This window comes from Sphingomonas degradans (assembly GCF_053502645.1).
In genome coordinates this window covers 2,372,248-2,483,975 of record NZ_CP177172.1, presented here as the reverse complement: position 1 = coordinate 2,483,975, position 111,728 = coordinate 2,372,248, and the positions used below count along the sequence as shown (strand labels likewise).

At 67.4% G+C, this 111,728-nt stretch carries 110 protein-coding genes, 1 tRNA gene and 1 pseudogene (2 of these 112 only partly in view); 75 read left to right on the top strand and 37 right to left on the bottom strand.

What is annotated here, in order from left to right:
- The 5 genes from ACG3SL_RS11275 to ACG3SL_RS11255 form a co-directional block, all read right to left on the bottom strand.
- On the bottom strand, window positions 1-2,213 hold the 5' portion of the coding sequence (locus ACG3SL_RS11275) for a TonB-dependent receptor (RefSeq protein WP_448661208.1). 835 nt of this gene lie to the left of the window's left edge; 2,213 of the gene's 3,048 nt are visible here — the first part of the coding sequence; its start codon is at window positions 2,211-2,213; its stop codon lies beyond the left edge, outside the window.
- Window positions 2,214-2,384: 171 nt separating this feature from the next.
- On the bottom strand, window positions 2,385-3,386 hold the full coding sequence (locus ACG3SL_RS11270) for a FecR family protein (RefSeq protein WP_448661207.1): 1,002 nt from the start codon (window positions 3,384-3,386) through the stop codon (window positions 2,385-2,387).
- A 90-nt stretch (window positions 3,387-3,476) separates the two neighbouring features.
- Complete coding sequence (locus tag ACG3SL_RS11265; protein ID WP_448661206.1) at window positions 3,477-3,989, bottom strand: sigma-70 family RNA polymerase sigma factor; 513 nt, start codon at window positions 3,987-3,989, stop codon at window positions 3,477-3,479.
- 152 nt (window positions 3,990-4,141) lie between these two features.
- The gene (locus tag ACG3SL_RS11260; RefSeq protein WP_448661205.1) at window positions 4,142-4,888 is read right to left on the bottom strand and encodes a siderophore-interacting protein; all 747 of its coding nucleotides are present in this window, start codon (window positions 4,886-4,888) and stop codon (window positions 4,142-4,144) included.
- Entirely contained in the window at window positions 4,888-5,583 is a 696-nt protein-coding gene (locus ACG3SL_RS11255) for an O-methyltransferase (protein ID WP_448661204.1), read from the bottom strand. Before ACG3SL_RS11255 ends, ACG3SL_RS11260 begins: the two co-directional genes overlap by 1 nt.
- A gap of 122 nt (window positions 5,584-5,705) precedes the next feature.
- Here ACG3SL_RS11255 and ACG3SL_RS11250 point away from each other — a divergent pair, with 122 nt between their 5' ends.
- Together ACG3SL_RS11250 and ACG3SL_RS11245 are read left to right on the top strand one after the other, a co-directional pair.
- The gene (locus ACG3SL_RS11250) at window positions 5,706-6,536 is read left to right on the top strand and encodes an AraC family transcriptional regulator (protein WP_448661203.1); all 831 of its coding nucleotides are present in this window, start codon (window positions 5,706-5,708) and stop codon (window positions 6,534-6,536) included.
- Between the two features lie 310 nt (window positions 6,537-6,846).
- Window positions 6,847-7,638, top strand: a complete 792-nt coding sequence (locus tag ACG3SL_RS11245) for a ThuA domain-containing protein (protein ID WP_448661202.1) — start codon at window positions 6,847-6,849, stop codon at window positions 7,636-7,638.
- A 159-nt stretch (window positions 7,639-7,797) separates the two neighbouring features.
- Here the strand turns inward: ACG3SL_RS11245 and ACG3SL_RS11240 are convergent, their stop codons facing one another.
- Window positions 7,798-8,097 (bottom strand): ArsR/SmtB family transcription factor, encoded by a 300-nt coding sequence (locus ACG3SL_RS11240; RefSeq protein ID WP_448661201.1) that lies wholly within the window; start codon window positions 8,095-8,097, stop codon window positions 7,798-7,800.
- Between the two features lie 66 nt (window positions 8,098-8,163).
- Here ACG3SL_RS11240 and ACG3SL_RS11235 point away from each other — a divergent pair, with 66 nt between their 5' ends.
- The gene (locus tag ACG3SL_RS11235; RefSeq protein WP_448661200.1) at window positions 8,164-9,051 is read left to right on the top strand and encodes a PhzF family phenazine biosynthesis protein; all 888 of its coding nucleotides are present in this window, start codon (window positions 8,164-8,166) and stop codon (window positions 9,049-9,051) included.
- A gap of 183 nt (window positions 9,052-9,234) precedes the next feature.
- Here the strand turns inward: ACG3SL_RS11235 and ACG3SL_RS11230 are convergent, their stop codons facing one another.
- Window positions 9,235-10,140, bottom strand: a complete 906-nt coding sequence (locus ACG3SL_RS11230; RefSeq protein WP_448661199.1) for a LysR family transcriptional regulator — start codon at window positions 10,138-10,140, stop codon at window positions 9,235-9,237.
- Between the two features lie 218 nt (window positions 10,141-10,358).
- Here ACG3SL_RS11230 and ACG3SL_RS11225 point away from each other — a divergent pair, with 218 nt between their 5' ends.
- A complete protein-coding gene (locus ACG3SL_RS11225; RefSeq protein WP_448661198.1) occupies window positions 10,359-11,516 on the top strand; it encodes an MFS transporter in 1,158 nt (385 codons plus the stop codon).
- Here the strand turns inward: ACG3SL_RS11225 and ACG3SL_RS11220 are convergent.
- Entirely contained in the window at window positions 11,498-12,508 is a 1,011-nt protein-coding gene (locus ACG3SL_RS11220; RefSeq protein WP_448661196.1) for a hypothetical protein, read from the bottom strand. The two genes, ACG3SL_RS11225 and ACG3SL_RS11220, sit on opposite strands and share 19 nt — an antisense overlap.
- A gap of 303 nt (window positions 12,509-12,811) precedes the next feature.
- On the opposite strand from ACG3SL_RS11220, the gene ACG3SL_RS11215 reads away from it, so the two are divergent.
- From ACG3SL_RS11215 to ACG3SL_RS11155, 13 genes are all read left to right on the top strand, one after another.
- Window positions 12,812-13,333: an RNA polymerase sigma factor gene (locus ACG3SL_RS11215; RefSeq protein ID WP_448661195.1), complete on the top strand. Its 522-nt coding sequence runs from the start codon at window positions 12,812-12,814 to the stop codon at window positions 13,331-13,333.
- A 74-nt stretch (window positions 13,334-13,407) separates the two neighbouring features.
- Window positions 13,408-14,346, top strand: a complete 939-nt coding sequence (locus ACG3SL_RS11210; protein WP_448661194.1) for a FecR family protein — start codon at window positions 13,408-13,410, stop codon at window positions 14,344-14,346.
- Entirely contained in the window at window positions 14,312-16,624 is a 2,313-nt protein-coding gene (locus tag ACG3SL_RS11205; RefSeq protein WP_448661193.1) for a TonB-dependent receptor, read from the top strand. Before ACG3SL_RS11210 ends, ACG3SL_RS11205 begins: the two co-directional genes overlap by 35 nt.
- Window positions 16,625-16,708: 84 nt before the next feature.
- Window positions 16,709-17,299 (top strand): outer membrane protein, encoded by a 591-nt coding sequence (locus ACG3SL_RS11200; protein WP_448661192.1) that lies wholly within the window; start codon window positions 16,709-16,711, stop codon window positions 17,297-17,299.
- 69 nt (window positions 17,300-17,368) lie between these two features.
- Window positions 17,369-17,899, top strand: coding sequence for an RNA polymerase sigma factor (locus ACG3SL_RS11195; protein WP_448661191.1), 531 nt, complete (start codon window positions 17,369-17,371; stop codon window positions 17,897-17,899).
- A 70-nt stretch (window positions 17,900-17,969) separates the two neighbouring features.
- Window positions 17,970-18,902 carry a FecR family protein gene (locus tag ACG3SL_RS11190; protein ID WP_448661190.1) on the top strand — a complete coding sequence of 311 codons (933 nt, stop codon included), beginning with the start codon at window positions 17,970-17,972 and terminating at the stop codon, window positions 18,900-18,902.
- Window positions 18,811-21,198: a TonB-dependent receptor domain-containing protein gene (locus tag ACG3SL_RS11185; protein ID WP_448661189.1), complete on the top strand. Its 2,388-nt coding sequence runs from the start codon at window positions 18,811-18,813 to the stop codon at window positions 21,196-21,198. Before ACG3SL_RS11190 ends, ACG3SL_RS11185 begins: the two co-directional genes overlap by 92 nt.
- 97 nt (window positions 21,199-21,295) lie before the next feature.
- Window positions 21,296-21,832: a thermostable hemolysin gene (locus tag ACG3SL_RS11180; protein WP_448661188.1), complete on the top strand. Its 537-nt coding sequence runs from the start codon at window positions 21,296-21,298 to the stop codon at window positions 21,830-21,832.
- Entirely contained in the window at window positions 21,829-23,928 is a 2,100-nt protein-coding gene (locus tag ACG3SL_RS11175; RefSeq protein WP_448661187.1) for an AMP-binding protein, read from the top strand. Before ACG3SL_RS11180 ends, ACG3SL_RS11175 begins: the two co-directional genes overlap by 4 nt.
- The gene (locus tag ACG3SL_RS11170) at window positions 23,915-24,676 is read left to right on the top strand and encodes an SDR family NAD(P)-dependent oxidoreductase (RefSeq protein WP_448661186.1); all 762 of its coding nucleotides are present in this window, start codon (window positions 23,915-23,917) and stop codon (window positions 24,674-24,676) included. Before ACG3SL_RS11175 ends, ACG3SL_RS11170 begins: the two co-directional genes overlap by 14 nt.
- A 19-nt stretch (window positions 24,677-24,695) precedes the next feature.
- Window positions 24,696-25,349, top strand: coding sequence for a tetratricopeptide repeat protein (locus ACG3SL_RS11165; RefSeq protein WP_448661185.1), 654 nt, complete (start codon window positions 24,696-24,698; stop codon window positions 25,347-25,349).
- A 7-nt stretch (window positions 25,350-25,356) separates the two neighbouring features.
- On the top strand, window positions 25,357-25,986 hold the full coding sequence (locus ACG3SL_RS11160) for a class I SAM-dependent methyltransferase (protein ID WP_448661184.1): 630 nt from the start codon (window positions 25,357-25,359) through the stop codon (window positions 25,984-25,986).
- 247 nt (window positions 25,987-26,233) lie between these two features.
- Entirely contained in the window at window positions 26,234-26,782 is a 549-nt protein-coding gene (locus ACG3SL_RS11155) for a GNAT family N-acetyltransferase (RefSeq protein WP_448661183.1), read from the top strand.
- Window positions 26,783-26,970: 188 nt separating this feature from the next.
- On the opposite strand, the gene ACG3SL_RS11150 is transcribed toward ACG3SL_RS11155, so the two are convergent.
- A tRNA-Trp gene (locus tag ACG3SL_RS11150) sits at window positions 26,971-27,047 on the bottom strand.
- A 226-nt stretch (window positions 27,048-27,273) separates the two neighbouring features.
- On the opposite strand from ACG3SL_RS11150, the gene ACG3SL_RS11145 reads away from it, so the two are divergent.
- A complete protein-coding gene (locus ACG3SL_RS11145) occupies window positions 27,274-28,191 on the top strand; it encodes a hypothetical protein (protein WP_448661182.1) in 918 nt (305 codons plus the stop codon).
- A gap of 17 nt (window positions 28,192-28,208) precedes the next feature.
- On the opposite strand, the gene ACG3SL_RS11140 is transcribed toward ACG3SL_RS11145, so the two are convergent.
- Both ACG3SL_RS11140 and ACG3SL_RS11135 read right to left on the bottom strand, forming a co-directional pair.
- A complete protein-coding gene (locus ACG3SL_RS11140) occupies window positions 28,209-30,578 on the bottom strand; it encodes a putative bifunctional diguanylate cyclase/phosphodiesterase (RefSeq protein ID WP_448661181.1) in 2,370 nt (789 codons plus the stop codon).
- Between the two features lie 299 nt (window positions 30,579-30,877).
- Complete coding sequence (locus ACG3SL_RS11135; RefSeq protein WP_448661180.1) at window positions 30,878-32,653, bottom strand: fatty acyl-AMP ligase; 1,776 nt, start codon at window positions 32,651-32,653, stop codon at window positions 30,878-30,880.
- Window positions 32,654-32,685: 32 nt separating this feature from the next.
- Here ACG3SL_RS11135 and ACG3SL_RS11130 point away from each other — a divergent pair, with 32 nt between their 5' ends.
- From ACG3SL_RS11130 to ACG3SL_RS11110, 5 genes and pseudogenes are all read left to right on the top strand, one after another.
- Window positions 32,686-33,300, top strand: a complete 615-nt coding sequence (locus tag ACG3SL_RS11130) for a regulatory protein RecX (RefSeq protein WP_448661179.1) — start codon at window positions 32,686-32,688, stop codon at window positions 33,298-33,300.
- A gap of 85 nt (window positions 33,301-33,385) precedes the next feature.
- Entirely contained in the window at window positions 33,386-33,970 is a 585-nt protein-coding gene (locus ACG3SL_RS11125) for a cold-shock protein (protein ID WP_448661178.1), read from the top strand.
- Between the two features lie 4 nt (window positions 33,971-33,974).
- Window positions 33,975-34,478, top strand: a complete 504-nt coding sequence (locus ACG3SL_RS11120; protein ID WP_448661177.1) for a DUF192 domain-containing protein — start codon at window positions 33,975-33,977, stop codon at window positions 34,476-34,478.
- 50 nt (window positions 34,479-34,528) lie between these two features.
- Window positions 34,529-34,921: an NADH:ubiquinone oxidoreductase subunit NDUFA12 gene (locus tag ACG3SL_RS11115; RefSeq protein WP_448661176.1), complete on the top strand. Its 393-nt coding sequence runs from the start codon at window positions 34,529-34,531 to the stop codon at window positions 34,919-34,921.
- A pseudogene (locus ACG3SL_RS11110) lies at window positions 34,918-35,340 on the top strand (DUF2155 domain-containing protein); the annotation flags it as partial. The gene ACG3SL_RS11115 and the pseudogene ACG3SL_RS11110, both read left to right, overlap by 4 nt.
- 35 nt (window positions 35,341-35,375) lie before the next feature.
- Here the strand turns inward: ACG3SL_RS11110 and aat are convergent.
- From aat to ACG3SL_RS11095, 3 genes are all read right to left on the bottom strand, one after another.
- Window positions 35,376-36,116, bottom strand: coding sequence for a leucyl/phenylalanyl-tRNA--protein transferase (aat, locus tag ACG3SL_RS11105; RefSeq protein ID WP_448661175.1), 741 nt, complete (start codon window positions 36,114-36,116; stop codon window positions 35,376-35,378).
- 7 nt (window positions 36,117-36,123) lie between these two features.
- A complete protein-coding gene (locus tag ACG3SL_RS11100; RefSeq protein WP_448661174.1) occupies window positions 36,124-36,855 on the bottom strand; it encodes a ParA family protein in 732 nt (243 codons plus the stop codon).
- 96 nt (window positions 36,856-36,951) lie between these two features.
- The gene (locus ACG3SL_RS11095; protein ID WP_448661173.1) at window positions 36,952-37,335 is read right to left on the bottom strand and encodes a hypothetical protein; all 384 of its coding nucleotides are present in this window, start codon (window positions 37,333-37,335) and stop codon (window positions 36,952-36,954) included.
- A 208-nt stretch (window positions 37,336-37,543) separates the two neighbouring features.
- Between ACG3SL_RS11095 and ACG3SL_RS11090 the strand changes: the two genes are divergently transcribed.
- Entirely contained in the window at window positions 37,544-38,005 is a 462-nt protein-coding gene (locus ACG3SL_RS11090) for a hypothetical protein (RefSeq protein ID WP_448661172.1), read from the top strand.
- Between the two features lie 12 nt (window positions 38,006-38,017).
- Here ACG3SL_RS11090 and ACG3SL_RS11085 read toward each other — a convergent pair whose 3' ends face one another.
- The gene (locus tag ACG3SL_RS11085) at window positions 38,018-39,289 is read right to left on the bottom strand and encodes an ATP-binding protein (protein ID WP_448661171.1); all 1,272 of its coding nucleotides are present in this window, start codon (window positions 39,287-39,289) and stop codon (window positions 38,018-38,020) included.
- A gap of 147 nt (window positions 39,290-39,436) precedes the next feature.
- Complete coding sequence (locus tag ACG3SL_RS11080) at window positions 39,437-39,943, bottom strand: DNA-deoxyinosine glycosylase (RefSeq protein WP_448661169.1); 507 nt, start codon at window positions 39,941-39,943, stop codon at window positions 39,437-39,439.
- Between the two features lie 22 nt (window positions 39,944-39,965).
- On the opposite strand from ACG3SL_RS11080, the gene ACG3SL_RS11075 reads away from it, so the two are divergent.
- A complete protein-coding gene (locus ACG3SL_RS11075) occupies window positions 39,966-40,295 on the top strand; it encodes an Mpo1-like protein (protein WP_448661168.1) in 330 nt (109 codons plus the stop codon).
- Here ACG3SL_RS11075 and ACG3SL_RS11070 read toward each other — a convergent pair.
- Both ACG3SL_RS11070 and ACG3SL_RS11065 read right to left on the bottom strand, forming a co-directional pair.
- A complete protein-coding gene (locus ACG3SL_RS11070; protein WP_448661166.1) occupies window positions 40,285-40,755 on the bottom strand; it encodes an SAM-dependent methyltransferase in 471 nt (156 codons plus the stop codon). The genes ACG3SL_RS11075 and ACG3SL_RS11070 overlap by 11 nt on opposite strands.
- Window positions 40,752-41,000: a hypothetical protein gene (locus tag ACG3SL_RS11065; RefSeq protein ID WP_448661165.1), complete on the bottom strand. Its 249-nt coding sequence runs from the start codon at window positions 40,998-41,000 to the stop codon at window positions 40,752-40,754. The genes ACG3SL_RS11070 and ACG3SL_RS11065 overlap by 4 nt, the downstream gene beginning before the upstream one ends.
- Window positions 41,001-41,186: 186 nt before the next feature.
- Here ACG3SL_RS11065 and ACG3SL_RS11060 point away from each other — a divergent pair, with 186 nt between their 5' ends.
- The 20 genes from ACG3SL_RS11060 to ACG3SL_RS10965 all read left to right on the top strand — a co-directional run bounded on the left by ACG3SL_RS11060 (window position 41,187) and on the right by ACG3SL_RS10965 (window position 64,805).
- The gene (locus tag ACG3SL_RS11060) at window positions 41,187-42,179 is read left to right on the top strand and encodes a cysteine synthase A (protein ID WP_448665116.1); all 993 of its coding nucleotides are present in this window, start codon (window positions 41,187-41,189) and stop codon (window positions 42,177-42,179) included.
- An 85-nt stretch (window positions 42,180-42,264) separates the two neighbouring features.
- The gene (locus ACG3SL_RS11055; protein WP_448661164.1) at window positions 42,265-42,546 is read left to right on the top strand and encodes a hypothetical protein; all 282 of its coding nucleotides are present in this window, start codon (window positions 42,265-42,267) and stop codon (window positions 42,544-42,546) included.
- A 363-nt stretch (window positions 42,547-42,909) separates the two neighbouring features.
- The gene (locus tag ACG3SL_RS11050; RefSeq protein WP_448661163.1) at window positions 42,910-43,395 is read left to right on the top strand and encodes a division/cell wall cluster transcriptional repressor MraZ; all 486 of its coding nucleotides are present in this window, start codon (window positions 42,910-42,912) and stop codon (window positions 43,393-43,395) included.
- On the top strand, window positions 43,392-44,342 hold the full coding sequence (gene rsmH / locus ACG3SL_RS11045; RefSeq protein WP_448661162.1) for a 16S rRNA (cytosine(1402)-N(4))-methyltransferase RsmH: 951 nt from the start codon (window positions 43,392-43,394) through the stop codon (window positions 44,340-44,342). The genes ACG3SL_RS11050 and rsmH overlap by 4 nt, the downstream gene beginning before the upstream one ends.
- Window positions 44,342-44,914, top strand: a complete 573-nt coding sequence (locus ACG3SL_RS11040; RefSeq protein WP_448661161.1) for a hypothetical protein — start codon at window positions 44,342-44,344, stop codon at window positions 44,912-44,914. The genes rsmH and ACG3SL_RS11040 overlap by 1 nt, the downstream gene beginning before the upstream one ends.
- Window positions 44,911-46,620 (top strand): peptidoglycan D,D-transpeptidase FtsI family protein, encoded by a 1,710-nt coding sequence (locus ACG3SL_RS11035; RefSeq protein ID WP_448661160.1) that lies wholly within the window; start codon window positions 44,911-44,913, stop codon window positions 46,618-46,620. The genes ACG3SL_RS11040 and ACG3SL_RS11035 overlap by 4 nt, the downstream gene beginning before the upstream one ends.
- Window positions 46,617-48,032 (top strand): UDP-N-acetylmuramoyl-L-alanyl-D-glutamate--2,6-diaminopimelate ligase, encoded by a 1,416-nt coding sequence (locus ACG3SL_RS11030; RefSeq protein ID WP_448661159.1) that lies wholly within the window; start codon window positions 46,617-46,619, stop codon window positions 48,030-48,032. The genes ACG3SL_RS11035 and ACG3SL_RS11030 overlap by 4 nt, the downstream gene beginning before the upstream one ends.
- Window positions 48,033-48,204: 172 nt before the next feature.
- A complete protein-coding gene (locus tag ACG3SL_RS11025) occupies window positions 48,205-49,590 on the top strand; it encodes a UDP-N-acetylmuramoyl-tripeptide--D-alanyl-D-alanine ligase (RefSeq protein WP_448661158.1) in 1,386 nt (461 codons plus the stop codon).
- Window positions 49,578-50,648 (top strand): phospho-N-acetylmuramoyl-pentapeptide-transferase, encoded by a 1,071-nt coding sequence (mraY, locus tag ACG3SL_RS11020; protein WP_448661157.1) that lies wholly within the window; start codon window positions 49,578-49,580, stop codon window positions 50,646-50,648. Before ACG3SL_RS11025 ends, mraY begins: the two co-directional genes overlap by 13 nt.
- Window positions 50,645-52,057, top strand: a complete 1,413-nt coding sequence (gene murD, locus ACG3SL_RS11015; RefSeq protein ID WP_448661156.1) for a UDP-N-acetylmuramoyl-L-alanine--D-glutamate ligase — start codon at window positions 50,645-50,647, stop codon at window positions 52,055-52,057. Before mraY ends, murD begins: the two co-directional genes overlap by 4 nt.
- The gene (locus tag ACG3SL_RS11010) at window positions 52,054-53,283 is read left to right on the top strand and encodes an FtsW/RodA/SpoVE family cell cycle protein (RefSeq protein WP_448661155.1); all 1,230 of its coding nucleotides are present in this window, start codon (window positions 52,054-52,056) and stop codon (window positions 53,281-53,283) included. The genes murD and ACG3SL_RS11010 overlap by 4 nt, the downstream gene beginning before the upstream one ends.
- Entirely contained in the window at window positions 53,280-54,434 is a 1,155-nt protein-coding gene (gene murG, locus ACG3SL_RS11005) for an undecaprenyldiphospho-muramoylpentapeptide beta-N-acetylglucosaminyltransferase (protein ID WP_448661154.1), read from the top strand. The genes ACG3SL_RS11010 and murG overlap by 4 nt, the downstream gene beginning before the upstream one ends.
- Before the next feature lie 13 nt (window positions 54,435-54,447).
- Window positions 54,448-55,854, top strand: a complete 1,407-nt coding sequence (gene murC / locus ACG3SL_RS11000; protein WP_448661153.1) for a UDP-N-acetylmuramate--L-alanine ligase — start codon at window positions 54,448-54,450, stop codon at window positions 55,852-55,854.
- Entirely contained in the window at window positions 55,809-56,750 is a 942-nt protein-coding gene (murB, locus tag ACG3SL_RS10995; protein WP_448661152.1) for a UDP-N-acetylmuramate dehydrogenase, read from the top strand. Before murC ends, murB begins: the two co-directional genes overlap by 46 nt.
- 157 nt (window positions 56,751-56,907) lie before the next feature.
- Entirely contained in the window at window positions 56,908-57,828 is a 921-nt protein-coding gene (locus ACG3SL_RS10990; RefSeq protein ID WP_448661151.1) for a D-alanine--D-alanine ligase, read from the top strand.
- Window positions 57,825-58,718, top strand: a complete 894-nt coding sequence (locus ACG3SL_RS10985; RefSeq protein WP_448661150.1) for a cell division protein FtsQ/DivIB — start codon at window positions 57,825-57,827, stop codon at window positions 58,716-58,718. Before ACG3SL_RS10990 ends, ACG3SL_RS10985 begins: the two co-directional genes overlap by 4 nt.
- 4 nt (window positions 58,719-58,722) lie before the next feature.
- The gene (ftsA, locus tag ACG3SL_RS10980; RefSeq protein WP_448661149.1) at window positions 58,723-59,982 is read left to right on the top strand and encodes a cell division protein FtsA; all 1,260 of its coding nucleotides are present in this window, start codon (window positions 58,723-58,725) and stop codon (window positions 59,980-59,982) included.
- Window positions 59,983-60,092: 110 nt separating this feature from the next.
- Window positions 60,093-61,559: a cell division protein FtsZ gene (ftsZ, locus tag ACG3SL_RS10975; protein ID WP_448661148.1), complete on the top strand. Its 1,467-nt coding sequence runs from the start codon at window positions 60,093-60,095 to the stop codon at window positions 61,557-61,559.
- A gap of 104 nt (window positions 61,560-61,663) precedes the next feature.
- On the top strand, window positions 61,664-63,610 hold the full coding sequence (locus ACG3SL_RS10970; protein ID WP_448661147.1) for an SPOR domain-containing protein: 1,947 nt from the start codon (window positions 61,664-61,666) through the stop codon (window positions 63,608-63,610).
- Window positions 63,611-63,638: 28 nt separating this feature from the next.
- Window positions 63,639-64,805, top strand: a complete 1,167-nt coding sequence (locus tag ACG3SL_RS10965; RefSeq protein WP_448661146.1) for a deoxyguanosinetriphosphate triphosphohydrolase — start codon at window positions 63,639-63,641, stop codon at window positions 64,803-64,805.
- A gap of 66 nt (window positions 64,806-64,871) precedes the next feature.
- On the opposite strand, the gene ACG3SL_RS10960 is transcribed toward ACG3SL_RS10965, so the two are convergent.
- The gene (locus tag ACG3SL_RS10960) at window positions 64,872-65,144 is read right to left on the bottom strand and encodes a hypothetical protein (protein ID WP_448661145.1); all 273 of its coding nucleotides are present in this window, start codon (window positions 65,142-65,144) and stop codon (window positions 64,872-64,874) included.
- Window positions 65,145-65,352: 208 nt separating this feature from the next.
- On the opposite strand from ACG3SL_RS10960, the gene ACG3SL_RS10955 reads away from it, so the two are divergent.
- The 4 genes from ACG3SL_RS10955 to ACG3SL_RS10940 all read left to right on the top strand — a co-directional run bounded on the left by ACG3SL_RS10955 (window position 65,353) and on the right by ACG3SL_RS10940 (window position 70,522).
- Window positions 65,353-66,840: a DUF1800 domain-containing protein gene (locus ACG3SL_RS10955; RefSeq protein WP_448661144.1), complete on the top strand. Its 1,488-nt coding sequence runs from the start codon at window positions 65,353-65,355 to the stop codon at window positions 66,838-66,840.
- A gap of 4 nt (window positions 66,841-66,844) precedes the next feature.
- Entirely contained in the window at window positions 66,845-67,999 is a 1,155-nt protein-coding gene (locus ACG3SL_RS10950) for a DUF1501 domain-containing protein (protein WP_448661143.1), read from the top strand.
- A gap of 74 nt (window positions 68,000-68,073) precedes the next feature.
- Window positions 68,074-69,798: an arginine--tRNA ligase gene (argS, locus tag ACG3SL_RS10945; RefSeq protein WP_448661142.1), complete on the top strand. Its 1,725-nt coding sequence runs from the start codon at window positions 68,074-68,076 to the stop codon at window positions 69,796-69,798.
- 1 nt (window position 69,799) lies between these two features.
- Window positions 69,800-70,522 carry an SPOR domain-containing protein gene (locus ACG3SL_RS10940; protein WP_448661141.1) on the top strand — a complete coding sequence of 241 codons (723 nt, stop codon included), beginning with the start codon at window positions 69,800-69,802 and terminating at the stop codon, window positions 70,520-70,522.
- Window positions 70,523-70,660: 138 nt separating this feature from the next.
- On the opposite strand, the gene ACG3SL_RS10935 is transcribed toward ACG3SL_RS10940, so the two are convergent.
- Window positions 70,661-71,647 (bottom strand): hypothetical protein, encoded by a 987-nt coding sequence (locus ACG3SL_RS10935; protein WP_448661140.1) that lies wholly within the window; start codon window positions 71,645-71,647, stop codon window positions 70,661-70,663.
- Between the two features lie 44 nt (window positions 71,648-71,691).
- Here ACG3SL_RS10935 and nagZ point away from each other — a divergent pair, with 44 nt between their 5' ends.
- The 6 genes from nagZ (at window position 71,692) to tatC (ending at window position 75,675) form a co-directional block, all read left to right on the top strand.
- Window positions 71,692-72,699: a beta-N-acetylhexosaminidase gene (gene nagZ / locus ACG3SL_RS10930; protein WP_448661139.1), complete on the top strand. Its 1,008-nt coding sequence runs from the start codon at window positions 71,692-71,694 to the stop codon at window positions 72,697-72,699.
- Window positions 72,700-72,721: 22 nt separating this feature from the next.
- A complete protein-coding gene (locus tag ACG3SL_RS10925; RefSeq protein WP_448661138.1) occupies window positions 72,722-73,459 on the top strand; it encodes a segregation and condensation protein A in 738 nt (245 codons plus the stop codon).
- Window positions 73,456-74,034, top strand: a complete 579-nt coding sequence (scpB, locus tag ACG3SL_RS10920; RefSeq protein ID WP_448661137.1) for an SMC-Scp complex subunit ScpB — start codon at window positions 73,456-73,458, stop codon at window positions 74,032-74,034. Before ACG3SL_RS10925 ends, scpB begins: the two co-directional genes overlap by 4 nt.
- A 109-nt stretch (window positions 74,035-74,143) precedes the next feature.
- Entirely contained in the window at window positions 74,144-74,377 is a 234-nt protein-coding gene (locus ACG3SL_RS10915) for a twin-arginine translocase TatA/TatE family subunit (protein WP_448661136.1), read from the top strand.
- Window positions 74,378-74,443: 66 nt separating this feature from the next.
- Complete coding sequence (tatB, locus tag ACG3SL_RS10910; protein WP_448661135.1) at window positions 74,444-74,905, top strand: Sec-independent protein translocase protein TatB; 462 nt, start codon at window positions 74,444-74,446, stop codon at window positions 74,903-74,905.
- On the top strand, window positions 74,902-75,675 hold the full coding sequence (gene tatC, locus ACG3SL_RS10905; RefSeq protein ID WP_448661134.1) for a twin-arginine translocase subunit TatC: 774 nt from the start codon (window positions 74,902-74,904) through the stop codon (window positions 75,673-75,675). The genes tatB and tatC overlap by 4 nt, the downstream gene beginning before the upstream one ends.
- 44 nt (window positions 75,676-75,719) lie before the next feature.
- Here tatC and ACG3SL_RS10900 read toward each other — a convergent pair whose 3' ends face one another.
- From ACG3SL_RS10900 to ACG3SL_RS10890, 3 genes are all read right to left on the bottom strand, one after another.
- The gene (locus ACG3SL_RS10900) at window positions 75,720-75,854 is read right to left on the bottom strand and encodes an entericidin A/B family lipoprotein (protein ID WP_448661133.1); all 135 of its coding nucleotides are present in this window, start codon (window positions 75,852-75,854) and stop codon (window positions 75,720-75,722) included.
- 307 nt (window positions 75,855-76,161) lie between these two features.
- Window positions 76,162-77,736 carry a sensor histidine kinase gene (locus tag ACG3SL_RS10895; RefSeq protein WP_448661132.1) on the bottom strand — a complete coding sequence of 525 codons (1,575 nt, stop codon included), beginning with the start codon at window positions 77,734-77,736 and terminating at the stop codon, window positions 76,162-76,164.
- 9 nt (window positions 77,737-77,745) lie between these two features.
- On the bottom strand, window positions 77,746-77,913 hold the full coding sequence (locus ACG3SL_RS10890; RefSeq protein WP_448661131.1) for a NepR family anti-sigma factor: 168 nt from the start codon (window positions 77,911-77,913) through the stop codon (window positions 77,746-77,748).
- A gap of 275 nt (window positions 77,914-78,188) precedes the next feature.
- Here ACG3SL_RS10890 and ACG3SL_RS10885 point away from each other — a divergent pair, with 275 nt between their 5' ends.
- The 10 genes from ACG3SL_RS10885 to ACG3SL_RS10840 all read left to right on the top strand — a co-directional run bounded on the left by ACG3SL_RS10885 (window position 78,189) and on the right by ACG3SL_RS10840 (window position 87,317).
- Window positions 78,189-78,986, top strand: coding sequence for a response regulator (locus ACG3SL_RS10885; protein ID WP_448661130.1), 798 nt, complete (start codon window positions 78,189-78,191; stop codon window positions 78,984-78,986).
- A gap of 69 nt (window positions 78,987-79,055) precedes the next feature.
- The gene (locus ACG3SL_RS10880; RefSeq protein WP_448661129.1) at window positions 79,056-79,193 is read left to right on the top strand and encodes a hypothetical protein; all 138 of its coding nucleotides are present in this window, start codon (window positions 79,056-79,058) and stop codon (window positions 79,191-79,193) included.
- A gap of 94 nt (window positions 79,194-79,287) precedes the next feature.
- Complete coding sequence (locus ACG3SL_RS10875; RefSeq protein ID WP_448661128.1) at window positions 79,288-79,938, top strand: sigma-70 family RNA polymerase sigma factor; 651 nt, start codon at window positions 79,288-79,290, stop codon at window positions 79,936-79,938.
- Window positions 79,939-80,296: 358 nt separating this feature from the next.
- The gene (locus ACG3SL_RS10870; protein WP_448661127.1) at window positions 80,297-82,990 is read left to right on the top strand and encodes a bifunctional [glutamine synthetase] adenylyltransferase/[glutamine synthetase]-adenylyl-L-tyrosine phosphorylase; all 2,694 of its coding nucleotides are present in this window, start codon (window positions 80,297-80,299) and stop codon (window positions 82,988-82,990) included.
- Window position 82,991: 1 nt separating this feature from the next.
- On the top strand, window positions 82,992-83,465 hold the full coding sequence (locus tag ACG3SL_RS10865; RefSeq protein ID WP_448661126.1) for a peroxiredoxin: 474 nt from the start codon (window positions 82,992-82,994) through the stop codon (window positions 83,463-83,465).
- Complete coding sequence (locus ACG3SL_RS10860) at window positions 83,462-84,265, top strand: ferritin-like domain-containing protein (RefSeq protein WP_448661125.1); 804 nt, start codon at window positions 83,462-83,464, stop codon at window positions 84,263-84,265. The genes ACG3SL_RS10865 and ACG3SL_RS10860 overlap by 4 nt, the downstream gene beginning before the upstream one ends.
- Before the next feature lie 112 nt (window positions 84,266-84,377).
- On the top strand, window positions 84,378-85,559 hold the full coding sequence (locus ACG3SL_RS10855; RefSeq protein ID WP_448661124.1) for a M23 family metallopeptidase: 1,182 nt from the start codon (window positions 84,378-84,380) through the stop codon (window positions 85,557-85,559).
- A gap of 115 nt (window positions 85,560-85,674) precedes the next feature.
- Complete coding sequence (gene erpA / locus ACG3SL_RS10850) at window positions 85,675-86,016, top strand: iron-sulfur cluster insertion protein ErpA (RefSeq protein WP_448661123.1); 342 nt, start codon at window positions 85,675-85,677, stop codon at window positions 86,014-86,016.
- Window positions 86,017-86,022: 6 nt separating this feature from the next.
- Window positions 86,023-86,793: an exodeoxyribonuclease III gene (gene xth, locus ACG3SL_RS10845; protein ID WP_448661122.1), complete on the top strand. Its 771-nt coding sequence runs from the start codon at window positions 86,023-86,025 to the stop codon at window positions 86,791-86,793.
- 275 nt (window positions 86,794-87,068) lie between these two features.
- On the top strand, window positions 87,069-87,317 hold the full coding sequence (locus ACG3SL_RS10840) for a hypothetical protein (RefSeq protein ID WP_448661121.1): 249 nt from the start codon (window positions 87,069-87,071) through the stop codon (window positions 87,315-87,317).
- A gap of 72 nt (window positions 87,318-87,389) precedes the next feature.
- Here the strand turns inward: ACG3SL_RS10840 and ACG3SL_RS10835 are convergent, their stop codons facing one another.
- The gene (locus ACG3SL_RS10835; RefSeq protein ID WP_448661120.1) at window positions 87,390-88,553 is read right to left on the bottom strand and encodes an N-acetyltransferase; all 1,164 of its coding nucleotides are present in this window, start codon (window positions 88,551-88,553) and stop codon (window positions 87,390-87,392) included.
- A gap of 153 nt (window positions 88,554-88,706) precedes the next feature.
- Between ACG3SL_RS10835 and ACG3SL_RS10830 the strand changes: the two genes are divergently transcribed.
- Both ACG3SL_RS10830 and ACG3SL_RS10825 read left to right on the top strand, forming a co-directional pair.
- The gene (locus ACG3SL_RS10830) at window positions 88,707-89,813 is read left to right on the top strand and encodes a fatty acid desaturase family protein (RefSeq protein ID WP_448661119.1); all 1,107 of its coding nucleotides are present in this window, start codon (window positions 88,707-88,709) and stop codon (window positions 89,811-89,813) included.
- An 11-nt stretch (window positions 89,814-89,824) separates the two neighbouring features.
- The gene (locus ACG3SL_RS10825) at window positions 89,825-90,307 is read left to right on the top strand and encodes a GNAT family N-acetyltransferase (RefSeq protein WP_448661118.1); all 483 of its coding nucleotides are present in this window, start codon (window positions 89,825-89,827) and stop codon (window positions 90,305-90,307) included.
- A 7-nt stretch (window positions 90,308-90,314) separates the two neighbouring features.
- On the opposite strand, the gene lptG is transcribed toward ACG3SL_RS10825, so the two are convergent.
- Both lptG and lptF read right to left on the bottom strand, forming a co-directional pair.
- On the bottom strand, window positions 90,315-91,412 hold the full coding sequence (gene lptG / locus ACG3SL_RS10820) for an LPS export ABC transporter permease LptG (RefSeq protein ID WP_448661117.1): 1,098 nt from the start codon (window positions 91,410-91,412) through the stop codon (window positions 90,315-90,317).
- Window positions 91,409-92,620: an LPS export ABC transporter permease LptF gene (gene lptF / locus ACG3SL_RS10815; protein WP_448661116.1), complete on the bottom strand. Its 1,212-nt coding sequence runs from the start codon at window positions 92,618-92,620 to the stop codon at window positions 91,409-91,411. Before lptF ends, lptG begins: the two co-directional genes overlap by 4 nt.
- 163 nt (window positions 92,621-92,783) lie before the next feature.
- On the opposite strand from lptF, the gene obgE reads away from it, so the two are divergent.
- The 3 genes from obgE (at window position 92,784) to ACG3SL_RS10800 (ending at window position 95,979) form a co-directional block, all read left to right on the top strand.
- Window positions 92,784-93,833, top strand: coding sequence for a GTPase ObgE (gene obgE, locus ACG3SL_RS10810; protein ID WP_448661115.1), 1,050 nt, complete (start codon window positions 92,784-92,786; stop codon window positions 93,831-93,833).
- A 101-nt stretch (window positions 93,834-93,934) separates the two neighbouring features.
- Window positions 93,935-95,041: a glutamate 5-kinase gene (gene proB, locus ACG3SL_RS10805; protein WP_448661113.1), complete on the top strand. Its 1,107-nt coding sequence runs from the start codon at window positions 93,935-93,937 to the stop codon at window positions 95,039-95,041.
- 32 nt (window positions 95,042-95,073) lie between these two features.
- Window positions 95,074-95,979, top strand: a complete 906-nt coding sequence (locus tag ACG3SL_RS10800; RefSeq protein WP_448661112.1) for an NAD-dependent epimerase/dehydratase family protein — start codon at window positions 95,074-95,076, stop codon at window positions 95,977-95,979.
- Between the two features lie 22 nt (window positions 95,980-96,001).
- On the opposite strand, the gene ACG3SL_RS10795 is transcribed toward ACG3SL_RS10800, so the two are convergent.
- From ACG3SL_RS10795 to folE, 3 genes are read right to left on the bottom strand one after another with little or no spacing between them, the layout of a single operon-like run.
- Window positions 96,002-96,364 (bottom strand): dihydroneopterin aldolase, encoded by a 363-nt coding sequence (locus ACG3SL_RS10795; protein ID WP_448661111.1) that lies wholly within the window; start codon window positions 96,362-96,364, stop codon window positions 96,002-96,004.
- A complete protein-coding gene (locus tag ACG3SL_RS10790) occupies window positions 96,357-97,136 on the bottom strand; it encodes an SDR family oxidoreductase (RefSeq protein ID WP_448661110.1) in 780 nt (259 codons plus the stop codon). The genes ACG3SL_RS10795 and ACG3SL_RS10790 overlap by 8 nt, the downstream gene beginning before the upstream one ends.
- Window positions 97,136-97,756, bottom strand: a complete 621-nt coding sequence (gene folE, locus ACG3SL_RS10785; RefSeq protein ID WP_448661109.1) for a GTP cyclohydrolase I FolE — start codon at window positions 97,754-97,756, stop codon at window positions 97,136-97,138. Before folE ends, ACG3SL_RS10790 begins: the two co-directional genes overlap by 1 nt.
- Before the next feature lie 219 nt (window positions 97,757-97,975).
- Between folE and ACG3SL_RS10780 the strand changes: the two genes are divergently transcribed.
- Window positions 97,976-100,606 carry a TonB-dependent receptor gene (locus ACG3SL_RS10780; protein WP_448661108.1) on the top strand — a complete coding sequence of 877 codons (2,631 nt, stop codon included), beginning with the start codon at window positions 97,976-97,978 and terminating at the stop codon, window positions 100,604-100,606.
- 42 nt (window positions 100,607-100,648) lie between these two features.
- On the opposite strand, the gene ACG3SL_RS10775 is transcribed toward ACG3SL_RS10780, so the two are convergent.
- From ACG3SL_RS10775 to miaA, 6 genes are all read right to left on the bottom strand, one after another.
- Window positions 100,649-101,257: a TMEM175 family protein gene (locus ACG3SL_RS10775; RefSeq protein ID WP_448661107.1), complete on the bottom strand. Its 609-nt coding sequence runs from the start codon at window positions 101,255-101,257 to the stop codon at window positions 100,649-100,651.
- Window positions 101,258-101,325: 68 nt separating this feature from the next.
- Window positions 101,326-101,931: a YceI family protein gene (locus tag ACG3SL_RS10770; RefSeq protein WP_448661106.1), complete on the bottom strand. Its 606-nt coding sequence runs from the start codon at window positions 101,929-101,931 to the stop codon at window positions 101,326-101,328.
- Window positions 101,932-102,024: 93 nt separating this feature from the next.
- Complete coding sequence (ilvC, locus tag ACG3SL_RS10765) at window positions 102,025-103,044, bottom strand: ketol-acid reductoisomerase (protein ID WP_448661105.1); 1,020 nt, start codon at window positions 103,042-103,044, stop codon at window positions 102,025-102,027.
- 144 nt (window positions 103,045-103,188) lie between these two features.
- The gene (ilvN, locus tag ACG3SL_RS10760) at window positions 103,189-103,704 is read right to left on the bottom strand and encodes an acetolactate synthase small subunit (RefSeq protein ID WP_448661103.1); all 516 of its coding nucleotides are present in this window, start codon (window positions 103,702-103,704) and stop codon (window positions 103,189-103,191) included.
- A 160-nt stretch (window positions 103,705-103,864) separates the two neighbouring features.
- A complete protein-coding gene (locus tag ACG3SL_RS10755; RefSeq protein ID WP_448661102.1) occupies window positions 103,865-105,640 on the bottom strand; it encodes an acetolactate synthase 3 large subunit in 1,776 nt (591 codons plus the stop codon).
- A 50-nt stretch (window positions 105,641-105,690) separates the two neighbouring features.
- Window positions 105,691-106,617, bottom strand: a complete 927-nt coding sequence (gene miaA / locus ACG3SL_RS10750; RefSeq protein ID WP_448665115.1) for a tRNA (adenosine(37)-N6)-dimethylallyltransferase MiaA — start codon at window positions 106,615-106,617, stop codon at window positions 105,691-105,693.
- Here miaA and serB point away from each other — a divergent pair.
- Window positions 106,616-107,491, top strand: a complete 876-nt coding sequence (gene serB, locus ACG3SL_RS10745; RefSeq protein ID WP_448661100.1) for a phosphoserine phosphatase SerB — start codon at window positions 106,616-106,618, stop codon at window positions 107,489-107,491. The two genes, miaA and serB, sit on opposite strands and share 2 nt — an antisense overlap.
- A gap of 121 nt (window positions 107,492-107,612) precedes the next feature.
- On the opposite strand, the gene ACG3SL_RS10740 is transcribed toward serB, so the two are convergent.
- A complete protein-coding gene (locus tag ACG3SL_RS10740) occupies window positions 107,613-108,407 on the bottom strand; it encodes a MipA/OmpV family protein (RefSeq protein ID WP_448661099.1) in 795 nt (264 codons plus the stop codon).
- Entirely contained in the window at window positions 108,404-109,348 is a 945-nt protein-coding gene (locus ACG3SL_RS10735) for an SPOR domain-containing protein (RefSeq protein ID WP_448661098.1), read from the bottom strand. Before ACG3SL_RS10735 ends, ACG3SL_RS10740 begins: the two co-directional genes overlap by 4 nt.
- 185 nt (window positions 109,349-109,533) lie before the next feature.
- On the opposite strand from ACG3SL_RS10735, the gene ACG3SL_RS10730 reads away from it, so the two are divergent.
- The 3 genes in view from ACG3SL_RS10730 to ACG3SL_RS10720 are tightly spaced (at most 10 nt apart) and all read left to right on the top strand, a layout consistent with a single transcriptional unit that may run on beyond the window.
- Window positions 109,534-110,247, top strand: a complete 714-nt coding sequence (locus tag ACG3SL_RS10730) for an AAA family ATPase (protein WP_448661097.1) — start codon at window positions 109,534-109,536, stop codon at window positions 110,245-110,247.
- A 10-nt stretch (window positions 110,248-110,257) separates the two neighbouring features.
- Window positions 110,258-110,788, top strand: coding sequence for a hypothetical protein (locus ACG3SL_RS10725; RefSeq protein ID WP_448661096.1), 531 nt, complete (start codon window positions 110,258-110,260; stop codon window positions 110,786-110,788).
- Between the two features lie 10 nt (window positions 110,789-110,798).
- Window positions 110,799-111,728 carry the 5' portion of an SPOR domain-containing protein gene (locus ACG3SL_RS10720; protein ID WP_448661095.1) on the top strand. Its footprint extends 438 nt past the window's final position, so the window shows 930 of its 1,368 coding nt (coding positions 1-930); the start codon lies at window positions 110,799-110,801; its stop codon lies beyond the right edge, outside the window.

Genomic DNA, 111,728 nt, shown 5'->3' with positions numbered 1-111,728 from the left:
GAGGCGTTCGGCGCCCAGCCGTGCGCGCGCTTGTCGGCGGACTGCGTCACGGCGACGTTCGTCGTGACGGCCGTCATCCCGCACGAGCCCGCAACATAATTGGGCATCGCGGTCAGCGAGCCGTTGACGCAGGGATTGTCGGCGCGCCGGAAGCTGCCCTGCGCGTCGGGCGACCAGACGGTGTTGTGGCTGACCGTGAACGGCACCGGATTGGCGATATAGGCCGCCAGGCGCCGCTGGATGATGTTCTGGTTGGTGAACTGGGTCCGCAGCCAGGCCTCGTACGCCGCCGCACCCGTCTCGGTCGTCTGATAGCTCGCATTGTAGCCCGAGACGACCGACTGCCCGATGGACCCGCCGCGGATCTGCAGCAGGTCGTCGAGGAAATCGTCATGCGCCCAATAGCCTGAATAGGTAACGCCGGCATTGAGTTTCAGGAAGCTGGTCGGGCGCCACTCGCCGCGCAGGTTGATGCGATATTCCTCGCGCCGCCCGGCACGCGGATATTGGCGCCAGCCATTGGCGATCGCGTCGCTATACTGATCCTCTGAACTGAGCTTCTCGTGCTGCCACGTCCCCTCGATCATCAGGTCAAGGCGGCGGGTAAGCTTCACCTGATTGCTGGCGGTAAAGCCGATGCGGTCGTTATGGCTGTTGCCGAGCGCCGTGTTGATGAGGATGGGATCGGCCGCGGAAGCCGCGTTGGGGAAGCCGCCGGCGCTATAGGTGTCGCTGACGGTGTGTGTGCCCCACAGGCTCGCCTTCAGGTCGATCCATTTGCTGTCCGGCTGCCACTTGTATTCGGCGTTATAGGCCTGGGCATGGACCTTGCTCAGCGGCCATTGGATGTTGCCGAAGGTGCCCGTAGAGGTGGACATGATCCGCGAGGGAATGATCTCGCCATAGGTCGACTTGCTGTCGCGGAAGCCGAGCTGGAGATACTGGTCGGCGGCGATGTGCCACGTGCCCTTGGCCAGCCAGGATTCCATCTCGCTGGAGGTGTTGGGCACCTCTTCGCCGGGCTTGTAGTTCAGCCCCAGCAACCGGACATAGGTGTCCGGGGCGAGCGTGAGCCCGGATTGCTGATAATAGTCGGCGCCGTTTTCGCCCGAATAATAATTGCCGCGCTGGCGATAGGCATAGGCGGCGATCAGGTCGACGTCGCCGGCGCGCCCGGCCGCCGCGACCCGCACCGCCTTGTCCCCCATCGAGAAGACGTCGTTGTCGCCCGCCTTGTGGATGGGCACGCGAACGGTGGGATCGTCATAGGGATAGTTCGGCAGGCCCGGCGTGCCCGCGCTGCCGGGGAAGCCCGGAATGGTCCGATAGTCCTGTCCGGTAAGCACGGTCGGCAACTGCGGCGACACGGAATTATTGCCGCCTTCTAGATGCAGCTCGATGCCGAATTTCTGCGCCGGCTTGAGGATGTCGGCCACGTCGAGCGTGTTGATCACCACCGCGCCGCCCGTCGAGGCGTTCACCCCGCGCGCCGAGACCGGGCCCTTCAGCACCTCGACACCGGCGATCAGGCTGGGGTCGATATAGTTGCGGTTGCTGGCGCCGTTATAGCCGCGCCACACCGTCAGCGCCTGCTCGGTGCCGTCGATGATGACCGGCACCCGGCCGGGGCCCTGAATGCCGCGGATGCTAGGGTCGAGCGCGCCGCTGTTGCGGGAATCGCCGCTGAACACATTGACCATGCCCTTGAGCACGTCGGCCGGATTGACGCCCTTGTAGCGCTCGACCTCGTCCTTGCCGGCGAACGTCGAAGAGAGGTCGCGGTCGAAAACCGCGTCGTGCCGGCGGGCATCGCGCTCGGCGCCCGTCTCCTGCGTGCCTGCGGCGCCTTCGATCTTGAGCGCTTCGGTGACGATCGTGCCCTGCTGTCCGTCGCTGCCGTCCGCGGCCTGAACGCGCGCGAGCGTGACGAGATTGCCCGACAGATGCCAGGTGACCCCGGTGCCCGCGAGCAGCCGTTGCAGCGCATCGGCGATCGAAAGCTGGCCGTTTACCCCGGGCGAACTGAGGTCGCGCACCATGGCGGCGTCGACACTGACCTGGAGGCCCGACTGCCGCCCGAAATCGGCGAGCGCTTCGGGCAGCGACTTCGCCGGAATGTCGAAGCTGTGCGACTGGGCCGCGACCTGCGTCTGGCCGATGGCCGCAGCCGGCGATAGGATCGTCGCCGCGCCAGCCAGAAGAACGCTCCCCATAATCGACCGACGCCTAGACCGCGCCCGCGAAACCCCCGAAACCACCAAGCTGACCCCTTTTTCTACTTGTCCGTAGCGATGCAATTGCGAGGCATTCGCATCATCCGTACTGACTCAACGGATCGGCTTCGGGTTTTTTCGGAGATTTTTTCCGAGAAGGGGGCAGGGGGCTCAGTCGGCGGTGACGATGGTCATCCAGGGTGTGACCCGCGTCACCCGCGCGTCATGGGCGGCAGCAAGCGCGGAAAGCGCGTCCTGGGGGTGGCGAAGATCATAGACGCCGGTCACGCGCCGCGTCTCCATGCCTTCTCCCCGCGCGATGATGATCCCACGGTACCAGGGCCGCAGCGCATCGACGACGTCGCGGATCGGACGGTCGGTCGCCACATACTGGCCATCGACCCAGCTTGCGATCCGTTCGGGCGGCGTGTCGGTGCGCAATGCCTTGCCCGCGCCGCACGCCATGTCGACCGTCTGGCCGACCGACAGGATCGCGACCGGTGCCGCAGTATCGCACGCCACACGCACCCGTCCTCGCCGCACCGCCACGCCCACGCCATCGCTTCGCGCCTGCACCTCGAAGGCCGTGCCGAGGACCGTGGTGGTGGTTCCCGATGCGCCGATCTGGAACGGCCGCGACGGATCATGCACGACGTCGAAGTATCCATTGCCCTGCAGCAGCCGCACATGGCGCCGCCCGCCCGCATAATCGACGGCCAGCGCGGCACCCGGCGCCAGCTTGACCAGCGTCCCGTCGGCGAGGTGGAATGTCCGGACTTCGCCGGTCGGCGCGACATGGTCGGCCCGCAAATGGGTGAGAAGGCTAGGTCCGGCCCAGAGCGCAACGCACGCGGCCGCGGCAGCCGCGCTGCCCGCGAACAGGCGTCGGGCGAGACTGTGCCGCTCGCGTCGCCGGGCGAGCGGCTGCTCGAATGATACGACCGTGGGAGGTGGCGCGAAGGCGAGCGCGATGGCATCCGACGCGCGCGCGGTGTCGCTCCAGGCACGCACGTTGGCGGGACTGGCTGCGAGCCAGGCCGCAAAGGCGATCCGCAACGTCGGCGCGTCCGGTTCTTCGTCGAGGCGGATCAGCCAATCCGTCGCCTCGCGGTCAGCGCGTGCCTGTTCGATGGCGTCGACCTCTCCTGGTTCGCCCTCCTCGCGGCTGCTCATGCATGCGTCCTTATTGCCCGCGGCCGATCGTCCCGTCGCACGTTCGAAGGGTCCTTAGCTGCTAGACGAACCGGGTGTGGATTTTTTCGCCTATAGCGAGTTGCGGAGCGCTGCGCGGCAGCGCGCGACCCCATCGGCGACCAGGCCATGGGCGCTGGTCACGGATATCCCGAGCTGCTCCGCGATGGCCTTGAGCTTGATGCCCTCGACCCGGTGCATCCGGACCGCGACCCGCATGCGTTCGGGCATCAGCGCCAGCGCTTGCTCCACGACGCGCAACTCGGATTCCGAGATGACGGCTGCCTCCTGCGAGGGCGCTTCGCTCGGCACCTGCAGCAATTCAGCGTTGCCGTCATTATGGAACAGCCGATCCTCCAGACCGCTGCGGCGTGCGCCGTCGAGCGCGAGGTTGCGCACGATCCGGGAAAGATAGCCGAGCGGTTCGTCCATCGGGCGCTCGGCGAGCACTGCGCGAAAACGCAGCCATGCTTCCTGAAGCACATCCTCGGCCTGCGCGCGATCGCGCGTGATACGATTCGCCTGCCGCAGAAGGGCGGCGTGGTGTGACAGGAAGAGTTGAAGAGCCTCGGACTGCTGGGACACGCCTTACCGCCATGTGTTGCCCCCGCTCGCCTGCATGGGAGGGTACGTGCCCGCGCTTTCTGCGAGCGACTCGCAAATACCGCCGAGCCTTTGCCGAGGCAAGCCATTGTGCACATGTTGAGATCCCCGGGGCCGCGTTCGGACACGAAGCCTTAGTCGAGACCGGTCTTCCCCGGTGTCCAATGCGCTTTGGTGCGGATCCGACGTGACGGCACCTGGAGCGCCTTCAGGGTTCGGCGTACGCGCTGAATGGTTCCGGCTTTGCCGGTCAACACGAATGTCGCTCCGGCGTCGGCAAGTCCCGGCAGTTTGGATTCGAACTCGGACAGGTGCGCATCGTTCGCCTCCCGGCCGACAAGCGTGCAACTTTGGAGGTCGAGTTTCGCCGCGACCGACCGGCTGGTCTCGACATCTCCCACCTCGAAAAAGCCCGCCACCGCTTCCGTATCGGCGCTTTGCTCGATCGCATGGGCGAGCCCGAGCGATGTTTCGTCCCCGAATATCGCCAGCGGGCCGCCGGGCCGGCCAATGTCGAGCGACGCGCGCGGACCGAAGATATCGCAATGGGAACCCGGAACGGCGGCGCGCAGCCAGTCGCTGCCCGGACCCGTGCCGTGCGCGTAGCCAAGGATGCAGGTGCGCCCGGTATCGGCATTCCACGCGATCGGCGTATAGGTACGCGCCACGAATGCCGAGCCCATCGCGATCTGGATTTTTTGCCCCGGCGTCCATGCCACGTCCACGAGGCCCGGCCCCTCAAGGGTTATGAGATGGAAACGGTCGGCCAGTGTCTCGTTGGCGGTCACTGTGGCGCGCTTCATGATCAGGCGGATCAAGGCCTCACCGAGCCTGCCCGAAACCCGCGATGCGCGGGGCGCCGGCGCTTCCATGGTCGCCATCAGCCGATCCGTACGGTGAAATCGTTGCCGCGCTCCGCGTCCATTGCGAGCGTCTGGGAGAGATAACCGTTGCCGGGATCGCGGACATAGGCCCGATATTCCGGATCGAAGGCATTCTCCCCCAGCACGATCGCGCCGGGGCGAAGATGCGGTTCGACCAGCTTCAGTACCGGCAAATAGAGGGAGAAGGCGCCGTCGAGAAGCAACAGGTCGACCTCGCCCGCGATGTCCGCGAGCGTCTCGCGCGCATCGCCCTCCCGGATATCGACGAGGTCCGCCAGCCCTGCGGCCTCGAGATGTTCGCGCGCCCGCGTGACCTTGCCGGCCTCGAACTCGCTGCCGATCAGCGTGCCGCCGCCATTGTCGCGCAATGCCGCGGCAAGATAGATCGTCGAAATTCCCATGGACGTACCGAATTCGACGATCCGCGAAGCCTTTGTGGCGCGCGCCATCGCGTAGAGGAACCGCCCATATCCCGGTGAGACCGACAGGAAATGCTCGGCATAACCATCATACACTGAACGGAGGCCCGCTTTCTCGTCGTCCAGCAGTTTTGCCGCCCACTGCTCGACGCCTGCGCCGGAAGCCTCGACCTCCGCCATCACCTGCTCGAAATGGCCGTGGTCGGCATCGTGCGCGGCCTGATGCAAATGGCCGAGCAGGTCCGCGACGATATCCGTATCCAACGTATTCACTGGTTTTGCCCTTCCGGCTCGACTGGTCTGTTAGCGATCAATAGGACGCGTCGCGCATGGCGTCATTGCGAACCTCGGCCATGTTGTTATTCATTTGCGCCAATCAAAGCGGAGAGCACGAGATGCCGATCCTCACCGAACTGAGCGGCGAAGCGGATTGGGTCGAGCCCGACGATGTCCCCCGGCCAGTGGTCACTTACGGGTTCATCGCGAAGGATTTCGGCGGGTTCGAACTCGACCTGCATCGGCATCGCAAGGGGCAGGTCGTGCTCGTACAAAGCGGGGCGCTGAGCTGTGAGGTCGAAGGTGGCCTCTGGATCGTCCCGCCGCGCAGTGCGGTGTGGATACCGGGCGACGCGCTGCATTCGATGAAAGTGAGCGGCACGTTGGAGGGGTATGGCGCCTTCATCGATCCGGAATTCAGCGCCAGCCTTCCGACACGCTGCTGCGCCGTATCGGTGACGCCACTGCTCCGCGAACTGCTGACCCGCGCCGCGCATTTGCCGATACTCTACGAAGAAACCGGTGCGAACGCCCGCCTGCTCGCGGTGCTGCTCGACGAGCTGGCCGCAGCCGAGATCGAGCACCTGCACCTCCCGATGCCCAGCGACCCCCGGCTCCGCCGGACCGTCGAAGACATGATCGCTGCGCCTGCCGATCGTGGAACGGTCGATCTCTGGGCGAAGCGCGCTGGTCTCAGCGAGCGTACCTTGGCCCGAGTCATCCGTCGCGAGACCGGGATGAGCTTCGGCCGCTGGCGACAACAGCTCAGCATCCTCTTTGCAGTCAAATGGCTTGCGGGCGGTGCCTCGATCCAGCAGGTCGCGGATGATCTGGGATATGAAAGCGTGCCGAGCTTCGTGACGATGTTCCGCAAGGCGCTGGGGACTTCGCCCGGCCGGTACATGGCCGAACGCCACGCCGGCGCAAATCCCAACCGGCACAACGACTGACTGCGGTTGCTGCTCGATATATGGCCGATTTCGAGAGCCCTTGCTGCGCGATTGAACGGCAACGGCTGGTGAGACGGAGAGGGCGTTCTTGGAATCGAAGGTTCGGCGGAATGGCTAACGCGGGGACTGTGACGGGCATAGGGCGCGCTGCGGATCGTCGGCGGCATCACGCTTGCCTCCGCATTGAAGCGTTGTAATCTGCCCCTGATCCATCCTCCAACGCCGCACGAACCGCCTTTGGACTTGAACGAAGCGGCTCTCATCCCGCAGGGTGTGCCCTCCGGCGATGACCGAGACGGGAGAGAACGGGATGCGTATGATATTGGCGGTACTGGCGCTGTTCACCATGGCGCAAACCGTGCCGGACCCGCATCTGCCCAAGCCGACCCAGGATTCCGTCGCACCCACCTTGCCCCAGGGATTGCAGCACGCGGTCCTGATCGTGTCGAAGACCAATGGCTGGCGGCACATCGAGCATATCCCGCACTCGAACACCGTGCTTGCGGACATCGCCAAGGGGCTCGGCCGCGCGAGCTTCGTCACCGAGAATGCGGCGGTCTTCAACGACGAGCAACTGCGGCACTTCTCCGTCGTCGTGCTCAACAGCGCGAGCGGCGACTTCCTCACGCCCGAGCAGCGTGCGGCCTTTGCCCGGTTCGTGGCGCGCGGCGGCGGTGTCGTGGCGCTGCACGCGGCGGGCGACAACAGCCATACCGACCCCTGGTACGTCCAGACCGTGATCGGCACCAAATTCATCGGACATCCGGGCGGCGCCGATCATCTCCAGTCGGCGCAGGTGCTGGTCGACAAGCCGGATCATCCCGCCATGGCTGGCGTGACGCTGCCCTGGTCACTGGTCGACGAATGGTATTCCTTCGATTCGAACCCGGCCGCGAAGGGCATGACCGTGCTCGCGCGGATCGACGAGGGGAGCTATCGGCCGGGTGCCAGGCTGGCGATGGGCGTGCATCCCGTGATCTGGGTCAATCCCTCGACAAAGGGGCGGGTCTTCTATTCGGCGCTCGGACATTCGCCGGAAGTCTATGACGATCCCACGTATCGGCGCATCCTCACCAACGCCATCCGCTGGGCCGCACGCTAGGCGGCAACATAGCGGCGCCCTGTGCCTCAAGCCAGCTTTTGGGAAAGCTACTGCCCGGTGACCTCCTCGCCGCGATGCGCGACGTGTATCTTGTTGCCATCGGGATCGTGCAGGTAGGTGCCGTAATAATCCGGGCCGTGGCTGAACATGGCCGTCCCGTCAGATCTCACTTGCGATCGACGCTATCTCGCCCAGCCGTTCGTCATTACGACGATAGAACGTCCATTGTCGGATGCGCTTGGCCGTCACCAGCCCGCTGGCTTGAAGCACGCGCATATGCTCGCTGAGTGTGGAGGCGTTCACGCCGAGCTTGTCGGCAATGAACAGGCCGCACACGCCGTCCTCGATCAGGTCGCCGTCGCGTTGCGGAGGAAAGTGCGCGGTCGGATCGCGAAGCCAGCCCAGGATTTGCAGGCGACGCTCGTTGCCCAGCGCGCGAAACAGGTCTGCGGTTTCCATGTTCGAGAGTTTGCCAATTAACGAAATGAGTGTCAACTATGCGCCGACTCGCAGCAGGATCGCGCAATGCCTACACTCCCGTTCTTTACCGTCGATGTGTTCACCACCGCGCGCTTTGGCGGTAATCCGCTCGCAGTGGTGATCGGTGGCGAAACCCTCGACGCGGCCACGATGCAGGCCGTGGCTGCCGAGTTCAATCTTAGCGAGACCACCTTCGTCCTGCCGCCCGCCGATCCCGCCCATACGGCGCGGGTCCGCATCTTCAACCGGACCGCCGAGATGGCCTTTGCCGGGCATCCGATGGTCGGAACTGCCTTCGTCCTGGCGGGGCGCCATCCCGATCTTGTTGAGGCGGCGTTCGAAATACCGGCCGGCCTGGTCCGTGTCCGGATCGAACGAAATGCCACGGGCGACCCGGTCGGTGCCGCGATCACTACGCCGCAACCCCTGACGGTGGGAGAGGCGCTGGAACGCGAGGTGATCGCCAGCGTCCTGAGGCTGCGTGCCGACGATGTGGTGACGACGACGCATCCGCCAATCGTGGCGTCGAACGGCAACCCTTACGTGATCGCCGAGGTGACCGATGACGCGCTGGCGCGTTGCTCACCCGATCTGGATGCTTTCCGGGCGGCGCTTGCGGCGCATCCGCAGGACGGCAACCGCTTCTCGGTCCATGTCTACTGCCGACAGGAACGCACGTTGCGCGCGCGCATGTTCGCGCCGCTGGCAGGAACCTGGGAGGACCCGGCGACCGGCAGCGCGAACGCTCCGCTCGCCTGCCTCCTGCTGTCGCTGGAGCCGGGAAGCGAGGCGGCGATGTTCACCATCCACCAAGGGGTGGAGATGGGTCGGCCGAGCCTGCTGCGTGTCGAGGCCCGCCGTGGTGCGGAGGGCATTGTCGCCACGCTCGACGGAGCGTGCGTACCGGTCATGCAAGGGGAGATCACGCTATGACGGATCTTGCTTCCACCATCGGCTTCCCGGCGCTCGTACGAGCGGCCTCGATTGCGACCGCAGCGCCACCTCAGCCGGTCCACAGGCGGCCCTGACGCAGAAGTCGTGACATGAAATTGGAGAGGCGATGCCGAGCGTCCCTTTGACGATAGCGGCCGCAGGAGCGGTCGGCGCGGCGCTTGCCTATCGAAGGTTGGATGCCAGGAAATCGACGAAGAGACGGACCCGTGCAGGAACGTTCTGGCCGCCGACAAAGACCGCGTGGATTTGTTCGATATCGCCGGGATTGAACGCCTCCAGCAGCGGCACAAGCGTCCCGGCCGCGATTTCCTCGGCCACGCTGAAGGCGCCGACGCGCGCGATGCCCACGCCGATCGCGGCGAGTTGTCCCAGCGTCTCGCCATTATTGGCCTCGAATCCGCCCCGCACCGACAGGGCGAAATCCTGACCTTCGCGCCGGAACGGCCACACCGGTTCGGATCGGCGGAAGCTGAAATTCAGACAGTTGTGCGCGAACAGATCCTCAGGCACCTGCGGCGTGCCGCGGCGCGCCAGATAGTCGGGGGACGCAACGATTACCCGCCGGCTCTCGCCCAGCTTTCGAGCGGTGAGGCTGCTGTCCGGCAGGGGGCCGAACCGCACCGCTACGTCCGCCTGGCCCGCTGCGATATCGACAAGGGTGTCGGTCAGCGCGATGTCGATCAGGATGTCGGGATAGAGCGTTGCAAACGCGCCCAGCAGGGGCACGACACAGAGCCGTCCATGCGAGAGTGCTGCCGTGACGCGCAACCGACCGCGCGGACTGCCTTGATCGGCGAGTTGCTGCTCCGCGTCGTCGAGATCGGCCAGTATGCGCCGCGCCGCCTGCAGATATGCGTGCCCCTCGACAGTGAGAGTGAGCGCGCGCGTAGAGCGCAGCAGCAGCCGAACGCCCAGCCGCGTCTCGATACGATCGACCGCACGCGCCACCGCCGACGGACTCAGGCCCAGTTGCCGGCCTGCACCGGAAAAGCTTCCCCGCTCGATCACCGCTGCAAACAGCGACAGGCTATGTGCCCGGTCGCTGGCACCGGTCAGTTTTGCGTCCATCGCATAAATCCTTCGCGTTCCCGCGTGCTACCCCAACCTTGTCGTGCCGTCCATCTGGGCCGCGAACAAGCAATGGAACGATGCACCATGGATTATTGGCAATTGCGACGGTCGGGGTTGCGCGGGACCGTCCCCAGCTTTGGCGCGCGCAATCGGGCGAGCGCCCCCAAGACGAATCCGCAGCAGCCGGGTGTTGCCCGCCGCGCTTGGAGGCACGCATGAGCGAGACCGAATTGAAGAACCGGCTAGGCCTTCTCGCGCTCGCGGTCGGCGCGTTCGGGATCGGTGTCACCGAATTCGCACCGATGGGCCTGTTGCCGGTGATCGCGCGCGACCTGCAAGTGTCGATCCCCGCCGCCGGGCTTTTGATCAGCGCCTATGCGTTGGGGGTCATGATCGGTGCGCCGCTAATGACGCTGACCACCGGGCGCATGCCGCGCCGGATGCTGCTGATCGGGCTTGCCGGGATATTTACTGCGGGCAACCTGCTGGCTGCGGTATCGGACAGCTATGCCATGCTGCTGGCGGCACGCGTGCTCACTTCGTTCAACCACGGCGCCTTCTTTGGCGTCGGGTCGGTGGTAGCGGCGGGACTGGTTGCGCCCGAGCGCAGGGCGAGCGCGGTCGCGTCGATGTTCATGGGGCTCACCATCGCCAATGTGGTGGGCGTGCCGCTTGCGACATGGGCGGGCGAGCATCTGGGGTGGCGCGCGTCTTTCTGGGGCATCGCCGGATTGGGCGTGCTTACGATGGCCGCCCTTCGCGTGACTTTGCCGAACCTGCCCGCGCCCTCGGGCGGAAACGTCGTCGCCGAGCTGCGCGTGCTGACGCGGCGGCAGGTGCTGGGCGCGCTGGCGCTGACGGTGATCGGGTCCAGCGCGATGTTCACCGTCTTCACCTACATCACGCCGATCCTGCGCGAAGCGACCCATGCGTCGCTGGGCTTCGTGACAGCGATGCTGATGACCTATGGCCTGGGACTGACAGCGGGCAATTGGCTTGGCGGGCGCTTTGCCGATCGGTCGGTCGATCGCACCTTGATGATCACGCTGGCTGCGCTGTCGGCGATCCTGGTCGCCTTCGCCATGTCGATGGGCCATGCCGGCGTGAGCGCTGTCCTTATCTTCCTGTGGGGGGTGGCGAGCTTTGCCCTGGTCCCGCCGCTGCAGATACGGGTGATGACGGCGGCGGCGGAAGCGCCGAACCTGGCCTCCGCAGTCAATATCGGCGCCTTCAACCTCGGCAACGCATTCGGCGCCGCGCTCGGCGGGGGCGTGATCGCCGCCGGGCTTGGCTACCCGGCCGTGGCGATGGCGGGCGCCGCAACGTCGCTTCTGGGACTGGGCGCCCTTTGGGCTCAGTCGGTCCGACGATAGCGGATCAGCGTCATGATACCCTCGGGACTGACTTCAAGATCCGCGACGTCCGATTGTGCATCAACCCGACAGAACACAGTCATTCCGTCCTGGGCAAGGTGGCTGAAGCTCAGCTCCGTCTCTGCGAGTAGCGCCTGTGCGCGTCCAAGATACTGGTTCATCCGGGCTGCCGCCTGCTGCCCGGTGTCGCCTGAATAATGGCCACTGCCGACGAGTTGCTGGATCGCCAGCGATGCGCGAGCAAAACCGACGGGACGACCGCTCATCAGCCATGTGGCGATCGCGGCCTTGGCTTGCCCAGGTCCCGCCAACCCTTCGACGCGTGGCCCTCCAAGCGCTGCAAAGCTCGGTTGCAGCAGCGATTCGATGGCCGCGTCTGCCGTCTCTGCGCGTCGCTCGCCTGGAACGGTCAGGGCGAGGTCCAGATAGATACGAAAATGGTCCAGGAACGTCCGTACCGTGCGGGCCCGCGCAACCGCGAAGGCGGCAGCCTCGCCTGCAAGGGGCGAAGCCGAAACGGGATCGAGCCGTAATTGCGCCAGCGCGACCTGGTCCATCAGGCTGCGGGTTCGGAACAGGGGAGCGGACGCGACCTGCATCGCGTCGAGCATCGCGTCTGCTGCGTCGAAATCGCTGGCGAAGAAGAGATGCTCCGCAGTCGCTATTCGCCTGATCCCGCCCATGTGCGCGCCCGGTTCGTCGCTTGCCTCCGCGATGGCCAGCAGCCGCAGGTCGGCAAGGCTCAGGGACATCAGCTTGGCCGGGCCGACCAACAGCCCGATACGTGGCAAAAAGAGGAAACGGCTGTCGTGGAGGGCGGACAGGACGGCACCCACCATCGCGCGCTCGTCTTCGAAATGATGACGCGACCCCGCGTTTTGCGCAGCCCACTCGAACCACCGAAAGCCACCGTCTATCCAGGAAAGCACCAGACGCGCATGCTCCGATAGATCGGGCACGCGATACTGCCTGTTGCCAATCACGATCGACATTCGATGTCCTCCTGCCAGGTATCGGGCCCGGTGATCGTAACCCGTGTTGCGGCGACTGCAACTGCCTGTCCGAGGGCCGCTCCAGTGCATGTCGATCGTCGCCACGCTCGAGTTCGGCGGGGACCGTTCGCCGTTGGCTTCATAGTCCAGCGCGCGCGCACGCAGCGCGACTTCGGGGTTGTTGGGCCGGGCCTTGGGCCAGCCGGACTATAGCAGCGTAGCATCGCTTGTAGTGCCGGGCGGTCGACCCTATCACCGGCGATACCGCGCTCGGCTCCCTTGGCATCGGCGCAAGAGAAACCTGTGTCTGCTTCGTCCGAACCCTCCGGTATCCTGCACGTTTACACGACGATCCGCGCAGAGCTGTTGCGCTTTCTGACCGCGCATCTGGGCGATCCGGCGGCGGCGGAGGATGCGTTGCAGGAGCTGTGGCTGCGCTTGCAGGCGATCGACACGGGGCCGATATCCAGCGCGCGCGCCTATATCTACCGCGCTGCGCAGAACGTCGCGCTCGACATGATGCGGACCAGACGATCCGTCGCCGCGCGGGACGGGCAATGGGCAGCGACGCATAGCGGGCCGGGTGTCGAACCGGTGGATCTGTCTCCCGGCGCGGAGGATGCGATGATCGCGCGCGAAGAGGCGGAGAAGCTGGCCGCCGCAATTGCCGCGTTGCCCCCTGCGGCGGGTCGGGCTTTCCGGATGCACAAGTTCGGAGGGGCAAGCCACGCTGAGATTGCCGCGCAACTGGGGATCAGCCGCAGTGGCGTCGAAAAGCACATCGCCGTGGCGATGGCGCATCTCCGCCGTGCGATGAAGGACTGAGGAATGGCGGATCGGCTGCGTCTGAACATGAGCAGGAAAAGGCGCGATTGCAGGATCGCGCCGATGGAGTCGGCATGAGCGCGGAAATCGACGAAGCGGCGGCGCGCTGGCGCCTGGCCCAGGCGCATGACGATATGGATTGGATCGCCTTCACCGAATGGCTGGAGGCCGATCCGCGCCACCGCGATGCCTTTTATGAGATCGCGCGGCTCGACCAGCGGATCGATGCTGCCGGGCCGATCCTGTCGCAGCTGCTGGCCGAGCCGCCGCCGCCGCGCAGATCCTGGCCCCGCATCGCCCGCTGGGGCGCAGTGGCGGCGGTGCTGGTCGCGGCGATACTCCTTACGGTTCCGTACGCCGTGCGCGCACCCGCGCCAGTCGAAGTGGCGATCCGCACCGCGCCGGGGCAGGTGCGTGCCGTGCGTTTGCCCGACGGGTCCACCGCGACGCTGGCGCCGGGCAGCGTGCTGCACGTCCCGTCTTCGCGCGCCGAGGCGATCCGGTTGGAAGGCGCCGCGTTCTTCGACGTGCGCCACGATGCCGCGCATCCGATGACGGTGCGCGCGGGCGACTATGCGATCCGCGACGTCGGCACGCGCTTCGAGGTGTCTACCGGAGGCGGCATGATACGGGTGGCGGTGGCCGAGGGATCGGTTGCGGTGCGCGCGCCCGACATACGCGACGCGGTTTCGGTGGGCGCCGGCCAGGCGCTTACGCTGACCGAGGGGAGCACACGGGCCGAGCGCCATCAGATCGACACCCGCGCGGTCGGGCGCTGGCGCGCGGGAACGCTGGTCTATGACAGTGTGCCGCTGGGCCTGGTCGTCGCGGACATCGCCCGGACGAGCGGACAGCCAGTGACGATCGCGCCGCAGCTTGCTGGTCGCCGCTTCTCGGGCATGATCGCGACCGGCGATCGGACCGCGATGGTGGGCGCGCTGAGCGCACTGACAGGATTGGAACCCCGAAAGGATGGCGATGCGATACGGCTTGGCGACGGCGCTGCTCGCTAGCGGCGTCGTCGCCGCCATGCCGGCGGCGGCACAGGACCTGCGCCAGCACATCGACATCGACGCGCGCGACCTGGGAGGGGCGCTTGCCCAGCTTTCCGCGCAGACGGGTATCTCGATCGCGACCGACGGTGGCTTGCCGCGCGGCGGCGTGCCACGGCTGCGCGGCCGGATGACGGCGGACGCGGCGCTGGCGCGCCTGCTGGCCCCGATGGGGCTGGAGGCCCGGCGCGTGGGGCCGCGCGCGTATCGGATCGGTCGCCGGGCGACGCAAACGCTGCCGGTCGCTACCCCCGAGCCGCCCGATCCGGTGATTGTCGTGACCGGGCGCAAGCGGGCGGAGACGGCGTCGGACATTCCCGGCCCGGTGGCGGTGTATCGCCCGGACGCGGACGGCAGCCGGATGGGGGCCGCCCGGACCACGGGCGACGTGGCGCGCGCGATCGGCGGCATGACGCTGACCAATGCCGGTCCGGGAGGCGATCGCCTGTTCCTGCGCGGCGTCGCCGACAGCCCGCTCAACGGGTTCAGCCAGTCCACCGTCAGCGTCCAGCTCGACGACGCGCGGCTGACCTTCGATGGCCCGGAACCGGGGCTGCGGCTGGTCGATGTCGCGCGCGTGGAAGTGCTGAAAGGGCCGCAGGGGCCGCTCTACGGCACCGGGGCGCTGGGCGGTGTCTATCGCATCGTCACCAACCGACCGTCGCTGGACGCGACCGAAGCACAGGCGGGCGGCGGGCTGGCGAGCGTGTCGCACGGTGGTATCGGGCCGCAGGCGGAGGGGGTGGTCAACCTGCCGCTCGTCGCTGGCCGGCTGGCGGTGCGCATCGTGGGCTATGCGGCGGTCGATCCGGGCTGGATCGACGATGTGGACGGACGCCGCGACCGCAACCGGACCTGGACGCGCGGTGGGCGGATCGCAGTGCGCGCGGCGCTGTTCGGCGACTGGATGGCCGATCTCAGCGCGGTGCAGCAGAGCGTCGATGCGCGCGATACCCGCTATGTCGATCGCCCCGACGCCTATGTGCGCGATGTGCCGACGCCCGAGCCCTATGCCGGGCGTACCCGCATCTATCAGGGATCGGTCAGCGGGCCGGTGGGAGCGCTGCGCCTGACGATTGCGACGGGATTGACGGAGCAGGGACAGAGCCAGCGCTATCACGACCCCCGGACCGATGCGGTGCCGTCCGATGCGGCCCCGGCAGTCCCGTCCGCGATCCTGAACACGCGGGGATACCGGGTGTTCGACCAGGAAATCCGGCTGGCGTCGGCGCCGGGGGGCGCCGTCACCTGGGTGGCGGGCGCCGCCTTCCTGTTGGCGCGCAGCGACGGCATTCTGGTCGGGCTGGCAGAGGATGGGGACGTAACCCGCTATCTGGCCGCCAATCGCCGGGTGACCGAAACGGCGCTCTACGCCGATGGGTCGGTCGCGCTGACGAACCGGTGGCGGTTCGGGCTGGGGCTGCGAGTCTTTCGCGCGAGCACGCGGGACGACCGGTTCAGCTTCCAGACGCTGACCGCGCGCGCGGAGACGCTGTTCGGGGTGACGCCGAACCTGTCACTGTCCTATGCGGCAGCGCCGGACAGTCTCGTCTATGCACGGTTCGCGACGGCGTTTCGCCCCGGCGGGCTGGACCCCGGCAACGCTGCCTCGCGCCGCTATGGCGCGGACGAAGTGCGGACGTTCGATCTGGGCGGACGAACGCGGTTGCTCGACGGGCGCCTCGGGCTCGACGCCAACCTGTTCTTCACGCGCTGGCGCAATATCCAGGCCGACTGTCTCGAAAGCGACGGGTCGATCTCGACGCACAATGCCGGGCGGGCGACGATCCCTGGAGTCGAGGGCGTCGCCGATTGGCGCGCGGGCGGGGGATGGCATGTCGAGGCAGGCGCGACCTGGCAGCGCCCGCGCCGCAGCGCCGCGGCGGGCAATTCCGCCTATCTGCCGCTTGTGCCCGATTTGTCCGCGCGCGTGTCGCTGGCGCGCGAAATGGCACTGGGGGACTGGCGGCTGATGCCGAGGCTGGCGGTCGACATCGCCGGGCCGACGCGGCTGGGCGTCGACACTTTGCCCGATCGCCGGATGCCGGGCCGGTTACTCGGGCGGTTCGGGCTGGTCGCGGAAGCGGGCCGCACGACACTGCGTCTCGATGTCGATAATCTGCTGGACGTGCGCGGGGACGCCTTCGCCTTCGGCAATCCGTTCGTCGCGCGCACGGTGCGCCACTACACGCCCTATCGCCCGCGCGGCGTTTCACTCTCGGCGACGCGGCGCTTCTAGAATTTTTTTTCGCGGTCCGACTGCGGTTCCGTCCGGTGAGCACGTCGATGCGGCAGTGCGAAACGGAAATGCAAAGGAACCATGATGCGATTGATTGCTGCCTCCCTGATGCTGACCCTGTTCGGCGCGCTGTCCGCCGCTGCGCAGGACGGCCCCGACAAACCCTTTGCGGGGCCGAGCGTTACCGTCATCGCGGGTGTCGAGGGTGCCAATCATTATGACGGCTGGAAGGCGGGCGCGGTCTATGGTGGCCAGGTCGGCTATGACATGCAATCGAACGATCTGGTGGTGGGCGTCGAGGGTGAAGTGACCGGCGCGTCGGGCCGCCACTGCACCACGATCCATCACACCACCGGCGGAAACGACAGTTCGTGCGTCGCGACGGGGCGCGACTTCTATCTCGGCGGCCGGATCGGCACGGTCATCGGTGACGCGACGCTGCTCTATGCCAAGGTCGGCTATACCAATCCGCGCCGCAGCTACGATTACCGGGTCGGCCAAAGCGGTTCTTTCACGCAGACCGGCAGCGTGACCACCGACGGCATCCGCGTCGGCGCGGGCGTCGAGCGCCGCCTGACCAACAGCATGACCCTGAAAGCCGAGTATCGCTATTCAAACTATACCGGGAGCTTTGATCGGCACCAGGGCGTCATCGGGGTTGGCTTTCGGTTCTGATTTCTGATGGTTGTGCGACCGGTGCGGGCTCGATTTTCAGAACCGCAGCTTGGGTATAGTACTCTCGGCATGGCCGACGGCAACTCCGGATTGCTCGCACTCTATGCGACCGAGCGCGCGGCCCTGTTGCGGTTTCTTGCGGCGCGCACCGGCGATCCGGCGGAGGCGGAGGACATCGTCCAGGAGCTGTGGGTCAAGCTTCAGTCGCTCGACGCCGGGCCGATCGCCAACGGGCGGGCCTATCTGTTCCGCATGGCGCAGAATCTGGTGCTCGACCGGCTACGCGAGCGTAAGCGGCGGGAGGCGCGTGATCGCAGCTATACCGACGACGCAACCGGTCCGCTCGCTCCCGGTGCCGAGCCCGTCGATCCGGAAGAGAGTGCCGAAGCGCGCCTGATCGCCCGCGACGAGGCACAGCGGCTGGCGGCAGCGATCGCGACTCTGCCCGAAGGGGCGCAGCGGGTGTTGCGGCTCCACAAGATCGAGGGGCTGTCGCACGGCGAAGTCGCGGTGCGGCTGGGGATCAGCCGCAGCGGGGTGGAAAAGCACATGGCGGTCGCGATGACGCATCTGCGCCGTGCGTTCGGGGGACTGGGGTGATGCGCGCGCGGCGACGTCACAGCAACGAAATATCGGGCGTCCGCGTCGCTGCGCGGGCAAGGAACTGAACATGGGTGACGAAATCGAGGCGCAGGCGGCGCGCTGGTATGCCGTGCAGGACGATGATTCGATGGACTGGGACGGGTTCACCGCCTGGCTCGAGGCCGATCCGCGCCATCGTACCGCGTTCGATGCGCTGGCGCTGCTGGGCGGCGCGCTCGACATCCATCGGACGGAGATCGCCGAGCAGCTGGACGCGATGCCCGCGAACGACAATCCGGCGCAGGCGCCCCGGCGCAGATGGTGGGCTGCGGGGATCGGCGGCGCGGCTGCGGCGTCGCTGGTTCTGGCATTGGCACCCTGGAACGCGGCGGCACCGGCGCACTATCGCACCGCGCGGGGCGAGAGCCGCATCGTGGCGCTGAACGACGGATCGCGCATCACGCTGGCGTCGTCGAGCAGCCTGACCGTGGCGGGAAAGAACCAGACCGACCTCACGCTGGAAGGCAGCGCCTATTTCGACGTGCCGCATCGGCAGGATCGCACGATGACCATCCGCAGCGGCGGCATCGAAGTGCGCGATATCGGCACCCGCTTCGCCATCGCGGGAGACCCCGGTGTGGCGCGGGTGGAGGTGGCGGACGGCAGTGTTTCGGTCGGGTCCGAGCAGTTCGCGGCGCCGATCACGGTGGCTGCGGGCCATGCGCTGGTCGCGGATGCCGCCACGCGCAGCGTGCACATGGCGACGATCGACCCCGCCAGCGTGGGAAGCTGGCGCAACGGCCAGCTGCGCTATGTCAATGCGCCACTGGCGCTGGTCGCCGCCGACATCAGCCGATATGCGGGAAAGCCGGTGACGATCGATCCGGCGCTGCGGTCGCGCAGGTTTTCGGGGGTGTTGACGATCGGTGATGGTTCCACGCTTGCCTCGACACTGGGGGAGATATTGGGCATCCGGGTCCAGGAAGACGCAAAGGGCATTCGTCTTAGCCCTGGCGCTTAGCACCGCCGCGCCCGCGCTGGCGCAACGCGCGACGATCGACATACCTGCCGGGCGGCTGGCCGATGCCATCGCCACGCTGTCGGCACAGGCCGGCGTCTCGATTGGCGCCAGCGGGGCGCTGCCCGATCGGCGCGTGCCCGCCATTCGCGGGCGGATGGACGTGGGGGTCGCATTGGCGCGGATGCTCGCGGGCACGGGATGGCGCGCGCGGCAGTTGCGCGGCGGCGTCTGGCGGATCGAGGCGATGCCCGCAACGCCCGCCCCCGCGCAGCGCCCTCGCGCGCCGAACCGAGCCCCCGCAGCGCCGCTTGCACTCCCGCCCGACCCGGAAATCGTCGTCACCGGACGCAAACGGGCCGAGCCGCTGGCGGCGGCCGATGCGACGATCATGGTCATCTCCGGCACGCGGCTGGACCAGCGCGGCGCGCCGCTGGCGAGTGCGGATGTCGCGCAGATGGTGGACGGGCTGAGCGTCACCAGCATGGGATCGGGACGCAACCGGCTGTTCATTCGCGGCGTCGCCGACAGCCCGTTCGACGGCTTCGGCCAGGCCAGCGTCAGCGTCGTGATCGACGATGCCCGCGCCACCTATGACGCGCCGGACCCCGACATCCGGCTGGTCGACATGGAGCGCGTCGAACTGCTCAAGGGGCCGCAGGGGCCGTTATACGGCACGGGCGCGCTGGGGGGCATCTATCGGCTGGTCACGCGCAAGCCCGACATGGTGCAGGCCGGCGGGACTGTCTCCGCCGGAATCGACAGCGTGCACTATGGCACGATCGGCACGCATGCGCAGGGGGTGCTCAACCTGCCGATCGTCGCCGATCGCGCGGCGGTGCGGCTGGTCGGCTATCGCAGCGTCGAGCCGGGCTGGATCGACACCGCCGGGGGCGCGCGCGACATCAACCGTAGCATCGTTTCGGGCGGTCGGCTGGCGCTGCGCGTGCTTCCGTCCAGCGGATGGACCGTGGACCTTGCGGGACTGGTCCAGACGATTTCCGCGCGCGACAGCCGCTATGTCGACGGGGCCGGTGCCACGGTGCGCGCCCCGCGCATCCGCGAACCGCACGATGTCGATTTCGGACTGGGCGGGCTGACCGTCACCGGTGCGCTCGGCACGCTGGCGCTGACCAGCGCGACCAGCATTTCGCGGCAGGAACTGCGCGCCACCTATGATGCGAGCGCGTCGGCGGGCGCGCTGGGCGGTTCGGCCCCGGCCAGCTATCTCGACGACCGGCATTACCGCGTGCTGAACCAGGAACTGCGGCTCGCCTCCCCCGCCGCGCAGCGCATCGCGTGGCTTGCCGGGCTGTCGGTGCTCGACGCCGCGACCGATGCTGCGGGAACGCTGAGCGACGCGGCGGGGGCGCGCGACGTGCTCACGCTGCGCCGCCGGGTGCGCGAGATCGCGGGCTTTGGCGAGGCGACGCTCCACTGGAGCCAGCGGCTGTCGGCGACGGTCGGCGGGCGGGTGTTCCACTCCTATATCGAAGACGAGAAGTACGAGAGCGGCGACACCGCGACGCTCCAGCGCCAGAAACTGCATTTCGCGCCGAGCGTGTCGATGCGCTGGAATAACGGCGCCGGCCTGGGTGTGTATGCGCGCTATGCGGGTTCGCTGCGTCCGGGCGGAGCGGAGGCAAGGACGGGCGACACGACCGGCAGCTATGGCGCGGACGAGATTTCGACGAGCGAACTGGGCGCGCGGATCGAGCGCCCGGGGCTTGCGCTCACCGGCGCGATGTTCCTCACCTATTGGAAGAACGTCCAGGCCGATTTCCTGCCCGCGACGGGGCTGGTGACGACGCGCAACGTGGGCAATGCCGTGGATCGCGGGATCGAAGTGTCGGGCGAGTGGCGCCCGGCTGCGCGCCTGTCGCTGTCGGCGGGCGCGATCTTGCATCGCGGGCGGCTGGGGAATCCGAGTGCCGCGGTCGCACAGGGCGGGGACCGCCGCCTGCCCATCGTCCCCGATATCGCGCTGCGCGGCGCCGTCGACCAGGGCTTCGTGCGGGGTGCATGGACGCTCCACGCGCTGGCGCGCGCCCAGTATGTGGGGGCCGCGCGGCTGAGCTTCGACACCGGGCTCGACCGGCGAATCCCGCCGCGCGCGGTGCTGGGCGCGGGCCTGTCCGCCGAACGCGGCGCCTGGAGCATCCGTGCCGATCTGGACAATCTGCTCGACAGCACCGCCGACAGCTTCGGCTTCGGCAATCCTTTTTCGATCCGCGACACGCCCCAGCGCACCCCGATCCGCCCGCGCAGCCTGAGCCTGACGATAGGGCGACGCTTCTAGCGGGAACCACCACCGCACCGACCCGCGAAAAAAGATTCGCGGCGGGCTGGGGTGCCCGTTTCCCGGCGGCGTCCTTGCCGTGTCTCGGGAGTATGGCATGGTTCAGACAGCAAGCGAATTGATCGTCGATCGGTATGCGGCGGTGCACGGCGCACGGGTAGCGCCCGATTTCCCCAATTATTGCACAGTCAACGACGATAGCGGACCGTGCGCGGTTCTTGGCTTTCGCAGCGCGGGCGCGGGAGCGCTCTTCCTCGAACGCTATCTCGACGACGCGATCGAAGTCGCGGTGCGGGAGGCGCTGGATATTGCCGTGCCGCGTGACCGGATCGTCGAGATCGGCGCGCACGCGTCCTCCCGCCCCTATGCGACGATTGCCCTGTGGGCGCGCGCGGCGGCGACGCTGGACGGGCAGAGCGACGTCGCCGTCGCGGTGCTGACCGCGCCGCTGCGCGCGATGTTTGCCCGGCTGGGCCTGCCGATCGTCGAAATCGCGCCGGCAGCGCGCGACCGCATGGGGCCGCAGGGCGCAGCATGGGGCCGTTATTATGAGGCGGACCCGGTCGTCTGCGCCGGATGGATTGCCGCGGCACGCACGCCGCTGGCACGCTGGCAGGAAAGGCGTGCGGCATGAGCGGCGCGCTTGTCGGCGCGATTGCGCGCCACGCCATGGAACGCCCGGATGCGATCGCAATCGACGGTGGCGATGCGGGCAGCCTGAGCTGGGCCGCGCTTGCCGCCACGCTGCCGCCCGTCGCCGCCCAGTTCGCCGATCGCTATGGCGGCACCGGGCAGCCGGTTGCGGTGCTGGTCGATCATGGCCCGGCGGCGTGTCTGCTCGATCTGGCGCTGGTCGCCGCCGATATTCCGGTGGTCCAGCTTCCGCCCTTCTTCACGCCCGCGCAGACCCAGGGCGTGCTGGCGGCGGCAGGATGCAGCGCCCTCATCACCGGCGCGACGCTGCACGGGCAGGGCGGCGATGCCGTGCTGGTGCTGGACGACAGGGCGCTGGATCACGCCGCCGTGCCGCTGCCGCAGGGTACGGCAAAGGTTACCTTCTCGTCGGGCTCGACCGGCGATCCCAAGGGCGTGTGCCTGTCCGCCGCGCATCTGGCCGAGGTCGCGCAGTCGGTGGTCGATTATGTCGGCGCCGTCCATGCGGGGCGGCATCTCCCGCTGCTGCCGCCGGGCATCCTGCTGGAGACGGTAAGCGGCTTCTACGCCACGCTGCTGGCGGGGGGCACCTATGTCGCGCTGTCGCAGCGCGCGGTCGGCTTTGCCGACCCGTTTCGCCCCGATCTGGCGGTGACGCTGCGGACCCTCATTACCCGGCAGATCACGTCGCTGATCCTCGTGCCCGAATATCTGGGTGGAATGGTCGCGGCGATGGAGGCAAGCGGCTTGCGGCTTCCCGCATTGACGCTGGTCGCGGTCGGTGGGGCGCGGATCTCTACGGCGCTGCTCGCCCGCGCGAAAGCGCTCGGGCTGCCGGTGCGGCAGGGCTATGGGCTTACCGAATGCGGCTCGGTCGTCAGCCTCGAGCGCGGCGACGAGCCTGCACCCGGCAGCGTCGGCCATGCCCTTGGCGCGCACCGGGTCGAAATCGCGGCGGACGGCGAGATCATCGTGCATGGCACCGCGTGCCTGGGCACGATCGGCGCACCGCGCGCGCCCGGCCCGCTCGCCACCGGCGATCTGGGGCGGATCGACGATAGCGGCGCGCTGTGGATCGAAGGACGCAAGTCGGCGCTGATCGTCACCAGCTTCGGGCGCAACATCTCGCCTGAGTGGATCGAAGCGACGCTCACCGCCGCGCCTGAGATCGCGCAGGCGATGGTGCGCGGCGATGGCAGGCCCGCGCTCGACGCGCTGCTGGTTCCCGCACGCCCCGATGCCGATGTCGATGCGGCGGTCCGGCGCGTGAATGCCGGGCTGCCGGCCTATGCCCGCATCGCCGCATGGCGGCTGGTGCCCCCCTTCACGCCCGCCAGCGGTCTGCTGACCGGCAATGGCCGTATCCGGCGCGCGGCGATTGCCGCCGCCTATCCCGAAAGGACCGATGACATGCCCTTCTTCCATCGCCTCGTCGAGGAAACGCGTGCGGAGCAGGCGCGCTTTGCTATGACGCCGCAGCTGATCGCGGGGCTGACCGGCCGGATCAGCCGCGCCGACTATCTCGCCTATCTCGCCCAGGCCTATCACCATGTCCGCCATACCGTGCCGCTGATGGAGGCGGCGCGTGCCCGGCTGGGCGACAATCCGATGCTGGTGGCCGCGCTCGACGACTATATCGAGGAGGAAACCGGGCACGAGCACTGGATTCTTGCCGACATCGATGCGGCGGGCGGGGACGGCGCCGCCGTCGCCGCGAGCCCACCCGCGCCGGCGACGGCGGCGATGGTCGCCCATGCCTATCAGACGATTCGGGAAGGCAATCCCGCCGCGTTCTTCGGCATGGTGTTCGTGCTCGAAGGGACCAGCATCGCGATGGCGAGCAACGGTGCGGCTGCGGTCCAGTCCGCGCTGGGCCTGCCGCCCGAGGCGTTCCGCTATCTCACCTCGCACGGCGCGCTCGACCAGGATCACATGAAGTTCTTCGAGCGGCTGATGAACCGGATCGACGATGCCGACGATCAGGCCGCGATCATCGCGATGGCGCGCGACATGTTCGACCTGTTCGGCGGCGTATTTTCCTCGGTCGAGCTGGAGGCGGATCGTGTCGCGGCTTGAGGGGCGAACGGTCGTGATGACCGGCGCAGGCGGCGGCATCGGCTCGCTGGTCGCACGGCGGCTGCGCGGCGAGGGCGCGCGCGTGATCGGCGTGGATCGCTCGCCGGGCACCGATTGCGACGAAACGCTGGCATGCGACCTGTCCGACCCCGTGGCGCTCGCCGCGCTGGCCGGCACGCTGGCCGCGCGCCCGGTGGACATATTGGTCAACGTGGCGGGGGCGCAATATTTCGGCGAGGCCGACGCCCAGGGGCTCGACAGCATCCGGCTGTGCTACGCGGTGAACCTGATCGCACCCGCCGCGCTGACTCGTGCCGTGCTGCCGGGCATGCTCGCGCGCGGGCGGGGCCAGATCGTCAACATCGGGTCGGCGATGGGCGCGATTCCCTATCCCTATTTCGCGACCTATTCGAGTTCGAAGGCGGGGCTGAAGGCGCTCAGCGAAGCGCTGCGCCGCGAAGTCGGCGGGCGCGGGATCGCCGTCACCCACGTCGCCCCGCGCGCTGTGAAGACCGCGTTCAACAATGCCGCCGTCAATCGCTTCCTCGAGCGCGTGAAGATGCGCGCCGATGACCCGGGCGACGTGGCCGACGTGATCGTCCGCGCGATCCTCGCCCGCCGCAACGACGTGGCGATCGGTGCCGCCGAGCGCTTCTACGCCCGCCTCAACGCGCTTGCCCCCCGCCTGATCGATCGCGGCCTCGCCGGCCAGGCGGCAAAGGCGCGCACGCTGTTTTCCCATTCTTGAAAAAAAGGAGTTGTCTGTCATGCTTTTCCGTACGCTTCATATCGCCGCCGTCGCGCTGCTCGCCGCAGCCGGCCTCACCGCTGCCCATGCCTCGAACAATCCGGCGATGGATGCCGATGTCCTGCGCGTGAACAATGGCTGGGCGCATATCCGCTATCAGGTCACTGACCGCAGCCAGCAGTATAACCAACTCGTCGCGCTGGAGGCCGTCGCGGCACAGGTGGTCGTGCGCTATCCGCATCGCGCCGAACCGCTGCTGTGGGAAGGCATCGTGGTGAGCGAGGAGGCGGCGCGCGCCAGCGTGCTGCGCCAGCTGGGGCTTGCATCGCGCGCGCGCGACATTTTGAACCAGGCCTATGCGATCGACCCGCATGTCGCCGACGGCGGTGCCGCGATGAGCCTGGGCGTGCTCTATTACAAGGTGCCGGGGTTCCCGATCGGGTTCGGCAGCACCAAGAAGGCGCGCACCTATTTCCAGGAAGCGCTGAAGCTCGACCCGAACGGGCTGGACAACAACTTCTTCTATGGCGACTTCCTTGCTTCCGAGGGCGACAAGGCGAATGCCAGGCGCTTGCTCCAGCACGCGCTGCTCGCTCCGGTAAACCATGATCGCCCGGTCTGGGATGCGGGCCGCCGCGCCGAGGTCCGCAGCCTTCTCGCCAAGCTGGGCTGAGCGGGTGATGGGCAGCGCGGCGCACTGGTTCGGCAGCCAGCTTTCGCATCCCCGGGACTGGGGCGGCTGGCTGGTCGGCCAGGCGATGCGCATCGCGAACCGCGCGCCCACCCGGCTGGCGCTAGAGGCGCTCGACGCTGGCCCAGGCCATGCCGCGCTCGATCTGGGTTGTGGTCCGGGCGAGGGGGTGGCGCTGCTCGCGCTGCAGGCGGCGCATGTCCATGGCGTGGATGCGTCGGACACGATGATCGCCGCCGCACGCCGCGCCAATCGTGGAATGATCGCGCAAGGGCGTGTGACGCTGGCCCCCGGACGGTTCGAGGCGATTCCGCTGCCCGATTGCAGCGTCGACCGCATTCTGGCGGCCAATGTCGCCTATTTCTGGAGCGACATGGCTGCGGTGATCGGCGAGATCCGGCGGGTCCTTCGGCCCGGCGGGCGGCTGGTGCTGTACCTGACCGCTGCGGAGACGATGCGGAACTGGACCTTCGCCGACGCGCGCACGCACCGGCATTTCGATGCCGGCGACCTGCAAGCGGCGCTCACGGAAGCGAGCATCGCACCGTCTGCGATCACCATTACGCGGCACCGGCTTTTCGGCGGAGTCATCGGGCTCGTCTGCGCCGTGGATTTCTAATGCTGAGATGCGGGGAGGTCGCGTTGTGTGCGGCATTTCTGCATTCAGAGCCGCAAAGGGGTAGCTCGAGGAAATTCAACAGCGGGGATATGTGGATTGCCGATCTGACGTGATAATTCGCGCGTCGGTCGCTTCAGTCGTGCCAGGAAGCAACGAATGGCGGCTTCCGTCGTCTCACCCGAACAGCCCTCTTGGAGCAGTCCGGTTGCGGCACTACGGCCGAGCGGGTGATGGACAGGCGGCGCACATGATTACGCTCGACACCGAACGGCTTGTGCTGCGCGGCTTCCGCGAAAGCGACGCGGAGGATCTCTTCGCTTACTTGCATGAACCCGGCGCAAGTTGCTTCCTCTCGATGAAACTTGAGGACCTCGCCGCGGCCCGTGCGGAGGCAATCGAGCGCGCGGGTTCCGAGGACGTTTTTGCGATCGAGCATCGCGAGAGCAGCCGCGTTATCGGGGAGGTGTTCGGTCACCTTGAGCCGCCAGATACATTCTCGATAGCCTGGCAGATGAACTCCGGCTTCACGGGCCAGGGCTTTGCCCTGGAAGCTGCGCGAGCAGCGATCGATCACCTTTTCGAGGACCGCGGGGTCCGCCGCATCTATGCGTATGTCGAGACCGACAATCTTGCCTCGCAGCGGCTGTGCATGCGTCTGGGTATGCGGCAGGAAGGCCTGTTTCGTGAGTTCATTTCATTTGAAGCCGATGACTCGGGGGCTTCGATCTATGTCGACACACTCCAGTTCGCGATCCTGAAGAAAGAGTGGCGAGGCGGGGCGGGTAGTCAAGCCTGATGCCAAGGCATTCAACATCGCTGAAAACAAGCTGATGGAGTGACGCTCAGCGTGCGCTTCGGGAGGGCGATAAACGCGCTGACGCTGTCATAGCCAAGGTCGAGTGCCACACACCCGACCATCATAGCCTGATGGTATCCTTGGCGCTCGGGTGGGGAGGCCGGGCGGTAAACGCCAAGAGTTCGAAATGGCAGGGGCGCTCGGATTCGAACCGAGGGCCTTCGGTTTTGGAGACCGACGCTCTAACCAGCTGAGCTACGCCCCTACGCCGCTCGCTACTATGGTTGGTTTTGCCGGAAAGCAAGGGGGAGCGTGCATGCGAAGTGTCTCGGACTTTGTGCTGAGGAACCTAGTGCATTTGGCTGCAGACCTTGCCAGAATCCGGTGGACGGAGGGCGCCGGAAAGGCGGGGACGCTCGGCGTTCGGGTAAAATGGGATTGGATGGCGAATGACGACGGATGCGGGAGGGGGATTGCCGCCTATTCGATTGATGACTCGGCTGTTGGCGCGCATGCAGACCGCGATCGTCGGCCCCGGCATCCGCGCGATGGGCGGCGACCTGGACCGGTTCGTGATCTTCACGCTGGTCGCGCGCCAGTCGCTGGGCGGGGAGTTGAGTGACGCCGGCCTGGCCAACGCCACCCCGATCACGATGAACGCCCTGTCCGCCTCGCTCGCGCGGCCGTATGAAACGGTGCGGCGCCAGGTGATGGCGCTCGTGGAGCAGGGGCTCTGCATCCGCACGCCCAACGGCGTCGTCGGCGCGCCGCTGCTGCTGCGCCATCCGCTGATCCCGGAACTGATCGCCATCGCGCACGACAGCTTTGTGCGCTTTGTCGAAGACATGGTGGTGCTGGGCGTGCCGTTGCCCCGCCAGCGCCCGGATACGCGCTATGCGCTGGTGTCGGGATTCCAGGCGGCGACCGACCTGATGCTGGCCGTGACTCACGCCAATCGCGACACGCATGGCGACTGGGCCGAGCTGGCGGTGTTTTCGATGGTGCTGGCGGCGAACACCCAGTCGTTCGTCTGCGACCCCGAGCGTGCATGGCTCTATGCCGACCAGACGCGCCCGGCGCCGGTGCAGCTGCTGGAACCCATTCGACCCAGCGCGCTCGCGCAGGTGCTGGAAATGCCCGAAAGCACGGTCCGGCGCAAAGTGGCGGCGCTGATCGCCGATGGCCGGTTGATACGCGTGCGCAACGGCGTGCTGGTGTCGGACGCGTGGATGAACCTGGACTCGTCGATCGCGACCAGCACCGAAAGCTGGCACAATATCCGCCGCATCCTGGAGCGCGTGGCGGCGCAGGGCTTTCCGTTCGACGCGCCCCAGAGCGCCTATATCGCGGGGCGCCCGCCGGAGCCGGCATTCGAACGGCGCCCGGCCACGGTGCGCGAGTTCGCCTGAACGCCGGCGCGCGGCGTTCAGGCTGCCGCGCTGCTTCCCAGCGGGCGCATCGTCAGCAGCCGCGCCTCGTGCACGGGCAGCGGGCGGCTGAAATAATAGCCCTGAACCTTGGTGCAGCCCAGCGCGCGGACCATGTGGTGTTCGTCCTCGGTCTCCACGCCCTCCGCCGTGGTCGCCATTCCCAGGCTCTGCGCCAGCGCGACCACCGCGCGGATGATCGCGGTCGCTTCCTTCACGCCCTTTGACGCGCCCTGCACGAAGCTGCGGTCGATCTTGATCGAGCTGAATCGTGTATGGGCGAGATAGCCGAGCGACGAATAGCCGGTGCCGAAATCGTCGAGGCTGAGGCGGACGCCCAGGTCGAGGATCTTTTCCAGCACCTGCACCGCCGCCGTGCCTTCGCGCATGAACACGCTTTCCGTGACTTCCAGCTCCAGCCGCTCCGGGGGCAGGCCCGATTGCGCCAGCGCCTGGGCGACCACGCCGACAAAGGCAGGGTTGTGGAGCTGTTCGGGGCTGACGTTCACGGCGACGCGCATCGGCAGGTCCCAGCGCGCGGCTTCGTCGCACGCGGTGCGCAACACCCATTCGCCGATCGGCGCGATCAGCCGCGCGTCCTCGGCCAGCGGAACGAACTTGGCCGGCGAAACCGTCCCGAGTTCGGGATGGTTCCAGCGCAGCAAAGCCTCGAACCCCGTCAGGGCGCCGGTCTCCGCGCTCACCACTGGCTGGTAATTTAGGTGGAACTCGCCGTTCTGCGCAGCGGCGCGCAAGGCCATTTCCAGTACCCGGCGCTCTTCGGCGGCCATGTGGAGCTGCGGCTCATAGATATGGAACACGCCGCCGCCGGCATCCTTGGACCGATACAGCGCCAGGTCGGCGGAGCGGATCAGCATCTCGGTGGTGCGTCCGTCACGCGGGCCAATCGCCAGACCGATCGAACAGCCGATGTACAAGGTGTGCTGGTCCAGGTCGTAGGGCTTGGAAAGCGTGTCGATGATCGTCTGCGCCAGCCGCTCGATCCGCGCGGAATCGCTGGCATCGCGCACCACGACCGCGAACTCGTCGCCGCCCAGCCGGCCGATCATCTCGTTGTCGGTTATCAGCGTCTTGAGCCGTTCGGAGACGCGCCCCAGCAGGCGATCGCCGACGGGATGCCCGAGCGTGTCGTTGACCGCCTTGAAGCGATCAAGGTCGATCATCATGAACGCGCAGCGCGAACTCCATTTCTCGGCATCGGCCATTGCGCGCGCCAGCGTCTCGTTGATGAGCAGGCGATTGGGCAGCCCGGTCAGCGCGTCGAAGCGGGCCATGGCACTGATCTTGTCGGCGGACTGGCGCGCCTCGGTCACGTCCGAGCCGACGCCGCGAAAGCCGACAAAGACTCCCCGTTCGTCGTGGCGGGGCGATGCGGAAATCTTCCACCAGCGTTGTTCGCCCTCGACCAGGACCGGCAGCGCGAGGTCGCGAAACGCTTCGCGTGCCTTCAGCTTCTCGGCCAGTTCGCGCAGTCCGGCGGCGAAATTGCCCGATTCCCAGCTTGGTCCCGCCAGCACCTGGAGGAACGGCATGCCGTTGATCGCCTTGGGGTCCACGCCCAACGACACGGCGAAGCGGGGGTTGGCGCGCTTCACCCGGCGCTGCGCGTCGATTTCCCACAGCCAGTCGGCGCCCGCCTCTTCGGATTCGCGCAGCAGCAGGCTTACGGTTGCATCGCGTTCGGCGATCGCGATCTCGCCGGCGCGGATCACGACAAGCGCCTTGCCCCGGCCAAAGGTGGCGATCGCGAGCAATGTGGCGAACAGCGCGGTCGCGGCGGCCAGCACGGGCAGCCCGGCCATCAGCACCATCGCCGTCATCGACGCGCCGACGATCGCGATGAACACGATCGTGGCGAGCGGCAATGCGGCCATCGCCACCGCCGATGCGGTCATCAACAGCGCCAGCACGATCCACAGGCTCATCGCGGCATGGGTATCGGCCAGTTGCCCGAATGCGAGCGGCGCTATCGACCAGACCGCGCCGAGCGCGAAACCGTCGAGCGCAGTGCCGCGCACGTCCTCCACCGGGGCCGTGACGGCGGTGCGATGGCGTTTGGACAGGCGGCGGAACACGACGGTGCATGCCGCCGCGCCGACCGTCGCGCCCCAGGCCGCCAGCTTCCACACCGCAACGCTGGGCGCGAGCAGGATCGTGGCAAGCGAGGCGCCGACCAGGTTGGCGGCGAGCATGAACAGCGCCAGCTGGCTGCCCGCATAGAGCTGGGCGGCGCGGATCGGGCCCCAATCGGTGGTGTCGGCGGGATCATACAGCCCCAGGAGCGCGCGGGCATCGATGCGCGGACGGGCAAACTGCGAAATGGTGTCGGTGCTCACGCGCCCGGGCATAGCGCGGGTAGGTTAGCGAGAGGTTAGAGTTATCGCCGATGTGCTGGTTTTCACGCGAGGTCTTCGGCCCAACGAAGGGGCCCGGGAGCAAGGGGAAGCGTCACGGCCCCCTGCTGACCGCAGCGCTATCGCAGATGACGGTTGGGCGACCATAAATGCAGTCATCCCAGCGCAGGCTGGGATCCATTGCCGCTCCGTTGCGTCAAAAGCGCAGACTGAGCGGCGAATGGATCCTGACTTTCGTCAGGATGACGAGGCGCTTTTAACGTGCGATTGCACTGCCGCCGCCCGGTCGCCGATCAGGCGGCGATGTCGTAGGGCTTGATCTCGCCGGCCAGGTACAGGTTGCGCGCCTTTGCCCGGCTGAGCTTGCCCGAGCTGGTACGCGGCAGCGTGCGGGGGGGCACCAGTTCGATCACGCAGTTCATGCCGGTGACCGAGCGGACGCGCTCGCGAATCTCGTCGCGCAGGCGGACTCGCTCTTTCTCGTCCGAGGTGCGGCACTGGACCAGCACGGCGGGGGTTTCCTCGCCGCCGGGGGTCGTGATCGCGAAGGCGGCGATATCACCCTGCTTGAAGCCGGGGAGCTGCTCCACGGCCCATTCGATATCCTGCGGCCAGTGGTTGCGGCCGTTGATGATGATCATGTCCTTGGCGCGGCCGACGATGTAGATATAGCCGTCGCTCAGATAGCCCATGTCGCCGGTGTCGAGCCAGCCATCGACCAGGCACGCATCGGTCGATTCCTGGTCGCGGAAATAGCCGACCATGACCGACGGGCCCTTGCACCACACCTTGCCGATCGCCTTTTCGGGGAGCGGGGTGCCGTCTTCCTCGCGGATTTCGATCACCATGTCGCGCGCGGGCTTGCCGCAATTGACGATGGCGCGGAATCGCTGCGGCCGATCGGCGCGCGAAGTGCCGCCCGAAAGCTGGGTTTCCTCGACCAGTTCGACGACGATGCCTTCGCCCGGGGGCATGATCGACACCGCCAGCGTCGCTTCGGCCAGGCCGTAGCTGGGCAGGAATGCCGACGCCTTGAACCCTGCGTCCGCAAAGGCATCGACGAACGACTGCATCACGTCGGGGCGGATCATGTCGGCACCATTGCCCGCGACGCGCCAGCGCGACAGATCGAACCGGTCGCTCGCCTTGGTCTGGCTCGACATGCGGCGCGCGCAGATATCGTAGCCGAAGGTCGGCGAGTAGGAGAGGGTGTTGCCGGGGTTGCGGCTGATGAGGTCGAGCCACGCCAGCGGGCGGCGGGCGAAATCCTCGGTCTTCAGATAATCGGTCGAAACCTGGTTGGCGACGACCGACAGCAGGCAGCCGACCAGCCCCATGTCGTGATACCAGGGTAGCCACGAAACGCAGCGATCGCCGTCGGCCACGCTCATGCCGTGGCTGTGCGCCGCCAGGTTGTTGAGCAGGGCGTTGTGGGTGATCGCGACGCCGTGTGGGAAGCGAGTCGAGCCGCTGGAATATTGCAGATAGGCGATGTCGTCGGTCTTCGCCGCGGGCAGCGCCACCGGGGGGGCAGGGCGATCGGAGAATTCGGACCAGTCGATTCCCTGGACGCCCGAGAGCCGAGCCGCCTCCGCGCACATCGCGCCGATTTCGGGCGGATAGACGAGCAGCATCGGATCGCAGCTGTCGAGCTGGACGCGCAACTGGTCGATATAGCTTTGCGCGCCGCCGAAGCTGGTCGGCAGCGGCAGCGGCACGGGCCACGCGCCCGCATAGACCACGCCAAAGAACAGCGCGGCGAATTCGACGCCGGTTTCGGCGATCAGGGCGATTCGATCCTGCGGCTTGACCCCGGCAGCGATCAGACGACGCGCCTGGACCAGCGCATCGTCGCGCAGTTCCGAAAAGGGATAGGGCCGCGCGAGGTTGCCGCGCGCGTCGTGAAAATTCAGGCCGCGCACGCCCTGCGCGGCATAGTCCAACGCATCGCCCAGCGTCGCGAAATCCGCAAAGCGGCGCGGGAGCTTATCGTCGGTGGGCGTCGGTACGGGCATCGCCGTCGCTGCCTCCGCCTGCTTTTCGAGAGATCCCGTAACGTCCAAATCCATTCTTTTTCTCGTGCCCCTCGTGGAACAGGCCGTTGTGCCCCCACAACGCATTAAATGCGATCGGCTCTGCTACGCGCTATCGTTCAAAATCGGTTGCCAGTGTGGCACAATCATGGCGCATGCCCCGATCCAGACCCATACTCGCTCCGCTTGACCCCGCCGATCTCGATCGGTTTGCGCTACGCTATGTCGAGCGATTTGCAACCACGCGCGGCAAATTGACCGATTATCTGCGCCGTAAAGTGCGCGAACGCGGCTGGGCGAATCCCGACCAGCCGGCCGATTGCGAAGGCGTCGCGCAGCGCATGGCCGACCTCGGCTATGTCGACGACCGGCTTTATGCCGAGGCGAAGGCGGGATCGATGGCCCGGCGCGGGCTGGGCGCGCGTCGCGTGGCAGAGGCGCTGCGCCACGCGGGCGTCGACGCGGAAGACAGCCGCGCCATCGCGCCTGCGATCGAGGAAAGCGCGGAGGCCGCCGCAATGGCTTTTGCCCGGCGAAAGCGCATCGGTCCGTTCGCACGTGAAGCAGGCGATCGTGCGCAGCAACAAAAACACCTCGCCGCGATGCTTCGCGCAGGGCATTCGCTGGATATCGCCCGGCGGATTACGGGGGCTTCGCCCGACGAAGACATTGATTTATACTGATGTGTCGAAGCTGGACTGAATCCCATAAACCAATTCCCCTTTTCGAGAATCTTGTGTTAATGAAACCGCTTGGGGGAAACAAAAAATGCGTGCTGATACACAGCTTGCGTCAAAACACTTAGCGGTCGCACAATCCGGGAATGGCGATTTCGAGGGCGACGATGCGGCGGAGGGGCTGCTTGTCACCGGGATCGTCAAGTGGTTCGATGTCACGCGTGGTTTTGGCTTTCTGGTGGCGGATGACGGGGTCGCCGGCGACGTGCTGATCCATTTTACCGTGCTCCAGGATCATGGCCGCCGAAGCCTTCCCGAAGGTGCGCGAGTCGAGTGCGTCGCGGTGAAGCGGCAGCGGGGATTCCAGGCCCGCGAGATTCGCTCGATCGACCTCACCGAGGCGGTCGAACCCGTCAAGCGCCCCGGCGAACGTGCCGACCGGCTGAAAATGGTATCGGCGGCGGGGCCGTTCGAGGCGGTCACCGTCAAATGGTTCAACCGTTTGAAGGGGTACGGATTTCTCGTGCGCGATTCGGACTCAGCGGATATATTCGTCCATATGGAGACGCTGCGCCGCGCCGAGATCGAGGAAGTCGAGCCCGGCCAGCCCCTGCGGGCACGCATCGTCGATGGCGACAAGGGGCCGCTCGCCGTAGCGGTCGAAAGGATCGGCTGAGACAATGATCGCGGTGCGGGGATTCGGCGTGGCGCTTGCCGCCACGGTGCTGGTGCTGGCGGGCGTTTGCCACAGTGATGCCGGCGCCCATGCCGGGAAAATTCAGGCGCCTGCGAAGGTTGCCGTCACGGTCCGGACCGCGAACGGGGCCACCCGCATTTTCAACGTCGAGACCGCGCGCACTCCGGCCGAGCAGGCGCGCGGGCTGATGTTCCGCACGAATCTGCCCGCTGATGGCGGCATGCTGTTCGCACCCTATCCGGGCGATGGCGGCCCCCCGCGTGCGGCGAGCTTCTGGATGAAGAACACGCCGAGCCCGCTCGACATTCTCTTCATCCGCGCCAACGGGACGATCGCCGCGATCGCGGCCAATGCCGAGCCTTTTTCCGAGATCCCGCTGAAGTCGGGCGAGCCGGTGGCGGCGGTTCTGGAAATCAACGGCGGCAAGGCGGCGGCGCTTGGAATAGCGCCTGGCGACACGGTCCGCTGGGACAGCCCCGCGCAGTAGGGGCATATAGCCAATTGCCACGGGCCGCGAGGCCACGCTAAGGGGCGCGCATGGGTATCAATCTCAATCCCTTCACCTGGTGGAACGGCGCAAGCTGGGGCACGATGTTCGGTCTGCGCGGCAAGGCGCGCGTCGGCGAGGATTCGCTGGGCAATGTCTATTGGCAGGGCGGGTCCGACACCAATGGCGTGCCGCGTCGCTGGGTGATCTATAACGGCCCGAACGATGCCAGCCGCGTGCCGCCCGATTGGTTCAGCTGGCTGCACCACCAGATCGATTCGGTTCCGGAACAGGGCCTGCCCCCCGTGCGGACCTGGGAAAAGCCGGCCGAGCCCAACCTGACCGGCACGCGCGCGGCGTATCGCCCGTCGGGCGCGCTCGAAGCGGGCGGGCATCGGGCACGGTCAACCGGCGATTATGAGGCCTGGACCCCCGACGCATGATCCTGCGCGCCGGACCCGCAGTGGCATCGCTGCTGCTGCTTGGCCTTGGCGCGTGCTCGGGTGGCGGCGGCCAGCCGGGGAATAATGCGGTCGATGACATCGTCATCACCGGAGACGATGCCGGCGCGGCCAAGGCGCCGGCCGGCGCTCCCGACGGCAGTGCGCTGGCCGCTGCGGCAACCCCGATGCGCGATCGCGTGGCGGTGCTCGGACTGCTCAACAAGCGTAACGGCGTGGCGCGCGAGTTCAAGCTCAAGCCCGGCCAGGCGGCGCGAATCGGCGACGTCATCGTCCGGCTGCGCGCGTGCGACCGCACCGCGCCGTGGGAGACCGACCAGTTGACCGGCGCCTTCGTCCAGCTCGACGTGCAACAGGTCGACAAGAGCTGGCGGCGGGTATTCTCAGGCTGGCTGTACAAGGAGCGCCCGGCGCTCAACGTCGTCCAGCACCCGATCTACGACGTCTGGCCCAAAAGCTGCGAAATGACCTTCCGCGACAGCGGCCCGGATACGGTGCCCGCGCCGGTCGGCGGCAACGCGTCTAGCGCGAAGAAATCCCCATCGACCGAGGGCGAGCCCGTGGAAAGCCCCGCCGTCGATTCGCCCAGCGCCGCGTCCAGCAACGCGATATAGGCATCGCGCGGCACTTCGACGGCGCCCAGCGTCGCGAGGTGATCGGTCTGGAACTGGCAGTCCAGCAGCGTGAATCCCCCGGCCTTCAGCCGCGCCACCAGGTGCGCGAACGCCACTTTCGACGCGTCGCGGACGCGGGTGACCATCGATTCCCCGAAGAACGCGCGGCCCAGCGCCAGCCCATAGAGCCCGCCCGCGAGTCGATCGCCGTCCCAGCACTCCACCGAATGTGCAAAGCCGCGCCGGTGCAACTCGACAAAGACGCGCTCGATCGGGCCGTTGATCCAGGTATCGGGCCGATCCTGCGCGGATTCGGCGCAGAGCAGCAGGATACGCTCGAACGCGGTGTCCACGGTCACGCGAAAGCGATCGGCCGCGATCGTCTTGCGCAGCGAGCGGGAGAGGTGGAAGCCGTCGAGCGGCAATATCCCGCGCTGCTTGGGTTCGACCCAATAGACGCTGGCCGCCGTGCGATCGTCCGACATCGGAAACACACCCATCGCATAGGCGCGCAGCACCAGATCGGGGTCGATGTCCGCCGGGGGCGCCACGTGCTGGGTCATTGCCGGCTCAACGCGTGTCGGCCAGCCGGCGTTCGATCGCCGTCCACAGCGCGGCAAAGGCCTGTGCACCCGCCGAGCGCGGGGCGAAGGCACCGATCGGCATGCGCCGCTCTGCCATCGCCTCGATCATGCTCGCCATCGGCACGACCGGCCAGTCGGGATGCGCGGCCAGCGCCTCGGCATGGAGCTTGCGCCGGCGATCGACCATCGAATGCACGGGCATCAGCGGCACCTTGCCCCCCTTGCGCGCCAGATGCGCGGCGACTTCGGTGAAGGCGCGCGTCGACAAGGGGGAAGGGATGACCGGCACGACGATCAGGTCGGCGGCGCGCATCATCTGTTCGGTCGTTTCGGTCAGGCCAGGCGGGCAGTCGAGCAGGACGCGATCATAGTCGTCGCTCAGATCGTCGAGCAGCTTGGCCAGCCGCTTCTTCTTGTCGAGTTCGTGGAAAATCCGGTCGAGCCCGCGCAGCGAGGTGTCGGCGCCGATCACGTCCAGCCGGGCCGTGTCGGTGTGCCGCACCAGCGCGGAAGGCGGCACGTCGCGGGTGAAGATCGCCTGGGCCTGTTCCCCGCCCTTGCCCTGCGGCGCGAGAAGGAAGGTGGAGGCGGCCTGCGGGTCGAGGTCCCATAACAGCGTGCGTCGCGCCGACAGCGTGGCCGCTGCCCATGCCAGATTGACTGCCAGCGTGGTTTTGCCGACGCCGCCCTTCAGGCTGTAGATCGCGACGGTCGCCAACTTGCATTCCTCCCGTTGTACCGCGGTCAAGCTGGCACGAAAAAGGGCCAGCGGGAATGCCGCCGGCCCTGGATTTCATCGCAAATGCGCCGCCGTTCAGGCGTGGCAGGACTTGGCGGGCTTGCCCGGCAGCGTGATGCTGACGTTCTTGGGGGTGCCCGTCAGCTTGTAGCCGCCTTCGGCCTCGAAAGGCTGGCCTGCTTCGGGTGCCTTGAGCATCGTGGCCGGGCCGGTCTTCTCGGTCTTCACCTGGACCTGCTTGTCGCCCTTGAAGAAATCGACATAGACCAGCGTGTTGTCGCCGCAGCGCAGCGTAACGCTGGACGCGATTGCGGGCGGCAGCTCGACGGGAGCGGCGTTCGCAAGCTGCGACGCCATCGGATCCGGCGCGGTGCTGGTCACTTCCTCTGGCTTGTTTTCACATGCAGAAAGCGACAGAATCGCTACGGCGGCGGCGGCGAAAATGGGGGCGTTCTTCATAACGGGGCTGCTTTTCCTCAGGCGGCAAGAATCGTCAAGGAGATTCCGGATATATAGTCACATTATTATGGTGCGACGCGGCGTACCATGCCGGACGTTACAAGCATGTGAACCGGCAGCAAGGGCATTCCCTATCCGGACCTGCCCTGCGACTTGACCGTGCGGCGCGCCCGTACCACCACGCCCGCGGCGTATAGGAGGACGGGCGATGCGAGTTCTTGGGCTTTTTTGCGGGTTGATCGCGCTGGGTGGATGCGGGTCGGATGCGGGTGACAATGCAAACACTGTCGTCCCAACGCCGACCCCGACACCCGGCCCCAGTCTGGGCGGCATCGACCTGAACGCACCGCTGCGCGTATCGGGCGCGGGGAAGTCATGGACGATCGACATCTCGCCCGGGACCATCCTGTACACGCCATCGGCAAAGCCCTCCGACAAGCCCATCGATTTCTACCCGATCACGCCGAAGGTCGCCGGCGACGCAGCGGTTTTCGTCACCCAGACGCCGACTGGTGCCCCGGTGACCATCACGCTGCGCAACGAAAAATGCGCTGAGCAGCAACAGCCTCTCCGCGCCGAGGCCAAGATCGGGGCGCGGACGCTGACGGGGTGCGCAGGGCTTGCGCCGAAGCCGGGCGCCGAGGGCGCCCCGGCCAACGCCACGGGCTGAACCCCGCCCGGTTCAGCTTTCGTGCAGTGCCGGGACGGTGAAGCAGAAGCTGGCGCCGCCCCCGGGTGCGTCCTCGACCTGGATCGTGCCGCCATGCGCCTCGATCAGGTTGCGCGAGATCGCCAGCCCCAGCCCGAGCCCGCTGCGCGAGAGGCCCAGCCGGGGCTGAAAGATCGCGGTGCGGACTTCGCGCGGGACGCCGGGGCCGTTGTCGGTGATGCGGAACTGGACTTCGTCTTCGTTGATCCGCCGCGTCTGCACGGATACCATCGGCGAGGCCATGTCCTGCGTTGCCTGGATCGCGTTGCGAAGCAGATTGGCGAGCACCTGGACGATCTGGACGTGATCGATCACCACGCGTTCGGCGCGCGGGCCGATCGCGACACGGAAAGTGGGCAGGGTGCCGCCGACCGCAGCCTTTACCAGTCCGATCGATTCGTTGACGATCGGCTCGACATTCTCGGCTTCGAGCGAAAGGCCTTCGCGCGACACCATCCGGCGAATGCGGCGGATGATCTCGCCGGCACGCAGCAATTCCTTTTCGGCCGCTCGCGCGCGTTCGGCGACGCGCGACGGCTCGATATTCGGGTCCAGCCGAATTGCGGAGACATAGTTGGCCGCCGCTGAGAGCGGCTGGTTCAGTTCGTGCGCGATCGTCGCGGCGACCGCGCCGAGCGCGCTCACGCGCGTCAGCTCGATCACTTTCTGCTCCATCTCGCGCTGCTCCGCCAGCAGCCGGTCGCGCTCGGCGACACCGGCGCGCAGCGCGCGTTCCACGCCGAGGCGATGCTTGCACAGCGCCACATAGCTGGCGAGCGTCTGGAGGAAGCTGTATTCCTGGTCGTCGAACCCGCCCGGCGCGCGTCGCCCAAAGCCAAGCGTGCCCAACAAGCGGCCGCCATGGGTAAGCGGCAGGCAGCAATAGGAATCGATCCCCATCGCCTGGAGAAACGCAGTCTTGGGGTCGGGCGACTGCTGGATATTGGTCAGCCGGATCGGCTCGCAATCCAGCGTGACGGTGTCGCACAGCGCTTCGCTCAACTGCATGTGCAGCGCGGCCGATGCCTCGCGGGCGGTGATGCCGCCATGGGTCTCCAGCACCAGACCCTCGCCCTCTTCCTGGCGATAATGAAAGAAAATATCTATATTAATTCCGGCGTTGAGCATCTCGAACATGCGCTCGAGCGCGGCGCGGATATTGGTCGCGCCGAGCATGTCGGCAGCGTTCGCCGCCAACAGCTCCAGCAACAGCGCACGCTTGCTCTCGATAGCGGCATATTCCACCGCATCCGGTCCGATTGGGACACACGCCCCCTGCTGAATCACCGCGACCACGCCCCTATGTTTTTCGACCCGGCCGCAGCCCCCCGGCGTTGTTCCGAGCCGTCACGTTTTTTACAGTACATCGTATGTGATGCCGTTTCTCAAGTGCTATGTGCACGGACTTGTATGCTTTTTTATGTCTCTCCAGAGTACCAGTTTTGCATCGACGCCGATGGTATGCAGCGCGCTGCTGCTCGGTAGCGGCAATACCGCATATGTGTCCGCCACCGGGCCCAATTGACGGACCCCGACGCGAAACGCCGTGGCGCCGTTGAATGCGATCGCCCGCAGCTTAGGCAGCGTCGCGACCAGCCCGCAGAGATCCTGCTCCTCGACGTCGCGCAGCGCCGCGTCCATGCTGCCCGGCCGCGTGGCGCTCGCGACGACGTCCCATAGACCGATATGCGCGCCAAGCAATGCCGCAAGCCGCGCCTCATAGGTGAGGGACACCAGATCACGGTCGAGCACCGCCGACATCAGTTTCCAGAACTGGTTCTGGGGATGCGCGTAATAGCGCTGCTCCGCGAGCGAGCGATCGCCCGGCAGCGAGCCGAGGACGAGCACGCGAATGTCGGGGTCGACAACGGGCGGGAAGGAGTGCTTGCGCAGGGCCATCGCGGTGCATTAGCGTCGCTGCATGGCGCGCACCATCACTCGCTATGCCGATTTCTGGCCGCATTACCTGCGCGAGCATGGCAAGGCGGAGACGCGGCGGCTGCATTATGCGGGCACCGCGCTGACGTTCGTATTCGCCGCCGTGGCGCTGCGGCTGGGGGGATGGTGGTGGGCGCTGGTGCCGCTGGCGGGCTATGGCTTTGCCTGGGCGGCGCACTTCGCGGTCGAAAGGAACCGGCCGGCGACCTTCACCTATCCCCTATGGTCGCTGTTTTCGGACTATCGGATGTTCTTCCTGTGGCTGAGCGGCAGGCTCGGGCCGCATCTGGATCGCGCCGGGGTCAGGCACTAGCCAGCACCGATCCGGCGCACACGCGGGCGAGCGCGGCTCCCAGCGGGCTGCAGGCATAGGGCAGGGGCTGTGACAACAGTACAAAGTCCGCGGCGTCGTCATGTTCGCCGGCGAGCGCGCCGATCGCCTCGCCGATTTCGAACACCAGGCTGGTGCTCGGATGGGTCTCCGCCGCAGCCGCAGTGCGGGCCCGCCGCACCTGTGCCGCGCTTGCGCTGACTCCGCGCCCCTCGATCGATACGAACCCCAGCGCCCGCGCACAGGCTGCGGCGCGCAGCAGGCGAGCGCCGTCGCCACAGTCGAGATCGAGGATGCGCACAGCCCGATGCCCCCGGTGTCGCCAGTCGGCGAGCCGCTTCGCGATCAGCGCGTCGCTGGGGCCGGGCCGTGGCGCTGCCGGGGCGGGATCGGCATTGGCGGGCCGCAGCAGCGCGGCCAGCGACAGGTGGAGTCTGGTCATGATCGTTTGTCCTTCTCGGGGGCCGCGCCGGGGCGCGTGAGGATCGAGGACAGCGGGCTGGCGCAGAGTTCGACACGGGCATGGTCGAAGGCGTGGCATTCCCAGTGCGCAAAGCGAATCGCTGCGGTACGCGACGCGAACAGCGCCTCGCCGCACCCGTCCGCTTCCTGCACGATCCAATGTCCCTGCGCGTCCTGACCGACGCGCAGAATATGTTCGGGCGTCTCCGCCGTCAGGTCCAGCATGGCCGATATACTCCAACCCGACGCACCCTTTGCGTCGCGCCGCATTAGCTAAGGGCGCGGGGCGTTAAGGTTCGAGAGGAAACATGCGCGCCGCGCATATCGTTTCCGTAAAGGCCAAGCCGCGCTTCGCCGCGCGCTAACAGGCGTTGCTTGCTTGTCGGCACCCTGCGCTCCTATCTAGCGGGCATGCATCTTACCAACGACACATTGGCGCTGATCGGCAACACCCCGCTCGTCCGCCTGAAGGGCCCGAGCGAGGCGACCGGCTGTGACATTTACGGCAAGTGCGAGTTCGCCAACCCCGGTGCCTCGGTAAAGGATCGCGCGGCGCTGTATATCGTCGAGGATGCCGAGGCGCGCGGCGCGATTGCGCCCGGCGGCACGATCGTGGAGGGGACGGCGGGCAATACCGGCATCGGCCTGGCGCTGGTGGCGAATGCCAAGGGCTACAAGTCGATCATCGTCATGCCCGAGACGCAGAGCCGCGAGAAGATGGACACGCTGCGCGCGCTGGGGGCCGAGCTGGTGCTGGTGCCCGCCGCGCCCTATTCGAACCCCGGCCATTTCGTCCACACTTCGCGCCGGATCGCCGAGGAAACGCCCAATGCGGTGTGGGCGAACCAGTTCGACAATATCGCCAATCGCCGCGCGCATATCTGTGGCACGGCGGAGGAGATCTGGGCGCAGATGGAGGGGCGGGTCGATGGCTTCACCTGTGCCGCCGGCACCGGGGGCACGATCGCCGGCGTCGGCCTGGGGCTGAAGGCCAAGGACGAGCGCGTGTGCATCGCGCTCAGCGACCCGCACGGCGCGGCGCTGTACGACTATTACGCGCATGGCGAGTTGAAGGCCGAGGGTTCGTCGGTCGCCGAGGGGATCGGGCAGGGGCGTATCACCGGCAATCTGGAAGGCGCGCCGATCGATACCCAGTTTCGCATCTCTGACGAGGAGGGGCTCGAATGGGTTCGTCGGCTGCTGGCGGAAGAAGGGCTGTGCCTGGGGCTATCGTCGGGGATCAACGTTGCCGGTGCCGTGCGGCTGGCGCGCCATCTGGGCCCCGGCAAGCGGATCGCGACGATCCTGTGCGACACGGGATTCCGCTACCTTTCGACGCTGTACAATCCGGAATGGCTGCGGGCCAAGGGGTTGTCGGTGCCAGAGTACCTCCAGACGGCCTGACGCGCGGCTCGACAACTTGGCGTTAATGCGTTACATTTATGCCACAGCTATGAAGCCGCGATCAGAACAGGACTCCGGGCAGACCATGCAACGCGTGAGCGTTGGGTTGACCGGGCTTGCCCTGGTCATGGTGCTGATCGGGCTGGCGAGCCTGATCTTCAGTTCGGTCAATCGCGAGGCGCCCGTGACGGCGGTGGGGGCCTCCAACGCGGTGGTGGTCGCCAACATGACCGAAGCGGCGCCGAGCGCTGCGGCAAAGAAGACCCGCGACGAGCCGCTCGCCGAACTGGGTGTGGCTCCCAGCACGACCTCGACGGCGGTGCCGGAAGACTCAGCGCAAACCGACGGCGCCGCCGCGGCGCGCTGATCGGGTCGCGGCGGCGCGGCTCTCTCCAATCTTCCCACAGACTTGCGCCGCGCCCGCCCGGCGCCCGCCTTCGCGCGTCCATTGCCGGGTAGGGAAATATCCATAGGCGCGGCGGAGTGTGCACGAACAATGAAAGAACAAATAGTGAATATAAGCAAAACTAGCCTTGAAAATGGGGCTGAGTGGCGCTAAATCCCGTCCTGGCCCCAAATCTCCCGTTGTCTCCCACCCGCATCTGTGATTAAACGTGATGCTTAAGGGGGCACGAACCCTTCCACCGTGGTTTTGAAACAGTCGGCAGTGCGTTTGGGAAAACGTGCTTCCGAAGCGGCGAGGGCGTGCCCGGCTTTTGGGGTCGGGGTTTTGGCAGACAGGGAGCTCTTCGAAGGATTTGCGCTCCAGGCCGTGGACCTGAAGGGTCGCGTCGCCATACCTGCCGACCTGCGCGCCGCCGTTGAGCGCAATTCCGACATCCGCCAGATCGTGGTCGGGCTGCATCCGATCGATGCGTGCCTGTCGGCGCACGACCTGTCCTGGTCCAAGGAAAAATACGACCGGCTCGACCGCCGCGAGCAGCTTGCCGCCGATCGCGGCGAGGAAACCGATGCGCGGGCCAAGCGCCGCGCCTTTGGTCAGGTGGAAAAGGCGCAGTTCGACGATAGCGGGCGGTTCGTGATCCCGCCGTTTTTCCGCATGAAGGCGAACATCCAGAAATGGGCGTTCTTCAACGGATCGGGCGAGACCTTCGACATCTGGGCGCCCGAAGTGCTGCTGAAGGACGAGAATGCCGATCCCGGCCTGCGCGAAATCTGCGAATTCCTGTGCAAGACCAAGGGCGTGAAGCTGTGACCGGCGCCGCGCCCCATATCCCCGTGCTGCTCGACGAAGTGATCGACGCGCTCGCCATCGTGCCCGGTGAACGCCATGTCGACGCGACCTTCGGTGCGGGCGGCTATACCGGCGCGATGCTCGCGCAGGGCGCCGATGTCGCTGCCTTCGATCGCGATCCCAATGCGATTGCGGCGGGCCAGGCCATCGTTGCCGAGTCCGGGGGCAAGCTGACCCTGATCGAAGCGCCGTTCAGCCAGATGGAGGCCGAACTCGTTGCGCGCGGGCTGGTGCCCGTCGATGGCGTGACGATGGACATCGGCGTGTCGTCGATGCAGCTAGACCAGGCCGAGCGCGGCTTTTCGTTTCAGTCCGACGGTCCGCTCGACATGCGGATGGCGGGCGAGGGGATGACCGCCGCCGAATGGCTGAACACCGCCGACGAGGCGGCGATCGCCGATGTGCTGTATGAATTCGGCGAGGAGCCCCGCTCGCGCAGGGTTGCCAGCGCGATCGTGCGCGCGCGCCCGCTGACCCGGACCGGTGAACTGGCGCAGGTCGTGCGCAAGGCGCTGGGCTATAAGCCGCATGACAAGAAGGACCCGGCGACGCGGACCTTCCAGGCGGTGCGCATCTTCATCAACCGCGAGCTGGGCGAGCTGGTCGACGGCCTTGCCGCCGCCGAGCGCGTGCTTAAGCCCGGTGGCCGGCTGGCGGTGGTGACGTTCCACAGCCTGGAGGACCGGCTGGTCAAGCGGTTCCTGCGCGAGCGCAGCGGCAGCGAGCCCGCTGGCTCGCGCCATCGCCCGGCAGTCGGCCCGCGAGCCGAACCCAGTTTCGAGACCCCCGCCAAGGCCGTTCGGCCCAGTGAGGCGGAAGTAGCGCGTAACCCGCGTGCACGTTCGGCAACCCTGCGCGTCGCGCGGCGGACCGGTGCGGCGCCGTGGATCAGTGAAGGAGGTGCGTGATGGCAGTGCAGAGCTTCAAGGGGCTGTGGTGGTTCCTGTGCGGGGCGATCGTGGCGCCCGCATGCTATCTGGTGAATTCGCACGGCGCGGCCGAGCAGGCGCGGCTGAACGCGACCAAATCGGCCATTCTCCAGGCGCAGAAGGACATCCGCTCGCTGGAAACCGAGTTCAACACGCGCGCCAACCTGGCGCAGCTGGAGCGGTGGAACGGCGACGTGCTGGCGCTCGCCGCGCCGGGTGCGCAGCAATATCTGGACGGCGAGACCGCGCTGGCCAGCCTCGACACGCCCGCCGACGCGCAGGTGCAGACGGCGGCGCTGATCGTTCCGGCTGGCGCGCCGCCGGTTCAGGCTGTCGCAGCGGCAGTGGCGCCCGCGCCCAAGCCGGTGCAGGCGGCGGCGCAGAGTAGCGGTGCGGCAAAGAGCGTCGCGCAGCAGGACAGGGAACTGCACAAGCTGATGAAGAAGGCGGATCGCCGGGCGATGGCGATGGTCGATCGCGGCGTGCTGAGCGCGTCGACCATCGACGATCTGGAGAAACTGGCGAAGCGCGAGAAGCTGGCGCTCCGTTGATCGTCGTCGTCGCCCCGTCGGCGCGTTCGCGCCGTTCGGGCGGAGCCCGGCAGGCGCTTGTCGCCGTGGCGCAGGTGCGCCTGATGATCCTGTCGCTGCTGTTCGGGTTCGGGATGCTGGTGGTGATCGGTAAGCTGGCGCTGCTCGCCCTGTGGGCTGAGCCGGCGACGGCGCGCGATATCGCCAGCGTGCTGGTTCCGCCGCGCGGCGACATCGTCGACCGCAACGGCGCGCCGCTCGCGCGATCGATCGATGCCTGGTCGATCGCGATCCATCCGAACAAGGTCATCGCCGACAAGGGCGAGCTGGCGCAGCGGCTGGCCGAGCTGATCCCCGAACAGAGCGCTGGCGCCTATTATGCGATGCTCAACGCCGGGGGCAGCTTCGCCTATCTCAAGCGGCGGGCGATGCCCGAACTGGTCGATGCCATCAACGCGCTGGGTGAGCCGGCGATCGAATTCCAGCGCGAGCCGGACCGGCTGTATCCGCAATCGGACATGGCGGCGCATGTGCTCGGCTATCTCGACGTGCAGGGGCGCGGCGTCGCGGGAATGGAAAAGGCGCTGGAAGGCCGCCTGACCGATCCGGCGCTGCGCGGCCAGCCGGTGGCGCTGTCGATCGATTCGCGCGTGCAGGCGGCGATGGAAAGCGAACTGGGCGGCGCGATGCGGGCGTTCCAGGCACAGGGCGCGGCGGGCGTGATGCTCGACGTGGCGACAGGCGAAGTCGTCGCGATGGTGTCGCTGCCCAGCTTCAATCCGAACGCGATCCAGGGCGTGGTGCCGCGCAACAATGTGACCCAGAGCGTGTACGAGCTGGGATCGACGTTCAAGCCGCTGGCCGTCGCCGCCGCGATCGAGACCGGCGTGGTGACGTCGATGGCGCGCCGCTTCGACGCGACCAAGCCGCTCCAGGTCGGGCGGTTCAAGATCCATGACGATCCGGGCGATGAGCAGTTCCGCTGGCTCAATATCCCAGAGACGCTGATCTATTCCTCGAACATCTCAACCGCGCGGATCGCCGACGAAATCGGTGCCGAGCGGTTGCAGACGATGTACCGCCGGCTGGGATTCGATACGCGGCCCGCACTGGAGACCAACGAAGGCGCGCGTCCGCTGTGGCCCTCCAACTGGGGGCGGATCACGGTGATGACGACGGCCTATGGCCACGGCATCGCGGTGACGCCGCTGCATCTGGCCAATGCCTATGCGGCGATGGTGAATGGCGGCATCCTGCGCCCGGCGACGCTGCTGAAGGTTGCACCCGGCAAGGCCGCGGCGGGGCAGCGGGTCATCAGCGAGGCGACCAGCATGCGGATGCGCCAGCTGCTCCGCCTGATCGTGCTGCGCGGCACGGGCCGCAAGGGCGAGGCGATCGGATACCGGGTCGTGGGCAAGACCGGGACCGCAGAGGCTGCATCGGGCGGCGGATATGACAAGCATCGCAACGTTTCGACGTTCGCGGCGGCTTTCCCCGCCGACGCACCACGCTATGTGGTGATCGCGATGCTCGACTCACCCAAGGGTAATGCCCAAAGCTTTGGCCTGACCACGGCCGCCTGGACGGCGGCGCCGGTCGTCAGCCGCCTTATCAGCCGTACCGGCGCGATGCTGGGCGTGCGCCCCGATGCGACGCGCGATATCGACGAGCGCGAGCTGATCCCGCTGATCTGGGAAGGCCCGGCGCCAAAGAAGGGGGCGGAATGAAACTCGGTGCACTCACCGGCGGCGACCAGCCCTCCACTGTCACCGGCTTCGCGATCGACCATCGCAAGGTGGCGCCCGGCACCATCTTCGGCGCGTTTCAGGGCGCGCAGGTCAATGGCGAGGACTTCATCCCCGCCGCCGTGAAGGCAGGCGCCATCGCTGTCGTCGCCCGGCGCGAGGCCGTGGTCGAAGGCGCGCTGCACATCGCCGACGACAATCCGCGCGAGAAGTTCGCACAGCTGGCAGCAGCCTTTTTCGCGCCGTTTCCCGGCACGGCGGTGGCGGTGACCGGCACCAACGGCAAGACGTCCGTCGTCGAAATGACTCGCCAGCTGTGGCGCATGGCCGGGTTCCACGCCGCCTCGATCGGCACGCTGGGCGTCACCACGGCGGACGAGCGGGTGAGCACCGGGCTGACCACGCCCGACATCGTGACCTTCCTGTCGAACGTCGCCGGGCTGGCGCGCGAGGGCGTGACGCACCTGGCGTTCGAGGCGTCGTCGCACGGGCTGTCGCAATATCGCACCGAAGGGCTGCCGGTGTGCGCGGCGGCGTTCACCAACCTCAGCCGCGACCATCTGGACTATCACGGCGACATGGCCGCCTATTTCCACGCCAAGCTTCGGCTGTTCGCCGATGTGCTGGCGCTGGACGGGGCGGCGGTGGTGTGGGCCGACGATCCAAATGCCCCGCGCGTCGAGGATCTGGCGCGCGCGCGCGGCAACCGGCTGGTCACGGTGGGCGAGCATGGCGAGACGCTGAGGCTGGTCGATCGCGTGCCCACCTTGCTGGGGCAGGGGCTGGTGATCGAGGCGGAGGGGCAGACCTATAAGGTCAACCTGCCGCTGATCGGCGCCTATCAGGTCGCCAATGCGCTGACTGCCGCCGGGCTGGTGATCGCGACCGGCGGGGACACGGCGGCGACGATCGCCAATCTGGCGCGGCTGCAGCCGGTGCGCGGGCGGCTGGAGCGTGCGGTGATCGCGCAGTCCGGCGCGCCGGTCTATGTCGACTATGCCCATACGCCCGACGCGCTGGAGGCGGCCATCGCCGCGCTCAAGCCGCATGTGCAGGGCAGGCTGATCCTCGTGTTCGGCGCCGGCGGCGACCGGGACCGGGGCAAGCGCGAGCCGATGGGGCAGGCGGCGGCAGCGGGCGCCGATGTGGTGATCGTCACCGACGACAATCCCCGCAGCGAGGACCCCGCAAGCATCCGCGCCGAAATCCTGAAGGGGGCGCCGCAAGCGACCGACATTGCCGACCGCCGCGCCGCCATCGCCGCCGCCATCGCCATGGCAGGCCCGGACGACATCGTCCTGCTGGCGGGCAAGGGGCACGAACAGGGCCAGATCGTCGGCGACCGGGTGCTGCCGTTCGACGACGTTGCGGTCGCGCGGGAGTGCACGGCGTGAGGGGTGGGAGCATCCTGTTCCCCTCCCGCTTGAGAGAGGGGGCCGCATTGTTCCCCTCCCGCTTGCGGGAGGGGTTAGGGGAGGGGCTGACGTGGAGGTTCTTTTCGGACCGCTTTCGCATGCCTCCCGCACTGACCCTCCCCCAGCCCCTCCCGCAGGCGGGAGGGGAGTGATGCGTGGCACCCTCTGGACCTCCGCCGAAATCGCTTCCGCAACCGGCGGCACTGCCTCCGCAGACTTTGCCGTCTCGGGCGTCGCCTTCGACTCCCGTGAAGTCGGCCCCGGCGACTTGTTCCTCGCGCTCAAGGGCGAGAGCACCGACGGGCACCGCTTCCTCGACCAGGCTTTCGCGCAGGGGGCCGCCGGTGCGGTGGTGTCGGATGCGAGCGACTACCCCAGCGTCCGCGTGACGGACACGACCGCCGCGCTCAACGCGCTAGGCGCCGCTTCCCGCGCGCGCTCCGGGGCGAAGATCATCGGCGTGACCGGATCGGTCGGCAAGACCGGGACCAAGGAGGCGCTGTTCGCGGCGCTGGATCGCAACGATCCGGGCTGTGCGCATCGCTCGGTCAAGAGCTACAACAACCATACCGGCGTGCCGCTGAGCCTCGCGCGGATGCCGCGCGATGCGCGCTACGGCGTGTTCGAAATGGGAATGAACCATGCGGGCGAGCTGGCGCAGCTGACGCGGCTGGTGCGCCCGCATGTCGCGATCGTCACCACCATCGCGCCGGCGCATATGGGCTTTTTCGACAGCGAAGCGGCGATCGCCGACGCGAAGGGCGAGATTTTCCAGGGGCTGGAGCCCGGCGGCACCGCGATCGTGCCGTTCGACAGCCCGCATCGCGACCGGCTGATCGCGGCCGCGAGCCCTTATGCGGGCCGCATCGTGACCTTCGGCATCGGCGAAGGCGCGGACTATCGCGCAGTCGAGACGATGCGGACCGCTAGCGGCGGCACCTTCATCACGGCGCGGTTCGGCGCGCGCGAACTGAGCTTCACCCTGTCGCAGCCGGGGGCGCATTGGGTGTCCAATGCGATGGCCATTCTCGCCGCCGTCGATGCGGTGGGCGGCGATATGGAGCTGGCCGGACTGGCGCTCGCCGAGCTGGGCGGGATCGCGGGGCGCGGCGCACGGCTGACCGTGGCGCTGCCCGGCGGCACGGCGCTGGTGATCGACGAGGCCTATAACGCCAATCCCGCATCGATGCGCGCGACGCTGGCGGTGCTGGCGCAGGAGTCGGGCCGCAAGATCGCGGTGCTGGGCGAGATGCGCGAACTGGGCGCGCACTCCGACGCCTTTCATGCCGAGCTGTCCGGCCCGATCGAGGCGGCCGGGGTCGACTATGCGATCCTGGTCGGCGAAGCGATGGCGCCGCTTGCAAATGCGCTTGAGGGGCACGTCGATTTCGTCCATGTGCCCGACGCCTCGGCGGCGCGCGACCGGCTGGAGGCCGTGCTGGCCCCGGGCGACGCCGTGCTGGTCAAGGGTTCGAACGGCGTGCGGCTCTCCGCGCTCGTGGCCGCGTTGGCGGAAAGGCAACCATGTTCTATCTGATCGCCTATCATCTGGGCTTTCCCGGCTTGCTCAACCTCGTCCGCTACCAGTCGTTCCGGACGGGGGCGGCGGTGGCGACGGCGCTGTTGATCGGGCTGCTGATCGGGCCGAAGTTCATCGGCTGGCTGCGCGTGCGGCAGGGCAAGGGACAGCCGATCCGCACCGACGGGCCGCAGAGCCATCTGGCCAAGCGTGGCACGCCGACGATGGGTGGGCTGATGATCGTCACCAGCCTGATGCTGTCGCTGTTCCTGTGGATGGACCTGAGCAACCCGTTCGTGTGGGCATGCATGTTCGTCACGTTCGGTTTCGGGATGATCGGGTTCCTCGACGACTATGACAAGGTGCGCAAGGCGAGCACCGCGGGCGTATCGGGCAAGGTGCGGCTGCTCGGCGAGTTCGTCATCGCCGGCATCGCGAGCTGGATCATCCTGTCGCAGAGCACGACGCAGCTGTATGTGCCGTTCTTCAACTGGATCCACCCGGACCTCGGCTATTTCTATATCCTCTTCGCCGCCTTCACGATCGTGGCGTTCGGCAATGCGGTGAACCTGACCGACGGGCTGGATGGCCTGGCGACGATGCCGGTGGTGATCGCGAGCATGGCGTTCATGCTGATCGCCTATGTGGTCGGCAACAAGGTGTTCGCGACCTATCTCGGCATCCCCCATATTCCGGGCGCGGGCGAGCTTGCGATCTTCTGCGGCGCGATGATCGGGGCGGGGCTGGCGTTTCTGTGGTTCAACGCGCCCCCGGCGGCGGTGTTCATGGGCGATACCGGCAGCTTGGCACTCGGCGGCGCGCTGGGAGCGATTGCGGTCACGGCGCACCATGAGCTGGTGCTGGGCATCATCGGCGGGTTGTTCGTGATCGAGGCGCTGAGCGTCATCATCCAGGTGTTTTTCTTCAAGCGCACCGGCAAGCGCGTGTTCAAGATGGCGCCGATCCACCATCATTTCGAACAACTCGGCTGGTCGGAGCCGACGGTGGTGATCCGCTTCTGGATCATCGCCTTCGTGCTGGCGCTGGCCGGTCTCGCGACGCTGAAGCTGCGGTGATCACAAGCGCGTCCTGGCGCGGCAAACGCTACGCGGTGCTCGGGCTTGCGCGGTCCGGGCTGGCGACGGTGCGCGCACTGCTGGCGGGCGGGGCGGAAGTGCTGGCGTGGGATTCGAACGAGGCGGCGCGGGAGTCACTCCTCCCCGGGACGGGGAGGGGGACCGCCCGCGAAGCGGGTGGTGGAGGGGGGCGGCCACAAGCGGTTTCCTCTGCGGCGCTCCCCCTCCACCAGCCTGCGGCTGGTCCCCCTCCCCGTTCCGGGGAGGAGTTGGTGCTTGCCGACCCGTTGTCCTCCGATCTCACCGGTTTCGCGGGCGTCGTGGTGTCGCCGGGCGTGCCGATCAACCGGCATCCGATCCGGGAAAAGACCGCCACTGCGCACGTCCCCCTGATCGGCGACATCGAGTTGTTCGCCGAGGCGCGCAGCGGCCTGCCGCCGCACAAGGTCGTCGGCATCACCGGCACCAACGGCAAGTCGACCACCACCGCGTTGATCCACCATATCGTCGAGGGCGCCGGGCTGCCCGCGCGGCTGGGCGGCAATATCGGGTTGCCGATCCTCGGGCAGGACCCGCTGCCCGCGGGCGGCGTCTATGTGCTCGAACTGTCGAGCTACCAGATCGACCTGACCCGCAGCCTCGATTGCGACGTCGCGGTGCTGCTCAACATCACCCCCGACCATCTCGATCGCTATGACGGGTTCGACGCCTATGCCGCGTCGAAGGGGCGGTTGTTCGCGATGCAGAGCCCCGGCCACGCCGCGATCATCGGGATCGGCGACGCCCCCTCCGCCGCCATCGCGCACGACATTGCGGTGGGCGGGCGCAGCGCCGACCTGACCAAGATTGCCCCCGGCGTGTGCATGGACCAGTCGCGCTGGCCGGCGTTGCAGGGGCCGCACAATGCCCAGAACGCACTCGCCGCCATCGCCGCGTGCGAGGCGCTGGGGATCGACAAGGCCGCGATCGACAAGGGTCTGGAGAGCTTCCCCGGCCTGCCGCACCGGATGGAGCGGGTCGCCACCCGGAACGGCGTCACCTTCGTCAACGACAGCAAGGCGACCAACCCCGAATCGGTCGCACCCGCGCTGGCGGCGTATGACCGCATCCACTGGATTCTGGGTGGCGCCGCCAAGACCGACAATCTGGAGGCGTGCCGCCCCGGCTTTGGCCATGTCGTGCGCGCCTATACGATCGGCGATGCGGGCGCGATGTTCGCGGGCCTGCTCGAAGGTGCGATGCCGGTCGAGCAATCGGGCACGCTGGACGCCGCCGTGCGCAGTGCAGCCGCGCATGCGCAGCCGGGCGACACCGTGCTGCTGTCGCCCGCCTGCGCCTCGTTCGACCAGTTCCGCGATTACGAAGCGCGCGGACAGGCGTTCCGCGATGCCGTGGGCGCACTGGGATGAACGAGGCAGCCGGGTCTGAGACCGTCGGCGCCGAAGTGAAAAGGCGCGTTCAGAAGCAACTTGGCCGGGCCAGCACCACGCGTGCGGGCATGTGGTTCTGGGAAGTCGACCGCGTTTTGCTGCTGCTCGTGCTGCTGTTGCTTGCGATCGGGCTGGTCGCAGTGGCGGCGGCATCGCCCGCCACGGCGCGGCGCTATTCCGACGCGACCCACATCATGGCGCCGATGCACTATTTCTGGCGCCAGCTGATGTGGGTGTGCCTGTCGGTGCCCGTCATGGTGGGCGTGTCCATGCTGCCGACCGTGCTGGCGCGGCGGCTGTCGCTGATCGGTGCGGCGCTGTTCCTGCTGATGCTGGTGATCGTGCCGGTGTTCGGCGCCGAAGTGAACGGGGCCAAGCGCTGGATCGGCGTGGGCATTTCGCAGTTCCAGCCATCCGAATTCCTGAAGCCGCTGTTCATCGTCGCGACCGCTTGGATGCTGTCGTTCCGCGCCAAGGACCCGCAATTGCCGGTGCTGTTCGTCACCGGCGGGATCACGGCGCTGATCGGCGTGCTGCTGATGCTCCAGCCCGATTTCGGCCAGACCATGGTGTTCGGGATGGTGTGGGTGATCCTGCTGATGCTGTCGGGCATATCGCCGGCGGCGATCGGCGGGCTGATGGCGACGGCGGTGGGCGGCGTGGTCGCGGCCTATCTGTTCTATGGCACCGCGCGGAATCGCATCAACAGCTTCCTGTTTCCCACCAAGGAAGCGGCGCTGCACGATCGCTACCAGATCGACATGGCGCACGCGACGCTGACCGAGGGCGGGCTTACCGGCACGGGCCCCGGCAGCGGCCAGATGAAGTTCCGGCTGCCCGAGGCGCATACCGACTATATCTTCTCGGTGATCGGCGAGGAATTCGGGCTGATCGCGTGCGCGGTGATCGTGGTGCTCTATGCCGCGATCGTGATCCGCGTGTTCATGAAGATGCTGGACGAGGAGGATGCGTTCCGCCTGCTCGCCGCATCGGGGCTGGCGGCGCAGTTCGGGGTGCAGGCGCTGATCAACATGGCCGTGAACACCGGCATCGCCCCGTCCAAGGGGATGACGTTGCCGTTCATCAGCTATGGCGGGTCGTCGATCCTCGCCCTTTCGATCGGCATGGGGCTTCTGCTCGCTTTCACGCGGCGAAACCCGTATCTGAAGCGCTCTCCCTATACGGGTCGGTGGAGCAAGGGATGACCAATATACATAGCTACGTGCTCGCAGCGGGCGGCACGGGCGGGCATATGGTGCCGGCGGCGGCGCTGGCGGCGGAGCTGACGGCGCGCGGACACCATGTCGCGCTGATCAGCGACGATCGCGGCGTGCGCTTTCCGGGGCTGTTCGAGGACATCGAAACGCACGTCCTGCCGGCGGGCCGACTGACGGGCGGGCCGGTCGGCTATCTGAAGGCCATGGGCAAGATGATCGCCGGGCGCGCGATGGCGCTGCGGCTGTACAAGGATCTGCGCCCCTCCGCCGTGATCGGGTTCGGCGGATACCCCGCGCTGCCCGCGCTGCTGGCGGCGTTCCGGGCGGGCATCCCGACGATCGTGCACGAGCAGAACGCGGTGCTGGGCCGAGTCAATCGCTTCGTCGCGGGCAAGGTGGATGCGATCGCCACCTCGTACGACGATGTCGAGCGCTTGAAGCCCGGCTGGGCGGCGAAGACTCACCTCGTCGGCAATCCGGTGCGCGAGGCCGTGCTGGCGCTGCGCGACCGGCCCTATCCGATCCTGGAGGAAGACGGCATCTTCCGCGTCCTCGTCACCGGCGGCAGCCAGGGGGCGACTGCGCTGAGCCAGGTCGTGCCCGACGGGCTGGCGCTGCTGCCCATCCATTTCCGCCGCCGGCTTCAGGTGACGCACCAGGCGCGCGTCGAGGATATCGAGGCGGTGCGGGCCAAATATCAGGCGCACAGCATCCCGGCGGACATCTCCACCTATATCGCCGACATGCCCGAGGCGCTGGCATGGGCGCATCTGGTGATCGCGCGCGCGGGTGCCTCAACCATCGCCGAGCTGACGGCGGCGGGGCGTCCGGCGATCCTGGTGCCGCTGCCCAGCGCGACCGACGACCACCAGACCGCCAATGCACGCGAGATCACGGCAGCGGGCGGCGCGCGCACCATTCCGCAGCGCGCCTTTACCGCGCCCGAGCTGGCCAAGCAGATGCAGAAGCTGGGGCTGGACACGCAGGGGCTGGAAAACGCCGCCGCGCGCGCGCGCAGCTGTGGCCGCCCCCATGCGGTACGCGACCTGGCCGATCTGGTCGAATCCATCCACGCACCGACCGCGCCCAGCAAGCCGCGCCGCGCGGCGGTGCAGGGCCATCGGCCCGCTTTCGCATGAAGGACCTGAACGCATGAAGGGTGTCGCAACCGACATCGGCACGATCCATTTCGTCGGCATCGGCGGCATCGGCATGTCGGGCATCGCCGAAGTGATGCACAATCTGGGATACAAGGTGCAGGGCTCGGACGTGGCCGAAGGCTATGTCATCGAAGGATTGCGCAAGCGCGGTATCCATGTCGCGATCGGGCACAGCGCCGACAATCTGGGCGATGCGGCGGTGGTGGTCGTCTCCACGGCGATCGTGCGCACCAACCCGGAAGTCGAGGCGGCTTATGAGCGCCGCGTTCCCGTGGTGCGCCGCGCGGAAATGCTGGCCGAGTTGATGCGGCTCAAGTCCACCGTCGCAGTGGCCGGCACGCATGGCAAGACGACGACGACCTCGATGGTCGCGGCGCTGCTCGACGCGGGCGGGGTGGACCCGACGGTCATCAACGGCGGCATCATCAACCAGTACGGCTCGAACGCGCGCCTCGGTGACAGCGAGTGGATGGTGGTCGAGGCCGATGAGAGCGACGGCAGCTTCCTGCGGCTCGACGGCACCATCGCGGTCGTCACCAACATCGACCCCGAGCATCTCGACCATTATGGCTCGTTCGAGCGCGCCAAGGATGCCTATGTCGAGTTCGTCGAGAACGTGCCTTTCTACGGCGCGGCGCTGCTGTGCCTCGATCATCCGGAAGTGCAGGCGATCATCCCGCGCGTGCGCGATCGCCGGATCGTCACTTATGGCTTTGCCGCCAGCGCCGATGTGCGCGGCGTGAACGTGACGCCGCATTCGGGCGGCAACCGGTTCGAGGCGATCATCCGCCACCGCGACGGCACCACGCGCTCGATCGAGAATATCGAGCTGCCGATGCCGGGCCGCCACAATGTCCAGAACGCGCTGGCCGCGATCGGCGTGGCGCTGGAGCTGGGCATTCCCGACGTTACGATCCAGAAGGGGTTCGCCCGGTTCGGCGGGGTCAAGCGGCGCTTTACCAAGGTGGGCGAGACGCAGGGCGTGACCGTGATCGACGATTACGGCCACCATCCGGTGGAAATCCGCGCCGTGCTGGCCGCCGCGCGCGAAAGCGCCGAGGGGCGGGTGATCGCGGTCGTGCAGCCGCACCGCTATTCGCGCCTCGAAAACCTGATGGATGACTTCGCACAGGCGTTCAACGACGCCGACATGGTCTATGTCGCGCCGGTCTATGCCGCCGGCGAGGCGCCGCGCGAGGGCGTGGATTCGGACGCGCTGGCCGAGGGCATCAAGCGGCGCGGGCATCGCGCGGTCGCCGCCGTGGCGAATGCCGACGCGCTGGCGCAGGCACTGGCCGAAGTGACGGTGCCCGGCGACATGGTGGTGTGCCTGGGCGCGGGCGACATCACCAAATGGGCAGCGGGGCTCGCCGCCGGAATCGAAGCGGCGCGCGCGTGACGGCAATTGCCGATCTTCCTCCGGTACGCGGCAAGCTGACCGCCGATGCGCCGCTCGCGCCGCTGGTCTGGTTCAAGAGCGGCGGCGCGGCGCAGTGGCTGTTCGAGCCGGCCGATGCCGACGATCTGGCTGCGTTCCTGCGCGCGCTCGATCCGGCGGTGCCGGTGATGGGGCTGGGGCTGGGGTCCAACCTGATCGTGCGCGACGGCGGGGTGCCGGGCGTGGTGGTGCGGCTGGGCAAGGCGTTTGCGGGCGTCGAGACGCTGGACCAGACCACGCTGCGCTGTGGGGGCGGGGCCTCCGGCATTCTCGTGTCGTCCAAGGCGCGCGATGCAGGGATTGGCGGCATCGAGTTCCTGCGCTCGATCCCCGGCACGGTCGGCGGCTTCGTGCGGATGAACGGCGGCGCCTATGGCCGCGAGACGTGCGACATATTGGTCGAATGCGAGATCGTGCTGCGATCGGGCGAGCGGCGCGTGCTCGCGAACGCCGAGCTTGGCTATACCTATCGCCATAGCACCCTGCCCGAAGGGGCGATCGTGGTCAGCGCGACGTTTCGTGGCTTCCCCAAGCCGGCGGACGAAATCCAGGCGGAAATGGACCGCATCGCCGCCGCGCGCGAGGAATCGCAGCCGCTGCGCTCGAAGACCGGCGGATCGACCTTCAAGAACCCGGACGGGCACAAGGCCTGGGCACTGGTCGATGCCGCCGGCTGTCGCGGTTTGCGGCGGGGCGACGCGCAGGTGAGCGAAAAACACTGCAATTTCCTGCTCAACCTTGGCAATGCGACCAGCGCCGACATCGAAGCGCTGGGCGAAGACGTCCGTGCGCGCGTGAAGGCGCAGTCGGGCGTGGAGCTGGAATGGGAAATACAGCGGGTGGGAGTCGGAAAGTGAAGATGCGTACCAAGATCCTCCCCGGAACGGGGAGGGGGACCGCGCGGCGCAGCCGCGTGGTGGAGGGGGCTCTCCGCGCCGGAATCCCTTGCCTCGCTCCCCCTCCACCAAGCCGCTACGCGTCTTGGTCCCCCTCCCCGTGCCGGGGAGGATCGGCATGACGCAACCCCTTCACATCGCCGTATTGATGGGCGGATGGTCCGCCGAGCGCGAGGTGTCGCTGATGTCCGGGGCGGGGATTGCCGATGCGCTGGAGAGCCTGGGCCACCGCGTCACGCGCATCGACATGGGCCGTGACGTTGCGGTCAAGCTGGCCGAGGCGAAGCCCGATCTGGTGTTCAACGCGCTGCACGGCACGCCGGGCGAGGATGGCAGCGTGCAGGGCATGCTCGACCTGATGGGGCTGCGCTACACGCATAGCGGCATGGTCACGTCCGTCATCGCGATCGACAAGCAGCTGACCAAGCAGGCGCTGGTGCCGCACGGCATCCCGATGCCCGGCGGGCGGATGGTGTCGCGCGACGAACTGTACCGGCACGACCCGCTGCCGCGCCCCTATGTGCTCAAGCCGGTGAACGAGGGCTCGTCGGTGGGCGTGGCAATCGTCACCACCGAGAGCAACTATGGCAATCCGATCAGCCCCGACGCGCGCGGGCCGTGGCAGGAATTCGACGAACTGCTCGCCGAGCCGTTCATCCGGGGGCGCGAGCTGACGACGGCGGTGCTGGGTGATCGGGCGCTGGGCGTGACCGAATTGAAGCCCAAGACCGGCTTCTACGATTACGACGCCAAATATACCGACGGGCTGACCGAGCATGTCTTTCCCGCTGACATCCCCGACGACGTGGCGGATGCGTGCAAGCGCATCGCGCTCGATGCGCATCGGCTGCTGGGGTGCAAGGGCGCGTCGCGGTCCGATTTCCGCTGGGACGACAGCCAGGGGGCGGACGGGCTGTTCCTGCTCGAAGTGAATACCCAGCCGGGGATGACGCCGCTCAGCCTCGTGCCCGAACAGGCGCGCCATCTGGGCATCGACTATCCGCAACTGGTCCAGATGATCGTGGACGAGGCCTTGTGAGCCGCAAGCCGGTCCAGCGCACCGCGACGCGGCGCGGCCCGCCCAAGAAGCGCAAGGCGGCGTCGCGTCGTCCGCAGCGTCCCGGCCTGCTGGACCAGGCGGTCGCCGCGCTGCCGTTCAGCGAGGCGACGCTGCAGCGGATCGCGAGCTGGAGCATCCTGGCCGTGGTCGGCGCGGGTGCGCTGGGGCTGGCCGCTTATGCGGGGCTTCCGGCGATGGCCGGCGTCGCGCTCGCCAATGTGGTGGGCGAGGCCGGGCTGAAGGTCGACGAGATCCAGATCGACGGGCTCAAGCGGATGGACCGCATGACCGTGTACAGCCAGGCACTAGACCAGGATTCGCGCGCGATGCCGCTGGTCGACCTGGCGCTGGTGCGCGAGCGGCTGCTCAAATATCCGTGGATCGAGGACGCGCGCGTGTCGCGGCGGCTGCCCAATACGCTGCGTATTTTCATCGTCGAGCGGGTGCCGGGGGCGATCTGGCAGAATCACGGGCAGCTGATGCTGGTCGACCCGAGCGGCGTGCCGCTGGAGCCGGTGTCGCCCACCGCGATGCCCGATCTGCCGCTGCTGATCGGTGACGGCGCCAATGCGCAGGAGCCCGCGCGGCGCAAGCTGATGGACGAGGCGCCGGCGCTCAAGCCGCTGGTCAAGGCAGTCACCTGGGTCGGCAATCGCCGCTGGGACGTGACGTTCAATTCGGGCGAGCGGCTCCAGCTGCCCGAGGGCGAGAGCGAAGCGGCGGCGGCGCTGCGCAAGTTCGCCGCGCTGGACGGCGAACAGCGGCTGCTGGGCAAGGGCTCGATCCGCTTTGATATGCGCGTGCCCGGCAATATGGTGGTGCAGCGGCCGGTGGGGCAACCGGCGCCGCGCATCGTGACAGGGGAATAGGGCAGTGGCGAAAACGGCACCGGAAGGTCTGATTACCGCGCTCGACGTGGGCTCGTCCAAGGTCTCGGCACTGATCGCGCAGAAGACCGACGACGGCCAGCTGGTCGTGCTCGGCACCGGCCAGCGTGAGAGCCGGGGCGTGAAGCGCGGCTATGTCGCCGACATGCACGCCACGGAAATCGCGATCCGCGAGGCGGTGGAGCAGGCCGAACGCATCGCCGGGACCAATATCGAGGATGTGTGGGTCAGCTTTTCGGCGGGCGGGCTGATTTCGGACATCGTCAAGCTCGAGGCCGATCTGGGCGGGCACCGCGTCGAACAGGGCGACATCGACGAACTGCTGCGCGCGGGGCGCGACGCGATCGATCCGCAGGGCAAGATGGTGCTCCACGCGCAGCCCACGCGCTACACGGTCGATGGGTTGGCCGGGGTCAAGCGTCCGCTGGGGCTGCACGCCGATCGGCTGGGCGTGGACATCCATGTGGTGGCGACCGAGGGCTCGCCGGTGCGCAACCTCGACCTGTGCGTCCGGTCGGCGCATCTGGAAGTGCGCTCGATCATCGCAGCGCCGGTGGCGACGGGGCTGGCCTGTCTGACCGAGGAAGAGCGCGAGCTGGGCGTCGCGCTGGTCGAGATCGGGGCGGGGGTCACCAATGTCTCGGTGTTCGCCGGCGGTGTGCTGGCAGGGCTGGCGTCGATCCCGATGGGGTCGGCGGATATCACCGACGACATCGCATCGGCTTTCGGTACCGCGCGGCATTGGGCCGAGCGGACCAAATGCTTCCATGGATCGGCGAACCTGTCGCCGCGCGACAATCACGAGATGATCGACGTCGTGCTGGCGATCCCCGACGAAAATGCCGAGGGGCCGCGCGTGACCAAGGCGCAGCTCAACGCGATCATCCGCCAGCGGCTGGAACGGCTGATGGCCGAAATCCAGAAGGAACTGAAGAAGCTGGGCTTCTCCGATCCGATCGGGCGGCAGATCGTGCTGACGGGCGGCGGGGCCGAGCTGAAGGGCGTGGCCGATTACGCGCAGCAATCGCTGGGGAGCGCCGTGCGCGTGGGGCGGCCCAAGGGGCTGGTTGCGCTGCCTGAGGCGCATTCGGGCCCGGCCTTTGCCACTCTGGCCGGGCTGGCGCGGTTCGCCGCGGCCGATCCGATCGACCTGCGCGCGCTGGAGCCGAGCCACCAGCTTGTGACCAAGACCAGCCCCGGCGCGCTGTTCCAGCGATTGATGGCCGCCTTTCGGGCGAATTATTGAAGAAATGCGACCGGGCCCCCTCTTTGCACTAGAGTCGCGGGGGGGCTTGGTGCAGAACGTTAAGTCAACGTGCCGCTCCATTGCGTCTGCGGCGCCAGGGAGACATAGTGATGAGTATCGAATTCCTTCCGGCTGAGGTCGACGAACTGACCCCCAAGATCACGGTGATCGGCGTGGGTGGCGCCGGCGGGAACGCGATCGCCAACATGATCCGGGCCGAAGTGCAGGGCGTTGAGTTCCTGGTCGCGAACACGGATTCGCAGGCGCTGAAGCAGTCGCTGGCGGGGCACCGCATCCAGCTGGGCACCAAGATCACGCAAGGGCTGGGCGCCGGTTCGCGGCCCGAGATCGGTCGTGCCGCCGCCGAAGAGACGATCGACCAGGTGCAGAAGGCACTGGAAGGCGCGCATATGTGCTTCATCGCCGCCGGCATGGGCGGCGGCACCGGCACCGGCGCGGCCCCGGTCATCGCCAAGGCGGCGCGTGACATGGGCATCCTGACCGTGGGCGTGGTCACCAAGCCTTTTTCCTTCGAAGGTAAGCGCCGTGCGCAATCGGCAGAAGCGGGCATCGAGGAACTGCAGAAGTACGTCGATACGCTGATCGTCATCCCGAACCAGAACCTGTTCCTGATCGCCAATGCCAACACGACCTTCAAGGAAGCGTTCGAAATGGCGGACGAGGTGCTGCAGCAGGGCGTGCGCGGCATCACCGACCTGATGGTCATGCCCGGCCTCATCAACCTCGACTTCGCCGACGTGCGTTCGGTGATGCAGGAAATGGGCAAGGCGATGATGGGCACCGGCGAGGCGGACGGCGACGACCGCGCGCTGATCGCCGCGCAGAAGGCGATCGCCAACCCGCTGCTGGACGGCGTGAGCATGAACGGCGCCAAGGGCGTGATCGTGTCGATCACCGGCGGCGAGGACATGCGCCTGCTCGAAGTCGACGAAGCCGCGAACCATATCCGCGAGCTGGTCGATCCCGATGCGAACATCATCTGGGGTTCGGCGTTCAACCCGGAGCTGGAAGGCCGCATCCGCGTGTCGGTGGTCGCTACCGGCATCGACGCGGACGCACAGGCGAAGCCGGCGCCGGCTGTGACCGAACAGCCGCGCGTGTTTTCCTTCTCCACGCCGCGCCGCACTGCCGCCGCCGAGACCGCAGCGCCCGTCGCCGCGCCCGAGATTGCGGAGCCGGCCCCCGCGCCTGCGCCCGAGCCGGTTGTGGAGGCCCCCCGCGCGCCCGAGGCCTATGCCCCCGCACCGATCGCGGAGCCAGTCGCGCCGCTGGCGCCGCCCGATGCCGACGAACTGCTGCTCGGCGAAGAAGTTGCCGTGCCCCAGCCGGCACCCGCCCCGGTCGCGCCCGCAGCCGAGACGACGAGCCGTCGCCGCTGGCTGACCGGCGCCGTGGATGACGAGCCGGCGCCTGCGCCCGAGGCGAAGCCTGCCCGCCGTTCGGGCGGCACGCTGTTCGAGCGAATGGCATCGGCATCGCGCGGCGCCAAGGCCGAGGACGACGATAAGGACCCGCTGGACATCCCGCGTTTCCTGCGCAGCCAGAACAACCAGTAATCCCGCCTGAAAACGACGTTCGTCGCCGGCCTGCCTCGCTTTGGCGAGCGGCCGGCGCGACGTTGTTGGCGGTTCGCGCAAACGCGCGTCTAGCTTGGGCCGACATGATCCGGATTCGTTTATCGCGCCCGATCGCGCTGGGACTGGTCCTCGCGGCCCAGTCGGGCGCCTCGACGGCCTTCGCCCAGACCGGGGCATCGCCCAGCCTCGCCCAGACCGAAGTGGTGCCGCAGGCCAACCCGGATGCGGACCGGCTGGCCGAGCAGATCCGCGTCATCGCCGCCGATCCGCGCGACATCAGCGCGCTGTTGCGCGCGGGCGTGCTGAGCGCGCGGCTGGGTGATACGCCGGCGGCGCTCGCCTTTTTCCAGCGCGCCGAACTGGTCGATCCGAGCAATCCGCGCATCCTGTCGGGTCGCGGCGCGGTGCTGGTGCGGATGGAGCGGCCCGGCGAGGCACTGCGGCTGTTCCAGACGGCGGAGGCGCGCGGCGTGCCGGCGCGCGAGTTCGCCGGTGACCGGGCCTTTGCCTATGACCTGCTCGGCAATCCTGCGCTGGCGCAGCGCGATTATGTGACCGCGCTGGCGATCGAGCGCGATGACGAGACGGTGCGGCGCTATGCGCTGTCGCTCGGCATGACCGGGCATGTGGACCAGGCGATGGCGCAGCTCGATCCGCTGCTGCGCAAGAGCGATCGGGCGGCGTGGCGCGCCCGTGCCTTTATCCAGGCGATGAACGGCGACATTGCCGGCGCCGAGCGGATTGCTGCCAACATGATGGGCGCGATGGCGCAGTCGCTGGTGCCGTTCTTCCGCCGGCTTGCAGTGATGTCGCCGGCGGATCGCGCCTTTGCGGTGCATTTCGGCGAATTGTCGCCGACGCAGGCGCGGCTGGCGGACGCGCGGATGGCGCCGCCGATCCCGGCCTATGTCGCCGAGCAGCGCCCGGTGCAGCTTGCCGCCGCCGCACCGCCGACGGCCACTGCCGCGCGCGGCGGCATCGGCGAACGTCGCTCGCGGCGCGAGCGCGAGCTAGCGGAGCGCAACGAGCGTCAGGCCGCGCCGGTGGCGGTTGCGTCGAGCCCGCAGCCCCAGCCGCAGAGCGCGCCCGTCCAGATGGCGAGCCGTGCCGCGCCACGGCCGGCGCCGGTGACCGCTTCGCCGCGTCCCGCCGCTGCGTCCAGCGCACAGCCCCAGCCGCAGAGCACGCCGCCCGTGCAACTGGCCAGCCGCACCACACCGCAGCCCGCACCCGTGGCCGCACCGCCCAGCTATGCCGAGCAGGCCGCGCGACTGGCCGAACAGCCCGTTGCGCGCACGGTGCAGCCCGTCGCGACTGCGGCGCCCGTGGTTGAGCCCGCCCAGCCGCGCGCCGTCGAGCCGCTGCCCCAGCCCGCCGCTGCCGCACCGGCGCCGGCGCCGGAACAACCCTTTGTCCGCATGACGGCAATCCCGCCGCGCCCCGAGCCGGCACCCCCGGGGCCTGCGCGCGTGGGGCAGGAGGATGCGGTTCTGGCGGCGATTGTCGCGAATATCACTATTCCGGGCGAGGAACTGGCGGCGCTCAACGCGCCCCCGACGGTGGTGGTGACCGCCGCCGCGCCGGTCGAGGCCGCGCCTGCGCCCGAACCTGCAAAGCCGAAAGTCGTCCCCAAGCCGACGCCCGAGCCGGTCAAGCCCGCGCCCAAGGGCAAGGCGGAGCCGGCCGCCAAGGCCAAGCCGGACCCGAAGGCGAAGCCCGATCCCAAGGCCAAGAAGCCCGATCCCAAGAAGGACGATCCTGCCCGCGCCTGGGTTCAGGTCGCCGGTGGGGCCAATGAGGCATCCTTGCCAAAGGCGTGGAAGGCGGTGGTCGCGAAGGCGCCGGCGGCGTTCCGGGGCAAGGCAGGCTGGTGGACGCCGCTGCGCGCCACCAATCGCGTGCTTGCGGGACCGTTCAAGTCGGGCGACGAGGCCCAGGCATTCGTCAACGCGCTGCGCAAGGAAGGCGTGTCGGCGTTCGTCTTCACCAGCGAGGCGGGGCAGAAGATCAACAGGATCGAGGCAAAGTGATCGCGTTTTCGTGTCGAAAGCGCCGGGCGTGACCGGCCACGCCCCCTGGGCATGTATGCCCGCCGACAGCCGGGGGCGGCAGCATCCCGAGGCCGGTGGCGAAGTGCGCGGGCCCCGCGATGCGTTCCAGCGCGACCGCGACCGGATCATCCATTCGATCAGCTTCCGCAGGCTGCGCCACAAGACGCAGGTGTTCATGGCGCCCGATGGCGACCATTTCCGCGTCCGGCTGACGCACAGCCTGGAAGTCGCGCAGATCGGGCGGACGATCGCGCGCGCGCTGGGGCTGAACGAGGATCTTACCGAGGCGCTGTGCCTGGCGCACGACATCGGCCACCCGCCGTTCGGCCATGCCGGCGAGGACGCGCTGGAAGCGGCGCTGGAAGGGGCGGGGGGCTTCGACCATAACGGCCATACGCTGCGCACCCTGACCGTGCTGGAGCGGCCCTATCCGGCATGGGACGGGCTCAACCTGACCTGGGACACGCTGGAGGGGCTGGCCAAGCATAATGGCCCGATCGCGCGGCCCGAATGGGCGCTGGCGGCGGCGGATGCGGCGTTCCCGCTGGAGCTGGAAACCTGGCCCTCGCTCGAGGCGCAGGTCGCGGCGATCGCCGACGACATCGCGTACGACAATCACGACATCGACGACGGGCTGCGCGCGGGGCTGCTGACGCTGGACCAGATGATGGAACTGCCGATGGTCGCCGATGGCTGGCGCCGGGTGGAGGCGAAGTTCCCGGGCACGCCGGCCAAGCGGCTGGTGGGAGAACTGATCCGGTCGCAGATCGGCGAGATGGTCAACGACCTGATCGGCGCGACTCGCACGCGGCTGGCGGCGGCGGAGATCGGCTCGGTGGCCGATGTGCGCGCGGCGGGGCAGTGCCTGGCGGCGTTTTCCGACGGGATGCGCGACGCCGAACGGGGGCTGAAGCGCTTCATGTACGCGAATCTGTACCACCATCCCAGCCAGCTGGCGGCGGCGGAGGCTGCGCATGGCGTGGTGGCGGGGCTGTTCGCGGCCTATGCTGCCGATCCGGCGCTGATGCCGGCGGAATGGCGCGACGCGCTGCCCGAAGGCGCGCCGTGGCGCAGCCGGCACATCGCCGATTTCATTGCGGGGATGACCGATCGCTACGCCATTGCCCGCTATCGCGAAGTGGTGGGCAGGATCGACTTGCCCGAAGGCTTCTGACCCATGCGAAAGGGCCTCCGCGCCGGTGCGCGAAGGCCCTTCCTGTATGCAGCGTTGCGACGCGGCTTAGCGCGAAGCGACGATCACCGCAGTGTTGCTCTTCGGCGCGCGGAACGAGACGCGGGCATTGCCGGCAAAGCCGCTGACCCAGCCATCGCGCACGACGAAGCGGAAACGGCCGCCCTGCGATGCGGTGCCTTCGAGAACGCGGGCATCGCCCTTGGGGGTGACGGTGTAGGTGTAGGTCACGCCTTCGTGCGTGAAGCTGCGCTCGGCGGCCAGAGCCGGGGTAGCGAGGGCGAGCGTTGCAGCGGCAGCCGCGAAAATCAGTCGAGCCATGATCTTTCTCCTTGGATGGTTACAAGAGCCAGATCCTCATCCCGGTTTATGTTATCGCTAACATTATGTTGCAGCGCACCAATGGTCACAACCGCAAACGCGACAATCGCCAGTTGCGCCATTTGCAATCGCGCCCTCGCGCGGATGACAAACTTCTGCGACAATGCAGCGTTATGCAGGGAAGGTACGGTCGCAAAGGAATCCCATCGTGACTGATGCTAGTATCGCGTTGAACCGGTTCGGCCTGGGCGCAGTGCCGGGCCAGCAGGCAGGGGCGGACCCCCGCAAATGGCTGATCGCGCAATTCGATCGCTATGACCCGCGCCCCCCGGCCATCGCCCGCGCGCCCGGCAGCCGGCAAGTGGCGGAGGCGATCGCCGCCTATGTGGAGCAGGCCCGGCTACTCCGTCTGAACCGCACGCCTGCCGCTGCGCCCGTTGCACCGCCAGCGGCGGCAGTGCCGCCCCCGGGCGAGCAAATGGCTGCGGCGGCGGCCATGTCAAAACCCGCCCCGGAACCGCGCACGCCCGCGCAGGAGGCGCGACGCGCGGCGCAGAAAGTGGCGCAGGACCAATATTCGCTGATGGTGCAGGCGCGGGCCGAAAGCGCGTTCGCGACCGACACGCCGTTCGTCGAGCGGCTGGTGCATTTCTGGGCCAATCACTTTGCGGTGTCGGCGGACGAGTTCCGCCTGATCGGCCTTGCCGGCACGCTGGAGTTCGAGGCGATCCGCCCGCATGTGCTGGGCCGGTTCGGCGACATGCTGAACGCGGTCGAGCGGCATCCGGCGATGCTGATCTATCTCAACCAGGCCGAGTCGGTCGGGCCGGGCAGCGCGGTTGCCACGCAGCGCGGCCGGCGCGGGCGACGGCTGGGGCTGAACGAAAATCTCGCGCGCGAGATCATGGAGCTGCACACGCTGGGCGTGCGCACGGTCTATACCCAGGCGGACGTGACCGAGTTTGCGCGCGCCATGACCGGCTGGACCGTCGACGGGCTGGGCAGGGCGGCCGGCAAGCAGAGTGCGGGCGGCCCCGTGGGCAGCTTCGCGTTCCTGGAGCAGTTGCACGAGCCGGGCACCCGCACGATCCTGGGCCGGCAATGGGACCAGCAGGGTGAGGCGCAGGCGGCGTCGGTGCTCGACATGCTGGCCACGCACCCGGCGACCGCGCGCCATATCGCGACCAAGCTGGCGCGGCACTTTGCGGGCGACGATCCGCCCCCGACGCTGGTCGCGCGGCTGGAAAAGGCGTTCCTGAAATCGGGTGGCGACCTGCCGACCGTGTACCGCACGCTGATCGATTCGCCCGAATGCTGGGTCGATCGCCCGGTGAAGTTCAAATCGCCCTGGGAATGGAGCGTGTCGGCGATGCGCGCGCTGGGCAACAGGCCGCAGGGCAAGGGGACGCAGGGGCTGCTCGCACAGCTCGGCCAGCCGGTGTGGAAGCCGGGCTCGCCCGCCGGATGGGAAGACGTCTCGGGCAGCTGGGCAGGGCCCGACGCAGTGATGCGCCGCGTCGAGGCTTCCGAGCGCATGGCACAGCGCACTCGCGACATGGTGGACCCGCGTGCGCGCGTTGCCGAACTCTTCCCCGGCGCGGTCACCCCCGCCACGACCCAGGCGATCGCGCGCGCCGAAAGCCCGAGCCAGGGCATCGCACTGATGCTCGCCTCGGCCGAATTCATGCGGAGATAAGGCCATGTTCTCACGACGCAGCTTCGTGGCGCTCGGCGCCTCTGCCATGGCCACTTCGGCCTTTGGCTCGCGCGTGGTGTTCGCCCGCGCGGCCACCGAACGGCGATTCGTCTTTGTGATCCAGCGCGGCGCCGCCGACGGGCTGGGCACGCTGGCGCCGGTCGGCGACCCGGCCTTTGCCAGCCAGCGCGGCGAACTGGCGCTCGATTTCGCCACCGCGCCCAAACTGGATTCGATGTTCGCGCTGCACCCTGCGCTGACCAACATCGCCGGGCTGTACCAGGCGAAGCAGGCGCTGTTCGTCCATGCGGTGGCGTCGCCCTATCGCGACCGCTCGCATTTCGACGGGCAGAACGTGCTCGAGACCGGCGGCACCGCTGCCTATGCGCTCAAGGATGGCTGGCTGAACCGGCTGCTGAGCCTGTTGCCGCAGAATGACGAGAGCGCGATCGCGCTGGCGGCGACGATCCCGATGGCGCTGCGCGGCAAGATCGAAGTCGCGAGCTATGCGCCGTCGTCGCTGCCCGATGCGTCGGACGATCTGATCGCGCGCGTCGGAAGCATGTACGATGCCGATCCCGAGCTGCACGCGATCTGGGAACAGGCGGTGGCCACGCGGATGCTGGCGGGCGACCTGGCCAGCGACAATGGCCGCAACGCCGCCGCCACCGGCGCGCTGGCGGCCAAGCTGATGCGGGCCGAGGGCGGCGCGCGGATCGCGATGATCGAAACGGGCGGATGGGACACCCATGCCGGCCAGCGCGGGCGGCTGAACGGCCAGTTCAAGGGGCTCGACGCGATGATCGCCGGGCTGCGCGACGGGCTGGGGCCGCTCTGGGCCGATACGATGGTGCTGGTGGCGACCGAGTTCGGACGCACGGTGAAGGTCAACGGCACCCAGGGCACCGATCACGGCACCGGCACGCTGGCGATGCTGATGGGCGGCGCAGTCAATGGCGGGCGTATCGAGGCGGACTGGCCGGGGCTAGCGGATGCCCAGCTCTATGAGAACCGCGACCTGCGGCCCACCGCCGCGCTCGACAATGTGATCCAGAGCGCAGTGTCGGCGCATTTCGACCTGTCGCCGGTGCGCACCGCCGCCACCTTGTTCCCGGATATGAAGGCGTCCAGGCCGATGCGCGACCTGATCCGCGCCTGATTGCGTTGCGGGCTTTGCGCGCGCTGGCCCCTTGGGGTACAGCGCGCGCTCCCTCGCGCAATCTGGACTGTTGCATGACGCTCTATACCCGTTTCACCGCGCATCTGAACGATGTGCTCGACGCCCTTGTCACCGCCGGCGATCTGCCTGCGGGGATCGAGCGCCGCGCGGTCACGGTGGAGCCGCCGCGCGACGTGACGCACGGCGATCTGGCGACCAACGCGGCGATGGTGCTGGCCAAGCCGGCGGGCACCAATCCGCGCGCGCTGGCGGAAAAGATCGTCGCGGGCCTGGAAAAGCTGCCCGAAGTCGCCGCCGTCAGCGTCGCCGGGCCGGGCTTCATCAACCTGACGCTCACCGACGACACGTGGCGCGAGGAACTGACCGACATCATTGCCGCCGGGCCCAATTATGGCCGCTCGACGCTGGGCGAGGGCGTGCGCGTCAACGTGGAATATGTCTCCGCCAACCCGACCGGCCCCATGCACATGGGGCATTGCCGGGGCGCGGTGGTCGGCGATGCGCTGGCGACGTTGCTGGAGTTTGTCGGGCACCGCGTGATCCGCGAATATTATGTCAACGACGCCGGCGGGCAGGTCGATGTCCTCGCCCGTTCGGCGCACCTGCGCTACCGCGAGGCGCTGGGCGAGACGATCGAGATCCCCGAGGGGCTGTATCCCGGCGATTATCTGAAGCCGGTCGGCGCCGCGCTGGCGGAGGAATATGGCGACAAATATATCGGCGCGCCCGAGAGCGAATGGCTGGTGCTGTTCCGCAAGACGGCGGTCGCGGCGATGATGGTGATGATCCGTTCGGACCTGGCGCTGCTCGGCATCGAGCATGAGGTCTTTTCGTCCGAGGCGGAGTTGCAGGCGGCGGGCAAGCCCGAGGCGGCGGAGGCATGGCTGCGCGAGCGCGGGCTGGTGTATGATGGCGTGCTGGAAGCGCCCAAGGGCGAGACGCCCGAGGATTGGGAGCCGGTCGAGCTGCCGCTGTTCCGCAGCACCCAGTTCGGCGACGATCAGGATCGCCCGATCAAGAAGTCGAACGGCAGCTGGACCTATTTCGGCGCCGACCTCGCCTACCATTTCCAGAAGGCGCAGGAAGCGGATCAGCTGATCGACATCTGGGGCGCGGACCATGCCGGCACGGTCAAGCGGATCGTCGCGGCCGTGGCGGCGCTGACCGGCGGGCAGACCAAGTTCGACGTCAAGCTGGTCCAGATGGTCCGGTTGCTGCGCGGCGGCGAGCCGGTGAAGATGTCGAAGCGCGCGGGCAACTTCGTCACGCTGGCCGATGTCGTGCGCGAAGTCGGCAAGGACGTGGTCCGCTTCACGATGCTGACGCGCAAGTCCGATGCCCAGATGGATTTCGACTTCGCCAAGGTGGTGGAAGCGTCGAAGGACAATCCCGTCTTCTATGTGCAATACGCCCATGCCCGCATCGCATCGGTGCATCGCAAGGCGGAAGAGGCGGGGATTTCGTGCACCGAAGTGGACCTGTCCCTGCTTGATACGGAGGAACTGGCGCTGGTGAAGCGCGCGGCGCAGTTCCCGCGCGTGGTCGAGGGTGCTGCACTGGCGCGCGAGCCGCATCGGATCGCCTTCTATCTCTATGATCTCGCGGCCGAGTTTCATGCGCTGTGGAATGCGGGCAACGATCGGCCCGATCGCCGCTTCGTGCTGGCGGACCAGCCGGGCATTACGTGCGCACGGCTTTTCCTCGGCAGCGCGATAGGGCAGGTTATCCGCAACGGGCTCGCCCTGATGGGCGTCGAAGCCGTGGAGGAGCTGCACTGACATGACCACCCGCGCCGAAGCCGGATACGATACGGACGACAGGCTCCCCTGGCTCGAGACCGTGGAGGACGATTACCGCGCCGGCCCGTCGGCGGGCCGCATCGTGGCGCTGGTCGTGTTGCTGCTGTTGATCGCGGCGGCGCTGGGCTTTGGCTATTACTGGTATCAGCGGCACCAGGGCGTGAACGGCAACGGCGCGCTGATCGAGGCGCAGCCGGGCGACTATAAGGTGCGCCCGGACGAACGCGGCGGCATGAAGGTGGAGGGCGAGGGCGACACCGTCTTCGCCACCAGTCAGGGCGCGGCGAGCAACGCCAGCATCAACGCAGGCGCGCTGCCCGAAGCGCCGGTGGAGGGAACGCGCGTGGCGGCTGCGGGTGCGGCGGCACCGGGCGCCAAGACCGCGACGATGGCGGTACCCGCCGCCCGCACCGCGCCGGCGGCCAGGCCGGCGGCGCCTGCAGCGCCCGCGCCTGCCCCAGCGGCATCGGGCGGGCTGATCCAGCTCGGCGCATTCCCCAACGAAGCCGGCGCCAACATCGCCTGGGCGCGCCTGTCCAAACGCTTCGCCTATCTCGCCCCGCTCGGCAAATCGGTGGAACGCGCGGAAAAGGACGGAAAGACGATCTGGCGGCTGCGCGTCAATGCGGGCAGCAACGGACAGGCGCGCGACCTGTGCGGCAAGCTGAAGGTCGCGGGCGAGGATTGCTACGTCACGAATTGAGCGGTTCGATCGGTTCTGGGGCGTGCAGGTGTAAGCTACCGCTAGGGCGATGGGCGGGACGTCCGAGGTTGGGTGGAAGAGCGACAGACCGCTTGCGGAAGTGAAAGGATGGAAAGCAGCCCTCCGTTGCCGGCGTGGTCAATAAACCGGCCTTGCCGTCTCCCGCGAGGGTGTGGGGGCTGGCAGTCCTTTCGCGGCGCATAGCTTCCGAACCTTTGCAGCGTAGGCCTTTGATGCTTCGGGGTGCAAAACAATCCCGTCAATCAGTGTGGTCACGTCGACCTTCGGAGCATAAAGGCGAAAATTCGGGTTCGCCGTCAGCGCGAAATGATCTGTCAAGAAATCCTTAAGTCCAAGCTCGTCATTTGGAGGTAATGTCACTACCGCCCGCACTTCCGCTTCATATTGGAAAGTTATGTCCTTATGCATGATGTATTCGAACATATTGCCCCATGGTAATCGATCTGTTGAGTAGTCAATGTATCGGATCATGCCCATGAGCGCTGCAATCGGCAGTGCGTTACGCAGCGCGGAATACGTTGTCCTAATCGCCAATGCGCGTTTTGTTTTTGTGTAGCAACGCCACATAGAGTAGTTTTCATGTGAATTCATGTGCCAGCATGAAACGTAATATCTTGGACGAAAGTGCTGTGCGAAGTAGGAGAAGGATTGCCTATTTTGAGCAACGGTAGCTCGTTGTTCTTCGGTTGCTGCGCCCTTGTACTCCTGCTCCCACCATTCGATTTCGCCCAGCGGTGTCGAGCCTTCACGGGGGTCGCCCAGATTGTCGGCGCTCGGCATGAACAGTCGTCCATGCTCCAGCAGCCATTCGAACTTATCCGAATCCATATAGCGCCAGATCACTTGCGAATGGTCATCCGGCTGCGGAAAGGACGGGTGAACGTCGATCTGATCTATCATCGAGCCAATATCTATTTCAATGGCGCCGATCGCAATGGCCGTCACGAGCCGCAGATGATTTCGCGAGATCATCTGCGGTGTCCCAGCAGCTTCTGGGAATACCGAAAATAAACATGAGCGACAGAATTGGGCGCCTTCATTCGTTCCAAGGCCACCAGTCCCGCCCTTAGTCCAAGTCGCCGCGCGGCCATGCGTTTCGGGCATGATGCCCTTTCCCCCAGCCCGGCGCATCGGCTAGAGCCTCTGCCATGAAACCCGTCATCTTCGGCATTTCCGGCCTGGAACTCACTGCGGACGAGCGCGCCTTTTTCAAGGACGCCGACCCGCTCGGTTATATCCTGTTCAAGCGGAACTGCGGCGATCGTGCCCAGATGCGCGCGCTGACCGACAGCCTGCGCGAGCTGACGGGGCGCGACGACCTGCCGATCCTGATCGACCAGGAGGGAGGGCGCGTGGCGCGGATGCAGCCGCCGGAGTGGCCCGCCTTTCCCGCCGGCGCGGCGTTCGACGCGCTGTACGATGTCGCGCCCATTTCCGCGATCGAGGCGTGCCGCGCGAGTGCGCAGGCGCTGGGGATGATGCTGGCCGAAGTCGGCGTGACGGTGAACTGCGCGCCGCTGCTCGACGTGCGCCAGCCCACGGTCACGCCGGCGATTGGCGACCGCGCGTTCGGCGGCGAGCCGATGCGGGTGGCGGCGCTGGGGCAGGCGATGCTCGACGGGATGCGTCGCGCGGGCGTGGTGGGCGTGATCAAGCACATTCCCGGCCATGGCCGCGCGCTGGTCGACAGCCACCTCGAGCTGCCCCGCGTCACTGCCGATGCCGCCGCGCTGGAAAGCGACATTGCGCCCTTTGCCAGCCTGCACGACGCGCCGATGGGCATGACCTGTCACCTCGTGTTCGACGCATGGGACCCGCTGCGCCCCGCCACGCTGTCGCCCACCGTCATCGGTGACATCATCCGCGGGCGGATCGGCTTTGACGGGCTGTTGATGACCGATGACATCGACATGAAGGCGCTGAGCGGCACGGCGGGCGAGAAGGCGGCCGGTGCGCTGGCGGCCGGATGCGACGTGGTGCTCGATTGCTGGGCGCGGATGGACGAAATGGTCGAGATCGCCGGGCTGATCGGCGAGGCGAGCCCGGAATGCCGCACCCGGCTGGACCGCGCGATGGCGACGGTTGCGGGCGCGCCCGAGCCGGCGGACTTCGCCGCGCTGATCGCGAAGCGGGACGAACTGCTGGCGCTCGCCTGATCGCTCTGCTTAACGTGGGCGCATGAGCGAGGCCGAGGGGGCAGAGACGCTGACGATCGAGGTCGAGGGCTGGGAAGGGCCGCTCGACCTGTTGCTGGCGCTTGCCCGCAACCAGAAGGTCGATCTGCGCCAGATTTCGATCCTGCACCTGGTCGAGCAATATCTGGACTTCGTGAATCAGGCGCGCGCGCTCAAGCTGGAGCTGGCCGCCGATTATCTGGTGATGGCGGCGTGGCTCGCCTATCTGAAATCGGCGCTGCTGCTGCCGCGCAACCCGGAGGAGACGCCAAGCCCCGAGGAACTGGCACTGCGGCTGCAATTGCGGCTGGAGCGGCTGAACGCGATGCGCGAGGCGGGGGCGCGGCTGGTCGCGCGCGATCGGCTGGGCCGCGACGTGTTCCTGCGCGCCGCGCCCGAGGGGCTGCGCGTGGTGCGCAAGGGGCGGTACGAAGCCGAAATCTACGACCTGATCGCCGCCTATGGCCGGATCAGCGCGCGCACCCGCCCGGTGATGCACGTCGTCGCGGTTCGCGACGTGATGACGCTGGAGGAGGCGATCGAGCGCGTATCCGAGCTGGTCGGCGTACGGATCGAGTGGAGCACGCTGGAGAGCTTCCTGCCCGAAGGCGCGACGGGGACCTATCGCAAATCGGCGCTCGCCTCGTCCTTCGTCGCGGCGCTGGAGCTGGCGCGGCAGGGGCGGCTGGAGATTCGCCAGAAATCGGCGTTTGCGCCGCTGTACCTCAAGGGGACGGCATGACTCCCCCCGATGCGCTGTCCCGCGCGGTGGAGGCCGTGCTGTTCGCCTCCGAGCATCCGCTGTCGGTCGATGAGATCAAGGCGCATGTCGGGCAGGACGCCGATGTGCGCGGCGCGCTGCGTGCGCTGGAGGCGCACTATGCCGGGCGCGGGGTGGAAATCGCCCGCCGGGGCGACCGCTGGCATTTCCAGACCGCCGCCGACCTCGCGCACCTGTTGCGCCGCGACCGCGAGGAGAGCCGCAAGCTCAGCCGCGCAGGCATCGAGACGCTCGCGATCATCGCCTATCACGAGCCCGTCACCCGCGCGGAGATCGAGGCGATCCGCGGCGTCCAGATTTCCAAAGGCACGATCGACGTGCTGATGGAGGCGGGGTGGGTGCGCCCGGCGGGGCGGCGCGACGTGCCGGGGCGGCCGCTCACCTATGTGACCACCTCGGGCTTCCTCACCCATTTCGGGCTGGCGAGCCGCCGCGACCTGCCGGGGATAGAGGATTTGCGCGCTGCCGGACTGCTCGATCCGGTGGACCTTGCGCTCGACCTCGCAGAAAGCGAAACTGTCATCGAAGGCGAATAGGGCTCGCGCCATCGATTCGCTGTCCGGGACGACCGTTCCGGGCTATCACAGCCGTTGCCGTAAGGGCTTGCGACGCCTAGATAGGGTGCCGCGTACAAGGAGATTTTCCATGGGTAGCATGAGCCTGATGCACTGGCTGATTGTCGGCATCTTGGTGATTCTGTTGTTCGGGGGCAGCCGCTTCTCGAACATGATGGGCGACGTCGCCAAGGGCATCAAGCAGTTCAAGAAGGGCATGGCCGAGGATGACGAGGCACCGAAGCCGGTGTCGCGGATCGAGGGCAAGCCTGCGCCGGAACCGGGTTTCCAGACCGAAGCCGAGCGGACCCGCGAAGAGCGTTGATCCGCTGAACCTGTTCCTTTCGAGAAGGGGCGCGCCCTTATCGGGGCGCGCCTGGGGCACGATTGCATGTTAGACGTAGCGCCGACCGAGTTGCTGCTTGTGGCCGTCGTGGCGCTGTTGGTGATCGGTCCGAAGGACCTGCCGCGCGCGATGCGCTTCGTCGGCAAATGGGTGGGCAAGGCGCGCGGCGTCGCCCGCCAGTTCCGTTCGGGCATCGACACGATGATCCGCGAATCCGAGCTTGCCGAAATGGAAAAGCAGTGGGCGGCGGAGAATGAGCGGATCATGCGCGAGCATCCGCCCGTCGCACCGCTCCCCGCGCCGGAGCATGTGGCGGACACGCCGGACCATGATCCCGATCCCGCGCCGGTGATGGTGGAGCAGCCGGAAATCCTGCCGGTGGCCTTGCCCTCCGACACTGCGCCAGGGCCGGTGACGCTCGACAAGCCCAAGCGGGTCCGCAAGCCCAAGCCCAAGGCCCCCGCAGAGGCGGCCCCCGCCGCCACGCCGGAAGAACCGTTGCCGTGAATGATATCGACGATACCCAGGCGCCCCTGCTCGAACATCTGATCGAACTGCGCCGCCGCCTGCTCTGGTCGATCGGCGCGCTCATCGTCGCCTTTGGCGGCTGCATGTATTTCGCCCGCCACATCCTGGGCTTCCTGGTCGCGCCGCTCAAGACGGCGGGGCAGGTGACGATCATCAACACCGAAGTGTTCGGCGGCTTCCTGGTCGAGATCAAGGTGGCGTTCTTCGCCGCGCTGATGATCGCGTTCCCGGTGATCGCCAACCAGCTGTGGCAGTTCGTGGCGCCGGGCCTGTACCGCAAGGAAAAGCGCGCGCTGCTGCCGTTCCTGCTCGCCACGCCGGTGCTGTTCATTGCCGGCGCGTCGATGGCCTATTTCGTCGCGATCCCGGTCGCGCTCAAATTCCTGCTGGGGTTCCAGGGCGACCTGAACGGCGTCGCGCAACAGGCGCTGCCGGACGTGAACAACTATCTCAAGTTCGTGATGCAGTTCATCTTCGGCTTCGGATTGTCGTTCCTGCTGCCGGTGCTGCTGATGCTGCTCGAGCACGCGGGCATCGTCACCTATGAGCAGCTGAAGGGCGCGTGGCGCTATGCCACCGTGGGTGCGTTCGCGCTGTCGGCGGTGCTGACCCCGCCCGATATCGGATCGCAGCTGTTGCTCGCGATCCCGCTGGTGGCATTGTATTTCCTGGCGCTCGTCGCGATCTGGTTCACCCGGCGACGGCGCGAGCGGCTGGCCGAGGCCGATACCGAGACCGAGAGCGCCTGAGCCTGGCGCGCCCCTCCCGCACGGGGAGGGGCGCGCCCGCTGACTTACTTCGCCTTGTCGGCTGCGTTGGCGACGGTGCTGCCAGCCGAGGATACGTCGCGGCCGACGCCCTCGACGGTGTTGCAGGCCGAAACCAGGATCGCGCCGGCGAGCGCGGCACATGCGATGATCTTGCGCATTGGGATACTCCATACTGCCGTTGGATGGCGGGGGGAGAATGCCCGGCACCCGCAATCGTTCCGCCACAGGTATGAGCCGTCAGCGCCGGCCGGGGCCGCGAACACGCACGTGTGCGCGACAGCTGGGGCAGAGTCGCGATGTGGGGGAAAGTGTTAGGCCCGGAAGCGCCACCGGGGGGGGAGGTTGACGCTTCCGGGCCTATGTCTTGGATAGCGAGAGCGGGGGGGCAAAAGGTCGCTATCCGAAGAGTAAAACGTGCTTCTGGAAACGGGGTTCCCGCCGCTGCGAACTTTTTTTTGAAAAAGTTCAGGGGCGCCCGTTGATCGCGATCGTCGCCTCATAGGCGCCGACGAGCGGATCGTGGTGCAGCTTGGTGCGAAGCTGGCGCGCGAGGCCGCCGATGACCCGGGCATAGCGGTTTTCGAGAAGCTCTTCCATGTCGGTGCTCTCCACCAGCGCGGACGAGATCACCCGGAGCACGGCGCGCCCCGGATCCTCTTCGCTGCCCTTGATCGAAATCCGGATGCCGGCGCCGGGATTGCAGTTGATCGCCAGTTCGACCAGTTCGGTAAGGAGGAAGGCCACTGCGATCGCGACATCCTGGCTGACCAGCAGCGGTTCGATGTCGAGCGTGATAGCAAGCCCCGAGGCCTGTTCCGGCGCCGTCGCGCGAATGTTGGCGGCAAGCTCGCCGATGACCGAGCGCAGTTCGAGCCCGCGATTTTCCTCCATCTCCGCATAATGGTTGCGGTGGACGACTGCCAGCGCATCGACGCGGCGCTGGATCGAGGCATAGGCCTCGCTGGCTTCGCGGCTCTTGGCGCCGCGCGCGTGAAAATTGATGAGGCTGGAGATGACCTGGAGGTTGTTCTTCACCCGGTGGTGCACTTCGCGGGTCAGCTTGGTCTGGCGGACCAGCCCTTCGGCAAGGTCGGCCTCGTGCGCCTGCACCGTGCGGCTGATTTCGCGGAACGTCTCGCTCAGGTCGCGAATCTCCTGCGCGGGGATCGCGCCGAAGCGGCGCACGTCGATCACTTCGCCCGGCTGATACTTGCCCACGCTCGCGCGCAGTCGGCGCAGCGGGCGGATGAGCAGGATGTCGACCACGAACCACCCGATCGCGGCGGCGGCGATCAGCATCACCACCAGCAGGACGGTGGTGAGGATCAGCGGCGACGTGATCGGCGCGCCCGGCATCGACATCACGACGCGCAGCCCGTTGATGGTCAGGTCGATCGGCACCGCTTCCTGGCGATTGAGCGGACCGGAGCCCGGCAGCGTGCGCAGCACCAGCCGCTCGTCGCCCTTGGTCAGCGCGGCGCCATATTCGGGTACGAAGCCGCTGGGGCGCACCAGGCTGCGTAATATTTCGGTGGGATAGAAGGCGGTGCCGCTGCCGCCCGCGTTGCCGCCCATGCGCAGCATCAACCCGGTCTTGAGGATCGTTGCCTTGACCTGGCCGGGCCGCAGCATTTCGGCGCCCGCGACGGCAAAGCGCTGGCCGCACAAGACCCGCCCCTGACCGTCGGCGACAGCGAATCGCACGCCCGATTGTCCGGCAAAGGTGCCGACGAGGCGGCTGCAGCTGGGCGCGTCGCGGGGGTTCTTTTCCAGCGCGTCGAGCGTCTCGCGCAACTGGGCGACGTGATTCGACAGCACGTTTTCGACCACGCCCGCGCTTTCGTCGGCCAGCGCCTGGAGCCGCTCGCGGGCTTCGGTGCCCGCCATGCGCGTGGTTTGCAGCGTCGTGAACAGCGCGATCAGCGCCAAGGGCAGCAGCGCGCCGACCAGGATCAGGAAAACCTTTGCGCCCGTCGGGATGCGCGCGAGCGCGGCCACCGGGCCGATGGATCGACGCGGCGCCTGATCTTCGTTGGTCATCAAGGCGGGTTAGTCGAGCTTTTTCAGCAGGTCGAGCAAATCGTCCGGAATCGCTTCGCCCACCGCCTCGTCATAGGCTTGGCGCAAAGCATCGCCAACATTGCGACCGGGACGTGGAGTATCGGCCCCGTTCTTCGCCTTAGGCTGCTTTTTCATATCGTCTTTCGCGGAATGCACCAATTCCCCCCTGAGAACCCAGGCTGTCCGACATGCGGACTATGAACGAAAACCCACCAACGCAAGCGTTGGAATGCTGATAAAGCCGCCGAGCGCAGACGCCCGACGGTGCGTGTTGCACCAACGGCTCGATGCATGAAACCAAATAGCGCGTCGATTGTTCCACCCACGATGCGAAATCCGGGGAGGGGCTCCCTTCGGACTGTAGAATCGTTTGCAATGCAACGGTGCGGGCGCGAAAACGCGGCCTGCCCTCGAAGGAGAAACGTTCGCTTATGTCGCTTGGACAGCAACTCGCGCCACATCTACCCCTGCTGCGGCGCTATGCGCGGGCATTGACCGGGAACCAGACCGAAGGGGACCGTTATGTGCGGGCCGCGCTGGAGGCGATCGTCGCCGCGCCAGAGCAGTTCCCGCGCGATGTCGATCCGCGCCTTGGCCTGTACCGGACGTTCCAGGCCATCTGGCAATCCACGCATCTGGAGGAGGACGACCTCATCGAAGATTCCCCCAGCGACAGCGAATCCATCGCGCGCAAGCGCCTCGCCCGGCTGACGCCCTTGTCGCGCCAGGCGCTGCTGCTCACCACGGTTGAGGGGTTCAGCGTCGAGGATGCGGGCTATCTTGTCGAGGAAACGCCTGAGGAAGTGGCCAAGCTGGTCGCAGAGGCCGTATCCGAGATCGAGCGTCAGACGCGCACCCGCGTGATGATCATCGAAGACGAGCCGCTGATCGCGATGGACCTGGAGCAGATCGTCCGCGATCTCGGCCACGACGTCACTGGCGTCGCGGTCACGCGCGACGAGGCCGTGGCGCTGGCGATGGAAGATCGTCCGGGCCTGGTGCTCGCCGACATCCAGCTTGCCGACGACAGCTCGGGCATCGATGCGGTGAAGGACATCCTGGCCGAATTCAGCGTGCCGGTGATCTTCATCACGGCGTTCCCCGAGCGGCTGCTGACCGGCGAGCGTCCCGAACCGACGTTCCTCATCACCAAGCCGTTCCAGCGCGAGACCGTGAAGACGACGATCAGCCAGGCGCTGTTCTTCGACGAGGCGACGGTTCCGGCCTGATTGGGTTAAAAATTGCGACCGGGTTCCACATGATACGGACCCAAAACGGTTTTCGTTGGTTAAGGCTGTATGGCTGAGAACGATGAAACCATCCATGTGACTACCGATCAGGCCCGTGGCGGAGCGACGCCGGGCATGACGCGGTATATTCTGGCGATTTCGCTGGTGCTGGTCCTGGTCGCATTTGGCTTCATTCTCTGGTCCTGATTGCGATCGGGCCAGAGAATGCTGGCAATTGCCGACCGGCAACCTATTTCCAATCCATGCCGAACTTTCGGCACGCGCTATTGAACGGGAGCGAATGACCGTATCCGAACAACCCGTTGATCGCGCAGAGGGCGCGGAGCCGGCGGCATTCGAGCATGTCTCGCTGTCCGACCCCGAGTTCAAGAAACAGCTTGCGCAGGTCATCCCGCATCTTCGTGCCTTTGGCCGCTCGCTTTCGGGCAGCCGCGATCTGGCCGACGATCTGGTGCAGGAAACGCTGCTCAAGGCCTGGGCTGCGCGTCAGCGTTTTCAGGCGGGCACGAATATGCGCGCCTGGACCTTCATCATCCTGCGCAACCTGTATCTGTCCCAGATGCGGCGCGCGCGCTTCAAGGGCGAGTGGGACGATCTGGTCGCGGATCGGCTGCTTGCCGCGCCTGCCAGCCAGGATCGCCATGTCGACCTGGCGGACATGCAGCGCGCCCTGATGCATTTGCCCCAGCCCCAGCGCGAGGCGCTGATTCTGGTCGGGGCAGGTGGCTTTGCCTATGAGGAGGCCGCCGAGATCTGCAACGTCGCCGTCGGCACGATCAAGAGCCGCGTCGCGCGTGGGCGCGTCGCGCTGGAGGCGCTGATGACCGATGGACAACTGCCGTCGCGCCGCGATGCGCCCGTCAACGAAGACGGTCGCACGGCGCTCGACACGATCATGGGCGAAGTCGAGGATCTCAGTCGCGAGCGGTAATCCGCCACGGCTGAAGCCTTTTCCTGCATGGTAGCGAGGGAGGGACTTGAACCCCCGACCCCCGGATTTCCAAAATCTTAGAGCATGCCTTCTCAGGCGTTTGGCGACCCATCCTGGGCGTCGAGGCGGCGGAGCAGCGCCATCATGTTCTCCGGCAACGGCACCTCGCGCGCGAATGCGTCGCAGAGCGACCGGGAAACCGCATCGCTGGCGCGCGGGCATTCCACCCGATATGCGGGTGCGAGTGCCTCTGGGGCGTAGGGGGGTGCTGGTGTAACCACGTATTTCAAAACACTTCGGAGTGCAGTTTGTTGCTTGACTCATCGCATCGCTGCAAAAAGATCGGATTTCACCGCTGATGGTCGATCTTGTCTCGGCCCAGGTCGACAATGCTGTGGAACGCGCCCGGCAGCACGCGCCGTTTCTTGCCACCTTGCTCAACCGTGAAATTGAGCTTGTTGATTCACTTGGACAATCGCTTGCCGATCCTTTGGCTGCCGCGCGCGCGATTCCGGGGGATCTGGCCGAAGGGCGGCGCTTGCGACTCGAGCGCCGGCGGCTGGCGCTGCTGGTCGCGGTCGGCGATCTGGCCGGCCTGTACGACCTGACGCGCGTCACGCACCTGCTCACCGATTTCGCCGACGACGCCGTCGATCGCGCCTTTCGCGCGGCGATCCAGGAACGCACCCCGGATGCCGAGCCGCGCGGCTTCGCCGTGATCGCGCTGGGCAAGCAGGGCAGCCGCGAGCTCAATTATTCCTCGGACATCGATCCGATCCTGATCTTCGATCCGCGCACCCTGCCGTGCCGCCCGCGCGAGGCGCCCGAGGACGCGGCGGTGCGGATCGGGCGGCGGATGATCGAATTGCTCCAGACGCGCGACGGCGACGGCTATGTCCTGCGCGTCGACCTGCGGCTGCGGCCCTCGCCCGAAGTGACGCCGATCGCGCTGCCGGTCGAGGCGGCGATTTCCTATTATGAGTCGCAGGCGTTGCCGTGGGAGCGCGCGGCGTTCATCCGCGCGCGTGCCTGTGCCGGCGATCGCGCGCTGGGCGAGGATTTCCTGGCGGCGATCCGCCCGTTCGTGTGGCGCCGCGCGCTCGATTTCGGGGCGATCGGCGAAATCCGCGACATTTCGCGCCGTATCCGCGATCACTACGCCCAGTCGCAGCGCTTCGGCGCGGGCTATGACCTCAAGCGGGGCAGGGGCGGCATCCGCGAAGTCGAGTTCTTCGCGCAGATTCATCAGCTCATCCATGGCGGCCGCGACCCCGCGCTGCGCGCACCGGCGACGCGCGATGCGCTGGCGGCGCTGGCGGCGGCGGGGTGGGTCGAGCCCGAGGATGCCGCCGCGCTCTCCGACGCCTATGTCGCGTTGCGCACCGCCGAGCACCGGCTCCAGATGGTGGACGATCTCCAGACGCATCGCCTGCCGCCCGATCCGGCGGCGCTGGACAATGTGGCGGCGCTGCACGGGCTGGCCGATGGCTCTGCCCTGACGGCGTGGCTGCTGCCGCATGTCGAGCGCGTCGGCACGCTGTACGATGCGATGGCGGGCGAGGACGAGCCGCGCCTTCCCGCCAGCGCGGCGCCGCTCCAGGATCGGCTGGCCGAGGCGGGCTTTGCCGATCCGGCGGGGGCTGCGCGCATCGTCGAGGGGTGGCGCGCGGGACGCTATCCCTCGCTGCGGACCGCCGCCGCGCGCGACGCGCTGGAGGCGCTGCTGCCCGGCCTGATCGATGCCTTTGCCCAGGCGCCGGCGGCAACCCATGCGCTCACCCGGTTCGATTCGATGCTGTCGCGGCTGCCGAGTGCGATCAATTTCCTGCGGCTGCTCCAGGCGCAGCCCCCGCTCACCCGGCTGCTGAGCGCGATCCTGTGCCATGCGCCGACGCTGGCCGAGGAACTGGGGCGCCGGGCCGAACTGCTCGACGGGCTGATCGACGCCAGCGCGCTGGAGCCCATGCCCGACATCGCCGCGCTGGTCGCCGAAATGTCGGCATGCGAGCGCGGCGTGGATTATCAGTGGCAGCTGGAGCATGTCCGGCGACTGGTGGGCGAAAAGCGGTTTGCGCTGGGAGCACAGATCATCGCGGGGGCCAGCGATCCGCTCACCGTCTCGGCGGGCTATGCCCGCGTCGCGGAGGCCGCGATCCAAACGCTGGCCGGGGCGACCGTGGCGGAGTTCGTCCGCGCGCATGGGCGGGTTCCCGACAGCGAGCTGGTGATCCTGGCGCTGGGGCGGATGGGGGGCGGGGCGCTCACCCACGCATCGGATCTCGACCTCATCTATGTCTTCACCGGCGATTATGCGGCGGAGTCGGATGGCCCGAAGCCGCTGGGCGCCGTCACCTATTACAACCGGCTCAGCCAGCGGGTGACGGCTGCGCTGTCGGTCCCGACTGCGGCCGGGCCGCTCTACGAAGTCGACACGCGTCTGCGGCCCTCGGGTGCGCAGGGGCCGCTCGCGGTGTCGCTCGACGGGTTTGCCCGGTATCAGCGCGAGGAGGCGTGGACGTGGGAGCATATGGCGCTCACTCGCGCCCGGCCCGTGTTCGGATCGCCGGATGCGCGGGAAGCGGTGGAGGAAATCATCACCGGCGTGCTGCACGGCGCGCGTCCGCCGCGCGACATCGTGGCCGACGCGGTGCGGATGCGTGCCGAGATGGCGGCGCACAAGCCGCCGGCGGGGCCGCTGGACGCCAAGCTGCTGCCGGGCGGGCTGGTCGATCTGGAGTTCGCGGTGCACACAGTGCAGCTCGTCCAGCGCACCGGCTTCGATCCTCGGCTGGGCATGGCGATCGACGCGCTGGTGGGGGCCGAGCTGTTGCCCCCGGCGATGCGCGCGGCGCATGATTTCCTCACCCGGATGCTCGTCACGCTGCGGCTCGTCGCGCCCGATGCCCAGCCGCCCGACGCCGCGACACAGGCGCTGATCGCACGCGCGGTAGATCTGCCGACATGGGACGCAGTGGTTGCGTCGCTGGAGCGGACCCGGCAGGAGGTCGCCGCATGCTGGGCGGCGATCCGCGCCGCTGCTGATGGAGGCTGAGATGGCGATCGAAACTGGCGACAAGCTCCCCGCAGTAGAGCTGGAGGGGCCCGAGGGCACCACGATCCGGTTGCCGGATTATGCGGGCAAGCCGTTCGTGCTCTATTTCTACCCCAAGGACGATACGGCGGGCTGCACGCGCGAGGCGCAGGATTTCTCGGCGCTGGTGCCAGAATTCCACGCGCTGGGCGCGGCGATCCTGGGCGTGTCGAAGGATACGCCGGCGAAGCACCAGAAATTCACTGCCAAATACGACCTGACCGTCGCGCTGGCGACGGCCGCCGACGACACGGCGCTGGAGGCATTCGGGACCTGGGTGGAAAAGCAGCTGTACGGCAAACGCTATATGGGCATCGAGCGCGCGACGTTCCTGTTCGCGGCGGACGGCACGCTGGTCCGCGCGTGGCGCAAGGTGAAGGTGCCGGGCCATGCCGCCGAAGTGCTGGACGCGGTCAAGGCGCTCGCGGCGCAGTGAGGAGCGTTGCGGCGGCGGCGCGCGCGGTGCTCGACGCCGGCGATCCGCGCGACAAGGTGATGGCGGCGCGGGCGGCGGCGCGCGACTGGCGGCTGGGGCGGCTGGCACACCGGTTCGACACCGCGATGCCCGATCGCCCGGCGCGCCCTGCGGTGCCCGAATTGCTGCCGCCGAACCAGATGCCGAAGCGCGGGCGGGGCGGCTCCGAACGCGGCCGCATCGCGCTGATCCACGCGCTGGCGCATATCGAATTCGTCGCGATCGACCTGGCGTTCGACCTGATCGGCCGCTTCGGCGCGCAATTCCCGCGCGGCTTCGTCGATGACTGGATGCGCGTCGGCGCGGACGAGGCGATGCACTTCGCACTGCTCGACCGGCGGCTGCGCCAGCTTGGCAGCCATTATGGCGCGATGCCCGCGCATGACGGATTATGGGATGCGGCGGCTGCGACCGCACACGATCGGCTCGCCCGGCTGGCGGTGGTGCCGATGGTGCTCGAGGCGCGCGGGCTGGACGTGACCCCGGCCACGATCGAACGCTTCGCCGCAGCCGGCGATACCCCGACCGCGCGCATTCTCCAGCGAATCCTGACGGACGAAATCCGGCATGTCGGCGCCGGCACGACATGGTTCGAGTCGGCCTGTACTGCGGATAATTACGTTCCGGAAACAACCTGGGGCCAGCTTGTCCGTACCTATTTTCGCGGGCTCATTAAGGCTCCGTTCAACGACTCGGCGCGCGCCGCAGCCGGTCTGACGCGAGAATATTATCAGCCCCTTGCCGTTCCCGACTCGGTCTGAGCAAAAGGTTCCCGTCCAGAAGCGGAGGGGCTGCTGCTGCGACATTGGGGAATTCGAAGCATACACCGGGTCGCAATTCGGTGCGCGCTTCCGTGCATTTTGCCGGGGACACATGGCCAACGCGAAGACCACCAATACTGCGAACCTCGCCCAGCGGTTCCGAGAATTCTTCACCACCCGGGATTTCATTTTCCACGATGGCCGTGACCTTCGCCGCTTCAGCATCGAAGGGCGGACCCAGGCGCTGATGGCCGGCGTCGCCGCCGTCACCGTCGCCTTTTCGGGCTATGGCGTCGCACAGGCGATGGTCGGCGCGATCGAGATCAGCGGCGTGACCGGCGCTCCGGCATCGCCCGAGGCGCAGGTCGCCCGGATGCGTGCCCAGGTCGCGCAGATGCAGGCCGACGTCGCCGCCGCGAAGGAAGCCGCCAAGCGCCACGCCGCGCTGGTCGAACAGCGCCAGGCGATGATTTCGGCCGTGATGTCGGGCAAGGGCGATCGCGCCGTCATCGACCGCGAACTGCCCGCCGCGCCCAAGACCAGCGCGCTTGCCGACGAAGTGCTCGCCCCGCTGCGTCAGGTCGAGGCGCGCCAGGTCGCGCTGGCCGGCAAGGCCCGCGTCGCCGGTGAAGCCCGCTATCAGCAGACCGCCAGCCAGCTCCGCCGCCTCGGCCTTGCGCCCGAACGCTTCGTGACCGTCAAGGGCGGCATGGGCGGCCCGTACGAGCCGGTGGACAATGACAGCGACGCCGCCGCCGCATCGACCGAAAGCGCCGACGCCCAGTTCCGCGCGCTGTTCCTCACCTGGAAAAAGCTCGATGCGCTGGAGCAGACGGTGATTTCGATCCCGTCGATGCAGCCCGTGGACAAGGTGACGTTCACCTCGAACTTCGGCGTCCGCTCCGATCCGTTCCGCGGCACCGCCGCGATGCACGCCGGCGTCGATATTCCCGGTGCGATCGGCACGCCGATCTATGCCACCGCAGACGGCGTTATCAGCCATGCCGGCCGGCAGGGCGGCTATGGCAACATGGTACAGATAAACCATGGTCGCGGTATCGAGACGCGCTACGGTCATCTTTCCAAGATCCTCGTCGCCGACAACACGCGCGTCCGTCGCGGCCAGCTGATCGGCCTGATGGGTTCGACCGGTCGCTCGACCGGCAGCCACCTGCACTATGAGGTTCGCTTGGACGGCCGCGCCGTCAATCCGATCCCGTTCCTGCAGACCGGCGAATATCTTGCGTCGTCGCAGCCGACCGCCCAGGGCGGCGTCGGCGGCCCGGCGAAATAAGGGGCAGGAGAGGAGAGGGGCGGTCCGTGAGGCTGCCCCCATCTGCTGCGCGCTTTCCACCGTCTCACCGCGCACCCGCATTGCCTAGGCGCCCCGCCGCGCCTATCTCGGGCGCATGACGACGCTCACCCAGCCTGACATAGCCCTGACCCCCGCCGCCGCGGCCCGCGTCGCCGCGATCGCCGCGAAGCAGGCGCGCCCCGCGATCCTGCGCCTGTCGGTGGAAGGGGGCGGTTGTTCCGGTTTCCAGTACAAGTTCGGTTTTGCCGACGCAGTGGAGAGCGACGATACGGTCGCCGACGTCGATGGCGTCCGGCTGGTGGTCGATTCGATCAGCCTCGATTTGGTGCGCGGCGCGCAGGTCGATTTCGTCGACACGCTCGGCGGCGCGCACTTCAATGTCGTCAATCCCAACGCCGCATCGGGATGCGGCTGCGGCACCAGCTTTGCGGTCTGACCTGCCTTGAAGATCGTCAGCTACAATGTGAACGGGATCAAGGCGCGCATGGAGCGCCTGCTGGAGTATCTCGCCGAACAGCAGCCCGACGTGGTGTGCCTTCAGGAACTGAAGGGCGCCGATGAGACGTTGCCGGTCGGGCCGATCGAGGCGGCCGGCTATGGCGCGGTGTGGCATGGGCAAAAGGGGTTCAACGGCGTGGCCGTGCTCGCACGCGGCGCCCAGCCGGTCGAACGCCAGCGCGGGCTGGCCGGCGATCCCGACGATGCGCATAGCCGCTATATCGAGACCGAGATCGGCGACCTGATCGTCGCGTCGATCTATCTGCCCAATGGCAATCCGCAGCCGGGCCCTAAATTCGACTACAAGCTCCAGTGGATGGATCGGCTTGCCGACCGCGCCCGCGCCCTGTTGGCCGAGGAGCGGCCCGTGGTGCTGGCGGGGGATTACAACGTCATTCCCAATGACGACGACACCTTCTCGGTCCGGGCGATGGCGAGCGACGCGCTGATGCAGCCCGAATCGCGGGCGCGCTATCGTGCGTTGCTGGCGCAGGGCTGGACCGATGCGCTGCGCACCCGCGCTCCCGGCGGTGGGATCTGGACGTTCTGGGATTACCAGGCGGGCGCGTGGCAGCGCGATGCCGGCTTCCGCATCGACCATCTGCTGCTCAGTCCCCAGGCGGCGGACCGCCTGACCGGTGCCGGCGTGGACAAGGACTATCGCGGCCGCGAACGCGCCAGCGATCATGCCCCCACCTGGGTCACGCTGCGCTAGAAATCTGCGGTTCGGGGGTTGGCGGAAGCAGCGCGGAAGCGTGCGCCGCGCGGTTTCGGACACTGGATGTTCGTTTTCGAACAGCGATACGTGGAAATCCCCAATATTTGGCGCGTTATGCTGTGTTGTGGCGGTAACTCACTTGTCACAAAATCGGTAAGTTATTGAAAATACACGATTCCAAAAACTGGCACGGGGCCTGCAATAGAGTTGGCACAGGCGGACGGGCTCGAAGGAGCGCCCAGACCGTCTGCCAAACCAGAGGAGTCAGGACCATGATGAACATCCGCACCGCATCGATCTTCGCCGCCGCCGCCCTGTTCGCCGGCACGGCCGTTCCCGCCTTCGCCGCCCGCGATGAAAGCAAGCCCGCCGCCACCGAAACGGCGAAGAAGGAACAGCGCTACTGCGTCGATGGCCAGGCGACGACCGGCTCGATCCTGAAGGCGCCCCGCGTGTGCAAGACCCGCGCAGCCTGGATCGCGGCGACCGGCATCGACCCCGCCACCGTCGCCCGCAAGTAAAATGCATGTGCCCCGCGGCGGATCGGACGTGGCCGCCGCGGGCCTGCACTGGGCAGTTGCGCTATCCGCCGATCAGGCCGGCAACTGCTTCTGATAGATCACATATTCGCGATTGACCTTGCTTTCGATCGCATCGGCGATGGCGTTCATGCCCTGATTGTCGTCGAGCACCCAGCCGATTTCGCCGCGCACCGATCCATAATGGGCGATGGCCGCGCGGCGGATATATTCGATCATCATGAAAGCAAGCTGGCTCGCCATGCGCGATGCCTGCAGCCGTTTGACCACCCCCATCAGCGGCACCCGCATCGTCCGCGCCTTGGGCTTGCGCAGCCACAGCAGCAGCTTGGCCCAACCAAAGGGCAGCAGCGCACCCTTTAGCGGCTTCAGCACTTCGTTCATGTCGGGCAGCGTGACCATGAATGCCACGGGCTCGCCATCGAGTTCGGCGATCATGATGAGGTCTTCGAACACCAAAGGCTTCAGCTTTTTCCCCACATCGTCGATTTCGGGCTGGGTCAGCGGCACGAATCCCCAATTGTCCGACCATGCATCGTTGAGGATCGCGAGAATGATCGCGGCTTCCTCTGCGAACTTGGCCTTGTTGACCTTGCGGATGCGGATGCGCGCATTCTTCTCGCCCGCCGCGATGATGCGCTGGACGATGGGGGGGAATTCCTGGGTGATGTCGAGGTCATAGGTGAGAAGCGATTTCGCCGGGGCATAGCCCGCCGCTTCGATCCATCCCTGATACTTCGCCGGATGATGGCCCATCAGCACCGTGGGCGAATGGTCACGCCCGCGCACCAGCAGGCCGGGCTCTTCCCAGATCGACAGGCTGACCGGCCCGAGCGCGCGCGCCATGCCCTTGTCCGCCAGCCATTGCTCTGCCCGTGCGATCAGCGCGGCGGCGACTTCCGCATCGGCTGCATCGAACATGCCCCAAAAACCGGTGCCGGGGCCAAAGCCCTGCTCGGCAGGCATTTCCAGCGCCAGCCGGTCGATATGGGCGGAAATCCGCCCCACCACCGTTCCGCCGCGCTCGGCGAGGAACAGCTGCGCCTCGGCATGGCTGAACCAGCCATTCTTGGCCGGGCTGATCGTCGCGGCCACTTCCTGGCGGAGCGGAGCGACCCAATGGGGATCGCCGCCGTTCAGCGTGTACGCGATTTCGATGAATGCCTTGGTGTCTGCCTTGCCCGAAACGGGCCGGACATGAAGATCGGCGCTTGCCACGGATTGGGGCCCCCATGTGGGTTGGTGAGGAAAGGAAGTTGATACGGCGCAATGCAGTCCTGCGTCGCACGGCGTCTGTCAAGCAGCGGCCTGGGCCCGGACGGGCCTGTAATGCCACCATAAAGCCACTATCTAACGTCAATGGCGGATATCATGACCAAATCGCTTGCCTTCGATGCTCCGGCTGCCGACGTCTCGGCCCCGGTAGCGCGTGTCCGGCTTTCCGGCGTCCCCGACGATCGCGCGATGCTGCGCGCCGCGGCAGAGCTGACTCGCGATCTTCATACGCCCAATCCGTTGATTTATTGGACCGATTTCATTGCGTCGGCGGTGATCGGCTATGCCGGCCTCGCGCTGGCGATCCTCGCCACGTCGCCCTGGCTGGCGGTGGCGGGTGCGGTGGTGGCGATCCTGGCGCTGTATCGTGCGGGGTTGTTCATCCACGAACTGACGCACCTGAAGCACTCGCTGCTGCCGGGATTTCGTTTCGGTTGGAACGCGATTGTTGGCGTGCCGCTGATGCTGCCGTCGTTCCTGTACGAAGGCGTCCACAGCCTGCACCATGCCCGCACGCGCTATGGCACCGAACAGGACCCCGAATACCTCCCCCTCGCGCTGATGAAGCCGTGGACGCTGCCGGTATTCCTGCTCGTGTCGGTGCTCGCGCCGGTCGCGCTGCTGATCCGTTTCGCCGTGCTTGCGCCGCTTTCGCTGCTGTCGCCAGCGCTGCGCCGCGTTGTGGTCGCGCGCTATTCGGGGCTCCAGACCAACCCCGTGTTCCAGCGCCGGGCACCCGAGGGTGAGCTCAAGACCCAGTGGTTCTGGCAGGAGCTGGCGACCAGCATCTTCGCGATCGGGCTGGTCACGGCGGTTGCGACCGGCGTGGTGCCGCTGCGCGCGTTCCTGATCTACCTTGGCGTGATCGGCGGTGTTGCGGTCATCAACCAGGTTCGCACGCTCGTCGCCCATCTGTGGGAGAATGACGGCGAGCCGCTGACCGTGACCGCGCAGTATCTGGACAGCGTGAACGTGCCCGAACCCGGCATCCTGCCCTATATCTGGGCGCCGGTGGGCCTGCGCTATCACGCGCTGCACCACCTGTTGCCGAGCGTGCCGTATCACGCGCTGGGCGAGGCGCATCGCCGGCTCTCCGCCGCGCTGGAGGAAGGCTCTGCCTATCATCAGGCGAATTATCCCACGCTCACCGGCCTGATGCGGCGGCTTGCGGCAAACACGATGAAGGTCGGTCGGACGGGCTGAGCCGGCCGGTGATGCTCGCATGGCGTCCTGCCCGCGCCGATGACCTGCCGGCGATCCACGCGATCGCTGCGCAGGTGCATCCCGCCTTTCCCGAGGATGCGGCGGTCTTTGCCGAGCGCCTGCGGCTCTACCCCGCGGGCGTGTGGATGCTGGAGGGGCCTGCGGGCCCGCTCGGCTATCTGATCGCGCATCCGTGGCGCGGCGACGATGTGCCCGCGCTCGATACGCTGCTCGGCGCGCTGCCCGCCGGGGCGGACCTGCTCTATCTCCATGATCTGGCCCTGATGCCTGCCGCGCGGGGCAGCGGCGTGGGGCGGGCAATCGTCGAGCGGATCGCCGCACACTCGCGCGCGGAGTCGCTGCGGGCGATCCGCCTGGTCGCGATAAACGGATCGGTGCCGTTCTGGGAGCGTCAGGGATTTGTCGTGTGCGCGGGCGGCGACCTGACCAGCTATGGCGCGGACGCCCGTCGGATGGAGCGCCCGCTCGCCTGACGCGCGGCTATTCCTCGGTGCGCAGCAGCACCGCTTCGCCGATCATCAGGAACAGCAGGAACGGCGCCCAGGCGGCAAGGAATGGGGGATAGGCCCCCAGATTGCCCATCGACAGCGCGAAATTGTCGGCGACGAAGTACAGGAAGCCCAGTGCCATGCCGATCACCGCGCGCACGAACAGCTTGCCCGATCGCGCGATACCGAACGCCGCGACCGATCCCAGCAGCGGCATCAGCAGCGCCGACAGGGGACCCGACAGCTTGTGCCACAGCGACCCTTCCAGCGCCTTGGTCGGGCGGCCCGCGACTTTCAGCTCATCGATCGCGGACTTGAGCGCGCCGAACGACATGCTGTCGGCATCGACATGCGAAAGCGTGAACTGGTCGGGGCGGATGCCGCCGGCGATCTCGACCGTTCCTAGGTTTTCCATCGTCCCGCTATCGACGTTGAAGCGCCGGGCCTTTTCGATCCGCCAGCCGTTTCCGTGCCGCCAGCCGTGCGTGGCCGTGACGATCGAGTCGAGCGTCCCGCCGCGCCGCTGATATGCAGTGATGCCGTATAGCTGCACCTGTTCGCCGCGCCCCTTGATCTGGTTGACCTGGAGCAGATGGTTGCCGTCGCGCACCCAGATGTTCGATCGGTCTCCGCGATCGATCGGAAGCGGGGCGTAATCGACTTTCTTCCACTGCGCCAAGGTCGCGGTGGCGCGGCTGACCACGCGGTCGTTGAACGCGAAGGAAATCGCCGCGACGCCCAGGCCCGCCAGGATCAGCGGCGCCAGCACCTGGTGCGCGGAAAGGCCCGACGCCTTCAGCGCGATGACTTCGCTATTCTGGTTGAGCTGCGACAGCGTCAGGATCGTGCCGAGCAGCACCGAAAACGGCAGGAAGTTGGAAATGATCTGCGGGATGCGCAGCGACAAATAGCGCCAGATTTCCGCATCGCCATTTCCGGCATAGGCCAGGATCTTGCCCGATTCGCTGAGCAGGTCGAGCGCCTGGAGGATCAACACCAGCGCCGCCAGAATGGCGAAGGTGCGCACCAGGAACATTCGCCCCATGTACAGCGAGATCGCCGGCGACGGGAACACGTTGAGCCAGTTCATGCGGTGGGGCCTGCGTCACGCAAATGGCGTCGCCGGAAGGGAAGATAGCGTCCCACCGCCTTGCCGATTTTCTCGAACGCCTTTTCGAGCGCGCCGATCGGCTGACCGCCGGGCACATAGGCGAGCGTATAATACATCCAGAACGTCAGCCCGGCAAAGGCCGCGAACGGCACCCACAGCGCGATGATCGGATCGATCCGCCCCAGGCTGCCGATCGCCTCGGCATATTCGTTGATCTTGTGATAGGTCACGATCATCACGATCGACAGGAACACGCCCAGCGCCGAAGTCGATCGCTTGGGCGGGATGCCCAGCGCCGCCGCCAGCATCGGCAGCAGGAACATCGACATCACTTCCGCCAGGCGGAAATGGAACGCCGCACGGCTGGTCTCGCGCTCGACCGGATCGGCGTTGCGATCGCGCCCGATCACCGCCAGTTCGGGCAGCGTGCGTTCGATGTTCTTGTCGCCGCGCTTGCGGAACTGCTCGTATTTGGGAAGCCCGATCGGCAGGTTGTGCGTGGTGAAGGTCAGCACGCGCGGCACCGGCGAGCCCTTGTCGGTATGCACCAGCGTGCCGTTGGTCAGGCGGAAGATGATCGTGTCGGGGTCGTCCGATCGCATGAACTGGCCCTTTTCGGCCGTCACTGCCAGCGGGGTGCCGTCCTTCGTAATCATCTGGACGAAGATACCCGAAAGGTCGCGGCCCGAATTGGTGCTGCCCTCGATGCGGAGCGTCATCTTCTCGCCGAACTGGGTGAACTCGCCGACCTTGATCGACGCCCCCAGCGCGCCGGAGCGCAGCTCGAACCGCAGCTGCTCGTAATTGTAGCGGGCGCGCGGCTGGACGTAGCCGACGATCGCGAGGTTCAACAGCGCCAGACCGATGGCGTAGAAATAGGGGACGCGCAGCAGCCGGGTATAGCTGATCCCCACGGCGCGCAGCACGTCGAGCTCGGACGAGGTCGCCAGCCGCCGGAACGCCAGGAGGCAGCCGAGCATCAACCCGATCGGAATGCCCAGGCCCAGATATTCGGGGAGCAGATTGGCGAGCATCCGCCAGATGACATTGACCGGGCCGCCCTCGGTCGCGACGAAATCCAGCAGGATTCGCATCCGGTCGAGCACCAGCAGCATCGCCGAGATCAACAGCGTTGAAATCAGCGGTACGGCCATCAGCCGCGCCATATAGCGATCGATCAGTTTCATGCGCGTCGCGGGCCAGCCTTGTTGATCGTGTGCCGGCGCCCGGGCGCCGCCGAATGTGCTTTCCCGGCCCTATAGACCGGGTTGGGGGCGCTGCCACCCCTGAAAGTTCAGTCCGCCTGTATGGTGGGGTGACGGATCGGCTGCAATCTCTATATGGCAGGGCATGCATTTTCTCGATCAAGCCAAGATTTTCGTCCGCTCCGGCGCCGGTGGCCCCGGTGCGGTCAGCTTTCGCCGCGAAAAGTTCATCGAATATGGCGGCCCCGACGGCGGCAATGGCGGCAAGGGCGGCGACATTATTTTCGAAGCGGTGGCGGGGCTGAACACGCTGATCGACTTCCGCTACACCCAGCATTTCCGCGCGCCGCGCGGGCAGGGCGGATCGGGATCGAACCGCACCGGCGGCGGTGGCGACGATCTGGTCATCAAGGTGCCGATCGGCACCCAGATCCTGGCCGACGATGACGATCGCACGCTGCTGCTCGACCTGACCGAAGAGGGGCAGCGCGTCGTGTTCCTGCGAGGCGGCGACGGCGGGCGCGGCAATGCCAGCTACAAGACCTCGACCAACCGCGCCCCGCGCCAGCATGGCACCGGCTGGCCCTATGAAGAGGCATGGGTATGGCTGCGGCTCAAGCTGCTCGCCGATGCCGGCCTTGTCGGGCTGCCCAATGCAGGCAAGTCGACTTTCATCAACCAGGTGACCAATGCGCAGGCCAAGGTCGGCGCCTATGCCTTCACCACCACCCGGCCCCAGTTGGGCGTCGTGCGGCACAAGATGCGCGAGTTCGTGGTCGCGGACATTCCGGGCCTTATCGAAGGCGCTGCCGACGGGGCGGGCATCGGCGACCGTTTCCTGGGGCATATCGAGCGGTGCCGCGTGCTGCTGCATCTGGTCGATGCCAATGACGAGGATGTCGGCGAAAGCTATCGTATCGTCCGCGACGAGCTGGAGAATTACGGCGCCGGGCTGACCGACAAGAAGGTCATTGTTGCCCTCAACAAGATCGACACGCTCGACGACGAACTCATCCAGGCGCTGTCCGCCGAGCTGGAGGAAGCCAGCGGGGCCGAAGTAATCCCGCTTTCCGGCGCCAGCGGCACGGGCGTCGACTGGGTCCTCGACAAGCTGCTCGAAGCGATCGGCGACGGTGCCGCGAGCGTCAGCCCCGATGACGAGGGCGAGGACGAAATCCAGTGGTCGCCGATCTGAGGCGATAGCGCGTCCGGGCGGTGCCATCTCACGGCGAGATTTTTGCGCGTAATTGACGGCTGCGCATTGGCGGGGGCGGCTCTGGTCGCTAATCGCCGGGCATGTCGCTGTTTCCGCCCGCCGCCTGTCCCCGCCTGATCGTCAAGATCGGGTCGGCATTGCTCGTCGCGCCCGATGGCAGCGTGCGTCGTGCGTGGCTGGAGGGAATCGCCGCCGACATCGCCGAGCGCGCCCGTGGCGGACAGCAGGTTGCCGTCGTCTCGTCGGGCGCGATCGCGCTGGGCGCGCGCCGGCTGGGGCTGCCCAGGGGCGGGCGGGCAAGCCTGGAGGATGCGCAGGCAGCCGCGGCGACCGGCCAGATCGCGCTCAGCCAAGTCTGGGCCGAAGTGCTAGGCGCACAGGGGCTTACCGCCGCGCAGATACTCGTCACGCTCGACGATCTTGAAGATCGCCGCCGCTATCTCAATGCATCTGCCACGCTAGACCGGCTGCTGGGGCTGGGGGTGGTGCCTATTCTCAACGAGAATGACAGCGTCGCGACCGAGGAGATCCGTTTCGGCGACAATGATCGCCTTGCCGCGCGCGTTGCGCAGGCGGCGGGGGCGCAGGGCGTCGTGCTGCTGTCGGACGTCGACGGGCTGTACGATCGCAACCCCGCGCTGCCCGGTGCGGTACATATCCCCAGGATCGAGCGGATCGACGCCGGGATCGAGGGCATGGCCGATCGCGGCTCCGCATCCGGGATGGGGTCGGGTGGCATGGTGTCGAAGATCGCCGCCGCGCGGATCGCCAACGCCGCCGGCGCGCATCTCGCCATCGCGTCGGGGCGGGTGGACAACCCGCTTTCCGCCGATGCGCGCCATACGCTGTTCGTCGCGGAGAAATCGGCGCCTGCGCGCAAGGCGTGGCTGGCCGGCGGGCTGACGGCGCGCGGCACGATCCGGGTCGATGCGGGCGCGGCGCGCGCGCTCGCGGCGGGGAAAAGCCTGTTGCCCGCAGGGGCGACCGCGGTCACGGGCAGCTTCGCGCGCGGCGACCTGGTGGTGATCGCGGACGCGGACGGGACGCCGATCGCGCGGGGCCTTTCCGAATATACCAGCGACGACGCCGCGCGCATCGTCGGCAGGCGCAGCGACGCACTGGCCGAGTTGCTCGGCTATGCGCCGCGCGCCGCGCTGGTCCATCGCAGCCACATGGCGCTGCTGTGATCGTGCCCGACCCTTCGCGAAAGGCCGGCTGAATGGCTACTTTTGCCCTTACCGGCGGCACCGGCTTCGTCGGCACGCGCCTGATCGCGCTCGCGCTGGAGTCGGGGCATCAGGTGCGGGCGCTCACGCGTCGGGAGCAGCCGGCGCGCGAAGGGGTCACGTGGGTCCGGGGCGACCTGAACGACACCCCCGCGCTCGCCGAACTGGCGCGCGGTGCCGATGCGGTCCTGCATGTCGCGGGCGTGGTCAATGCGCCCGACCGCGCGGGCTTTGTCGCGGGGAATATCGATGGCACGCGCAACATGCTCACCGCCGCAGCCGGGGCGGGGGTGCGGCGTTTCGTCCACGTATCGTCGCTGGCTGCGCGCGAGCCGGGCCTGTCGGTCTATGGCTGGTCCAAGGCGGAGGCCGACGCGCTGGTGATGGCGTCGGGGCTGGACTGGACGATCGTTCGCCCGCCGGCGATCTATGGCCCCGGCGACCTGGAGATGCTCGAACTGTTCCGGCTGGCGAAGAAGGGGCTGGCGCTGTTGCCGCCGGGCGGGCGGCTTTCGGTGCTCGAGGTCGGCGATCTCGGGCGGCTGCTGCTCGCGCTGGCCTGTACCGATGGGTGCCAGCATATCTTCGATGCCGATGACGGCACAGCCGGGGGGTGGAGCCATGCGGCGTTCGCCCGCGCGATCGGCGCTGCACTGGACAAGCGCGTCGCGGCCTTTGCCATGCCGCGCACGGTGATGATGGCCGGCGCGCATCTCGACCGGCTGGTGCGCGGCAAGCGTGCCAAGCTCACGCCCGACCGAGTCGCCTATTTCTGTCACGCGGACTGGGTGGCCGACCCCGCGCGACGCCCGCCCGAGAATTTGTGGACTCCGCAGGTGGAGACCCACGCCGGGCTTGCCGCCACCGCCGCATGGTATCGCGCGCACGGCTTGCTCTGAGCCCGGTGGGGCCGTGCTTGCGCTATCGAATCGGCAAACGATTGCGCACGATCTCGCACCCGATCCGCGCGTCGGGATAGACGTCCAGCTTCATCGACTTCACGCGCACTTCCGCGACGCGGGGATCGGCCAGCGCGAGTGCCGCGACCTGTTCGCACAGCGTTTCCTGCAATTCGATATGCCCCGCCGCTGCCAGAGCCTGGATGCGGATGCGCAGGAAGTCGTAGTCGACCACCGCGTCGATCCGATCCTCGGGCGCGTGCGGGTAGCGGCAGGTCATTGCGACATCCAGCGTCACCCGCTGCGGCGCGGCGCGCTCGTGCGGGTGGATGCCCAGGCCGATGCGGACCTCCAGCCCCTGGAGCAGGATCGTATAGTCAGGCATCGGGCCGCTCCCGGGTGGAAAACATCACGTCGCCGTCGCGCTTCACGAAATGCTGGCCGCAATCGACGTACACATTCTGCCCGGTGATGCTGCGCGCCTCCAGCAGATACGCGACGGTGCGGGCGATGTCGCCCACCTCGACGCGGCGGCGGAGCAGGTTCTCGTCCGACGTCTGCGCGAATTCGTCCGCGCTCTGGTCGAGGCTGGGGAGCGTGAGGCCGGGCGACACGGCGTTGACGCGAATGCGCGGCGCCAGCGCCTGGGCCAGCATCTCGGTCGCGCCCGCCAGCGCCAGCTTCGAGCAGGTATAGGTGAAAAAGTCGGGGTTCAGGTTGCCCACCTTCTGGTCGAGCAGGTTGACCACGCTGCCTTCGGCCAGATCGTCCTGCCCGGCGAGCGCCATCGCCAGTTGCACCGGCGCGGCCAGGTTCACATGCATGTGCCGGTCGAGCAGCGCATAGTCGGCCAGCGGCACGCGATCGAACGCGAACATCGACGCATTGTTCACGACATGGTCGATCGGCCCGCCCAGTCCCGCGCGCGCCTGTGCCAGCAGGGCGGCGGGCGTTGCCGGGTCGGCCAGCTCGCCCGACAGCACGCAGAACCGCGCGTCGCCCGTGGCGGTGCCGCGCAGTTCGGCGGCCAGCGCCTCGGCTTCCTCGGGCGCGTGGTGGTGATGCAGCGCCACGCTGTAGCCGCGCGCGGCCAGATGGCGGGCGATCGCCGCGCCGATCCGCTTCGCCGCGCCGGTGACGAGGACCCGCCCGGGCATCAATAGCCCATCAGCGCGAGCACTTCCTTGCGGCTGCGCTCATCGTCGCGGAACACGCCCATCATCCGGCTGGTGACCATGCCCACGCCGGGGGTGCGCACGCCGCGCGCAGTCATGCAGCCATGCGCCGCCTCGATCACCACGGCCACCCCGATCGGGTTGAGCTGTTCCCAGATGCAATCCGCGACCTGCGCCGTCAGCCGTTCCTGCACCTGCAGCCGCCGGGCATAGGCGTGGAGCACGCGCGCCAGCTTGGAAATGCCGACGACATGGTTGCGCGGCAGATAGGCGATCGATGCCTTGCCGATGATCGGCGCCATATGGTGTTCGCAATGCGACTGGAACGGAATGTCCTTGAGCAGGACGATATCGTCATAGCCGCCGACTTCCTCGAACACGCGGCGCAGGTGATCGGCCGGGTTCTCGCCATAGCCCTGGCAATATTCCTTCCACGCGCGCGCCACGCGCTGCGGCGTGTCGAGCAGCCCTTCGCGGGTGGGATCGTCGCCGGCCCAGCGGATCAGCGTGCGGATCGCGTCCGCCACGTCCTCCGGCACCGGGATTTTGGCGGGCGCCTCGACGATGTCGCCATCTTCGGGGTCGGCGTGAAATTCTGCCACTGTCAGGCCTTTCTCTACTCAAATCCGATTTACGCTACGGCATGCGGCACTGGTGCGGATACCGACTGTTGCCGTTGCGTGCCAGTCGCCAAAAAGCGCGGGAATCGCGGCTTCCTTACCCGTTGACGGCTTCAAAAATGGAGCGTTAGTTGTCCCAACAATAAAAGCAACGCCGCCCGGTACAGGGCCGAGCGGTTGTAGGGAGAGGGGACTGATCCCATGAAAAAGCTAGACTTGCTGGCTGCGACGGCGCTTACCTTTTTTATGGGGGTCCCGGCCTGGGCCCAGAGTTCGCCTCCCGACCCGGGCAGCACGGCGCAGGACTATGACAGCGCCAACGACATCGTCGTCACGGCTACCCGCCGCAACGAAACCGTGCAGGACGTGCCGATCGCCATCACCGCGATCGGCTCCGAACAGCTCCAGAATGCCGGCATCCAGGACATTCGCGGGCTGGAGCAGATCGCGCCCAGCCTCCAGACCACGACCGGCCAGTCGGCGGCGACCGGATCGTCGCTGTTCATCCGCGGCATCGGCACGGCGGGCGACAATCCCGGCTTCGAGCCCGCAGTGGGCGTGTTCATCGACGGCGTGTTCCGCCCCCGCGCGGGCGTGGCGCTGTCCGAACTCCCCGAACTGGAGCGCGTCGAGATCCTGCGCGGACCGCAGGGCACGCTGTTCGGGCGCAACACCTCGGCCGGCGCGCTTTCGATCTTCACTGCGCTCCCCAGCTTCGACAAGCTGGGCGGCTATGTCGAGGGCAGCTACGGCAACTACAACGCCTATGAACTTACCGGCGCGATCACCGGCCCGGTCAGCGAGCAGGTCGCCGTGCGGCTGGATGGCGGCTATCGCAAGCGCGACGGCTATATCAAGGACGCCAACAGCGATCGCCGGATCAACGACATCAATCGCTACAATGTCCGGGGCCAGGTGCTGATCGACACCGGCGACGTCACCTTCCGGATGATCGGCGACTATTCGCACACCGACGAAGTGTGCTGCGGCGCCGTCAGTGTGGCGCGGGGTTCGCTGGCGCCGGTGATCCAGGCCGTGGCCGGGGCACAGGGGCGCGTGGGGCTGTACACCGGCACGCCGTCCGATCGCATCCAGGCGATTTCGCCCAATCGCGACTATGCCGAAAAGGTCACCGATTACGGCGTGTCGAGCGAGATCAACTGGGACATGGGCGACGTCACGATGACGTCGATCACGGCGGTGCGAAACTGGCGCGCGACGCGCGACCAGGATGTCGACTTCTCCGGCGTCGACCGCGCCTATCGCAAGGATTACGCGACACGCCTGCGCGACATCACGCAGGAACTGCGCTTCCAGGGATCGGCGTTCGGCGGCAAGCTCGACTGGCTGATCGGCGGCTTCTACCTGAACGAGCAGCTGTCGCTGCGCGATACGGTGCAGTTCGGCAATGACGGCAATCGCTATGTCGACACGATCTTCGCCGGGCAGCTGGGCGCAGCCTTTGGCACGCCGGTGCAGTTCTATGGCTCGCTGGGGCCGACGGTGCCGACGCTGGGCCAGGTGCTGATCAATCCCGCCGCGCCGCCGGCCGCCTATGGCGCGCTGGCGCCGCTGGTGACGCTGTTCCGCGCCCAGGCGGGCACCGCGCCGATTCCGGGTATTTCGGTGGTGCCGGGGCTCGCCGCGCTCGCGCTCGCCCCCCTGCCGGGCGCAAGCGCGGGGCAGGGCAACAACCCCGATTTCTTCAAGGTGAAGACCGACGCCTTTGCGATCTTCACGCACAATATCGTGAATGTGACCGACAAGCTCTCGCTGACGATCGGCGCGCGGTACAATCACGAATCCAAGAAGATGAACGCGTCGATCTATAACAACACCGGCAGCTGCACCTTCTTCAACCAGGTGCGCGCCGGCAATCCGGCGGCGGTGGCCTATGCCAACATCCTGCGCAACATCCCCGGGCTGTTCAACAACCTGTACCTGCTGAGCTGTAATCCGGCGGTCAGCACCGAGTTCAACGGCAATTACGCGCACGACCGCAGCGAGGACAAGGTGACCGGCACGGTCAAGCTGGCGTTCAAGGCGACCGAAAAGCTGCTCGTCTATGGCAGCTTCGACCGGGGCTATAAGTCCGGCGGGTACAATCTGGATCAGGCGACTTTCGACTCGGTGCTGCTGGGCGGCAATGGTCCGCAGGCGGCGGACCTGGCCTTTGGTTCGGAATCGGTGGATTCGTACGAGGCGGGCATCAAATACAGCCCCAGCCGCGCCTTCACCTTCAACCTCGCCGGCTTCTACGGCAAGTATCACGACCTCCAGAACCTGGTGTTCAGCGGCAACAACTTCGTCGTGCAGAACATCGACAGTTCGACCTCGCGCGGGATAGAGGCGGAGGCGACGATCCGCCCCGCGGCCGATTTCACGGTGCGGCTGGGCTACACCTATCTCGACGCGAAATATGATGCGTCGAACAACTTCACCGGCACGCCGCTCGCGGGCCTCGAAGGCCAGCAGATCCAGAACCAGCCGAAGCACGTCATCACCACCACCGTGACGTGGGAACCCCGGATCACCGATGGCCTGAAGGGGCTCGTGCACGTCGATTCACGCTACAACAGCGCGGTCGAGATCGTCGGGCTGAGCAGCGTCCCCGGGCGCGGCATCGTTCGCAACGAAGGCTATCCGCTGATCAGCGCGCGCATCGGGCTCCAGAACACCGATGGCAGCATCAAGGGCGAGTTCTTCGTCGAGAACCTGACCAACCAATATTACAACATCACCGGCTTTGCCGTGCCCGAGCAGACCGGCAATTATGCGGGCTATCCGGGGACGCCGCGCTTCTACGGCGTGCGCGCGCGCTTCGGCTTCTGATGGCGCCGGCCCGGTCCCGCGCGCCGCGGGGCCGGGCGGCCTTCACGCCTTGCCGGCGAACAGATCGTCCAGCCGGCTGCGCGGGAGGAACCAGAACACCGCCACGATCGCGGCACAGCCCAGCCCCAGCCAGGGCGATACGAGCGTAAGGGGAATGCCCGCCGCGTAGACGATCGTCGCCGCTGCCCCCTTGCGGATCGTGCGGCGATGATATTCGATCGCGTTGCGGTCCTGATGCCCCGTCGCGCGGATCACATGCTGCAACCAGCTATAGGCAAAGGACGGCAGCAGCATGATGCTCATGTAGAGCAGCGTGCCCTCGCGGCTGAATTGCTGTTCGCCCAGATAGGCCGTGGCGAAGGGGACCAGCGACAGCGCAAAGAGCAGCGCGATGTTCGCCCAGACCAGCGAATTGGTGATCCGCACCGCGTGATGGAACAGGCGGTGGTGGTTGACCCAATAGACCGCGACATAGGCGAAGCTGAGCACATAGGCCGTGAAGACCGGCCATAGCGGGAGCAGGTGGATCAGCCCCGGCTCCTCCGGTGCATGGAGTTCCAGCACCATGATCGTGATGATGATGGCGATGACGCCATCCGAGAATGCCTCGGCGCGCTGTACGCCGGCGCGCCCTTCGGTCTGATCGTCCATAGTCGGTCCCCCCTGGTCGCCGCGCACCATTGGATGCGGCGCGCGACGACGCAAGCGGGACGAAGGTATTACTGTGCGGAGAAGGCCGCGTTGATCTCGAGCTTCACGTCATCCGAGACGAAGGGGACATATTTGTCCATGCCGAACGCCGAACGCTGGATCGTCGCGGTGGCCGAGAAGCCGAAGTTGAGCTTCTTGCTCATCGGATTGTCGCCGGCGCCGACGAACTTCGCGTCGAGCACGACGGGCTTGGTCACGCCGTGCAGCGTCAGGTTGCCGGTGATCTTCGCGGTCTTGCCGGTCGCGACGACGCTGGTCGAGACGAAGCGGATCGTGGGGTAGGTCGCGGCGTCGAAGAAGTCCGGTGTGGCGAGATGCGTGTCGAGCGCCTTTACCGTGGTCACGATGCCGCTGGTCGGGATCGTGATGTCCAGCTTGGCCCCGTTGGGGTTCTTCGGGTCGATCGTCAGCGAACCGGTGGCGCCGCCGGCCTGGCCGGTAAAGGCGCTGAAGCCGAAGTGATTGACGGTGAACGCGACCTGGGTGTGGCCGGTGTCGACGGCATAGGTGCCGGCGGGGACGCGGGCCGTGTCGGCCTGGCCGGGCAGCTGCGGTGCGGTCTGGGCGAAGGCCGGGGTGGCGACCAGAAGAGCGAGGGAAAGTAATGCGCGCATGATGAGGCTCCTTGCGGGTTGTTTCCTCTCTTGTGCGCCTGCCGGCCTCGGGGCGCTACCCCGAAGCCGGCAACACAGTGTTTCGCTGGAAGATCAGTTCTTGGCCTTGTCCACCAGCTTGTTCGCGCCGATCCACGGCATCATCGCGCGCAGTTCGCTGCCGACCTGTTCGATCGGGTGCGCGGCGGCGGCCTTGCGCGCGGCCTTCAGCTCAGGCTGGCCGGCGCGGTTGTCGAGGACGAAGTTCTTGACGAAGCGGCCCGACTGGATGTCGGCGAGCACGCGCTTCATCTCGGCCTTGGTCGCGTCGGTGATGATGCGCGGGCCGGTGACGATGTCGCCATATTCGGCGGTGTTCGAGATCGAATAGCGCATGTTGGCGATGCCGCCTTCATACAGCAGGTCGACGATCAGCTTGGTCTCGTGCAGGCACTCGAAATAGGCCATTTCGGGGGCATAGCCCGCCTCGACCAGCGTCTCGAAGCCCGCCTGGATCAGATGGGTGATGCCGCCGCACAGCACGGCCTGCTCACCGAACAGGTCGGTTTCGCACTCTTCCTTGAAATTGGTCTCGATCACGCCCGAACGGCCGCCGCCGACGCCGCTGGCATAGGCGAGCGCCACGTCATGCGCGTTGCCGGTCGCGTCCTGGTGGATCGCGATCAGGCAGGGCACGCCGCCGCCGCGCACATATTCGCTGCGCACGGTGTGGCCGGGGCCCTTGGGCGCGATCATGATGACGTCGATGTCCGCCGGCGGCTCGATCAGGCCGAAATGGACGTTGAGGCCGTGCGCGAAGGCGAGTGCCGCGCCAGGCTTCATGTTGCCCTTCAGGTCGTTTTCCCAGATCGCGGCCTGATGCTCGTCGGGCGCCAGGATCATCAGGATGTCGGCCCACTGCGCCGCTTCCTTGTTCGACTTGACTGCGAAGCCAGCGTCGATCGCCTTCTTGGCAGTGGCGGAACCCTCGCGCAGCGCGATCGCCACGTCCTTGACGCCGCTGTCGCGCAGGTTCTGCGCATGGGCATGGCCCTGCGAGCCATAGCCGAGGATCGCGATCTTCTTGTCGGTGATCAGGTTCAGATCGGCGTCGCGATCGTAATACACACGCATTCTAAGATTTCCCTTTATCTAGAGCGTCATGCTGAACTTGTTTCAGCATCCAACGTGCAACAGGCGGCGGCATCGCCGGTGGAGAGATGGACCCTGAAACAAGTTCAGGGTGACGGTCGGTTGGTGGTGATACCCTGTTGAAACTTAGGCCGCTTCCGCGCCCCGCGAAATTGCGACGATGCCGGTGCGGGCGACTTCGATCAGCCCGACTTCGCGCATCAGTTCGACGAACTTGTCGATCTTTTCGGTCGTGCCCGTCACTTCGAACACGAAGCTGGCGATCGTGGCATCGACCACGCGGGCGCGGTAGACCTCCGCCAGCCGCAGCGCCTCGATCCGGTGATCGCCGGTGCCGGCGACCTTGACCAGCGCGAGCTCGCGCTCGACATGCGCACCCTTGGTGGTGAGGTCCACCACCTTGTGCACCGGCACCAGCCGTTCGAGCTGTGCGATGATCTGTTCCATCACCGGGGCCGAGGCCGAGGTGACGATCGTGATGCGGCTGATCTGGTTGTCGTCGGTGATCTCCGACACCGTCAGGCTTTCGATATTGTACCCGCGCGCCGTGAACAGGCCCGCGATCCGCGCCAGGATGCCCGGCTCGTTATCGACGATGACGGCAAGCGTGTGCCGCTCGATTGCTTCTTCCTTGATGTGCATAGCTTCTCTCAGATCCTCCCCGGAACGGGGAGGGGGACCGCGGCGCGCAGCGGCGCGGTGGAGGGGGAGTGCGGCAGGCGAATCGCTCGCGGCGATCCCCCTCCACCATGCTGCGCATGGTCCCCCTCCCCGGTACGGGGAGGATTGAAGTGCAATGTCATCACACCAGCGCCTTGGCTTCGTCGTCCATCTCGCCCGACACTTCGGCCGACTGGAGGAGCATGTCGGTATGGGCCGCGCCCGACGGGATCATCGGGAAGCAGTTGGTGAGTTTCGCCACGCGGCAATCGACGATCACCGGGCCGTCATGGTCCAGCATCGCCTGGATGCCGCTTTCCAGATCGCCGCGATCCTCGATGCGGATTCCCTTCCAGCCATAGGCTTCGCCCAGCTTGACGAAATCGGGCAGCGCGTCGGAATAGCTTTCCGAATAGCGGCTCTGATAGGTCAGTTCCTGCCACTGGCGGACCATGCCCATATATTCGTTGTTCAGGATGAAGATCTTGACCGGCAGGCGATATTGGGTCGCGGTCGCCAGTTCCTGGATGTTCATCTGGATGCTCGCCTCGCCGGCGATGTCGATGACCAGCGCGTCCGGATTGCCCATCTGGGCGCCGATCGCGGCAGGCAGGCCATAGCCCATCGTGCCAAGGCCACCGCTGGTCAGCCACTTGTTCGGATCGTCGAACCCGAAATGCTGCGCGGCCCACATCTGGTGCTGGCCGACTTCGGTGGTGATGATCGGCGCGCGGGCGTGCGTTGCCTCCCACAGCGAGCGGATCGCCTGTTGCGGCATGATGACGTCGCGGCGATCCTCGAAATCCAGGCAGCGCGCCTGGCGCCAGCCATGGATGCGGCTCCACCATTCGGTGAGGTCGGGCTTCGGATGCTGGCGGGCGTGCCACGTCTCGATCATCTTTTGCAGCGCGACGCCGACATCGGCGACGATCGGCAGCTCGACGCGGACATTCTTGTTCATGCTCGACCGGTCGATGTCGATATGAACCTTGCGGCTGTTGGGCGCGAAGGCATCGAGCCGGCCGGTCACGCGATCGTCGAACCGGGCGCCCAGCGCGATGATGAGGTCGGCCTTGTTCATCGCCCAATTGGCTTCGTAGGTGCCGTGCATCCCCAGCATCCCCAGCCACTGGTCGGACGAAGCGGGGAAGGCGCCCAGGCCCATCAGCGTCGACGTGACCGGCGCGCCGGTGATCGCCGCCAGCTCGCGCAGCAGGCGCGCGGCCTCAGGGCCCGAATTGATGATCCCGCCGCCGGTGTAGAACACCGGACGCTCCGCCGCCGCCAGCATGTCGACCGCTTCCTGGATCTTCGCCGCATCGGGCTCGATCTGCGGGCGATAGGTCTTGTGCTGGATCGGGCCGGGGTCCTGATAGGGCGCGGTCGCGACCTGGACGTCCTTGGGGATGTCGATCACGACCGGGCCGGGGCGGCCCGAGGTGGCGATGTGGAACGCCTCATGCACCGTCGCGCCCAGCCGCGCGGGGTCCTTCACCAGATAATTGTGCTTGGTGCAGTGGCGCGTGATGCCGACGGTATCGGCTTCCTGGAACGCGTCGGTGCCGATCAGCGCGGTCGGCACCTGGCCGGTGATGACCACCATCGGGATGGAGTCCATCAGCGCGTCGGTGATGCCGGTGACCGCGTTGGTCGCGCCGGGGCCCGAAGTGACGAGGACGACGCCCGGCTTGCCGGTCGAGCGGGCATAGCCCTCTGCGGCGTGAGTCGCGGCCTGTTCGTGACGGACGAGGATGTGCTTGATGCGGTCCTGCTTGAAGATCGCATCATAGATCGGAAGCACGGCACCGCCCGGATAGCCGAAGATGACTTCCACACCGAGATCGCTCAGCGCCTCGATCAGAATGTCTGCTCCGCTTTTCTCGACCACGATACGCACTCCCTTGTTGCGATGCGCCATAGCACCGCCGGAGGCGCGCTGCTACCCGCACGAAAACTGCGTGTCAAGCGCTAAGTTCGTAATTTAGTTTCAAATATAGCAGCCAATGAATCTTTTTCTATCTCGTGCGTGCGCTCCCAATCGGCGGGGGGCTGGCGCCGGAACCAGGTATATTGCCGCTTCGCATATTGCCGCGTCGACAGGGATCCCGCTGCAAGTGCCTGAACGGCATCGATTTCTCCGGCGAGCAGGGCGGACAGCTCGGGCACGCCGATCGCGCGCAGCACCGGGGCATCGGCGGGGATGTCCGTTCGCGCGCGCAATGCGGCCACTTCGCCGCGTGCCTGGTCCACCATGTCGGCAAAACGCCGGTCGATCCGCGCGCCCAGCCAGTCGCGATCGGGCAGCAGGATCAGCGGGGCGAGGCGGATCGTATCGCCGATCCCGCCGACCCGCGCGCCCTGCCAGTGCGCCAGCGTCTGACCGGTCGCGCGGACGACTTCCAGCGCGCGGGCGACGCGCGTGGTGTCGGCGGGGGCAAGCCGCGCGGCGGCCTCCGGGTCCAGCGCGGCGAGCGCGGCATGCGCCTCCGCCACCGGCATCGCGCGCACGGCCCGGCGCACTTCGGCATCGATTTCGGGCACCGGCGCGATCCCGTCGAGCAGCGTGCGCAGGTACATGCCGGTGCCGCCGACCAGGATCGGCAGCCGGCGCTGTTCGTGCGCCTCGGCAATCGCGGCGCGCGCCTCGGCGGCCCAGCGGGCGGCGGAATAGGCGTCGGCGCCATCGACATGGCCGAACAGGCGGTGGGGGGCGCGCGCTTCCTCTTCCACGCTGGGCCGCGCGGTCAGGATGCGCAGATCGGCATAGACCTGCATCGAATCGGCATTGATGATCGTGCCGTCGTGCTTCTCGGCGAGCGCGAGCGCGAGTGCGGACTTGCCGCTTGCGGTCGGGCCTGCAATGAGCGCCACCGTCGGCCGTTCAGGAGAAACCATGTTCATCGCAACGCTTGTAGCAGACGGTCTTACCGCAGGGCAGCTTTCCGATGCGCAGGACCGGCTGGCGGGCGTCGATTGCGCGCCGGGCGCGCGGCACTGGATCGATGAGGGGCGGGCAGCAGACCTGCTGTTTATGGCGCACCCGCACGCCGCGCGCGCTGCGCTGGAAGGGGCGTTGCCCTTTACCGATGTGATCGTCCAGCCGGCGGAGGGGCGCGAAAAGGCGCTGCTGGTGGCGGACATGGATTCGACGATGATTACCGTCGAATGCATCGACGAACTGGCCGATTATGCGGGCATCAAGGCGCAGATCGCCGAAGTGACCGAGCGCGCTATGAAGGGCGAGCTGGACTTCGCCGCCGCTCTCGACGCCCGCGTGGCGCTGCTCAAGGGGCTGGAGGAATCGGCGATCGACCGCTGCCTGGCCGAGCGGGTGCGGCTGTCGCCGGGCGCCGAGACGCTGGTCAAGACGATGCGCGCGCGCGGCGCGATGACCGTGCTGGTCTCCGGCGGGTTCACGCGCTTTGCCGAGCCGGTGGGCGCGGCGCTGGGGTTCGAGCGGGTGATCGCGAACCGGCTGGTCATCGCCGACGGCGCGCTGGACGGCACGGTGGAAAAGCCGATCGTGGACAGCGCGACCAAGGAAACGACGCTGCTCGGCGCCGCTGCCGAGCGCGGGCTGGAACTGGCCCAGACCCTGGCGGTGGGCGACGGCGCCAACGATCTGGCGATGATCCGCAAGGCGGGACTGGGCGTCGCCTATCGTGCCAAGCCGATCGTCGCGGCGGCGGCAGGCGTGCGGATCGACCATGCCGACCTGACCGCGCTGCTCTATGCGCAGGGGATCGCGCGGGCCGACTGGGTGGCCTGAAACGCGCGTTGATTTGAGCGTGCATACCGCCCGCCCCGCCTCCCCACCACCATAGCCTGATGGTATCCTTGGTGGTCGGGTGGGGAGGTGGGGCGGGCGGCGCAGAACCCTGAGAACGCGCTTAGCGCGACAGTCGGCCGAAGGTGTAGCTGAGGCCGAGACCGCCCGAAAACTGGTTGGGCGATCCGATGCGCCGGGTGATCGGGGAATCGGCGGCGTCGCCGACCATGCGGTCGTACTTGGCAAAGCCGTACAGGCCCCAGCGTGCGTTGAGCTGATAGGTGGCCGTGGCGTTGGCGCCCACGGCCTGTACCCCGCTGCCCGGATCATAGACCGGCAGCCCGGTGGCGGCGGATTCGCGCGCCGATACGCCGAAATAGGCGTCCTGATATTTGGAATCGGTCAGCGTCACGCGCGGGCCGATGGCGAACAGCCAGCGGTCGCGGTCGCGCGTCACATAATCCAGCCCGACATTGGCGATCATCCCGCCATGGCCGTTCACGCCCTTGCGCAGCTCGGCATGCACGCGCACCGGAGTCGCCAGCCAGACATTGGCGAAGGCGCCCAGCTCCAGCGTGGTGCCGACTTCGTTGATGCCGGGCCCGGTTTCGCTCCGGCGGCGGCTGCTTTGCAGGTTGGCGGTCGGGCCGAACGAGAAGCGCGGCGTATCGATGATCGGGATGGTGAAGCTCTCGTCCGCCGCCTCGAACTCGAACTGCTGCCCCGCGCGCGCGGTGACGACATCCACCAGCGGGCTCAGGCTCACCTTGTCCGATCCGGGGAAGTTGGGGCTGAGCTGCGGCCCCAGCGACACGCGCGTGCGGCGCGGCCCCTTGTCCGAGTCGGATTGCGCATGCGCCGTGCCAGCCGAGGCGAGCAGGGCGAGCGCGGCGAGCGAGAGGCGCGTAAGGGTCATCGCGTTACGGCTACGCAGGGCTTCACGCTTCCGCAAGCACGCATTGCTTCGGCGCGCGAGGCAAAGGGGCCGACCAGCAATTTGGTGAGCGCGCCGGCCTTCACATAATAGGGCTGGCGGCCGGGGAATCGCCCGCCGATCTGCCCCCACAGCCTGCGCGCATTGCCGGCCTCGGCAAAGGCGCCGAGCTGGACGCGCCAGCCGCCGTCGCGGGGCGGGGCGGGGGCGGCGACTTCGCGCACCGGCGCGGGTGCCGGGGCCGGGGCCGCAGCAACCGGCTTCGGCGCCGGGCGGGCAGGCGGTCCGCCCGCGCCCGCCATGGCATCGACGGGAGGCAGCGGCGCGCCGCCCTTGTTGAATTCTTCCTCATATTTGCGGGCGAGGGCGAGCCCCTGTTGCCGGTCGGACAGCGGCATATACTGGTCCATCTGGCCGCGCACCTTGGACGCGACTTCCAGCCCGGTGGAGGACGAACGGACCATCAGCGCATAGGCGCGGACCCAGTCCTTTTCGACCGAATCGCCGTTGAACAGCATGATGCCCAATATGTACTGGGCCCGCGCGTCGCCGCGCGCGACGGCGCGTTGCAGCCACTGGACCGAGTCCGGGCGCTTGCCGTTCTCGAACAGCGCCAGCCCGTAATTGGCCTCTGCCTGTTCATGCCCCTGGAGCGCGGCCTTGCGGAACCATTCCTCGGCGATCTTGAGGTCCACGGGGACGCCGCGCCCCAGCCGATAGGCCTGGCCGAGATTGAACTGCGCGTCCGCATTGCCCGTGGCCGCCGCCGCCCGCCAGCTTTCGACCGCCGTCTTGTAGTCGCCGCGCTCATAGGCATCGACGCCGACGCGCACCGGGTCCGGGCGTGGCGCGGCGTCCTGCGCCAGCACCGGCGACGCGAGAAACAGGGCGGCGGCGACAGCGGGCCATCCCGAAGACTTCATGCAAAAACTCCTGCGCCCCCGCTCGGGGTTAAAATGCCAGTTACCCTGGCATTGGCAAACAACTCCTTACGCCGCCTGCGTCCCGGCGCGGCACGTCCGCAGGGCGGCCCCGAGTGCCATTAACGCATTCTTATCCGGACCCATGCGATGCCGCACGCTGCAATTTCCAAGGGGTCGAGGGGCAGATGCGGGTTCTGGCGATGGCATCGCAGAAAGGTGGTTCCGGCAAGACCACACTGAGCGGGCACCTGGCGGTGCAGGCGCAGCTGGCCGGGCATGGCCCCGTGGTGCTGATCGACATCGATCCGCAGGGCTCGCTGTCCGATTGGTGGAACGAGCGCTCGACCGAATTTCCCGCCTTTGCCCAGACGACGGTGGCACGCCTCGCCGCCGATCTGGAAATCCTGCGGCAACAGGGCTTTCGCCTTGCCGTGATCGATACCCCGCCGGCCATCACGATGGCGATTCAGAGCGTGATCCAGGTCGCCGAGCTGATCGTGATCCCGACGCGCCCCAGCCCGCACGATCTGCGCGCCGTCGGCGCCACGGTCGACCTGTGCGAGCGCGCGGGCAAGCCGCTGATCTTCGTCGTCAACGCCGCCACGGCCAAGGCGCGGATCACGTCCGAGGCCGCCGTCGCGCTGTCGCAGCATGGCACCGTCGCGCCGATCACGCTGCACCACCGCACCGATTTCGCCGCATCGATGATCGACGGGCGCACCGTCATGGAAGTCGACCCGCGCGGCAAGTCCGCCGCCGAAGTGGCGGCGTTGTGGAGCTATGTCTGCGACCGGCTGGAAAAGAACTTCCGCCGCACCGTGTTCACCCCGCCCACAGCCGTCAGCCAGTTCGGCGTCGCGCGTCCCGCCAGCGGCTTTGGCCGCCGGGTCGTGAGCTGAGGGGGCGGGCATGATCGGCAACAGTTCCAAGCCCCTGGCTTCGCTCTCGTCGGGCCTGCTCGCGCGCAAGGGGCATGCGCGCCCCGCCATGCGTCCGCAGGGTTTCGTCGGCCTCGGCACGGGCGCGGCGCCCGACGATCTGGGCTGGAACGACATGGGCGAGGACACGCCCGTCGTACAGCAGACTCGCCCGGTGGTGCTGCGCCAGCGCGACGCTCTGGGAGCGCGGATCGCCGAGCCGGTCGCGGCGCCGGAGCCTGTCGTTGAGGCAGCACCGGCAGTCGAACCGGCGCCCGTCGTTGCGGCAGCGCCGGTGGTGAAGATCGCGCTCCCCGTGCGTGCGGTTTCTCCCAAAAAGGCGCGTGCGGCGTTCACGCTGCGGCTGGACCCCGATCGCCATTTGCGGCTGCGGCTCGCCTCGGCGCTCACCCACCGATCCGCACAATTGCTGGTAACCGAGGCGCTCGACGCCTTTCTCGAAACGCTGCCCGAGGTCGAGGCGCTCGCGCGCCGCGTGGCCGATGGCGGCGAACGGGGTTGAAGGAACGATGATGAAGACCCGCAAGATGCTCAAGTTCGGCCTGTCTGCGATGGCACTGACGGTCGTCGCCGCCGGCGTGGTGACTCAGGGCCTGACGCTGTCCGCCGTGGCGGCCTCTGGTCTCAGCGCCAAAAAGGCCGCGACCGAGGCCGACCAGGCGCGCAAGGCGCTGGCCAAGCGCAAGGGCGCGGCGGCGGTGGAACATGCCGAAGCGGCGGTGGCGAACGATCCCACCAATGCCGGCTATCGCGCGCTGCTGGGGCAGGCCTATCTGCTCGCGGGCCGGTTCGCGTCCGCCAATCAGGCGCTGGGTGAGGCGCTGACGCTCGACCCCGAGGATGGGCGCGTCGCGCTCAACCTCGTGCTCGCAAAGATCGCGCAGGGCGACTGGGCCGGCGCGCGCCAGACGCTGGAGACGCACGCCGATCATATCCCCGCCAGCGATCGCGGGCTTGCCTATGCGCTGGCCGGCGATCCGGTGACGGCGGTGGAAATCCTGACCCCGGCGGCACGCGATGCCTCCGCCACGGCCAAGACGCGCCAGAACCTCGCGCTCAGCCTCGCGCTGGCGGGCCGCTGGAAGGAAGCGAGCGAAATCGCGGCGATGGACGTGGCGCCCGACAAGCTCCAGGCGCGGCTGCTCGAATGGGTCGCGTTCGCGCGCCCGACCAATGCTTATGATCAGGTGGCGTCGCTGCTGAATGTCCAGCCGGTGCAGGATGCCGGCCAGCCCGTCGCGCTGGCGCTGGCGCTCCAGCCGAATGTGGCGGTCGCTGCGGCCACGCCGGTACCGGCACCCGCTCCCGCCGCCGCGCCGGTCGATGCCTATATGCCCGGCACTGCGGACGCCGCGCCGCGCGTGGCCGATGCCGCGCCGTTGGTGGCCGAAGTCCAGCCCGAGCCGCAACAGGTGGCCGGCACCGGCGCACAGGTGGTGTTC

Excerpts from the sequence above, each read along its gene's own strand:
- ACG3SL_RS10825 (WP_448661118.1), top strand. The coding sequence starts at position 89,825 with ATGCTCGCATGGCGTCCTGCCCGCGCCGATGACCTGCCGGCGATCCAC.
- ACG3SL_RS10730 (WP_448661097.1), top strand. The coding sequence starts at position 109,534 with ATGCGGGTTCTGGCGATGGCATCGCAGAAAGGTGGTTCCGGCAAGACC.
- ACG3SL_RS11095 (WP_448661173.1), bottom strand. The coding sequence starts at position 37,335 with ATGAAGAACGCCCCCATTTTCGCCGCCGCCGCCGTAGCGATTCTGTCG.
- ACG3SL_RS10870 (WP_448661127.1), top strand. The coding sequence starts at position 80,297 with ATGGTCGATCTTGTCTCGGCCCAGGTCGACAATGCTGTGGAACGCGCC.
- ACG3SL_RS11245 (WP_448661202.1), top strand. The coding sequence starts at position 6,847 with ATGCGTATGATATTGGCGGTACTGGCGCTGTTCACCATGGCGCAAACC.
- ACG3SL_RS10830 (WP_448661119.1), top strand. The coding sequence starts at position 88,707 with ATGACCAAATCGCTTGCCTTCGATGCTCCGGCTGCCGACGTCTCGGCC.
- ACG3SL_RS10990 (WP_448661151.1), top strand. The coding sequence starts at position 56,908 with ATGACGCAACCCCTTCACATCGCCGTATTGATGGGCGGATGGTCCGCC.
- ACG3SL_RS10880 (WP_448661129.1), top strand. The coding sequence starts at position 79,056 with ATGGCTGAGAACGATGAAACCATCCATGTGACTACCGATCAGGCCCGT.
- ACG3SL_RS10895 (WP_448661132.1), bottom strand. The coding sequence starts at position 77,736 with ATGACCAACGAAGATCAGGCGCCGCGTCGATCCATCGGCCCGGTGGCC.
- murB (WP_448661152.1), top strand. The coding sequence starts at position 55,809 with ATGGGCAGCGGGGCTCGCCGCCGGAATCGAAGCGGCGCGCGCGTGACG.
- ACG3SL_RS10970 (WP_448661147.1), top strand. The coding sequence starts at position 61,664 with ATGATCCGGATTCGTTTATCGCGCCCGATCGCGCTGGGACTGGTCCTC.
- ACG3SL_RS11040 (WP_448661161.1), top strand. The coding sequence starts at position 44,342 with ATGGCAGTGCAGAGCTTCAAGGGGCTGTGGTGGTTCCTGTGCGGGGCG.
- miaA (WP_448665115.1), bottom strand. The coding sequence starts at position 106,617 with ATGGTTTCTCCTGAACGGCCGACGGTGGCGCTCATTGCAGGCCCGACC.
- ACG3SL_RS11200 (WP_448661192.1), top strand. The coding sequence starts at position 16,709 with ATGCGATTGATTGCTGCCTCCCTGATGCTGACCCTGTTCGGCGCGCTG.
- ACG3SL_RS10780 (WP_448661108.1), top strand. The coding sequence starts at position 97,976 with ATGAAAAAGCTAGACTTGCTGGCTGCGACGGCGCTTACCTTTTTTATG.
- ACG3SL_RS10740 (WP_448661099.1), bottom strand. The coding sequence starts at position 108,407 with ATGACCCTTACGCGCCTCTCGCTCGCCGCGCTCGCCCTGCTCGCCTCG.
- scpB (WP_448661137.1), top strand. The coding sequence starts at position 73,456 with ATGACTCCCCCCGATGCGCTGTCCCGCGCGGTGGAGGCCGTGCTGTTC.
- ACG3SL_RS11090 (WP_448661172.1), top strand. The coding sequence starts at position 37,544 with ATGCGAGTTCTTGGGCTTTTTTGCGGGTTGATCGCGCTGGGTGGATGC.
- nagZ (WP_448661139.1), top strand. The coding sequence starts at position 71,692 with ATGAAACCCGTCATCTTCGGCATTTCCGGCCTGGAACTCACTGCGGAC.
- mraY (WP_448661157.1), top strand. The coding sequence starts at position 49,578 with ATGTTCTATCTGATCGCCTATCATCTGGGCTTTCCCGGCTTGCTCAAC.
- ftsZ (WP_448661148.1), top strand. The coding sequence starts at position 60,093 with ATGAGTATCGAATTCCTTCCGGCTGAGGTCGACGAACTGACCCCCAAG.
- ACG3SL_RS10935 (WP_448661140.1), bottom strand. The coding sequence starts at position 71,647 with ATGCCCGAAACGCATGGCCGCGCGGCGACTTGGACTAAGGGCGGGACT.
- obgE (WP_448661115.1), top strand. The coding sequence starts at position 92,784 with ATGCATTTTCTCGATCAAGCCAAGATTTTCGTCCGCTCCGGCGCCGGT.
- ACG3SL_RS10940 (WP_448661141.1), top strand. The coding sequence starts at position 69,800 with ATGACCACCCGCGCCGAAGCCGGATACGATACGGACGACAGGCTCCCC.
- serB (WP_448661100.1), top strand. The coding sequence starts at position 106,616 with ATGTTCATCGCAACGCTTGTAGCAGACGGTCTTACCGCAGGGCAGCTT.
- ACG3SL_RS10725 (WP_448661096.1), top strand. The coding sequence starts at position 110,258 with ATGATCGGCAACAGTTCCAAGCCCCTGGCTTCGCTCTCGTCGGGCCTG.
- ACG3SL_RS11175 (WP_448661187.1), top strand. The coding sequence starts at position 21,829 with ATGAGCGGCGCGCTTGTCGGCGCGATTGCGCGCCACGCCATGGAACGC.
- proB (WP_448661113.1), top strand. The coding sequence starts at position 93,935 with ATGTCGCTGTTTCCGCCCGCCGCCTGTCCCCGCCTGATCGTCAAGATC.
- ACG3SL_RS11145 (WP_448661182.1), top strand. The coding sequence starts at position 27,274 with ATGACTCGGCTGTTGGCGCGCATGCAGACCGCGATCGTCGGCCCCGGC.
- ACG3SL_RS11190 (WP_448661190.1), top strand. The coding sequence starts at position 17,970 with ATGGGTGACGAAATCGAGGCGCAGGCGGCGCGCTGGTATGCCGTGCAG.
- aat (WP_448661175.1), bottom strand. The coding sequence starts at position 36,116 with ATGACCCAGCACGTGGCGCCCCCGGCGGACATCGACCCCGATCTGGTG.
- ACG3SL_RS11140 (WP_448661181.1), bottom strand. The coding sequence starts at position 30,578 with ATGCCCGGGCGCGTGAGCACCGACACCATTTCGCAGTTTGCCCGTCCG.
- ACG3SL_RS11065 (WP_448661165.1), bottom strand. The coding sequence starts at position 41,000 with ATGCTGGACCTGACGGCGGAGACGCCCGAACATATTCTGCGCGTCGGT.
- ACG3SL_RS11230 (WP_448661199.1), bottom strand. The coding sequence starts at position 10,140 with ATGGACGCAAAACTGACCGGTGCCAGCGACCGGGCACATAGCCTGTCG.
- murG (WP_448661154.1), top strand. The coding sequence starts at position 53,280 with ATGACCAATATACATAGCTACGTGCTCGCAGCGGGCGGCACGGGCGGG.
- lptF (WP_448661116.1), bottom strand. The coding sequence starts at position 92,620 with ATGAAACTGATCGATCGCTATATGGCGCGGCTGATGGCCGTACCGCTG.
- ACG3SL_RS10735 (WP_448661098.1), bottom strand. The coding sequence starts at position 109,348 with ATGAAGTCTTCGGGATGGCCCGCTGTCGCCGCCGCCCTGTTTCTCGCG.
- ACG3SL_RS11155 (WP_448661183.1), top strand. The coding sequence starts at position 26,234 with ATGATTACGCTCGACACCGAACGGCTTGTGCTGCGCGGCTTCCGCGAA.
- ACG3SL_RS11235 (WP_448661200.1), top strand. The coding sequence starts at position 8,164 with ATGCCTACACTCCCGTTCTTTACCGTCGATGTGTTCACCACCGCGCGC.
- ACG3SL_RS10800 (WP_448661112.1), top strand. The coding sequence starts at position 95,074 with ATGGCTACTTTTGCCCTTACCGGCGGCACCGGCTTCGTCGGCACGCGC.
- ACG3SL_RS11080 (WP_448661169.1), bottom strand. The coding sequence starts at position 39,943 with ATGGCCCTGCGCAAGCACTCCTTCCCGCCCGTTGTCGACCCCGACATT.
- erpA (WP_448661123.1), top strand. The coding sequence starts at position 85,675 with ATGACGACGCTCACCCAGCCTGACATAGCCCTGACCCCCGCCGCCGCG.
- ACG3SL_RS10840 (WP_448661121.1), top strand. The coding sequence starts at position 87,069 with ATGATGAACATCCGCACCGCATCGATCTTCGCCGCCGCCGCCCTGTTC.
- ACG3SL_RS10950 (WP_448661143.1), top strand. The coding sequence starts at position 66,845 with ATGTTCTCACGACGCAGCTTCGTGGCGCTCGGCGCCTCTGCCATGGCC.
- ilvC (WP_448661105.1), bottom strand. The coding sequence starts at position 103,044 with ATGCGTGTGTATTACGATCGCGACGCCGATCTGAACCTGATCACCGAC.
- ACG3SL_RS10795 (WP_448661111.1), bottom strand. The coding sequence starts at position 96,364 with ATGCCTGACTATACGATCCTGCTCCAGGGGCTGGAGGTCCGCATCGGC.
- ACG3SL_RS11195 (WP_448661191.1), top strand. The coding sequence starts at position 17,369 with ATGGCCGACGGCAACTCCGGATTGCTCGCACTCTATGCGACCGAGCGC.
- ACG3SL_RS10775 (WP_448661107.1), bottom strand. The coding sequence starts at position 101,257 with ATGGACGATCAGACCGAAGGGCGCGCCGGCGTACAGCGCGCCGAGGCA.
- ACG3SL_RS11205 (WP_448661193.1), top strand. The coding sequence starts at position 14,312 with ATGCGATACGGCTTGGCGACGGCGCTGCTCGCTAGCGGCGTCGTCGCC.
- ACG3SL_RS10925 (WP_448661138.1), top strand. The coding sequence starts at position 72,722 with ATGAGCGAGGCCGAGGGGGCAGAGACGCTGACGATCGAGGTCGAGGGC.
- ACG3SL_RS11010 (WP_448661155.1), top strand. The coding sequence starts at position 52,054 with ATGAACGAGGCAGCCGGGTCTGAGACCGTCGGCGCCGAAGTGAAAAGG.
- ACG3SL_RS10885 (WP_448661130.1), top strand. The coding sequence starts at position 78,189 with ATGTCGCTTGGACAGCAACTCGCGCCACATCTACCCCTGCTGCGGCGC.
- ACG3SL_RS11220 (WP_448661196.1), bottom strand. The coding sequence starts at position 12,508 with ATGTCGATCGTGATTGGCAACAGGCAGTATCGCGTGCCCGATCTATCG.
- ilvN (WP_448661103.1), bottom strand. The coding sequence starts at position 103,704 with ATGCACATCAAGGAAGAAGCAATCGAGCGGCACACGCTTGCCGTCATC.
- ACG3SL_RS11260 (WP_448661205.1), bottom strand. The coding sequence starts at position 4,888 with ATGGCGACCATGGAAGCGCCGGCGCCCCGCGCATCGCGGGTTTCGGGC.
- ACG3SL_RS11185 (WP_448661189.1), top strand. The coding sequence starts at position 18,811 with ATGGTTCCACGCTTGCCTCGACACTGGGGGAGATATTGGGCATCCGGG.
- ACG3SL_RS10875 (WP_448661128.1), top strand. The coding sequence starts at position 79,288 with ATGACCGTATCCGAACAACCCGTTGATCGCGCAGAGGGCGCGGAGCCG.
- ACG3SL_RS11210 (WP_448661194.1), top strand. The coding sequence starts at position 13,408 with ATGAGCGCGGAAATCGACGAAGCGGCGGCGCGCTGGCGCCTGGCCCAG.
- ACG3SL_RS10855 (WP_448661124.1), top strand. The coding sequence starts at position 84,378 with ATGGCCAACGCGAAGACCACCAATACTGCGAACCTCGCCCAGCGGTTC.
- ACG3SL_RS10755 (WP_448661102.1), bottom strand. The coding sequence starts at position 105,640 with ATGGCGCATCGCAACAAGGGAGTGCGTATCGTGGTCGAGAAAAGCGGA.
- ACG3SL_RS11125 (WP_448661178.1), top strand. The coding sequence starts at position 33,386 with ATGCGTGCTGATACACAGCTTGCGTCAAAACACTTAGCGGTCGCACAA.
- lptG (WP_448661117.1), bottom strand. The coding sequence starts at position 91,412 with ATGAACTGGCTCAACGTGTTCCCGTCGCCGGCGATCTCGCTGTACATG.
- ACG3SL_RS11225 (WP_448661198.1), top strand. The coding sequence starts at position 10,359 with ATGAGCGAGACCGAATTGAAGAACCGGCTAGGCCTTCTCGCGCTCGCG.
- ACG3SL_RS10790 (WP_448661110.1), bottom strand. The coding sequence starts at position 97,136 with ATGCCCGGGCGGGTCCTCGTCACCGGCGCGGCGAAGCGGATCGGCGCG.
- ACG3SL_RS11060 (WP_448665116.1), top strand. The coding sequence starts at position 41,187 with ATGCATCTTACCAACGACACATTGGCGCTGATCGGCAACACCCCGCTC.
- ACG3SL_RS10770 (WP_448661106.1), bottom strand. The coding sequence starts at position 101,931 with ATGCGCGCATTACTTTCCCTCGCTCTTCTGGTCGCCACCCCGGCCTTC.
- ACG3SL_RS11075 (WP_448661168.1), top strand. The coding sequence starts at position 39,966 with ATGGCGCGCACCATCACTCGCTATGCCGATTTCTGGCCGCATTACCTG.
- ACG3SL_RS11160 (WP_448661184.1), top strand. The coding sequence starts at position 25,357 with ATGGGCAGCGCGGCGCACTGGTTCGGCAGCCAGCTTTCGCATCCCCGG.
- ACG3SL_RS11120 (WP_448661177.1), top strand. The coding sequence starts at position 33,975 with ATGATCGCGGTGCGGGGATTCGGCGTGGCGCTTGCCGCCACGGTGCTG.
- ACG3SL_RS11250 (WP_448661203.1), top strand. The coding sequence starts at position 5,706 with ATGCCGATCCTCACCGAACTGAGCGGCGAAGCGGATTGGGTCGAGCCC.
- murC (WP_448661153.1), top strand. The coding sequence starts at position 54,448 with ATGAAGGGTGTCGCAACCGACATCGGCACGATCCATTTCGTCGGCATC.
- ACG3SL_RS11115 (WP_448661176.1), top strand. The coding sequence starts at position 34,529 with ATGGGTATCAATCTCAATCCCTTCACCTGGTGGAACGGCGCAAGCTGG.
- ACG3SL_RS11055 (WP_448661164.1), top strand. The coding sequence starts at position 42,265 with ATGCAACGCGTGAGCGTTGGGTTGACCGGGCTTGCCCTGGTCATGGTG.
- ACG3SL_RS10960 (WP_448661145.1), bottom strand. The coding sequence starts at position 65,144 with ATGGCTCGACTGATTTTCGCGGCTGCCGCTGCAACGCTCGCCCTCGCT.
- ACG3SL_RS11180 (WP_448661188.1), top strand. The coding sequence starts at position 21,296 with ATGGTTCAGACAGCAAGCGAATTGATCGTCGATCGGTATGCGGCGGTG.
- argS (WP_448661142.1), top strand. The coding sequence starts at position 68,074 with ATGACGCTCTATACCCGTTTCACCGCGCATCTGAACGATGTGCTCGAC.
- ACG3SL_RS11030 (WP_448661159.1), top strand. The coding sequence starts at position 46,617 with ATGAAACTCGGTGCACTCACCGGCGGCGACCAGCCCTCCACTGTCACC.
- ACG3SL_RS11025 (WP_448661158.1), top strand. The coding sequence starts at position 48,205 with ATGCGTGGCACCCTCTGGACCTCCGCCGAAATCGCTTCCGCAACCGGC.
- ACG3SL_RS11240 (WP_448661201.1), bottom strand. The coding sequence starts at position 8,097 with ATGGAAACCGCAGACCTGTTTCGCGCGCTGGGCAACGAGCGTCGCCTG.
- ACG3SL_RS10865 (WP_448661126.1), top strand. The coding sequence starts at position 82,992 with ATGGCGATCGAAACTGGCGACAAGCTCCCCGCAGTAGAGCTGGAGGGG.
- ACG3SL_RS10900 (WP_448661133.1), bottom strand. The coding sequence starts at position 75,854 with ATGCGCAAGATCATCGCATGTGCCGCGCTCGCCGGCGCGATCCTGGTT.
- ACG3SL_RS11070 (WP_448661166.1), bottom strand. The coding sequence starts at position 40,755 with ATGACCAGACTCCACCTGTCGCTGGCCGCGCTGCTGCGGCCCGCCAAT.
- ACG3SL_RS11165 (WP_448661185.1), top strand. The coding sequence starts at position 24,696 with ATGCTTTTCCGTACGCTTCATATCGCCGCCGTCGCGCTGCTCGCCGCA.
- ACG3SL_RS11270 (WP_448661207.1), bottom strand. The coding sequence starts at position 3,386 with ATGAGCAGCCGCGAGGAGGGCGAACCAGGAGAGGTCGACGCCATCGAA.
- ACG3SL_RS11135 (WP_448661180.1), bottom strand. The coding sequence starts at position 32,653 with ATGGATTTGGACGTTACGGGATCTCTCGAAAAGCAGGCGGAGGCAGCG.
- ACG3SL_RS10915 (WP_448661136.1), top strand. The coding sequence starts at position 74,144 with ATGGGTAGCATGAGCCTGATGCACTGGCTGATTGTCGGCATCTTGGTG.
- tatB (WP_448661135.1), top strand. The coding sequence starts at position 74,444 with ATGTTAGACGTAGCGCCGACCGAGTTGCTGCTTGTGGCCGTCGTGGCG.